The sequence below is a fragment of the Nocardia sp. JCM 38205 genome (assembly GCF_058222935.1).
This window is the reverse complement of record NZ_JBYHFL010000003.1, coordinates 515,709-631,051: the sequence shown is the minus strand read 5'-3', so window position 1 is coordinate 631,051 and position 115,343 is coordinate 515,709. Positions and strand designations below refer to the sequence as shown.

At 69.1% G+C, this 115,343-nt stretch carries 76 protein-coding genes and 1 tRNA gene (2 of these 77 cut by a window edge); 39 read left to right on the top strand and 38 right to left on the bottom strand.

All coding sequences use genetic code 11. From position 1 onward, the window contains the following. Positions 1–184: the 3' portion of a hotdog fold domain-containing protein gene (locus AC4HOU_RS14550; protein WP_163814422.1), read on the top strand. Its footprint begins 293 nt before the window's first position; 184 of the gene's 477 nt are visible here — the last part of the coding sequence; its start codon lies beyond the left edge, outside the window; it ends in the stop codon at positions 182–184. A 30-nt stretch (positions 185–214) separates the two neighbouring features. On the opposite strand, the gene AC4HOU_RS14545 is transcribed toward AC4HOU_RS14550, so the two are convergent. Together AC4HOU_RS14545 and AC4HOU_RS14540 are read right to left on the bottom strand one after the other, a co-directional pair. Then, positions 215–1,105 carry a lipase family alpha/beta hydrolase gene (locus AC4HOU_RS14545; protein ID WP_194989423.1) on the bottom strand — a complete coding sequence of 297 codons (891 nt, stop codon included), beginning with the start codon at positions 1,103–1,105 and terminating at the stop codon, positions 215–217. A 64-nt stretch (positions 1,106–1,169) separates the two neighbouring features. Then, on the bottom strand, positions 1,170–2,180 hold the full coding sequence (locus AC4HOU_RS14540; RefSeq protein WP_195020618.1) for an alpha/beta hydrolase: 1,011 nt from the start codon (positions 2,178–2,180) through the stop codon (positions 1,170–1,172). A gap of 240 nt (positions 2,181–2,420) precedes the next feature. Between AC4HOU_RS14540 and AC4HOU_RS14535 the strand changes: the two genes are divergently transcribed. Further along, on the top strand, positions 2,421–3,617 hold the full coding sequence (locus AC4HOU_RS14535; RefSeq protein WP_195020617.1) for a lycopene cyclase family protein: 1,197 nt from the start codon (positions 2,421–2,423) through the stop codon (positions 3,615–3,617). Between the two features lie 16 nt (positions 3,618–3,633). Here AC4HOU_RS14535 and AC4HOU_RS14530 read toward each other — a convergent pair whose 3' ends face one another. From AC4HOU_RS14530 to AC4HOU_RS14520, 3 genes are read right to left on the bottom strand one after another with little or no spacing between them, the layout of a single operon-like run. Continuing rightward, complete coding sequence (locus AC4HOU_RS14530; RefSeq protein ID WP_163814426.1) at positions 3,634–4,506, bottom strand: ABC transporter permease; 873 nt, start codon at positions 4,504–4,506, stop codon at positions 3,634–3,636. After that, the gene (locus AC4HOU_RS14525; protein WP_194989426.1) at positions 4,503–5,318 is read right to left on the bottom strand and encodes an ABC transporter permease; all 816 of its coding nucleotides are present in this window, start codon (positions 5,316–5,318) and stop codon (positions 4,503–4,505) included. The genes AC4HOU_RS14530 and AC4HOU_RS14525 overlap by 4 nt, the downstream gene beginning before the upstream one ends. Continuing rightward, a complete protein-coding gene (locus AC4HOU_RS14520) occupies positions 5,315–6,298 on the bottom strand; it encodes an ATP-binding cassette domain-containing protein (protein ID WP_194989427.1) in 984 nt (327 codons plus the stop codon). The genes AC4HOU_RS14525 and AC4HOU_RS14520 overlap by 4 nt, the downstream gene beginning before the upstream one ends. A 271-nt stretch (positions 6,299–6,569) precedes the next feature. On the opposite strand from AC4HOU_RS14520, the gene AC4HOU_RS14515 reads away from it, so the two are divergent. Continuing rightward, the gene (locus tag AC4HOU_RS14515; protein WP_175585929.1) at positions 6,570–8,090 is read left to right on the top strand and encodes an aldehyde dehydrogenase family protein; all 1,521 of its coding nucleotides are present in this window, start codon (positions 6,570–6,572) and stop codon (positions 8,088–8,090) included. A gap of 60 nt (positions 8,091–8,150) precedes the next feature. On the opposite strand, the gene AC4HOU_RS14510 is transcribed toward AC4HOU_RS14515, so the two are convergent. After that, a complete protein-coding gene (locus tag AC4HOU_RS14510) occupies positions 8,151–9,374 on the bottom strand; it encodes a TetR/AcrR family transcriptional regulator (protein ID WP_195006957.1) in 1,224 nt (407 codons plus the stop codon). A gap of 130 nt (positions 9,375–9,504) precedes the next feature. Between AC4HOU_RS14510 and AC4HOU_RS14505 the strand changes: the two genes are divergently transcribed. After that, a complete protein-coding gene (locus AC4HOU_RS14505) occupies positions 9,505–10,296 on the top strand; it encodes an enoyl-CoA hydratase (RefSeq protein WP_163814430.1) in 792 nt (263 codons plus the stop codon). Positions 10,297–10,345: 49 nt separating this feature from the next. Further along, the gene (locus AC4HOU_RS14500; RefSeq protein ID WP_195020616.1) at positions 10,346–11,404 is read left to right on the top strand and encodes an SDR family oxidoreductase; all 1,059 of its coding nucleotides are present in this window, start codon (positions 10,346–10,348) and stop codon (positions 11,402–11,404) included. Positions 11,405–11,491: 87 nt separating this feature from the next. Here the strand turns inward: AC4HOU_RS14500 and AC4HOU_RS14495 are convergent, their stop codons facing one another. From AC4HOU_RS14495 to AC4HOU_RS14470, 6 genes are all read right to left on the bottom strand, one after another. Continuing rightward, positions 11,492–12,517, bottom strand: a complete 1,026-nt coding sequence (locus AC4HOU_RS14495; protein ID WP_163814445.1) for an alpha/beta hydrolase — start codon at positions 12,515–12,517, stop codon at positions 11,492–11,494. A 236-nt stretch (positions 12,518–12,753) separates the two neighbouring features. Next, positions 12,754–29,547 (bottom strand): non-ribosomal peptide synthase/polyketide synthase, encoded by a 16,794-nt coding sequence (locus tag AC4HOU_RS14490; protein WP_490724623.1) that lies wholly within the window; start codon positions 29,545–29,547, stop codon positions 12,754–12,756. 215 nt (positions 29,548–29,762) lie between these two features. Beyond that, positions 29,763–42,053 (bottom strand): amino acid adenylation domain-containing protein, encoded by a 12,291-nt coding sequence (locus tag AC4HOU_RS14485; protein WP_490724622.1) that lies wholly within the window; start codon positions 42,051–42,053, stop codon positions 29,763–29,765. Between the two features lie 431 nt (positions 42,054–42,484). Beyond that, the gene (locus AC4HOU_RS14480; RefSeq protein ID WP_195020613.1) at positions 42,485–49,864 is read right to left on the bottom strand and encodes a non-ribosomal peptide synthetase; all 7,380 of its coding nucleotides are present in this window, start codon (positions 49,862–49,864) and stop codon (positions 42,485–42,487) included. Between the two features lie 196 nt (positions 49,865–50,060). After that, a complete protein-coding gene (locus AC4HOU_RS14475) occupies positions 50,061–51,044 on the bottom strand; it encodes a helix-turn-helix domain-containing protein (RefSeq protein WP_195020612.1) in 984 nt (327 codons plus the stop codon). An 87-nt stretch (positions 51,045–51,131) separates the two neighbouring features. After that, entirely contained in the window at positions 51,132–51,896 is a 765-nt protein-coding gene (locus AC4HOU_RS14470) for a M23 family metallopeptidase (protein ID WP_425343122.1), read from the bottom strand. A 341-nt stretch (positions 51,897–52,237) separates the two neighbouring features. Between AC4HOU_RS14470 and AC4HOU_RS14465 the strand changes: the two genes are divergently transcribed. Next, positions 52,238–53,284 (top strand): NAD(P)H-dependent flavin oxidoreductase, encoded by a 1,047-nt coding sequence (locus tag AC4HOU_RS14465; protein WP_195020611.1) that lies wholly within the window; start codon positions 52,238–52,240, stop codon positions 53,282–53,284. A gap of 56 nt (positions 53,285–53,340) precedes the next feature. Continuing rightward, a complete protein-coding gene (locus tag AC4HOU_RS14460; protein WP_163814437.1) occupies positions 53,341–53,733 on the top strand; it encodes an SCO5389 family protein in 393 nt (130 codons plus the stop codon). Positions 53,734–53,819: 86 nt separating this feature from the next. On the opposite strand, the gene AC4HOU_RS14455 is transcribed toward AC4HOU_RS14460, so the two are convergent. Beyond that, the gene (locus AC4HOU_RS14455) at positions 53,820–55,466 is read right to left on the bottom strand and encodes a long-chain fatty acid--CoA ligase (protein WP_195020610.1); all 1,647 of its coding nucleotides are present in this window, start codon (positions 55,464–55,466) and stop codon (positions 53,820–53,822) included. 423 nt (positions 55,467–55,889) lie between these two features. On the opposite strand from AC4HOU_RS14455, the gene AC4HOU_RS14450 reads away from it, so the two are divergent. From AC4HOU_RS14450 to AC4HOU_RS14435, 4 genes are all read left to right on the top strand, one after another. Further along, complete coding sequence (locus tag AC4HOU_RS14450) at positions 55,890–57,032, top strand: acyl-CoA dehydrogenase family protein (RefSeq protein WP_195020609.1); 1,143 nt, start codon at positions 55,890–55,892, stop codon at positions 57,030–57,032. A 76-nt stretch (positions 57,033–57,108) separates the two neighbouring features. Beyond that, a complete protein-coding gene (locus tag AC4HOU_RS14445) occupies positions 57,109–58,581 on the top strand; it encodes a flavin-containing monooxygenase (protein ID WP_195020608.1) in 1,473 nt (490 codons plus the stop codon). A 346-nt stretch (positions 58,582–58,927) separates the two neighbouring features. Continuing rightward, a tRNA-Arg gene (locus AC4HOU_RS14440) sits at positions 58,928–59,000 on the top strand. A 522-nt stretch (positions 59,001–59,522) separates the two neighbouring features. After that, positions 59,523–60,317: a hypothetical protein gene (locus AC4HOU_RS14435; RefSeq protein ID WP_195020607.1), complete on the top strand. Its 795-nt coding sequence runs from the start codon at positions 59,523–59,525 to the stop codon at positions 60,315–60,317. A gap of 557 nt (positions 60,318–60,874) precedes the next feature. Here the strand turns inward: AC4HOU_RS14435 and AC4HOU_RS14430 are convergent. Beyond that, positions 60,875–61,174, bottom strand: a complete 300-nt coding sequence (locus tag AC4HOU_RS14430; protein WP_195020606.1) for a hypothetical protein — start codon at positions 61,172–61,174, stop codon at positions 60,875–60,877. Between the two features lie 171 nt (positions 61,175–61,345). On the opposite strand from AC4HOU_RS14430, the gene AC4HOU_RS14425 reads away from it, so the two are divergent. After that, positions 61,346–62,566, top strand: a complete 1,221-nt coding sequence (locus AC4HOU_RS14425) for a helix-turn-helix domain-containing protein (RefSeq protein WP_490724621.1) — start codon at positions 61,346–61,348, stop codon at positions 62,564–62,566. 134 nt (positions 62,567–62,700) lie between these two features. Continuing rightward, on the top strand, positions 62,701–63,501 hold the full coding sequence (locus AC4HOU_RS14420; RefSeq protein WP_228815263.1) for an alpha/beta fold hydrolase: 801 nt from the start codon (positions 62,701–62,703) through the stop codon (positions 63,499–63,501). 76 nt (positions 63,502–63,577) lie between these two features. On the opposite strand, the gene AC4HOU_RS14415 is transcribed toward AC4HOU_RS14420, so the two are convergent. The 3 genes from AC4HOU_RS14415 to AC4HOU_RS14405 form a co-directional block, all read right to left on the bottom strand. Beyond that, on the bottom strand, positions 63,578–64,294 hold the full coding sequence (locus AC4HOU_RS14415) for a histidine phosphatase family protein (protein WP_163817543.1): 717 nt from the start codon (positions 64,292–64,294) through the stop codon (positions 63,578–63,580). Between the two features lie 183 nt (positions 64,295–64,477). Next, complete coding sequence (locus tag AC4HOU_RS14410) at positions 64,478–65,140, bottom strand: SGNH/GDSL hydrolase family protein (RefSeq protein ID WP_195020604.1); 663 nt, start codon at positions 65,138–65,140, stop codon at positions 64,478–64,480. 19 nt (positions 65,141–65,159) lie between these two features. After that, a complete protein-coding gene (locus AC4HOU_RS14405) occupies positions 65,160–65,450 on the bottom strand; it encodes a hypothetical protein (RefSeq protein ID WP_490724620.1) in 291 nt (96 codons plus the stop codon). Between the two features lie 12 nt (positions 65,451–65,462). Here AC4HOU_RS14405 and AC4HOU_RS14400 point away from each other — a divergent pair, with 12 nt between their 5' ends. After that, positions 65,463–66,092, top strand: coding sequence for a TetR/AcrR family transcriptional regulator (locus AC4HOU_RS14400; RefSeq protein ID WP_163817537.1), 630 nt, complete (start codon positions 65,463–65,465; stop codon positions 66,090–66,092). A gap of 18 nt (positions 66,093–66,110) precedes the next feature. On the opposite strand, the gene AC4HOU_RS14395 is transcribed toward AC4HOU_RS14400, so the two are convergent. Beyond that, a complete protein-coding gene (locus AC4HOU_RS14395) occupies positions 66,111–66,551 on the bottom strand; it encodes a winged helix-turn-helix transcriptional regulator (protein WP_195020601.1) in 441 nt (146 codons plus the stop codon). Between the two features lie 82 nt (positions 66,552–66,633). Between AC4HOU_RS14395 and AC4HOU_RS14390 the strand changes: the two genes are divergently transcribed. Then, positions 66,634–68,037 (top strand): MFS transporter, encoded by a 1,404-nt coding sequence (locus AC4HOU_RS14390; RefSeq protein WP_490724619.1) that lies wholly within the window; start codon positions 66,634–66,636, stop codon positions 68,035–68,037. A 93-nt stretch (positions 68,038–68,130) separates the two neighbouring features. Further along, positions 68,131–68,757 (top strand): helix-turn-helix domain-containing protein, encoded by a 627-nt coding sequence (locus tag AC4HOU_RS14385; protein WP_218586428.1) that lies wholly within the window; start codon positions 68,131–68,133, stop codon positions 68,755–68,757. On the opposite strand, the gene AC4HOU_RS14380 is transcribed toward AC4HOU_RS14385, so the two are convergent. Then, positions 68,739–69,314: a dihydrofolate reductase family protein gene (locus tag AC4HOU_RS14380; protein ID WP_163814296.1), complete on the bottom strand. Its 576-nt coding sequence runs from the start codon at positions 69,312–69,314 to the stop codon at positions 68,739–68,741. The two genes, AC4HOU_RS14385 and AC4HOU_RS14380, sit on opposite strands and share 19 nt — an antisense overlap. 276 nt (positions 69,315–69,590) lie before the next feature. Here AC4HOU_RS14380 and AC4HOU_RS14375 point away from each other — a divergent pair, with 276 nt between their 5' ends. From AC4HOU_RS14375 to AC4HOU_RS14365, 3 genes are all read left to right on the top strand, one after another. Then, the gene (locus tag AC4HOU_RS14375) at positions 69,591–70,265 is read left to right on the top strand and encodes a DsbA family protein (protein WP_490724618.1); all 675 of its coding nucleotides are present in this window, start codon (positions 69,591–69,593) and stop codon (positions 70,263–70,265) included. A 113-nt stretch (positions 70,266–70,378) separates the two neighbouring features. Further along, positions 70,379–71,305 (top strand): transporter substrate-binding domain-containing protein, encoded by a 927-nt coding sequence (locus AC4HOU_RS14370; protein WP_490724617.1) that lies wholly within the window; start codon positions 70,379–70,381, stop codon positions 71,303–71,305. 61 nt (positions 71,306–71,366) lie between these two features. Then, entirely contained in the window at positions 71,367–72,971 is a 1,605-nt protein-coding gene (locus AC4HOU_RS14365) for a BCCT family transporter (RefSeq protein ID WP_163814293.1), read from the top strand. Positions 72,972–73,036: 65 nt separating this feature from the next. On the opposite strand, the gene AC4HOU_RS14360 is transcribed toward AC4HOU_RS14365, so the two are convergent. Together AC4HOU_RS14360 and AC4HOU_RS14355 are read right to left on the bottom strand one after the other, a co-directional pair. Beyond that, on the bottom strand, positions 73,037–74,626 hold the full coding sequence (locus tag AC4HOU_RS14360; protein ID WP_490724616.1) for a GMC family oxidoreductase: 1,590 nt from the start codon (positions 74,624–74,626) through the stop codon (positions 73,037–73,039). A 29-nt stretch (positions 74,627–74,655) separates the two neighbouring features. Then, on the bottom strand, positions 74,656–76,431 hold the full coding sequence (locus AC4HOU_RS14355) for an aldehyde dehydrogenase family protein (RefSeq protein WP_490724615.1): 1,776 nt from the start codon (positions 76,429–76,431) through the stop codon (positions 74,656–74,658). A gap of 203 nt (positions 76,432–76,634) precedes the next feature. On the opposite strand from AC4HOU_RS14355, the gene AC4HOU_RS14350 reads away from it, so the two are divergent. Further along, the gene (locus AC4HOU_RS14350; RefSeq protein ID WP_490724614.1) at positions 76,635–77,843 is read left to right on the top strand and encodes a PucR family transcriptional regulator; all 1,209 of its coding nucleotides are present in this window, start codon (positions 76,635–76,637) and stop codon (positions 77,841–77,843) included. A gap of 1 nt (position 77,844) precedes the next feature. Here AC4HOU_RS14350 and ppnP read toward each other — a convergent pair whose 3' ends face one another. Next, on the bottom strand, positions 77,845–78,156 hold the full coding sequence (gene ppnP / locus AC4HOU_RS14345; RefSeq protein ID WP_138446135.1) for a pyrimidine/purine nucleoside phosphorylase: 312 nt from the start codon (positions 78,154–78,156) through the stop codon (positions 77,845–77,847). 56 nt (positions 78,157–78,212) lie between these two features. Further along, positions 78,213–78,950 carry an HD domain-containing protein gene (locus tag AC4HOU_RS14340; RefSeq protein WP_195020593.1) on the bottom strand — a complete coding sequence of 246 codons (738 nt, stop codon included), beginning with the start codon at positions 78,948–78,950 and terminating at the stop codon, positions 78,213–78,215. Between the two features lie 284 nt (positions 78,951–79,234). Between AC4HOU_RS14340 and AC4HOU_RS14335 the strand changes: the two genes are divergently transcribed. After that, positions 79,235–80,116, top strand: a complete 882-nt coding sequence (locus tag AC4HOU_RS14335) for a universal stress protein (protein ID WP_163814289.1) — start codon at positions 79,235–79,237, stop codon at positions 80,114–80,116. Positions 80,117–80,208: 92 nt separating this feature from the next. Next, a complete protein-coding gene (locus tag AC4HOU_RS14330; protein ID WP_194990903.1) occupies positions 80,209–81,375 on the top strand; it encodes a thiolase family protein in 1,167 nt (388 codons plus the stop codon). Here AC4HOU_RS14330 and AC4HOU_RS14325 read toward each other — a convergent pair whose 3' ends face one another. Further along, on the bottom strand, positions 81,376–81,960 hold the full coding sequence (locus AC4HOU_RS14325; RefSeq protein ID WP_104897747.1) for a helix-turn-helix domain-containing protein: 585 nt from the start codon (positions 81,958–81,960) through the stop codon (positions 81,376–81,378). It abuts the gene before it with no gap. Positions 81,961–82,051: 91 nt separating this feature from the next. On the opposite strand from AC4HOU_RS14325, the gene AC4HOU_RS14320 reads away from it, so the two are divergent. The 5 genes from AC4HOU_RS14320 (at position 82,052) to AC4HOU_RS14300 (ending at position 87,861) form a co-directional block, all read left to right on the top strand. Then, complete coding sequence (locus tag AC4HOU_RS14320) at positions 82,052–82,648, top strand: class I SAM-dependent methyltransferase (protein ID WP_490724613.1); 597 nt, start codon at positions 82,052–82,054, stop codon at positions 82,646–82,648. Between the two features lie 186 nt (positions 82,649–82,834). Further along, positions 82,835–84,904 carry a CocE/NonD family hydrolase gene (locus AC4HOU_RS14315; protein WP_490724612.1) on the top strand — a complete coding sequence of 690 codons (2,070 nt, stop codon included), beginning with the start codon at positions 82,835–82,837 and terminating at the stop codon, positions 84,902–84,904. A gap of 70 nt (positions 84,905–84,974) precedes the next feature. Beyond that, positions 84,975–85,982, top strand: coding sequence for an adenylate/guanylate cyclase domain-containing protein (locus AC4HOU_RS14310; RefSeq protein WP_163814285.1), 1,008 nt, complete (start codon positions 84,975–84,977; stop codon positions 85,980–85,982). A gap of 71 nt (positions 85,983–86,053) precedes the next feature. Continuing rightward, positions 86,054–86,824 carry an RluA family pseudouridine synthase gene (locus AC4HOU_RS14305; RefSeq protein ID WP_194992248.1) on the top strand — a complete coding sequence of 257 codons (771 nt, stop codon included), beginning with the start codon at positions 86,054–86,056 and terminating at the stop codon, positions 86,822–86,824. Positions 86,825–87,081: 257 nt separating this feature from the next. Continuing rightward, a complete protein-coding gene (locus AC4HOU_RS14300; protein WP_163814283.1) occupies positions 87,082–87,861 on the top strand; it encodes a metallophosphoesterase in 780 nt (259 codons plus the stop codon). Positions 87,862–88,251: 390 nt separating this feature from the next. On the opposite strand, the gene AC4HOU_RS14295 is transcribed toward AC4HOU_RS14300, so the two are convergent. The 3 genes from AC4HOU_RS14295 to AC4HOU_RS14285 form a co-directional block, all read right to left on the bottom strand. Further along, positions 88,252–89,238, bottom strand: coding sequence for an Rpn family recombination-promoting nuclease/putative transposase (locus AC4HOU_RS14295; protein ID WP_490724611.1), 987 nt, complete (start codon positions 89,236–89,238; stop codon positions 88,252–88,254). Positions 89,239–89,323: 85 nt separating this feature from the next. Beyond that, positions 89,324–90,373 (bottom strand): AraC family transcriptional regulator, encoded by a 1,050-nt coding sequence (locus tag AC4HOU_RS14290; RefSeq protein ID WP_195020588.1) that lies wholly within the window; start codon positions 90,371–90,373, stop codon positions 89,324–89,326. Between the two features lie 27 nt (positions 90,374–90,400). Next, entirely contained in the window at positions 90,401–91,315 is a 915-nt protein-coding gene (locus AC4HOU_RS14285; protein WP_280211116.1) for a cation diffusion facilitator family transporter, read from the bottom strand. 76 nt (positions 91,316–91,391) lie between these two features. Between AC4HOU_RS14285 and AC4HOU_RS14280 the strand changes: the two genes are divergently transcribed. The 5 genes from AC4HOU_RS14280 to AC4HOU_RS14260 all read left to right on the top strand — a co-directional run bounded on the left by AC4HOU_RS14280 (position 91,392) and on the right by AC4HOU_RS14260 (position 96,068). Continuing rightward, positions 91,392–93,494: an ABC transporter ATP-binding protein gene (locus tag AC4HOU_RS14280; protein WP_490724672.1), complete on the top strand. Its 2,103-nt coding sequence runs from the start codon at positions 91,392–91,394 to the stop codon at positions 93,492–93,494. Then, on the top strand, positions 93,491–94,231 hold the full coding sequence (locus tag AC4HOU_RS14275; protein WP_195020587.1) for an energy-coupling factor transporter transmembrane component T family protein: 741 nt from the start codon (positions 93,491–93,493) through the stop codon (positions 94,229–94,231). The genes AC4HOU_RS14280 and AC4HOU_RS14275 overlap by 4 nt, the downstream gene beginning before the upstream one ends. Positions 94,232–94,347: 116 nt before the next feature. Then, entirely contained in the window at positions 94,348–94,872 is a 525-nt protein-coding gene (locus AC4HOU_RS14270; protein WP_194991735.1) for a YbaB/EbfC family nucleoid-associated protein, read from the top strand. Then, positions 94,872–95,183: a WXG100 family type VII secretion target gene (locus tag AC4HOU_RS14265; RefSeq protein WP_163814277.1), complete on the top strand. Its 312-nt coding sequence runs from the start codon at positions 94,872–94,874 to the stop codon at positions 95,181–95,183. Before AC4HOU_RS14270 ends, AC4HOU_RS14265 begins: the two co-directional genes overlap by 1 nt. 234 nt (positions 95,184–95,417) lie before the next feature. Continuing rightward, positions 95,418–96,068: a DUF8020 domain-containing protein gene (locus AC4HOU_RS14260; RefSeq protein WP_195020586.1), complete on the top strand. Its 651-nt coding sequence runs from the start codon at positions 95,418–95,420 to the stop codon at positions 96,066–96,068. A gap of 87 nt (positions 96,069–96,155) precedes the next feature. Here AC4HOU_RS14260 and AC4HOU_RS14255 read toward each other — a convergent pair whose 3' ends face one another. The 5 genes from AC4HOU_RS14255 to AC4HOU_RS14235 form a co-directional block, all read right to left on the bottom strand. Continuing rightward, complete coding sequence (locus AC4HOU_RS14255; RefSeq protein WP_014348983.1) at positions 96,156–96,338, bottom strand: antitoxin; 183 nt, start codon at positions 96,336–96,338, stop codon at positions 96,156–96,158. 63 nt (positions 96,339–96,401) lie between these two features. Continuing rightward, entirely contained in the window at positions 96,402–98,747 is a 2,346-nt protein-coding gene (locus AC4HOU_RS14250) for an ATP-dependent DNA ligase (RefSeq protein WP_490724671.1), read from the bottom strand. A 108-nt stretch (positions 98,748–98,855) separates the two neighbouring features. After that, positions 98,856–99,101 (bottom strand): antitoxin, encoded by a 246-nt coding sequence (locus AC4HOU_RS14245; protein WP_163814275.1) that lies wholly within the window; start codon positions 99,099–99,101, stop codon positions 98,856–98,858. Positions 99,102–99,138: 37 nt separating this feature from the next. Then, positions 99,139–100,281 carry an MBL fold metallo-hydrolase gene (locus tag AC4HOU_RS14240; RefSeq protein WP_490724610.1) on the bottom strand — a complete coding sequence of 381 codons (1,143 nt, stop codon included), beginning with the start codon at positions 100,279–100,281 and terminating at the stop codon, positions 99,139–99,141. Beyond that, positions 100,281–101,006, bottom strand: coding sequence for an enoyl-CoA hydratase (locus AC4HOU_RS14235; protein WP_490724609.1), 726 nt, complete (start codon positions 101,004–101,006; stop codon positions 100,281–100,283). The genes AC4HOU_RS14240 and AC4HOU_RS14235 overlap by 1 nt, the downstream gene beginning before the upstream one ends. A gap of 232 nt (positions 101,007–101,238) precedes the next feature. Here AC4HOU_RS14235 and AC4HOU_RS14230 point away from each other — a divergent pair, with 232 nt between their 5' ends. Further along, entirely contained in the window at positions 101,239–102,423 is a 1,185-nt protein-coding gene (locus AC4HOU_RS14230; protein ID WP_490724608.1) for an NAD(P)-binding domain-containing protein, read from the top strand. A gap of 24 nt (positions 102,424–102,447) precedes the next feature. On the opposite strand, the gene AC4HOU_RS14225 is transcribed toward AC4HOU_RS14230, so the two are convergent. Beyond that, complete coding sequence (locus tag AC4HOU_RS14225; RefSeq protein WP_163814307.1) at positions 102,448–103,332, bottom strand: aldo/keto reductase; 885 nt, start codon at positions 103,330–103,332, stop codon at positions 102,448–102,450. 70 nt (positions 103,333–103,402) lie between these two features. Here AC4HOU_RS14225 and AC4HOU_RS14220 point away from each other — a divergent pair, with 70 nt between their 5' ends. After that, positions 103,403–103,678: a helix-turn-helix transcriptional regulator gene (locus AC4HOU_RS14220; protein ID WP_194992145.1), complete on the top strand. Its 276-nt coding sequence runs from the start codon at positions 103,403–103,405 to the stop codon at positions 103,676–103,678. Further along, positions 103,675–104,217: a hypothetical protein gene (locus tag AC4HOU_RS14215; RefSeq protein ID WP_490724607.1), complete on the top strand. Its 543-nt coding sequence runs from the start codon at positions 103,675–103,677 to the stop codon at positions 104,215–104,217. Before AC4HOU_RS14220 ends, AC4HOU_RS14215 begins: the two co-directional genes overlap by 4 nt. 91 nt (positions 104,218–104,308) lie before the next feature. On the opposite strand, the gene AC4HOU_RS14210 is transcribed toward AC4HOU_RS14215, so the two are convergent. The 5 genes from AC4HOU_RS14210 to AC4HOU_RS14190 are packed head-to-tail and all read right to left on the bottom strand — an operon-like array spanning position 104,309 to position 110,902. Next, on the bottom strand, positions 104,309–105,883 hold the full coding sequence (locus AC4HOU_RS14210) for a carboxyl transferase domain-containing protein (RefSeq protein WP_490724606.1): 1,575 nt from the start codon (positions 105,881–105,883) through the stop codon (positions 104,309–104,311). 32 nt (positions 105,884–105,915) lie between these two features. Continuing rightward, entirely contained in the window at positions 105,916–106,518 is a 603-nt protein-coding gene (locus tag AC4HOU_RS14205; RefSeq protein WP_171048002.1) for a GTP-binding protein, read from the bottom strand. Beyond that, positions 106,499–106,873, bottom strand: coding sequence for a DUF742 domain-containing protein (locus AC4HOU_RS14200; protein ID WP_014981573.1), 375 nt, complete (start codon positions 106,871–106,873; stop codon positions 106,499–106,501). Before AC4HOU_RS14200 ends, AC4HOU_RS14205 begins: the two co-directional genes overlap by 20 nt. A gap of 7 nt (positions 106,874–106,880) precedes the next feature. Then, positions 106,881–107,300 (bottom strand): roadblock/LC7 domain-containing protein, encoded by a 420-nt coding sequence (locus tag AC4HOU_RS14195; RefSeq protein ID WP_036533017.1) that lies wholly within the window; start codon positions 107,298–107,300, stop codon positions 106,881–106,883. Next, positions 107,297–110,902 (bottom strand): sensor histidine kinase, encoded by a 3,606-nt coding sequence (locus AC4HOU_RS14190; RefSeq protein WP_490724605.1) that lies wholly within the window; start codon positions 110,900–110,902, stop codon positions 107,297–107,299. Before AC4HOU_RS14190 ends, AC4HOU_RS14195 begins: the two co-directional genes overlap by 4 nt. 317 nt (positions 110,903–111,219) lie before the next feature. On the opposite strand from AC4HOU_RS14190, the gene AC4HOU_RS14185 reads away from it, so the two are divergent. The 4 genes from AC4HOU_RS14185 to AC4HOU_RS14170 form a co-directional block, all read left to right on the top strand. Next, the gene (locus AC4HOU_RS14185) at positions 111,220–113,292 is read left to right on the top strand and encodes an AMP-binding protein (protein WP_163814270.1); all 2,073 of its coding nucleotides are present in this window, start codon (positions 111,220–111,222) and stop codon (positions 113,290–113,292) included. A gap of 108 nt (positions 113,293–113,400) precedes the next feature. Then, entirely contained in the window at positions 113,401–113,787 is a 387-nt protein-coding gene (locus tag AC4HOU_RS14180; protein ID WP_163814269.1) for a hemophore-related protein, read from the top strand. Positions 113,788–113,857: 70 nt separating this feature from the next. Further along, on the top strand, positions 113,858–114,577 hold the full coding sequence (locus AC4HOU_RS14175; protein ID WP_138446159.1) for a response regulator transcription factor: 720 nt from the start codon (positions 113,858–113,860) through the stop codon (positions 114,575–114,577). A 10-nt stretch (positions 114,578–114,587) separates the two neighbouring features. After that, a protein-coding gene (locus AC4HOU_RS14170) for a sensor histidine kinase (RefSeq protein WP_490724604.1) crosses the window boundary here: on the top strand, positions 114,588–115,343 show its 5' portion. The gene runs 687 nt beyond the window's last position; only the first 756 of its 1,443 coding nucleotides appear in the window; its start codon is at positions 114,588–114,590; its stop codon lies off the right edge, out of view.

Here is a 115,343-nt window from a genome sequence, read left to right as displayed (position 1 = left end):
GATGAACGTGCAGTACCTGGCCAAGGCGGAGACCGGGTTGCGCGCGGTGGCCAAGCTGCCCGAGATCCCCGATTTCGACTCGATCGTCGAAGGAACCGAGGTGATGGTGCCGGTGTCGATCTATGACAAGCACGGCCTCGAGGTCGTGCACGCCGACATCACCACCTGGGTCACCCCGAAGTAGGACAGGCCCGGCGGCCGGGCCGGCCGCTGCTCAGCAGGGCAGCGGGCGGTCGCGGCCGTCGAGCGCATTGGCGACGGCGGTGATCGCGCGGGCGTCGGCGAGCATGGCGCTGTGATCGGCCTTGTCGGACGGGCAGCCGTCCTGCAACCAGATATTGCGGTCGTCGGCGTCGGGCTGGGCGAGCAGTGCGGTGTCGGTGGGAGTGATCACGGTGTCGGCGCGGGACGCGATCGCGGTGTAGCGGATGCCTGGCAGGGTCTCGCCGCCGGCGTTGAGCCGGTGCAGCAGGGGTGAGCCCGCCGCCTGCTGCGCACCAGGGGTGCCGAAGACCTGGGTGGCGATCTGCCCGTCGGCCAGCCCGAGCGAGGCGAGATCCGGATACATCTCGCGCAGGCCGTCCCAGGTGGTGCCCCGGTACGGAGTGCCGAGCGTGACCACGGTCGCGATATCGGCACCGCCGCGTTCGCGCAGGTACTGCCGGATCACCGTGCCACCGGTGGAATGGCCCACCAGGGCGAGGCGCGGGGCGCCGGTGCGTTCGCGCACGGTGCGCACCACATCGGCGAGCTCATCGGCCATGTTCTCGATCGAGGCCACTCCCCATACCGGGCGACCGGACAGCGCCGCACCCACTGGGCCGACGCCGACCGAGGAGCCCGCGTGCCCGCTGACCGCATCGACCAGAGCGGGGCCCTGACCCAGATTCGCCGCGAACACACAGTGCCCTTCGCCGCGCAGCGCGGGCGCGAGCACACCGAAGCTGCGGGTGATGTCGGTACCGGAGCCGTGCACCAGCAGCACCGGCTCCCGATTCGGCGCGAGCACACACCCGGAATCGTTGGCGCCGGCCAGCGGCGGAAGAAAGACCTGGGCCGTCCCGGAGGGGGCGAGAGTGATCGCCGCGAATGCGACGGTCGTCACTACGACAGCGAGGCGGGCTGCCCCTCGGGCCAGCGGACCGAGGGTCGATTTTCCGATGCGCATGTCATATCCCCAGGGCCGGAGCCAGCGTCGGCCAGGAATCCTTCAGCGCGTCCTGCCAGTAGCCCCAGGAATGGGTGCCATCGGGCCGGAAGTTGTAGGTGGCCGGAATTCCGAGATCATTCAGCCGGTCCTGCATATTGTGCGAGCAGTAATTCGTCGCGGCCTCGATGATGCCGCCGAGCACGATTTGATTCGCGAAAAGCCATGGGCCTTCCAATGAATACTTGCCGCCGTATTGGTCGTACATACCCGGCAGGCCGCTTCCGCTGGAAATGTAGAGCGCTTTTCCGCGCAGGCCCTCGGCCTGGACATAGGGGTCGTTGGCGGCCCAGGCCGGATCGCTCGGCGGGCCGTACATGTTGTCCTTGTCGGCCAGGCCCCACTCTTCGATGGTGAGCCGCACGAACTCCTGCCCGGCCGGATCGCTGATCTGCGCGCATCCGCTGTAGGCGGCCGCCGCGTCGTACAGATCGCCGGTGGTTGCCGCGAGCGCCAGACTGCTGGTACCGGACATGGAGAAGCCCGCGATGCCGTTGCGCCCGTTGCTGCCGAGGTATTCGTCGATCAGCGGCGGCAGCTCGCTGGTGAGGAAGGTCTTCCACTTCTGCTTGCCCAGCCGCGGATCATCGGTGCGCCAGTCGGCGTAGTAGCTGAACATGCCGCCGATCGGCGAGACCGCGTGCACGTTCTTGTCGGCGAGGAAGTCGAGCACATCGGTCTTGGTCCCCCAATTGGCGCCGTCCACGCCGCCGCCCGCGCCGAGCAGCAGATACAGCACCGGCCGCGGCGCGCCGGTATCGGCCGCCTTCATCACCTCGACCGGAATATCGAGATCCATCGCCGCCGAATGCACGGTGAGGGTGACATTGCGGGCGTCGCGCTCGGCTACCGAAACAATCGACGATGCCGCGCGGGATTCCGTCGGCTCGGCGGACGCCGAGACGGGAAGGATCGCGGTCGCGGTGACGGCGGCGGCCAGCAGCCCGAGCTGGCGGAGGTATCGGCCTCTCATGATGTCCCTTCTGCATGTGGAACACCTCGGTGCTCCGAAAGCAACGCTATGTTGCGGCACAACAACTTTCACGACTGGAATTGCGGGGACACCAGAAATGGGGGCAGCCGCCGGGGCCGTGGCAGCGGAATTCGGACCGATTCGAATTTCTCTGTAACACCGGCACTTTGCCCGCCGATATATCGCGGCACACGCGCGCGATGGTTGCGTCGGCGCCTCGGGTGCGGTTTGAATGCCTCTATGGCAGTCAGCGCGGTTCACAATGTCGACGTGTGCGTCGTCGGCCTCGGCCCGACCGGCCGGGCGCTGGCACACCGCGCCGAAGCCGCCGGCTTGTCCGTCGCCGCGATCGACCCTCGCCCCGACCGGCTGTGGCCGCCCACCTACTCCTGCTGGGTGGACGAGCTGCCCGAATGGCTACCGCAGAGCGCCATCGCGACCCGGATCGAGGCACCCACCGTCTGGGCCAGGACCGAACACCGCATCCCACGGCCGTACTGCGTGCTGTCCAAGCCGGGCCTGCGCGAGGCGCTGCCGCTGGATCCGGCGCGCGTGCGCGCCGGGCGTGCCGTACGGGTGGAACCGCATGTGGTGGAACTGGCCGACGGATCGCTCATCTCCGCCGACGTCGTCGTCGATACCAGGGGCCTGCCCACCCTCGGCTCGCGTCGCGCCGCCAGCGCGCACGGCATCTTCGTCGACGCCGAGACCGCGGCGCCGATGGTGACCGACGGCGAGGGACTGCTGCTGGACTGGCGGCCGGAGAACGGCGCGAGCAACGACGAGCCGCCCTCGTTCCTGTACTCGGTCCCGCTCGGTGACGGCACGGTGATCTTCGAGGAGACCAGCCTCGGGCTGCGCGGTGGCATGCCGCAGCACGAACTACGCAAACGCACCCTCAACCGGCTCGCCGCGCACGGTATCCGGCTCACCGGCAGCGAGCCGACCGAGGCGGCGCACTATCCGCTGGATCAGCCGCCGCCGAAGAAGGGCACCGGCCGGGTGATTCCGTTCGGTTCGCGCGGCGGGATGATGCACCCGTGCACCGGCTACAGCGTCGCCGATTCGCTGGCGCTGGTGGATACCGCGGTCGCGGCGATCCAGCAGGGCCGCGATCCGGTTGCCGCGCTGTGGTCGCCGCGGGCGCGGCTGGTCTATTGGATGCGGATGCGCGGGCTGTGGGGCTTGGGCCGGCTGACGACCGAGCAGTCCATCGCCATGTTCGAGGCGTTCTTCACCGCCTCACCGCGTGGGCAGCGGGCGCTGCTGTCAGCGCACGACGATTACACCGCGCTCGGCGCCGTGCTGGTCAATACCGTCGCCCACACCTGGCCCTTCCGCTGGCGCTACGACCTGGTCGGCTGGACCAACCGCAATCGCTGGGTGGGCTACGAGTACGAGCCCGCGCCCAGCCCCGAAACCCCGCGCATCGGCTGAGAAGCCGACCGCAGGATCAGGCCCCCGTCTCGGCGGCACGCCGGTAGCCGCGCACCGCCGGGTACGCGAACACGATGACGATGCCGACGGTCCACAGCAGCGTCTTGATCATCGGTTCGGCCACCGGACCGCCGTAGGACAGCCCACGCATGGCGTCGATGGCGCAGCTCATCGGCTGGTTGGCCACCACGTCCTGCAACCACACCGGGTAGGCGTAGACCGGGACGAAGCCGGAGTTGAAGAACATCAGCAGCGTATTGATGATGCCGATGACGTTGACCAGCATGACGCCCTCGGTGAGCGTGGCCAGCGCCGTGACGAACACGGCGAATCCGACGCCGAACAACACCGGAATGCCGATCAACGCCAGCGCCGCTACCGGCCCCTGATCGAACCGGAACCCGATGCAGAAGCCCACCGCGATCACGAACAGCGTGGTGATCAGGACCCGGATGGCCTCGGCGAACAGCCGGCCGGTCAGACCAGCGGCCCGGTGCACCGGCATGGTCCAGAACCGGCCGAGCAGTCCGGTGGCCTTCTCGGTCTTGAAGCCGAGCGCGCTCACCACCGCGCCTGCCATGGCGGCCACCAGGGTGATCATCGGGACGGTGCCGTAGACGCTGGGTTTGCCGGTGGCGTTGGTGATCGAATCGCCGAGCACGATCCAGAACATCAGCAGTGTCAGCGCCGGGTACAGGATGGTCTGGATGGTGGTCGCTGGATCGCGCGCCCACACCAGCAGCAGCCGCTTGGTCTGGATCAGGCTGTGCGTCCACCAGTTACCGAGCGAGCGTTCCGAGCGCGCGCGCACGGTCGGCAGCGGGGTGTTCCACCCGGTGTCCGGCGCCTCGGTCACCTCGGTGTCCGCGGTTGTCTCGACTGAACTCATGACCGCCTCACGCTCGCCCACACCGCCAGCGGCGCGAAGACCACCGCCGCGCCGATCAACCACACCAGCGGCACCCACAGCACCTGCCAGGTCACGCCGTCGGCGGCCATATCGCGCAATGCGAACGACAGCTGCGAGATCGGCTGGTTGCGCACGAACGGCCGGATCCACTCCGGGAACCCGGACTCCGGCACGAACCCGCAGGAGAGCATGCCGAAGATCAGCGTGGGCAGGGTCAGCGCCTGGCTCAGCGATTCCGGGCTCTTGGTCAGGCTGCCGAGGGCGTCGGCGCCCAGCGACAGCACGATGCTGATGGCCAGCGAGAACACACAGAACAAGATCGCCTGGCCCCAGCCGGCCTCGAACCGGAACCCGATGATGTGGCCGTAGATCAGGGCCGCGGTCAACGAGCACACCGACCGCACCACACCGGCACTGATCCGTGCCGACAGCGGCACCAGCGTGCCGATGGGCATGGTCTGCAACCGGGTGCTGAGCCCGGTCAACGCCTCGAACGCCGACAGCTGAGCGTTCGACATCATGGTGAACGCCATCGTCTGCAACACGATGATCGGCATGACGAACTGGGCGTAATCGATGCCCTGGAACTTCATCACGTACCGCAGCGGCAGATAGAAGCCGAGGGTGAACACCAGCGGGGTGATGATCGCGACGATCAACTCACCCTTGGTGGCCATGGTCCAGATGATGCGGCCGGTCAGCGCGCGCCACTGGGCGAACGAGGACAGCTTGGCGACGGGCAGTTCGGCGAACAGCTGGGCGCCGCCTGCCTCGGTGGTGGCAACACTCACGAGTGACCACCCGAATGGCCGGTGATGGAGAGGAACACGTCGTCGAGTGAGGGCCGGCGCAGCGCGATATCGGCCAGGTCGACGCCGGCGGAATCCAGCCTGCGCAGGGCCTCGGCCAGGGTCGCGGCGCCTTCCGGCGCGGGGATCGACAGCCGGTCGGCGCCGTTCAGTTCGGCCGAGACCGCCGTCGGCACCAGATCACCGAGCGCGGCCGCCGCCTTGGACAGATCCGACGGGTCCAGCGGGACGACCTCGCAGTAGCTGCCGCCGGTCTTCTCCTTGAGTTCGTCGGCGGTGCCCTCGGCGATGACGGTGCCCTTGTCGATGACGATGATGTTGTCGCTGAGCACGTCGGCCTCTTCGAGGTACTGCGTGGTCAGCAGGACCGTGATGCCCTGCGCCTTGAGGGCGTTGACCAGATCCCACACGCCCTGGCGGCTGCGCGGATCCAGGCCGGTGGTCGGCTCGTCGAGGAACACCACCTCCGGGCGCACCACCAGGCCGCAGGCGATGTCCACGCGCCTGCGCATACCGCCGGAATAGTTGCGCACCGCGCGACGGCCCGCACTGACCAGGTCGAATTCCTCGAGCAGGGTGTCGGCGCGCTTACGGGCGGCCGATTTGCTCAGGCCCATGAGCCTGCCGAACAGCTCCAGGTTCTCCCGGCCGGACAGGTTCTCGTCCAGCGCGGCGTACTGGCCGGTCATCATGATCGAGCGGCGCACGCCCGCCGGATCCTTCTGCACATCGTGCCCGGCGACGATCGCGGTGCCCGAATCGGGGCGGAGCAGGGTGGACAGGATCTTGACGGTGGTGGTCTTGCCCGCGCCGTTGGGGCCGAGCACACCGAGCACACTCGCCTTCTCGGCGGTGAAACTGATGCCTTGCAGCGCGTGCACCTCACCGAACGACTTCCGCACGTCCACGACCTGGACGGCGGGCTCGCTCGCGGGCGACTCGACATGATTCGAACTCGGCATCAACTCTCCACTATCGGCCGGGCAGGGGTGGGTCGCCGGAGCGCACGCAGCGACGTCCCGCATGGTGATCCGTACCGCCGGGCGCGATGTTACCGGCCCGGGTTTCGCATTCGGGCCGGTCCGGGCGCACCGGCGACCGAACCGTTCGATTGTGCGCTTACTCACACTATCCGCCGGGCTCCGAATAGGCGCAGGTACGGCGGGTATTCGGCAGCGGTATGGCAGCGGCGCTACCTTGTCGCCCGGTCACCGCGCCCATAGTCTTGGACGCATGGCCGAGTCCGCGCAGCCACATCTGGCGGCGCGTTCGGGAGGATCGGGCCGACCGAGCGTGCTTACGTCCTACGACCCACGCACCGGGGAAACGGTCGGCACCTACGCCGTCCAGGGTTCCAGCGAGCTGAAACGTGCCGTTCGCGCGGCACGTGCGGCCGAAAAGTGGTGGGCGCACCTGAGTTTCGGTGCCCGCAAGCGATGGCTGCTGGACTGGAAACGCAGCATCGCCAGGCGATCAGGGGAACTGATCGACCTCGTCCGCGAGGAAACCGGCAAGCCCGAGGCCGACGCCGCCATCGAAGTGATGCTGGCGATCGAGAACCTCGACTGGGCGGCCCGCAATGCCGGGCGCACCCTCGGCCGCCGCGTCATCGATTCCACCTGGCTCACTCGCAATCAGCGCGCTTCGGTGGGTTTCCTGCCGCTCGGGGTGATCGGCGTGATCGGCGCCTGGCACAACCCCGTTTTCACGCCGATGGGTTCGATCGCCTACGCGATGGCCGCGGGGAACGCGGTGGTGTTCAAACCGCACGAACTCACCACCGGCGTCGGGGTGTGGCTGGCCCAGACCTGGGCCGAGCTGGCCCCCGATCAGCCGGTGCTGCAAGCGATCACCGGCGATGCGACCACCACGGCAGCGCTGTGCCGCGCCGGGGTGGACAAGATCGCCTACGCGGGCCCGGAAGCCGAGGGCCGCAAGGTGATCGAGCTGTGCGCCCAGACGCTGACGCCGGTAGTGGTCGAATACAGCGGCAAAGGCGCCATGGTGGTGCAGGTCGATGCGAAACTCGACGAGGCCGCCGAGGCGGCGGTGTTCGGCGCCATGGCCAATGCCGGCCAGAACGCCGCCGGTATCCAGCGCGCGTATGTCGCCGAATCGGTGTACGAACCCTTCCTCGATCTGGTGATCGAGCACGCCAGGCGGCTGCGGCCAGGTGCGGCCAGGCACGCCTGCTACGGGCCGATGATCCTCGAAGAGCAGACCGACGTGGTCCGCAGGCAGGTGCGCGACGCGCTGGCCAGGGGCGGACGCGCGGTGGTCGGCGGGCTCGATTCGATCCGTGAGCCGTACGTCGAGCCGATCGTGCTGGCCGAGGTGCCGGAGGAGAGCCTGGTCATCAGCGGCGAGGCGATCGGTCCGGTACTGGTGGTGAACAAGGTCGCCGATATGGACGAGGCGGTGCGGCGGGTGAACGCCGTGGGCAGCGGGCTGTCGGTCTCGGTGTTCACCAGAGACGTCGCCAGCGTCGAGGCCTTCGCCGAGCGGCTGCGGGTCGGCGTGGTGACGGTGAACTCCGCGACGGCGTGCACCGGCATTCCGGCGCTGCCGTTCGGCGGGGTCGGCGAATACGGGCAAGGCCACAGCCACGGCGAACTCGGCCTGCTGGAGTTCACCAGGACGCTCGCGATCGCGCGCACCAAATACCGGGCGCCACTGAAACTCACCACCTTCGAACGCAATTCGCGGCAGCTGCGGATCGCGCGCACGATATTCCGGCTCCGGCACGGGCGCTAGGTATCCGGGATCGACGAGCGGGCCGACGTCGGAGCCGGATTCCGTCGCGAGCCGTCCGCGTCAGCTCGCGGTGCCCAGCAGTGCCGCCATCATCAGCGCGTGCACCCTGGCGATGTGTTCCGGCCGCGCGTCGAACCGCACCAGCCTGCCCACATCGATCACCTGACCGATCGCCGCGTGCACCCGGAAGCGGGCCTCGATGGGATCGCCATCGAGCAGATTGGCCCATTCGAGGACGTTCTGGCGCTGGATCGCGCGCAGCTTGTGCTGCTCGGCCTGCGGCAGATTGCTGAACTCGGCGTAATAGACCGGCATGATCTCCGGCATCGCGAAGCTGAGCCTGGCGTAGCGGTCGGCGATGCGGTCGACGGCGTCGGCGCGGCTGGTGGCCTCGGCCAGCGCCTCGCTGATGGCGATGGCGAGCCGGTCACCGGTGCGGTGGAAGGCCGCGGCCAGCAGATCGGACTTGCTGCTGAAGTAGCGGTAGACGCTGGAGGCGTTGATGCCGACGGCCGAACCGATCTCCTCGATGCTCGCCTCGTGATAGCCCTGCCTGCCGAAGATGCGGATGGCCTCGGTGAGTAGTTGTTCGCGTTTCGAGGTGACCGGAAGCCCGCGCGGCTGCGGCGCCGGATCGGCAGAACTCGGCGCGGGCGGCAACTCGGCGCGCACGATCGCGGTGGACATCTCGCGCAGCAGCGGCAGCAGCCGGGCGGTGGACAGCGCGGTGCGGTGCGCGGAGATGCTGCCGATGGTGCTGAGTACACCGGCGGCCAGCAGCGCGACGTCCTCGGGCGGGGATTGCGGGCGCAGCTGCGCGATGGGCGCGGCGAAGGTGGCGTTGAGGCCGTCGTAGAGCGCCTTGATGCGGGTGCGGTCCTCCTTCTCCAGGTAGCGCCGCTCCCAGCGGTAGAGCCCGGCCTCGCGCCGGATATCGATGGTGTGGTCGGCGACGGCGCGGATCAGCGCGTCCAGACGTCCGGCGGGGTCGAGCGCTGGATCGTCGGCGGCGACGGCGACATCGAGCAGCTGCCGCGCGCCTTCTTCCGCGGCGGCGACCAGCAAGGCGTACTTGTTGGCGAAATGGCGATAGAGCGCGGGACCGGAGATGCCGACCTCGGCGGCGATCTCGTCGACACCGACCGGGTAGTACCCGCGTTCGCTGAAGGCGCGAGCCGCCGCCCGGATGATCTGGACCTTGCGATCCTTGGGCCTGCGACGCACGGTTCGACCGCCCGCCGGCCGCGTGCGCACGAGGTCGACCTCGCTGCGATCGGCGACCATGTTGCTCTCCATTCTGCGGCGGCGCCACCGGTTGACAGCGCCGGACGAATCATCCTAAGTTAACCACAATTCGCAAAGTTAACCACGATTCACGGCCGGTGTCCGCCGAATCGCAGCACAGGGAGCGGAAATGGTCAGCGACGGTTCATCATCCCCGACCGCCGGGTTCACCGCGGTGCGGGACGGCAGGGTTCTCCGGGTCACCCTCAGCAATCCGGGCCGCAAGAACGCCCTCTCGTATCAGACGATGGTCGCCCTCGGCGACACGTTCCTGGCACTCGCCGACGACCCGGGAGTACGGGTCGTCCTGCTGACCGGCGACGGCGCGGACTTCTGCACCGGCGCGGATCTGGCCGCCGACACCAATGGCATCACCCCCGAGATGACGATGGATGCGGCCAACCGGCTGGTCCGCGCGATCGTGCACGCGCCGGTGCCCGTCATCGCGCGGATCCGCGGCGCGGCCGCAGGCGTCGGCGTCGGCATCGCGCTGGCCGCCGACCTGGTCTACGCGGCCGATGATTCCTATCTGCTGCTCGCCTTCATCAATATCGGCCTGATGCCCGACGGCGGCGCGGCGGCGCTGGTGGCCGCGGCGGCCGGACGCCCACTCGCCACCGAGATGGCGCTGCTCGGCAAGCGCCTGCCCGCCCCGGCGGCGCGCCAGGCCGGATTGCTCACCGCGGCGCTCCCGGTCGACGAGCTCGACGGCGCCGTGGCGGCGGCGGTGGACAAGATCGCGCACGGCCCGCGCCGCGCGCTCGAACTCACCAAGAAGGCGCTCAATATCGCCACCCTGCGTGCGCTGGACGAGGTGCTGGACGCGGAGAAGACCGGCCAGGTCGAGCTGCTGCGATCGGCCGACTTCCGGGAGGGCGCGGCGGCGATGCTCGGCAAGCGCAAGGCCGTGTTCGCCGACTGACGCATACCGGTCGCCCCGGCTCCGAGACCGGGGACTATGTTGACCGGCTATGACTTACCTGGTTACCGGGGCAACTGGGTTCAGCGGTCGGTTCCTCATCCCCGAACTACTCAAACGTGCGGATGACATTCATGTAGTGGTGCGGCCGGGGCCGAATTCGGCCGCACGCTTCGACTATTGCGCCAGGGAATGGTCGGCGGGCGATCGGGTGCGGCCGGTGCCGGGCGATCTCGGTGCGCCGGGCCTAGGCATCGACCCGTTGTGGCTGGCCGAGCATCGCGGGCGCATCGACCACGTCTTCCATCTGGCCGCCGGATACGACGAGCAACGTTATCGGGAGGCGCCGCAGCGGCCTCCTGAGGGCCGCGCGCACGGTACCCGCAATGTGGTCGAGCTTGCGGCCGACCTACGCGCGCAGCACCTGCATCATCTGTCCACCGTCGAAGTCGCCGGACGCTTCGAGGGCCTGTTCACCGAGGACATGTTCGAGGTCGGGCAGGAGCTGACCACACCGGCCCAGCGGGCCGCCTTCGATGCCGAGCGGATCGTGCGCGAGTCCGGGCTGAACTGGCGGATCTACCGGCCCTCGATCGTCGTCGGGCATTCGGTGACCGGCGTGAACGACCGCGTCGACGGTCCCTACTACTTTTTCCGGCTGCTGCGGATGGCCGCCCAACTGCCGCGGCTGCTGCCGGTGCTGGTGCCGAAGCTGGGTGAGACCAATATGGTTCCGGTCGATTTCGTGGCGCAAGCGCTGGCCCACCTCGCCCATCTCCCCGGGCCGGGTGCGCAGACCTATCACCTGGTCGATCCGCGTCGCCGCGGCGCGGTGCCGGCCCTGAATCTGTTCGCCGACGAGGCCGGCGCGCCGCACCTGGTCGAGATCATGCCCAAACGCACGCTGGACATGATGCTGCGGGTGCCCGGCGCTCAACGGGTACTCCCCCGGGTCGGGGTGCCGCTCGACATCCTCGAACACAGCGAGTTCAGCTGCTGGTTCGATTGCCGGCACACCACCGCCGCGCTGGCGGGCAGCGGGATCGCGGTGCCGCCGCTGGAGGCGTACGCACCGGTGCTGTGGCGGTACTGGATCGAGAACTGGGTCTAGCTGGCCCGATAAACGCGGACAGGCCCGCGGAAACGACGACAGCCGCCCCGGTATGACCGGAGCGGCTGTCGTGCGTCGGAAGCGGGATCAGATGCCGAGGCCCTTGGCCAGGACCGGCCACGAGCGCTGGAACTCGTCACGCCAGTAACCCCACGAGTGGGTGCCGGAGTCCCGGAAGTTGTAGGTGGCCGGGATGCCGAGCGAGTCGAGCTTGTTCTTCAGGTTGTGGGTGCAGAAGTTGGTGCCCGCCTCGATGACGCCACCGATGACGATCTGGTTGGCCAGGCCGTAGGCGCCGGGCAGCGCGTAGGGGCCGTTGAGGGTGTCGTACATGCCGGGCAGGCCGTTGCCGGTGGAGATGTAGAGATCCAGGCCGCGCAGACCCTCGGCATTCACGTACGGATCGTTCTTGACCCATTCCTCCGAGCCCTGCGGACCCCACATGTTCATGGTGTCGCCGCCGCCCCAGGTCTCCACGGTCAGCTTCACGAACTCCGAGCCCACCGGGTCGCTGGTCTGGGCGCAACCGCTGTAGGCGGCCGCGGCCTTGTACAGGCCGGGCTTGGCGATCGGCAGCGCGAGCACGGTGGTGCCCGAGGTGGACAGGCCCGCGATGGCGTTGGTGCCGTTGGTGCCGAGCGCGCCGTCGATCAGCGGGGGCAGCTCTTCGGTGAAGAAGGTCTTCCACTTGTTGCGGCCGAGCACCGGATCATCGGCGATCCAGTCGGTGTAGTAGCTCCACTTGCCGCCGATCGGCTGCACGACATTGACGTTCTTGTCCGACAGGAAGTCGAGGGCGTCGGTCTTCACCTGCCAGGAGGCGTCGTCCTCGCCGCCGCCCGCGCCGTTGAGCAGATACAGGGTGGGGCGCGGAACCGAGGCGTCGGCCGGGCGCTGCACGTCGATGATGACGTTCTCGTCCATCGCGGTGGAGTGCACGTGCAACCGGATGTTGCGGTCGTCCTTGTACTCGGCCTTGACGATGCGGGAACCGTCGGGCGCGGTGGGGTCGGCCAGCAGGCTCCGGTTGTCGATGATCGGGTCAGCCGCTGCCGCCGGGGATGCGCCGAGTCCGGACATGACGCCCGCGAGAACTGCCGTTGCCGCGATCATCGCCGCGGCACGAGTACCGCGGCGCCGGGTGGGTCGACGTGTCAATTTCGCACCTTCGCTTCTTATCGAGATTTATCGGGCATTCCCATGACGACCAGCTGTCGGTGGGCACCCCGGTCCGGACCGGGACAGACACCGCCGCGTCACGCCCGACCATACGGTCTATGTAGTCGTGACAACAGTGGACATCGTTACCTCACCGTTGCCACCATCATGCCGGAGCCGCCAATATCTGATCATGATCGACCCGCCGTTCGGGCGGGATCGAGCCGGTCGGCCAGCAACGGGCCGATCTCGGCCAGCGCCTCGGGCGAGGTCATCTGATCGTGATCCGCGGCGACCGGATGGTCGGCGACGGTGCCGTCGACGTAGGCGTCCCAGTTCCGGGCCGCCGTATCGTGGCCGGCCGCGCTGAAATAGTCCAGCCTGCCGCGGAACACCCCTGGCCGGTGCTCGGCGATGAGTTCGGCCGAACGGACCGCGCTGCGGTAGATCCGGCGCACCCGCTCGGGTGTGAGCACCGCCATATCCGGCGGGATGGTGGCGTGCAGGGCGGCCAGCGCCTCGTCGGTGAGGTCGTGGATATCGCCGTCGGGCAACTGGGCGTCGCCGATGCCGAGTTCGGCCAGCGCGTCGCGGATGGCGGCGCGGAAATCGGTGACGTCGATGGCGGGATGGCTGTCCAGCATCGCCAGCAGCGACACCTCCTGGCCCGCGGCCTGTAGTTCGGTAGCGATCGCGTGCGCGATCACCCCGCCCAGCGACCAGCCGAGCAGCCGGTACGGGCCCTCGGGCTGCACCGCGCGGATCTCGGCGGCGTAGCGGCGGGCCATCTCGCCCAGCGAGCGCGGCAGGTAGCCATCCTCCGACAGCGCGGGCGACTGCAGACCGTAGATCGGGTACCGGGCGGGCAGATAGCGGGCGAATCCGGCGTAGCACCAGGACAGTCCGTACATCGGGTGGATGCAGAACACCGGGTCGTCGGGCGCGGTGTCGTGCGGTACCCGGGTGCGGATGGGCAGCACCACGCCGAGCGCGGCGTTGGAATCCAGGTCGTAATCGTGCTCGCCGGACAGCACGGCCAGGATCCTTGCGGCCAGATCGGCCGGGGTGGAGTCGGTGAAGAACCACTGCACCCGGATCTCGGCGCCGGTGCGGGTGCGCAGCCTGCTCACCGCACGGGTGGCGATCAGCGAATTGCCGCCCAGGTCGAAGAAGTCGTCGTCCATGCCGACGCGCTCGACCCCGAGGACCTCGGCGAACACCTCGGTGATGGTGCGCTCCAGCGGTGTGGACGGCGCGCGGAACGGACGGCCCGACAGTTGCGGCACCGGCAGCGCCATCCGGTCGAGTTTGCCGCTGGCGTTCAACGGCATCCGCTCGAGCACCACCACGGCCGAGGGGACCATGTAGGACGGCAGCGCGGCGCGCGCGTGGGCGAGCAGTTCGCGGTCGTCGACGGTGTGGCCCGGCGCGGCGACCACATAGGCCACCAGGCGATCGCCGGTGGCGGCGCGCACCAGGGAGACGGCCGCGTGACGCACCGACTCGTGGCCGAGCAGGATCGTCTCGATCTCGCCGAGCTCGACGCGCTGACCGCGCAGCTTCACCTGGAAGTCGCTGCGGCCCAGATATTCCAGTGCAGCGCCGGTGCCCGTGCCGGTCCAGCGGACCACGTCACCGGTGCGATAGAGGCGGGTGCCGTTCGCGCCCGCGACGAAGCGTTCGGCGGTGAGCGCGGGCCGGTCGTGGTAGCCGCGGGCCAGCTGCACACCGGCGACGTACAGCTCACCGGCCGCGCCGGGCGGCACCGGACGCAGCTGCCGATCCAGCACCAGCACCCGGGTATTGGCGACCGGGGTGCCGATCGGGATGGCGGTGACGTCGGTGTCGGTGACCGGGTGCGCCGTCACGACGGTCGCCTCGGCGGGCCCGTACCAGTTGATCAGCGCGGTGCCGGGCAGCGCGGCGGTGAACGTCGCGGCGGTCTCCCCCGACAAGGCCTCACCGGCGGCGAAAACCCGGCGCAGCGACGGGTATTCGGCCACAGCGGCACCACTGGCCACCGGGTCGAGGAACGCGTCGAGCATCGAGGGCACGAAATGCACCGTGGTGACGGCGTTCTCGGCGATGGTGTGGGACAGGTAGGCCGGATCGCGGTGCCCGTCGGGTTCGGCGATCACGATCGACGCGCCGGTGTGCAGCGGCCAGAACAGCTCCCAGGTGGAGATGTCGAAGGTGATCGGCGTCTTGTGCAGCACCACATCGCTCGGGTCGTGCGGGTAGGTGCGCTGGGCCCAGCGGAACTGGTTGGCCATCTGCCGGTGCGTGATCATCACACCCTTGGGCCGGCCGGTGGAGCCGGAGGTGTAGATGACGTAGGCGATGTCGTCCGGGCGCACCCGGGCGCCGGCGAATCCGTCGGCCGGTGCGAGGTACAGCGTGTCCACCGCGACCACCGGAACGCCGGTGCCGGTGGTGAATCCGTCGGCGGTGGTGGTGAGTACGCAGATCGGCGCGGCACCGGCGAGCACGTATTCGCTGCGCTCGGCGGGATGGTCCGGGTCGATCGGTACATAGCCCGCCCCGGCGCGCAGCGCGGCGTAGATCGAGACCACCAGGTCGAGGCCGCGTCGCATGGCGACACCGACCAGCGTGCCGGGGCCGGCGCCGAAGTTGCTCAGCTCGGCGGCCAGCGCCCGCGACCGGGCGTCGAGTTCGCGGTAGCTGAGCACCGCGTCGCGGTAGCGGACGGCGGGCGCGTCCGGAGTGCGGGCGACCTGGGCATCGAACAGCGTCAGGAGGGTGGCGTCGTCGAGCAGTTCCGGCACGTCGGTGGCATTGTGGGCGGCCAGTTCGGCCGCCTCGGCCGGGAGCAGCACGTCGATATCGGCGACCTTGGCCTGCGGTTCGGTGACGAACCGGCCGATCAGCGCCTGCAGCCTGCGCGCGAGCGCGTCGGCCGCGTCGGTGTCGAACAGGTCGCGCAGGTACTTCACCGATACCCGCAGCTGATGGTCGAGCACCACCATGACCGTCACCGGATAGTGGGTGCCGTTGACGGCGCCGACGCCGGTGATGTTCATGCCGTCGATGGCACTGGCCTCGGCCAGCCCCTCCCGGTCCACCGGGAAGGACTCGAACACGACCAGGGAATCGAACAGGCCCTCCACCCCGACGGCGTCCTGGATATCGCTGAGCCCCAGGTAGTGGTAGCCGAGCAGATCGGCCTGTTCGGCCTGCAACTGCCGCAGCAGTCCGCCGAGGGTGTCGGTGGCGCCGAGACGCACCCGCACCGGGATGGCGTTGAGGAACAGCCCGACCATGGCTTCCACACCGTCGAGCTGCGGCGGGCGACCGGAGACGGTGGCGCCGAACACGACGTCGTCGCGGTCGACGCTGCGCCCGATCAGCAGCCCCCACGCGGCCTGGACCACGGTGTTCACCGTGACGCCGAGGTGGGCGGCCAGCCGGGTCAGCGCGGTCGTATCGGCCTGGGACAGTTCGAATCCCACCTCACCGACACCGGCCGAGATCTCCCGGCCCGGATCCACCGGCGCCAGCGGCGTCGGCTCGGTGATGCCGTCCAGCGCGGTGCGCCACGCCTGCCGCGCGGCCTCCGGATCCTGCGTGATCAGCCAGGCCAGGTAGTCGCGGTAGGGCGGGACCTGCGGCAGATGCCGCGAGTTGCCGCCGAGGGCGTAGAGGGTGAGCAGATCCTTCATCAGCAGCGGCATGGACCAGCCGTCGATGAGGATGTGATGGCTGGTGACCAGCAGCTGGTAGGCGCTTTCGGCGCCGATTCCGGCCGCGCTGGTGCGGATCAGGGTGAAGCGCAGCAGCGGCGCGGTGCGCATGTCGAAATGGTCTGCGAGATCGGCGGATTTGATCCGTTCGGCCTCGGCCGCGGCGGCGGCCGGGTCCAGATGCGAGAGGTCGATCATCCGCCACGGGACCTCGATGCCGTCCTGCACGATCTGCACCGGCGCGCCCTCGGCGTCGTCGGCGAAGGCCACCCGCAGGTTGGCGTGCCGGTCCAGCACCGCCTGCGCGGCGGCCTGCATCCGGGCCGGGTCGACGGTGCCGCCGAGGTCGAGCACGAACTGGGTGGTGTAGACGTCGACGGAGGTATCGGCCAGCAGCGCGTGGAACAGCATGCCCGACTGCAATGGCGTCACCGGCCAGGCATCGATCAGTTGCGGGTAGTCGCGGGCGAAACGGTCGATATCGTCCTGGCGCAACGAGATCAGCGGGAAGTCCGACGGGCTGAAACCGCCGGCGTCCGGCCGCAGCCCGTGCTCGGCCAGTCCGCCCAGTGCCCGGATCCAGTGCTCGGCGAAGGTCTTCACCTCGTCGGCGGAGAATACCGCTGCCGCGTAATCGAATCGGGCGAGCAGACCGTCATCGGTGGCGTCGACGGTCAACGCGAGCAGCAGATCGTCGGCCGGGGCGTCGGTGTGCACCCGGGCCGGGCGCAGATCGCGGTAGCGCAGCGCGAAACGTCCACGACCGAAATCGCGCAGGCCCGCGGCGGCCTCCGGATTCAGGTAGCAGAGCAAGCCGTAGCCGACGCCGCGTCCCGGCACCGCGCGATGCAGTTCCTTGATCTGGGTGAGCGCCGCACCCGCGGACCGGCCGCCCACCAGCGCGTCCGAGACGTCGATGCCGTCGAGGCGCAGCGGCAGCGGGTAGGCGGTGCGGAAACCGCCGACGATATTGCTCGCGTCGATCTCGGCCACGCCACGGCCGTCGGCGTCCAGGCGGATCACCGAACCCACCGCGCGGGTGACGGATTCGCGCTGCGCGGTACGCAGGGCCAGCGCGACGGCGGTGAGCAGCACCTCGTCGACGGTGGCGTGGTAGGCCTCGGCCACCGCGGCCACCGCCTCGGTGCCCTCGGCGGTGATGGTGAGCGAGACCCGGCGCCGGGAGCGCAGATCGGCGGCGCCGGTGGGCAGGTCGTCGCGGGTGGCGGCGGCCAGCGTCTGCTGCCACCATTGCGCCTCGGCGGTCATGGCGGGCGAGTGAGCGCGCTCGGCGAGCGAGCGGATCAGCGCGCCGAGACCGGATTCCGGTGCGGCGGGGGCGGCGTGCCTGCCGCGGTTCCATGCGGTGGTGAGCTGATCGATGATGGTCCGCCAGGACACATCGTCGACGACCAGCGCATTGGCCACCACCACCAGCCGGAAGGCCTCGGGGGTTCCGGTGGCCACGAAGTGGATGTTGCGGCCCTGTTCCGGATCGAGGGCGTCGACGGCCGCGCCGACGACGTCATCGATGGGCAAGGTGGTCTCGCCGAGTTCGGGATCGAGCCAGCTGAAGTGGGGCTCGTCGCGATCGGCGGCGGCGGGGATGCGCAGCACCGGGGCGGCGCCCGTCAGGTCCAGGCGTGCCCACAGCATCGGATGCTGATCGAGTACCGCGCCGACCGCGGTCTCCACCGCTTCGGCCGGGCAGCTGGCGGGCACCTCGAGCACGATGGCTCGCGGCTCCACCCCGGTACCGCCGTGCTCCAGCAGCCGCATCGCGGTGGGGGTGGCGGGCAGCTCACCGGCCTCGTCGCCGGGCGCGCCGGCGACGGTGGCCGCGGCGGCCAGCGCCTCGACCGTCCTGGCCTGGAAGACGTCGCGCGGGGTGAAGTCGACGCCCTTGGCCCTGGCCCGCGACACCACCTGGATGGAGACGATGCTGTCGCCGCCGAGGGCGAAGAAATCGTCGTCGAGGCCGACCTGCTCGACGCCGAGCACGTCGCCGATGACCTCGGCGATCACCTGTTCAGCGGTGCTGCGCGGGGCCCGGTAGGCGCGGGTCTCCAGCATCGGCTCCGGCAAGGCCCGCCGATCGAGCTTGCCGACCGGGGTCAGCGGGATCTCGTCGAGCACCACGATGGCGGTGGGCACCATGTAGTCGGGCAGCACCCGGCCCAGCTGGGTGGTCAGCTCGGCGACATCGGGGGTGGCGCCGCGCTCGGGCAGCACGTAGGACACCAGAATGGTGGCGCCCGCGGCGGTCTCGCGTCCGATGGTGACCGCGAAGTCGATACCGGGCTGGGCGGCCAGCGCGCTGTCGATCTCGCCGAGTTCGATGCGGAATCCGCGCACCTTCACCTGGAAGTCGTTGCGGCCCACATACTCCACCTCGCGGCCGCGCCAGCGCACCACGTCGCCGGTGCGGTAGAGCCGCTCCCCCGGCGCACCGTAGGGGTCGGCGACGAAGCGCGCGGCCGTGAGCCCGGGCCGCGCGTGGTAGCCGCGGGCCAGCTGGATACCGCCGAGGTACAGCTCACCGGCGACGCCCTCGGGCACCGGCCGCAGCCTGGCATCGAGCACCAGTGCCCGCATGCCGCGGATCGGCGCACCGATGGTCACCGGATCGCCGGGACGCAGCGGATCGCTGATATTGGTCATGATGGTGGTCTCGGTGGGCCCGTACCCGTTGTGGAAGGCGCGCCCGTCCACCCCACCCCACTTGGCGACCAGCTCGGCCGGGACGGCTTCGCCGCCGGCGACGATGCCGCGCATACCCGACAGCGCCGACGAATCCAGCGACGCCAGCACCGACGGGGTGATGAAGGCATGCGTCACGCCCTCGGCCCTGATCAGCTCGGCCAGCTCGTCGCCGCCGAACATCAGCGGCGGCGCCACCACCAGGGTGCCCGCCGACCCGAGCGCGAGCAGCAGCTCCAGCATCGAGGCGTCGAACGACGGTGAGGCGAAAGCCAGTGCGCGGGTGGAGGTGTCGAGCTGGTAGCGCTGCACCTGCTCCGCGCTGAAGTTCGCCAGGCCCGCGTGGGTGACGACGACGCCCTTGGGCAGGCCGGTGGAGCCGGAGGTGTAGATGACGTAGGCGGCGTTGGTGGCGCGGATCGGTCCACGCCGGTCGGCGGCGGTGATCGGGCGATCCGACCGTCCGGCGACGTCCATGGTGAAGCCGCGATCGTCCATCCGGATCCAGCCGCCGCCGGTCATCGGCGGCAGCTCGTCGAGTTCGGCGTTCATCGTGATGCCGAGCGCCGCACCGGAATCGCGCACCATGTGCGCGATCCGGTCGGCCGGGTAGGTCGGGTCGATCGGGACCAGCGCGGCGCCGGTCTTGGCGACGGCCCACAGCGCGAGCACCGATTCCACCGAGCGGCGCAGGGCCACCGCCACCAGCACATCCGGTCCGGCGCCGCGCTCGATCAGCGCCCGCGCCAGCTGCGCGGAGGCGGCATCGAGCTCGGCGTAGCGGAAGGAGCGCTCGCCCACCACGAGGGCGACGCCATCGGGATTGGCGGCGACGGCGTCGGCCATCAGCTCGGGCAGGGTGCGCACCGGTTCGGCCGGTGCGCCCGCGCGGCTGATCAGGTCGAGGCGTTCGGAACCGTCGAGGATGTCCAGATCGCCGACGGCGCGGCTGCTGTCGCGGGCGACGGAGGCCAGGATGCGGCGGAATCGGCGCCCGAAGTCCACCACTGTCGACTCGTCGAACAAGTCACGCGCATAGGTGAATTCGGCCGCGATTCCGGCTTCGGCGCCGTGCTCGTCGCGCTGCTCGCGCACTGTGAGCAGCAGATCGAATTTGGCGGCGTCGGCGGCCGGATCGAGGGCGGCGAAGCTCAGCCCGGGCAGCTCGAAGCCGGTGGCGGCCAGGTTCTCGAACGACAATGCCACTTGGAACAGCGGATGACGGCCGGCCGAGCGTTCCGGGTCCAGCGCTTCCACCAGCCGCTCGAACGGAATGTCGGCGTTGGCGAAGGCGCGCAGATCGGTGTCGCGGTTGGCGGCGAGCAACTGGTCGAAGCTCAGCTCCGGCGCGACCCGGGTGCGCAGTACCAGGGTGTTGACGAACATGCCGATCAGGTCGTCGAGTTCGGCCTCGCCGCGCCCCGCGATGGGGGTGCCGACGGCGATGTCGTCGGTGCCGGACATGCGCGACAGGAATACCGTCAGCGCGGTGTGCACCACCATGAACAGGGTGGCGTTGTGCGTGCGGGCGAGCTCGGTGAGCGCGGCGTGCACGCCTGCGTCGACGACGAACTCGGTCTTGCCGCCTGCGAAGCTCTGCGCCGGTGGACGCGGCCGGTCCGACGGCAGATTCAGCTCGTCGGGCAGGTCGGCGAGCTCCTTGGTCCAGTAGTCGAGCTGGGCGCCCGCCACCGAGTCCGGATCGGTCTCCTCGCCGAGCACCTCGCGCTGCCACAGCGCGTAATCGGCGTACTGCACCGGCAGCGGCGTCCAGGCGGGTTCGTTGCCGTTGCTGCGGGCGGCGTAGGCCAGCATGAGGTCGCGGGTCAGCGGGCCCATCGACCAGCCGTCGGCGCTGATGTGGTGGGCCACGAACACCAGCACGTATTCACTGCCCGCGAGCTGGAAGAGCTTGGTGCGGAACGGGACTTCGGCGGTGACGTCGAAGCCGGCGCCCACCACCCCGGCCACCTCGTGGCCCACCCGTTCCTCGCCGATCTGAGCGGGGGTGAGGTCGACGGGCACCTCACGCGGCGCCAGCACCTGCTGAACCGGGCCGTCGGGGGTGTTCGGGTAGATGGTGCGCAAAATTTCGTGGCGGGCGACGATATCGCCGACCGCCTGCTCGAGCGCCTGCACATTCAGCTCGCCGGAGAGCCGGATGGCGGCCGGGATGTTGTAGACGGCGGCCGCGGTGTCGAACTGGTTGAGGAACCACATGCGCTGCTGGGCGAACGACAGCGGAATCCGGTCCGGTCGAGGCTTCGCCACCAGCGGGACGCGTGCGGTCTCGGTCGCGGTGTGTTCGACCTTCACCGCGAGCGCCGCCACGGTCGAGGCCTCGAACAGCGCCCGCACCGGCACCCGGGTCTCCAGCGCCGCGCCGATCCGGGCGGCGACCTGGGTGGCCAGCAGCGAGTTGCCGCCGAGGGCGAAGAAATCGTCATCGGCGCCGACCTGGTCGATGCCGAGCACCTCGCCGAAGACGCCGGCCACGATCTCCTCGACCGGTGTTGCGGGAGCGCGGTATTCGCGCGCCTCGAACTCCGGTTCCGGCAGCGCGTTGCGGTCCAGCTTGCCGTTGACGTTCAGCGGCAGCGCATCCAGCACCACGAACGCCGAGGGCACCATGTACGAGGGCAGAGCCGAGCCGAGGGCGGCGAGCACCTGGGGCAGGTCGAAGCCGGCACCGTGCGACCCGGCGGGCACCACGTAGGCGACCAGCCGGTCACCGGTGTGCGGATCCGACTTCGCCAGCACCGCGGTCTGCGCGACCTCCGGCAGCGCCAGCAGCGCCGCCTCGATCTCACCGAGCTCGATGCGGAAGCCACGGATCTTCACCTGGAAGTCGGTGCGGCCCCGGTACTCCAGCTCACCATCGCGGTTCCACACCACCAGGTCGCCGGTGCGGTACATGCGCTCGCCGTCGCTGAACGGGTCGGCGACGAAGCGGTCGGCGGTCAGATCCGGGCGGCCGAAGTAGCCGCGGGCCAGCTGCGCGCCGGCCAGGTACAGCTCACCGGGCACGCCCACCGGAACCGGCCGCAACCGGGCATCGAGGACGTAGACCCGGCTGTTCCATTCCGGCGCGCCGATGGGCACGGTCGCGCTGTCGGCGGCGGTGACCCGGTGGGTGGTGATCGAGACGGCGGCCTCGGTCGGGCCGTACAGGTTGTACAGCGCCACACCGGGATTCGCGGCCAGGAAACGCTGGGCCAGTACCGCGGGCAACGCCTCGCCGATGGCCAGCACCCGGCGCAGCGCCGGCGGCGCGGTGTCGGAGGCGATGAGCAGCGCGTCCAGCATGGACGGCACCACATGCAACGTGGTGACCTGCTCGCGCACCATGAGGTCGTGCAGGTAGGCGGGGTCGCGATGACCGTCGGGTGCGGCGATGACGAGCCTGCCGCCGCTCACCGCGGCCGACCAGAACTCCCACACCGACAGGTCGAAGGTGGCCGCCGTCTTCAGCAGCACGGCATCATCGGCGCCGAGCGCGAATTCGGACGTCTTCCATCGCAATTGGTTGACGATCGCGGCGTGCGGCACCGCGACGCCCTTGGGCCTGCCGGTCGAGCCGGAGGTGAAGATGACGTAGGCGGTGTGGCCGGGGCGGATCGGCGCCACGCGTTCGGCGTCGGAGATGGGCGCGGCGGAGGTCAGCGGGTCGACGTCGTCGAGACGGACCAGCAGCGCCTGATCGGTGCGGAAATCGGTGGCGGCATCGGTCAGCACGCAGACCGGTCGCGCGGTATCGAGGATGTGGCCGGTGCGTTCGGCCGGTTGGTCCGGATCCAGCGGGACGTAGGCGCCACCGGCCCGCGACACCGCGTACATGGCGATGACCAGCTCGGGCGAGCGGCGCAAAGCCAGCGCGACCCGGGATTCCGGACCGACGCCGAGGGCGAGCAGCTGCCGGGCCAGCCGGTTGACGCGGGCATCGAGTTCGGCATAGGTGAGCCGGCTCGACGCACCCTCCCGATCGGCGACGATCGCCACGGCCCCGGGCGCTGCCGCGACCGTGCGATCCAGCAGGGTGACCAGCGTGGTCCGCTCCGCCTCGGGCAATTCCCGGCGGGTGTCGTTCCAGGTGGTGAGCACATCGGCGCGTTCGACCGGATCGAGCAGGTCGATATCGCCGACCGCCGCGCCCGCATCCGCGACCACGGCCTTCAGCAGCCGGACCAGCCGATCGCCGAAGGCGCGGACGGTGGCGGCGTCGAACAGGTCGGTGGCATAGGTGAAGAAGCCGCCGAGGCCCGCGGGCGCGCCGGATTCGTCATAGACGTCGGAGACGATCAGATGCAGATCGAACTGCGACACGTCCAGATCGGCGTCCACGGCACCGACACTCAGCCCCGGCAATTCCAGTTCCGCCCGCGCGACGTTCTGGAACGACAACCCGACCTGGAACAGCGGATGCCTGGCGGTCGAGCGCGGCGGGTTCAGCACCTCGACCAGCCGCTCGAACGGCACGTCGGCGTGCGCGAAGGCCTGGAGGTCGACCTCGCGCTGGCGGGCGAGCAGGTCCTCGAACGAGGCGCCGCCGTCGACCCGGGTCCGGAAGACCACCGTGTTGACGAACATGCCGATCACGTCATCGAGCTCACGCTCACCACGCCCGGCGACCGGGGTGCCGACGGCGATATCGTGCTGCCCCGACAGCCGCGCCAACAGTACGGCGAACGCGGTGTGCACGACCATGAACAGGGTGGCGTTGTGGCTGCGCGCGAGATCCACCAGACCGGCGTGGGTGCCCGCATCGATCGACACCTCGACCCGGCCACCGGCCATCGACGCCACCGCCGGACGCGGCCGGTCCGCGGGCAGTTCCAGCACATCGGGCAGTCCGGCCAGCTGCGCACGCCAGAACGCGAGCTGGCGCGCGGCAACGGATTCCGGATCGGATTCGTCGCCGAGCACCGCACGCTGCCACAGCGCGTAATCGGCGTACTGCACCTTCAGCGGCGCCCACGACGGCGCCTCGCCCGCCACTCGCGCGGCGTAGGCCACCATCACGTCGCGCACCAGCGGACCCATCGACGAGGCGTCGCCCGCGATGTGATGCACCACGACCGCGAGCACATACTCGGGCGCCGAACCCTCCGGCAGATCGGAGATCTCGATCAACCGGACCCGGACCGGCACTTCCTCGGTCACATCGAACGGCTGCGCGGCCAGCGCGTGGACCGCGCCCGCGACGTCGACCTGTGCCAGCCGGCGCACCGCCACATCGAGGCCGACCTGCCCGGCGGGCAGCACCACCTGCACCGGGCCCTGCGGCGTCTCCGGGTACACGGTGCGCAGCACCTCGTGCCTGGCGACCACGTCGTCGAGGGCGGCGCCGAGCGCGGCGGTATCCAGCGCGCCGGTGAGCCGCAGCGCGAACGGCAGGTTGTAGGCGGCCGATCCCGCCGCGGCGGCAGCGCCTTCGCCCTGGTCGAAGCGGTTGAGGAACCACATGCGCCGCTGTGCCAGCGACAACGGCAGCTGCGGCGGGCGCGGGATGCTGCCGAGCGCGATGCGGTGACCGTCGGTGTGGGTCTGCGAATCGAGCGCGGCGGCCAGCGCCGATACCGTCGAGGTCTCGAACAGCGCGCGGACCGGAACCCGCGTATCCATCGCCGCACCGAGCCGCGCGACGACCTGGGTGGCGACCAGCGAATTGCCGCCGAGGGCGAAGAAATCGTCATCGGCGCCGACCCGGCTCAGCCCGAGCACTTCACCGAACACACCGGCGACGATCTCCTCCACCGGCGTGGCCGGCGCGCGGAAGGCGCGCGTCTCGAACACCGGCTCGGGCAGCGCCTTGCGGTCCAGCTTGCCGCTCGGGTTCAGCGGGAAGGCGTCGAGCGCGACGATGGTCGCGGGCACCATGTAGGCGGGCAAGGTCTCGCCGACGGCCGCGAGCAACGCGGTCTGGTCGATGCTGTGGCCGGGTGCGGGGACGGCGTAGGCCACGAGCTGGTCGCCCAGCGACGTCGGCACCACCAGCGCCACCGCCTGGCTCACCGACGGCTGCGCCAGCAGCGCGGTCTCGATCTCGCCCAGTTCGATGCGCTGACCACGGAACTTCACCTGGAAATCGGTGCGGCCCAAGTAGTCCAGGCGATGCGGGGTGGTGCTGGTGGCTTCGCGCCACACGCACAGATCGCCGGTGCGGTACATGCGCTGACCGTTGCCGAACGGGTTGGCGACGAAGCGGTCGGCGGTCAGGTCCGGGCGGCGCACATAGCCGCGGGCCAGCTGATCGCCGGCCAGGTACAGCTCGCCCGCGACGCCGGGCGGCACCGGGCGCAACCGCGAATCCAGCACGTACACCCGGGTATTCCACTGCGGCAACCCGATCGGCACACTGCGTTCGATGGAGCCGGCGGCGGGCCAGAAGGTCACCGAGACCGCGGCCTCGGTGGGGCCGTACAGGTTGTGCACATTCGCCGTGCACACCGCGCGCAGCGCCGCCACGGTCTCCGGCGGCAGCGCCTCACCGATGACGAACACCTCACGCAGCGTCGGCACCGCGCCGGGGCGGGTGTGCGCGGCGAAGACGGTGAGCATCGACGGCACGAAGTCGGTGACCGTCACCTGTTGTGCGGCAATGGTTTCCGCGACGTATGCGGGATCGCGATGCCCGTCCGGGGTCGCCACGATCAACCGCGCGCCGGCGCGCAGCGGCATGAAGTAGCCCCACAGCGACACATCGAACGTCGTGGCGGTTTTTTGCAGGTACACGTCGTGGAAGCCGAGCGGGTACTCCGCGAGCATCCAGGTGATCTGGTTGTGGATGGCCGCGTGCGAGACGGAAACGCCCTTGGGGCGGCCGGTGGAGCCGGAGGTGAAGATGACGTAGGCCGGATGGTCGGGCCGGACCGGGCGCAGCAGCTCCTGCGGACGCACCGGTGCGGCGTCGAAGCCGGACAGGTCGGCGGTATCGATGTGCAGCGCGGGGGTGCCTGCGGGCAGCGACCTGGCGTCGGTGCTGGTGGTGACCACGCAGACCGGTTGCGCGGTGTCGAGGATGTGCGCGATGCGTTCAGCCGGATGATCGGGGTCCAGCGGCACATACGCGCCGCCGGCGGTGACGATGGCGTACATGCCGACCACCAGGTCCAGCGAACGCCGCACCGCGAGACCGACCAGCGATTCCGCGCCGACACCCTGGGTGATCAGCAGCCGCGCGAGCTGGTTGACCCGGTCGTCGAACTCGCGGTAGGTGAGCTCCTCGCCCTCGTACACCACGGCCACCGCGTCCGGGCGCTGCTCGACCGTGCGCCGGTAGCCGTCGAGCAGCAGTTCCGGCGCGACCGGGAAGCGGGTGTCGTTCCACTCGCGCAGCACACGATCGCGGTCGGCCGGGGCCAGCAGGTCGATCTCGCCGACCGGAACCTGCGGGTCCGCGGCGACACCGGTCAGCACCCGGGCGAAACGCTGGGCGAATTCGGCCACCGTCGGCTCGTCGAACAGATCGGTGGCATAGGTGAACTGGGCCGACAGGCCCGCGGCGGCGCCGTCGACGGTGCGCGGCACGATCGTCAGCTGGAGGTCGAATTTGGCCACCGCACCGGCGAATTCGACGCCCTCGGCGGCCAGACCCGGCAGTTCCAGCCGCGGCGCGCTCATGTTCTGGAAGAACAGCGCCACCTGGAACAGCGGATGATGCGCCTGCGAACGCACCGGATCGAGCACCTCGACCAGCCGCTCGAACGGCAGCTCGGCATGCGCGAACGCGGCCAGGTCGGCGTCCTTGACCTCATCGAGCAGGTCGGTGAACGAGGACCCGATATCGACGGTGGTGCGCAGCACCAGCGTATTGACGAACATGCCGATGAGCGCGTCGAGTTCGCGTTCGCCGCGGCCCGCCACCGGCGTGCCGATGGTGACGTCGTCGGTGGCGGCCAGCCGCGCCAGCAGCACCGCGAAGGCCGCGTGCACCACCATGAACTCCGAGGCCCCGGTGTGCTGGGCGATCTCGGCCAGCCGGGCATGGGTTGCGGCGTCGATCTCGAAGTCGTAGACCGCGCCACGACCGGAGGCGATCGACGGCCGCGGCCGGTCGGCGGGCAGTTCGATGCGATCCGGCACACCGGCCAGCGCGTCGCGCCAGAACCGGATCTGGGTGGCCGCCAGCGATTCCGGGTCGTCCTCGGAACCCAGCACCTCGCGCTGCCACAGCGTGTAATCGGCGTACTGCACCGCCAGCGGCGCCCACGAGGGGCGCGCACCGTTGCGGCGAGACAGGAACGCCGCCAGCAGGTCCCGCATGAACGGCGCGACCGAGGCGCCGTCGGCGGCGATATGGTGCACCACCACGGCGATGACGTGCTGTTCCGGCCCCACCTCGGCCAGCGCCATCCGCAGCGGCACCTCCGCCGCCACATCGAAACCGGTCAGTGCGAGCCGGCCGAGCCATTCCGGTAGTTCGGCCTCCGACACCGGTTTCGGTGCCAGATCCGGCACCACCTCGGCGGCGGACACCACCACTTGATAGCCGGTGCCGTCGATGGCCGGGTACATCGTGCGCAGCGTTTCGTGCCGGTCGATCACGTCGGCGACCGCGGCTTGCAGCGCGGCCACATCGAGCAGGCCGTCCAGGCGCACCGCGAACGGGATGTTGTTGGCCGCCGAGGCGGTGTCGAACTGGTTGAGGAACCACATGCGCTGCTGGGCCAGCGACAGCGGGATGTGCTCGGGGCGCGGCATGGGCGTCAGCGGGCGCCGTCCGCCCGCACCCTTCAACGGTTCCAGCTTGCGCGCGAGCCCGGCCACCGTGGGCGCTTCGAAGATCAGCCGGGCGGGCACCCGCGCGCCAACGGCCTCACCCAATCGGGCGGCCACCCGGGTGGCGATGAGTGAGTTGCCGCCGAGTTCGAAGAAATCGTCGTCGGCGCCGACGGGTTCGCCGCTGCCGAGCAGTTCGCCGAACACCTCGGCGACGGCCTGCTCCAGCGGACCACTCGGCGCGCGGAACACCCTGGTCTGCAACTGCGGTTCCGGAAGCGCGCGTCGATCCAGCTTGCCGACCGGCGTCAGCGGGATCTCGTCGAGCACGGTGATGGCGGTGGGCACCATATGCGCGGGCAGGCTGCGTTCGGCGAACGCGTCCAGTTCCGCGACATCGATGACGGCACCCGGCGCGGCGTGCACATAGGCGGCCAGGATGATCGCACCGGATTCGAGCCGATGCCCGACGGTCACCGCGAAATCGACGCTGTCGTGCGCGGCCAGCACGGCGTCGATCTCGCCGAGCTCGATCCGGAAGCCACGGATCTTGACCTGGAAGTCGTTGCGGCCCAGGTATTCCAGCTCGCCATCGGGGGTGATGCGGACCAGGTCGCCGGTGCGGTAGAGGCGAGCGCCGCTGGGGTCGAACGGGTTGGCGACGAAGCGCGCCGCCGTCAACGCGGGCCGCGCGTGGTAGCCGCGCGCCACCTGGGCGCCGGCGATGTAGAGCTCGCCGACGGCACCGTCGGCCACCGGCATCAGCCGCTCGTCCAGGACGTGTTCGGTGATGGCGCGGATCGGCCCGCCGATGGTCACCGGTTCGCCCGGCACCAGCGGCGCGCTGATATTGGTCATGATGGTGGTCTCGGTAGGACCGTAACCATTGAAGAATTCGCGGGTGCGGCCCTCGGAAATGGGCAGCACCCAGCGGCGCACCAGCTCCGGCGGACACGCCTCACCACCGGCGACGATCACCCGCAATTCGTCAAGGCCCGCCGGATCCACCGAGGCCAGCGCGGCCGGGGTGATGAACGCGTGCGTCACGCCTTCGCGGCGCAGCAGCGCGGCCAGCTCGTCGCCGCCGTACACGGTGGGCGCGACCACCACCATGGTGGCCGGGCCGCCCAGCGCCAGCAGCAGTTCCAGCACCGAGGCGTCGAACGACGGTGAGGCGAAATGCAGGGTGCGCGATTCCGGGCCGACCCGGTAGCGCTCGCGCTGCTCATCGCAGAAACTCGACAGGCCGGCCTGGGTGACCACCACACCCTTGGGCAGACCGGTGGAACCCGAGGTGTAGATGACATAAGCCGGATGTTCGGCACGCAGCGGCCGCACCCGGTCGGTATAGGTCACCGGGTCGACCGGGTAGCTCTCCAGCGCCCGCGCCGTCTCCGGGGTGTCGATGAGCAGCCATTGCACCCGATCGGGCAGGTCGTCCCGGACCGCGGCCACGGCCAGGCCGAACACCGCACCGGAATCGGCGACCATGTGCTCGACCCGGTCGGCGGGATAGTTCGGGTCCACCGGCACGAAACCGGCGCCGGTCTTGGCGACCGCCCACACCGCGATGACCGATTCCAGCGACCGCGGAATCCCGACCGCGACCAGATCCTCCGGCCCGATCCCGCGCGCGATGAGCAGATGCGCCAGCCGGGTGGAACGTTCGTCCAGCTCGGCGTAGGTGAGGCTGCCGAGCGAGGTGGTGGCATCGGCGTAGGTGACCGCGACACCACCCGGATTCGCCTCGACGGCGGTGGCCAGCAATTGCGGCAGGGTGGTGACCCGCGGGCGCCGGATGCGGGTGGGGCGAACTCGTGCCGGACGCGTCATGCCGGCATCGTCCCCCGGACCTCGCCGCGCCACTGCCCGCCCACCGGTTTCATGTAGCTGCCTCACCCTGCCTGTAGTCGTGTCATCGGCCATGCGGGACCGATCGACGGAGCACGCCGTCATCACTCAATCGAGTGGGCATGTGCCGATCGTTACCGTTCGCGGCGGTTCATCGCTGCCACCGACGAACTACCGGGGCCGATTATCCCCCGCCCGCGCAAGCAGCGGGCGGCCACGGCCACGACCGGTCAGTCTGCCTGGTCGAGCAGGGCGGCCAGGCGCGGTCCGATCACATCCAGCGCGGCGGGTGAGGTCATCTGATCGTGGTTCACCGGAATCGGATGATCCACCACCGAACCGGAGACGTACCGCTGCCAATCGGCGGCCCGCGGACCGCCGGTGAGCTGGCGCGGATGCGGTACCGAGGCGCTGAAGTACTCGACCGTGCCGTCGAAGACGCCAGGCCGGTACCCGGAGATCAGCTCCGCCGAGCGCACCGCGCCGCGATAGACCCGCCGCAGCCGCTCGGGGGTGAGGGCGAGCAGTTCGGCCGGGATCATCGCGTGCAGTGTGGCCAAGGCCTCGTCGGACAGGTCGTAGATATCGTCGCCGTCGCCGAGCACATCGGTGCCGAGGCCGAGTTCGGACAGGGCCTCACGCACCGCGGCCCGGAATCCGGCCACATCGGGGTCGGGATGGCTGTCCAGCATGGCCAGCAGGCTCACCTGCTCGCCCGCGGCCTGGAGTTCGGTGGCGATGGCATGGGCCAGCACACCACCGAGCGACCAGCCGAGCAGCCGGTACGGGCCGTGCGGCTGGACGGTGCGGATCTCGGACAGATAACGACGCGCGAGCTCGGCCAGCGTCTCGGGCAGCTCGCCCTCGCCCGAGAGCGCGGGCGACTGCAAGCCGTACAGCGGAACCTCGTCCGGCATATGCCCGGCGAGCCCGGCATAGGACCAGGCCAGCCCGTACATCGGGTGCACACAGAACAGCGGCTCGGCCTCGCCTCCGGCGCGCAGCGGCAGCAGCACATCGAGGGCGGCGCCCGCGTCGAGTTCCGGTGCGGGCGCGTGCAGCCGGGCGGCCAGGCCCGCGACGGTGGCGTCGGTGAACAACCACTGCACCGCCACCGGCACGCCGGTCGCCGCACGCAGCCGCGCCACCGCGCGGGTGGCCAGCAGCGAATTGCCGCCGAGGGAGAAGAAATCGTCGTCGAGCCCGACGCGGGTGGCGCCGAGCAGATCGGCGAAGACTTCGGCGACCGTCTGCTCCAGGTCGGTCTCGGGTGCCCGGAAGTCGGTGGCGCCGGTGAACTCCGGTGCCGGCAGGGCGCGACGATCGAGCTTGCCGTTCGGGGTCAGCGGCAGCGCGTCCAGCACCACGAACGCGTCCGGAACCATGTAGCCGGTGAGGAACTCGCCGACCTGCCCGCGCAGCTGTGCGGGGGCGAGGGTGGCGCCGGCAGCCGGGACGACGTAGCCGATGAGGCGCTCGCCCGCGACCGCGTCGGCGCGGACCGTGGCGACGGCGTGGCCGACGCCGGGGCAGCGCAGCAGGGCGGCCTCGATCTCGCCGAGTTCGATCCGGAACCCGCGCAGCTGGACCTGCTGGTCGCTGCGGCCCGCGTACTCGAGCGAGGCCGGTGCGTCACGCCAGCGGCCGACGTCACCGGTGCGGTACATCCGCGACCCCGGCGCACCGAACGGATCCGCCACGAACCTGGTGGCGGTCAGGCCGGGGCGGCCGAGGTAGCCGCGGGTGAGCTGGGCGCCGGAGACGTGGATCTCGCCCGGCACGCCGACGGGCGCGGGATGCAGCCGGTCGTCGAGCACCCTGGACGCCAGCCCGGGCAGGGCGCGCCCGATCAGGCCGGGGCGGTCGGCGGTGTGCTCGTCCAGCGACAGGAACGATACGTGCACCGTCGTCTCGGTGATGCCGTACATGTTCACCAGGCGCGGGGCATCCATCGGATGACGTTCGTACCAGCGAGCCAACCGGCGCGAATCCAGTGCCTCACCGCCGAAGATCACATAGCGCAGCGCCAGTTCGCCGTCGGCCTCGCGATCGGCCTCGGCCAGTTGGTAGAACGCCGACGGCGTCTGGTTCAGCACCGTCACCCGTTCACGAATCAGCAACTCGCGCAATTGTTCCGGCGAGCGCGAGGTGAGGTAATCGACCACCACCACGCTGCCGCCGTGGGCGAGCGCGCACCACAGCTCCCACACCGAGAAGTCGAAGGCGTAGGAGTGGAACAGCGTCCACGCATCGGCGGCGCCGAAACCGAACTGCGGCTGGGTATTGGCGAACAGCTCGACCACGTTGCGGTGGGTGACGCCGACACCCTTGGGCACGCCGGTGGAGCCGGAGGTGTAGATGACGTAGGCCAGATTGTCCGGCCGCAGCGGGGCGAGCCGGTCGGTGTCGTCGATGCGGGCATCGGAGTAGGACGCGGCGTCCTCGAGCAGCACCACCGCGCGCTCCCCCACCGGGACGCGTTCGCGTTCGGCGGCGGTGGTGAGCACGCAGACCGGGGCGGCGTCGTCGAGCATGAACTCGAGCCGCTGCGCCGGATAGGTGGCATCGATCGGCAGGTAGGCCGCACCGGCGGTGAGCACGCCGAGCAAGGCCACCGGCAACTCTTCGGTCCGCTCGACGGCCACCGCCACCAGCGTTTCCGGGCCCGCGCCGCGCGCGATCAGCGCACGGGCGACGCGGTTGGCGCGCCGCTGGAGTTCGCCGAAGGTGAGCGCGACGGCGCCGGCGCGGAGGGCGACGGCGTCCGGGCGGCGCCAGGCCTGTTCGGCGATGAGGGCGGGCAGCGTGGTGCCGGGCACCCAGGCGCCGGGGGCGTTCCATGCGTGCAGCACCCGTTCACGTTCGCCGGGGGCGAGCAGGTCGATCTCGCCGACGACGGTGCTCGCGTCGGCGGCGACGGCGGCCAGGACCCGCTGGAAACGATCCGCGAACGTGCGCACGGTCGCGGCGTCGAACAGATCGGTGGCGTAGGTGAATACCGCGCTCATGCCGGACGCGCCGGGTTGCTCGGCAATGGTGACCTGGAGATCGAACTTGGCGACGGCGTCGTCGAGATCGACGGCCGACACGGTGAGACCGGGCAGGGCGAACTCGGTGCGACCCAGGTTCTGGAAGGTCAGCATCACCTGGAACAGCGGATGCCTTGCCGTCGACCTGGCCGGGTCCAGCAGTTCCACCAGCCGCTCGAACGGGACGTCGGCGTGGCCGAAGGCCGCCACATCGGTGCCGCGGACCTCGCGCAGCAGCGCGTCGAATCCGGCCGCCGAATCGACCTCGGTGCGCAGCACGAGAGTGTTGACGAACATGCCGATCAGCTCGTCGAGTTCGGCCTCGCCGCGTCCGGCGACCGGGGTGCCGACCGCGATATCGCTGCTGCCGGACAACCGCGCCAGCAGCACCGCGAGCGCGGCGTGCACGACCATGAACAGCGTCGCATCGTGTTCGGCGGCCACGCGTTCCAAGCCGGCGTGCAGTTCGGCGTCGAGATCGACGGCGAAGGTCTCGCCGCGGTAGGACGCCACTGCCGGGCGGGGCCGGTCCGCGGGCAGCGGCAGTTCCTCCGGCAGACCGGCCAGTGCGGTGCGCCAGTACTCGGTCTGGGTGGCGATGAGGCTTTCCGGATCGGCTTCGTCACCGAGGATCTCGCGCTGCCACAGGCTGTAGTCGGCGTACTGCACGGGCAGCGGCGTCCAGTGCGGTTCGCTGCCACCGCTGCGGGCGGTGTAGGCCAGCATCAGGTCCCGGGTGAGCGGGCCCATGGACCAGCCATCGGCACTGATGTGGTGGGCCACGAACACCAGCACATGGTCGGTGGGCGTGATGCGCAGCAGCGCGGTGCGGAACGGGAGTTCGCGCGTCACATCGAATCCGGCGGCGACCACCTCGCGCACCGCATCGGCGATCTCGGATTCGGCGACGGCCCGGAGCGTGGGTGCCACCGGGGCGGCGTCGGCCACGCGCTGGATCGGGCCGTCGTCGGTCTGCGGATAGGTGGTGCGCAGGATTTCGTGTCTGGCCACCAGATCGGTGATCGCGGCGGCCAGCGCATCGGTATCCAGCTCGCCGGTCAACCGGATCGCGGCCGGGATGTTGTAGACCGGCGAGGACGTGTCGAACTGATTGAGGAACCACATCCGCTGCTGGGCCGGCGACAACGGAATGTCGTCCGGGCGCGGCATGGGGGTGAGTGCCCGACGGCCGGAGCCGGCGTGCCGCGCGGCCTCGGCCGCGAGCCCGGCCACGGTGGACGCCTCGAACAACGCCCGCACCGGCACCCGCGCGTCCAGCGCCGCACCCAACCGCGCCGCGACCTGCGTGGCCAGCAGCGAGTTGCCACCGAGAGCGAAGAAATCGTCGTCGGCACCGACCCGTTCCGCGCCGAGCACCTCGGCGAACACACCGGCCACGATCTCCTCGGTCGGCGTCGACGGCGCCCGGAACTCCCGTGGCCGGAACTCCGGCTCCGGCAGGGCTTTACGGTCGAGCTTGCCGTTGACCGTGCGCGGCAGGGCCTCCAGCACGACGAACGCGGACGGCACCATATAGGAGGGCAGAGCCGCCGAGAGCGCCGATTTCACCGCCGCCACGTCGACCTCGGTGGGCGAGGACACCTCCGCGTGGTGACGGGAGCGGGTCCCGGTCATGGTGTCCGCCGGCTGCGCCGAGTCCGGCACCAGGTAGGCGACCAGTCGCTCACCGGTGTGCGTATCGGACCTCGCGACGACCGCGGCCTGCGCCACACCCGGCACGGCCAGCAGCGCCGCTTCGACCTCGCCCAGTTCGATGCGGAAGCCGCGGATCTTCACCTGGAAGTCGGTGCGGCCCCGGTATTCCAGCTCACCGGTGCGGGTCCACGCGGCCAGATCGCCGGTGCGGTACATGCGGGCGGCCGGCTCGAAGGGATTGGCGACGAAACGCTCGGCGGTCAGGTCCGGCCGCGCGATGTAGGCGCGGGCGAGTTGGGCGCCCGCGAGGTACAGCTCACCCGTGACGCCGGGGGCCACCGGCCGCAGCCGGGCGTCCAGGACGTAGACCCGGCTGTTCCATTCGGGCCCGCCGATCGGCACCGAGGCCTGGTCGGCGCGGGTGACGCGGTGGGCGGTGATGGACACCGCCGCCTCGGTCGGACCGTAGAGGTTGAACAGTTCGACGCCCGGATGCTCGCGCAGCACGCGCTGGGCCGGTGCGGCGGGCAGCGCCTCGCCGATGGCGAGCACCCGGCGCAGCGCACCGGGCAGACCGGCGGTCACCAGGGCATCCAGCATGGACGGGACCACGTGCAGGGTGCTCACCCGCTGATCGGCCATGAGCTCGGCGAGGTAGGCCGGGTCGCGGTGGCCGTCGGGTGCGGCGATGACGAGGCGTCCCGCGCAGGCGGCGGCGGACCAGAACTCCCAGACCGAGAGGTCGAAGGTCGCCGCTGTCTTCAGCAGTACCGCGTCGGCGCCGGTGAGACCGAATTGGGTGGTCTTCCACTGCAATTGGTTGACGATCGCGCGATGCGGGACCGCAACGCCCTTCGGGCGTCCGGTCGAACCGGACGTGAAGATCACATACGCGGTGTGCTCCGGACGCAGTGGTGCGAGGCGGTCGGCATCGGTGATCGGTGCGGGGTCGAACGCGTCGAGCGCCAGTTCGTCGAGCGTCCGCACCGGCGCCGCCACGGCATCGAATCCGGCCTCGGCGTTGGTCAGGACACACAACGGCTCGGCCGTCGCCAGGATGTAGCCGGTGCGCTCGGCCGGCTGATCCGGATCGACCGGCACGTAGGCGCCGCCCGCGCGGGTCACGGCGTACATGGCCACGACGAGATCGATCGAGCGCCGCAATGCCAGCGCCACCCGCGTCTCCGGCCCGACGCCCTTGGCGATGAGGTAGCGGGCGAGCCGGTTCACGCGCTCGTCCAGGGCGCGGTAGGTCAGCGTCGCGACATCGGCCGGGGCCGGATCGGCGGAGCGCGCCGAACCGCTCGATGCGGGCACGGACGGCCGGTCGGCGACGAGCGCGACCCGGTCCGGTGCGGCCGCGACGGCCGAATCCAGGATCGCCGCCAGAGTCGCCGCGCCGTCGAGCGCGTGCTCGGTGGCGTTCCATTCGCGCACGACCCGCTCGCGCTCAGCGGCGTCCAGCAGGTCGATATCCCCCACCACCGTGTCCGGGTGCTGGACCACCGCGGCCAGCACGCGCGCCAGCCGGTCGGCGAAGCCGCGCACGGTGGATTCGTCGAACAGGTCGGTGGCGTAGGTGAAGAAGCCGCCGAGGCCGGTGGGCGTGCCGGATTCGTCGTAGCTGTCGCCGATGATCAGGTGCAGATCGAACTGCGACACATCGAGATCGGCGTCCACCGCGCTGACGGCGAGGCCGGGCAGTTCGAGCTCGGCGCGAGCCACGTTCTGGAACGACAGGCCCACTTGGAACAGCGGGTGGTGTGCGGTCGAGCGCGGCGGGTTGAGCACCTCGACCAGGCGCTCGAACGGAATGTCGGCGTTGGCGAAGGCTCGCAGATCGGTGTCGCGCTGGCCGGCCAGCAGGTCGGTGAAGGTCTCGCCGCCGCCGACGCGGGTGCGGAACACCACGGTGTTGACGAACATGCCGATCAGATCGTCGAGTTCGCGTTCACCGCGCCCGGCCACCGGCGTGCCGATGGCGATATCGCTCGACGCCGACAGCCGCGCCAGCAACACCGCGAATGCCGTATGTACCACCATGAACAACGTCGCGTTGTGCTCACGCGCCAAGGCCACGAGCCCGGCGTGCGTCTCGGCGTCGATGGCGACGGGCACCTTGCCGCCCGCCATCGAGGCGACCGCCGGACGCGGCCGGTCGGTGGGCAGGTCGAGCACGTCGGGCAATCCGGCCAGCTGTTCACGCCAGAACGCGATCTGCTGGGCGGCAACGGAATTCGTATCGTCTTCGGCGCCGAGCACCGCGCGCTGCCACAGCGCGTAATCGGCGTACTGCACCGGCAGCGGCTGCCATTCGGGCGCCATACCCGCCGTCCGGGCGGCGTAGGCGATCATCACGTCGCGCACCAGCGGCGCCATCGAGGACGCGTCACCGGCGATGTGGTGGACGACGACGGCGAGCACGTAGGTGCGAGCATTCGAAGCTACTGCCGCACCATGGCCCGCCGTCCCCTCGGCGGCCGTCCGGTCCTGGCTGCTGGGGTCCTGCACACACAGCAGCACCGCCCGCAACGGCACCTCATCCGTCACATCGAACGGCGCCGAGGCCAGGGCGTACACCGCGCCAGGGACATCAGCTTCATCCACCGAGCGGACATTCAGCACAGGCGCACCCTCGCCCGGCGGCAAGATCACCTGCACCGGCCCGTCCGGCGTCTCGGGGTACACCGTCCGCAGCACCTCGTGCCGCGCCACCACATCCGCAAGTGCCGCGCCGAGCGCATCGACGTCGAGGGTGCCGGTCAGCCGGAGGGCGAAGGGCAGGTTGTAGGCCGAGGAGCCGACGGCGGCGTCCTGGTCGAAGCGGTTGAGGAACCACATGCGCCGCTGCGCCAGCGACAACGGCAACCGTTGCGGCCGTTCGATGCTGCCCAGTTCGATCGTGCGGCGGCCGTGCGTCTGCGATTCCACGGTGGCCACGAGCGCGCCGACGGTCGGCGTCTCGAACAGCGCACGCACCGGCACCCGCACACCGAGAGCGGCACCGAGCCGGGACACGGCCTGGGTGGCGATCAGCGAATTGCCGCCGAGCGCGAAGAAGTCGTCATCGACGCCGACCCGGCCCACGCCGAGCACCTCGGCGAATACGCCGGCCACGATCTCCTCGACCGGGGTGGACGGCGCCCGGAACGCACGGGTTTCGAACTCCGGTTCCGGCAGGGCCTTACGGTCCAGCTTGCCACTGGGATTGAGCGGGAACTCCGCCAGTTCGACGATGGTCGCGGGCACCATGTAGGCGGGCAGGGTATCGGCGACCGCCGCCCGCAGTCGCTGCTGGTCGATCCGCTCCCCCGGCGCCGCCACCGCATAGGCCACCAGCTGGTCGCCCAGCGCGGTCGGCACCACCAGCGCCACCGCCTGACTCACCGATGGCTGCGCCAGCAGCGCGGTCTCGATCTCGCCGAGCTCGATGCGCTGGCCACGGAACTTCACCTGGAAATCGGTGCGGCCGAGATAGTCGAGCACCGCATCGTCGCCACGGCCGCGCCACACGACGAGATCACCGGTGCGGTACATGCGTTCGCCCGCGCCGAACGGATTCGCCACGAAGCGATCGGCGGTCAGATCCGGGCGACGCACGTAGCCGCGCGCCAACTGATCACCCGCGAGGTACAGCTCACCCGCCACACCCGGCGGCACCGGACGCAACCGCGCGTCCAGCACATACACCCGGGTATTCCACTGCGGCAACCCGATCGGCACCGACCGCTGCTCGGCACCGTCGGCCTGCCAGTAGGTCACCGAGACCGCGGCCTCGGTGGGGCCGTACAGGTTGTGCACAGCGGCGTCGGAGATCGCGCGCACGGCGGCAACGGTTTCCGGCGGTAGCGCCTCACCGATGACGAACACCTCACGCAGCGTCGGCACCGAGCCCGGCGGCGTGTGCGCGGCGAACACCGTCAGCATCGAGGGCACGAAGTCGGTGACCGTCACCCGTTGCGTCGCAATGGTTTCGGCCACGTAGGCCGGATCGCGGTGCCCGTCCGGGGTCGCGATGACGAGCTTGGCACCTGCCCGCAGCGGCAGGAAGAAGCCCCACAGCGACACGTCGAACGTGGTCGCGGTCTTCTGCAGGTACACGTCGTCGGGGCCGAGTGGATAGGCGGTGAGCATCCACTCGATCTGGTTGTTGATGGCGGCATGGGTGACCGCCACACCCTTCGGGCGGCCGGTGGAGCCGGAGGTGAAGATGACGTAGGCCGGATGGTCGGGCCGCACCGGGCGCAGCAGCTCGCTCGACCGGATCGGCGTCGCGGCATAGCGCTCCAGATCGACGCCGTCGATGCGCAGCACGGGAATTCCGGCGGGTAGGTCGACCGCGTCGCGGGTGGTCGTGACCACGGCGACGGGTTGGGCCGTGTCGAGGATGTGCGCGATGCGTTCGGCCGGATGATCGGGGTCCAGCGGCACATACGCACCACCCGCGGCCACGATGGCGTACATGCCGACCACCAGGTCCAGCGAACGCCGCACCGCGAGACCGACCAGCGATTCCGCGCCGACACCCTGCGCGATCAGCAGCCGCGCCAGCCGGTTCACCCGCTCGTCGAACTCGCGGTAGGTCAGCTCTTCACCCTCGTACACCAGCGCCACCGCGTCGGCGTGTGCCGCGACGGCGTGCCGGTAGCCGTCCAGCAGCAGTTCCGGGGTCAGCAGATTACGGGTGTCGTTCCATTCGTGCAGGATTCGATCCCGCTCGACCATCGACAGCAGGTCGATATCGCCGATCGGCCGGTGCGGCGCATCCGCCACCGCGCGCAGGGTGCGGCGCAGCCTGGCCGCGAACTCGGCCACCGACTCCTCGTCGAACAGATCTGTGGCGTAGGTGAACTGGGCCGACATCCCGCCGTCGGCCAGCGGAGCGATGGTGAGCTGCAGATCGAATTTCGCTGCCGCACCGTCGAAGTCGATCGCCTCGACCGACAGGCCGGGCAGGTCGAGCGCCGGCGCGGTCATGTTCTGGAAGAACAGCGCCACCTGGAACAGCGGATGATGCGCCTGCGAACGCACCGGATCCAGCGCCTCCACCAGCCGCTCGAACGGCAGCTCGGTATGCGCGAAGGCGGCGAGATCGGTCTCCTTCACCGCCGCGAGCAGTTCGGTGAAGCTCGCCCGCGGATCGATCTCGGTCCGCAACACCAGTGTGTTGACGAACATGCCGATCAACCCGTCGAGTTCGCGTTCACCGCGCCCGGCCACCGGGGTGCCGATGGTGATGTCGGCCGAGCCGGACAGGCGCGTGAGCAGCGCGGCGAACGCGGCGTGCACCACCATGAACAGCGAGGCGCCCGCGTCGTTGGCGAGGCCGCCGAGCCGCGTGGTGGTGTCGGCGTCGATGGCGAAATTCAGGGTGGCGCCACGCCCGGAGGATCGAGTGGGGCGCGGACGGTCGGCGGGCAGATCGATCCGGTCCGGGATGCCTGCCAGTGCCTGCCGCCAGAACGCCAGCTGGCGAGCGGCCAGGGATTCCTGGTCGTCCTCGTCGCCGAGCACGTCACGCTGCCACAGCGTGTAGTCGGCGTACTGCACCGGCAGCGGCGCCCACTGCGGTGCCGCACCCGCGATCCGTGCCAGGTACGCCGTCACCAGGTCGGTGGCCAGCGGCGCCAGCGAGGTGCCGTCGGCGGCGATGTGGTGCACAACGACGGCCAGCACGTGCTCGTCGGCGCCGAGCTCGGCCACCGCGATCCGCAGCGGCACCTCGGCGGCGACATCGAATCCGGTCAGCGCGCGGCCGGCCAGCCAGTGCGGCAGCTCGTCCCGCGCGACCGGCTCGGCGATCAGCTCGGGCAGCACCTGCTCGACGGGCAGGATCACCTGATGACCTGCGCCGTCGCTGGCCGGATACACCGTGCGCAGGCTCTCGTGCCGATCCAGCACATCGGCGATGGCCGCCTGCAGTGCGGCGAGGTCGAGTGCACCGGTCAGGCGCAGGGCGAACGGAATATTGTTCGCCGCGGACTCGGTGTCGAACTGGTTCAGGAACCACATCCGCTGCTGGGCGGGCGAGAGCGGAATGCGCTCCGGACGCGGCATCGGCGCGAGCGCGCGACGTCCACCGCTGCCGCGCTCGGCGCCGAGGCGCTCGGCCAGGGCCGCCACCGTCGGGGCCTCGAAGATCACCCGCGCCGCGATCCTGGCGTCGACGGCGGCGCCGAGGCGCGCCGCGGCCTGGGTGGCGATCAGCGAGTTGCCGCCGAGTTCGAAGAAGTCGTCATCGGCGCCGATCGGCGCCTCGGTGCCGAGCAACTCGGCGAACACCTCGGCCACCAGCTGCTCGGCCCACCCGGACGGCTCACGGAAGGTGGTGGTCTGCAACCTCGGGGTCGGCAGCGCGCGCCGGTCGAGCTTGCCGACCGGCGTCAACGGGATCTCGTCGAGCACCGTGATCGAGGTCGGCACCATATGCGCGGGCAGGCTGTTGCTCGCGAACGCCAGCAGCGCGGCCGGGTCGACCTCGGCGCCCTCGGCGGGGTGCACATAGGCGGCGAGAATGGTTGCGCCGGTGTCGAGCCGGTGCCCGACCGTCACCGCGAAATCGACGGATTCGTGCCTGCCGAGCACCGCGTCGATCTCACCCAGTTCGATCCGGAAGCCACGGATCTTGACCTGGAAATCGTTGCGGCCCAGATACTCCAGATCGCCGTCCGCGGTCCAGCGCACCAGGTCGCCGGTGCGGTAGAGCCGGGAGCCGTTGTCGGCGAACGGGTTCGCGACGAAACGCTGCGAAGTCAGGCCCGGTCGCTCGTGGTAGCCGCGCGCCAGCTGCGCGCCGGTGATGTAGAGCTCGCCCGCGACACCGGTCGGCACGGGCGTCAGGCGCTCGTCGAGCACGTATTCGGTGACCGCCCGGATGGGCCCACCGATGGTGACGGCGTCCTGCGGGCTCAGCGCCGCACTGATATTGGTCATGATGGTGGTCTCGGTGGGACCGTAACCATTGAAGAATTCCCTGGTACCGTCCGCGACCGGCCGCACCCAGCGGCGCACCAGATCCGGCGGGCAGGCCTCACCACCGGCCACCACCACCCGCAGCTCATCAAGGCCGGCGGGATCGACCGAGGCCAGCGCGGCCGGCGTGATGAACGCATGCGTCACGCCCTCGCGGCGCAGCAGATTCGCCAGTTCGTCGCCGCCGTAGACGGTCGGCGCGGCCACCACCATGGTTCCGGCCCCACCGAGCGCGAGCAGCAGCTCGAGCACCGAGGCGTCGAACGACGGCGAGGCGAAATGCAGGGTGCGCGAATCCGGCGTCAGCCGATACCGTTCGCGCTGCTCATCGCAGAAACTCGACAGTCCGGCCTGGGTGACCACCACGCCCTTGGGCAGACCGGTGGAACCGGAGGTGTAGATGACGTAGGCAGGGTGTTCGGCGCGCAGTTGACGCACCCGGTCGGCGAAGGTGATCGGTTCGGCGGAGTACTGCTCGCGTCGGCGCGCACCGGCCTCGTCGTCGATGATCAGCCAATCGACCTGCCCCGGCAGGGTTTCCGCGGCGGCGGCCACGGTGAGGCCGATCACCACGCCGGAATCCTTGACCATGTGCTGCACGCGGTCGGCGGGATAGTTCGGGTCGATCGGCACAAAGCCGGCGCCCGACTTGGCCACCGCCCAGACCGCCACCACCGACTCGATGGAGCGCGGGATGCCGACGGCGACCAGATCCTCCGGCCCGACCCCGCGCTCGATCAGCATCCGGGCCAGCCTGGTCGACCTGGCGTCCAGTTCGGCGTAGTCGAGCTGCCCACGGGTTGCCGAAGCGTCGGCGAAGACGACCGCGCGACCGCCGGGGTTGGCCTCGACAGCGGCCGCCATCAGTTGCGGAAGCGTGGTTACCCTCGGCCGCCGGGTACGGGTCGGCCGTACACGAGCGGGACGAGTCATCCGCGGTGACTCCTATGGCATCCGCTGATACCGATCACCGCGGACCGCCGCTCATGAGTCAGTCGCCCCCCGACTGCGCCAATCATGAAAGTCTGCCCACCTAGCTGTCGAAACACGTCTTCGCCAGGCTTCCAGCGCTTCTGCCCATTCGCCAAACCGATATGCTGTGGCACTTATCACAAGCCTTGCCCACCTGCACCGACCCGAGTTATCGGGGCAAGAATTCATGGGGCATTCACCAATGCTGGCAAGTACTGGTCACATGACCAGCTAATTCCTCGCGTATGGCGTCGAGCCGCACGCGCACCGACCGGTACGACCGGTGGGCGCGCGAACGCACCCACCGGTCGCCAGGAATGTGCTCAGTCGCGGTACAGATCCGCCAGGGTCAGCACGGTCGCCACCGCAGACCATGTCGCGGGCACCGCGGCGCCGCCGTCGACGACGACGGCACGCAGATCCTCCAGCGGACGCGGGTCGATGACGTCGAGCCCGGCGCGGTCGGTCAGCACATGGGTGACCCACTCGTCGGCCAGCTCATCGGTCAGCGCGCCCGTCCCCGGCACCAGCACCACCGAGGCGCCCTGCGACCCCGCGGCGACGGCTTCCAGCACCGCCGCGAACGAATCCGAGCCGCCGTGCTGGAACAACCGCGATTCGAAGGTCAGCTCGGTGGCGGCGACGAATCGGGCGGACGCGGCCGCGAGGTCGTCGTAGCTCACCGAGACCGCGCCCGCATAGGCGAGATCGGCGCCGCGCAGCGCCCGGGTGCGGTGCGCGTAGGTGACCGGCCGCGGCGATTCCGCGGCGATCTCCGCGCTCACCGAGGGGTCGTCGAGCACGAGCCAGTCGATCCCGGCCACCGCCTGCGCGCCACCGGCCGTGAGGCCGACCTTGACCTCGAGACCGGCCGCGGTCGCCGCGCCGATCCCGTCGAAGGGCACCACCGCCGCACCGGCCTTGAGCACCGCCCAGGTGGCGACCACCGCGTCCACGCCCCGATCCAGCCGGATCGCGACACCCGCGCCCGGTCCGCTGCCACGGGCGATGAGCACCCGGGCCAACCGGGAGGACTTCGCGTCGAGCTCCTGGTAGGTGAACACGTCCGAGCCGGAGACGACCGCCGGGCCGTCCGGATCGTCCTCGACGGTGGCGGCCAGGGTCTGGCTCAGCGCGGTGCCCGCCGTCGGGGCGACCTCGGCCTGCACCGGTTTGGGCGCCGGAGCCGCCGTCATCCGCTCGCGTTCGGCGGCATCGAGAATGTCGATGTCGGCGATGCGCACCTGCGGATCGGCCGCCACCGCGGTCAGGATGCGCTCGAACCGACGGCCGAACGACTGCGCCGTCGACTCGTCGAACAGATCGGTGGCGTAGGTCAGCACGGTGATCAACTCACCCGGTGTGCCGTCGGCCTCATGCCGCGGATCGACATTCACCTGGAGGTCGAACTTCGCGGCGATGGCGCCGGCGTCCAGCGCCGTCACCGTCAGGCCCGGCAGTTCCAGGCTGGGCTGCTCGTTGTTCTGGAACGACAGCACCGTGCCGAACAGCGGATTGTGCGCGGTCGCCCGGCCGGGTGCCACCACCTCGGCGACCCGTTCGAACGGGATGTCGGAGTTCGCGAACGCCGCCAGATCGGTTTCCCTGGCCTGATCGACCAGCGCCGCGAAGCTCGCACCGGCTTCGACCTCGGTGCGCAGCGCCAGCGTGTTGACGAACATGCCGACCAGATCGTCGAGCGCGCGTTCCCCACGCCCGGCGATCGGCGTACCGACGGCCACGTCCGATTCCCCCGACAGCCGCGACAGCAGCACCGCCAGCGCCGCGTGCACCACCATGAACAGCGTCGAATTGTGCTCGCGCGCAATCCTGGTCAGCGCCTGGTGCACCTCGGGAGAGAGCGCGAATCCGGTCGAGGCGCCACGCATGGACGGGATCGCCGGGCGCGGGCGGTCCAGCGGCAATTCCAATTCGCCGCTGAGGCCATCGAGCTGGTTGCGCCAGTACGCCAGTTGGCGTGCGGCGATGGAATTCTCGTCGGCATCGGTGCCGATCACGGCGCGCTGCCAGATCGCGAAGTCGGCGTACTGCACTTCCAGCGGCGACCAGCGCGGCGAGTTACCACCCCGGCGCGCCAGGTAGGCGGTCATCAGATCGCGCGCCAGCGGTGCCATCGAGGCGCCGTCGGCGGCGATATGGTGCACGACCATCGCCAGCAGGTATTCGTCGGCGCCGTTGCCGAGCAGCAGCGCACGCACCGGAACCTGCTCGGTGACATCGAATCCGGTGGACATCAACTCGGTGATCCGGCTGATCGGATCCGCCGTCGTCACCACCTCCAGTCCGCCCGGCAGCGCCGCGCTGACCGGCAGGATCTCCTGGTAGGCCACCTCGTCGGTGCCCGCGGCCGCCGGGTAGCGGGTACGCAGCGTCTCGTGCCGCTCCAGCACGTCGGCCACCGCGTGCCGCAGCGCGGACACATCGAGCGAACCGGACAACCGGATGGCCAGCGGAATGTTGTAGGCGGGTGAGGCCGGATCGAACTGGTTGAGCACCCACATCCGCTGCTGGGCCAGCGACAGCGGCGCCCGGTCGGTGCGCTCGGCCCGCACCAGCGGCGGCCGTGCCGCGCCCCCACCGGCGCCCGGTTCGATCCGCGCCGCGATTTCGGCGACGGTGGGCGCCTCGAACAGCTCACGCACCGCGAGATCGGCGTCGAGCGCCTCGTTGATCCGCGCCACCGCACGGGTGGCCAGCAGCGAATTGCCGCCGAGACCGAAGAAATCGTCGTCGAGCCCGACCTCGGCGGCGCCGAGCAACCCGGCGAACACCTCGGCCACGGCCTGCTCCACCGGCGAACCCGGCGCCCGGAAGGTCGCACCGGACAGGAACTCCGGTGCGGGCAGCGCCCTGCGGTCCAGTTTGCCGTTGGGGGTCAGCGGCAGCGCGTCGAGCACCACGATGGCGTCCGGAACCATATAGCCGGTGAGGAATTCGGCGACCTCGGTGCGCAGCGCGACCGGATCGAGTTCGGTCCCCGGTGCGCGATCGGCGGCCGGGACGACATAACCGATCAGCCGGTCGCCGGTGTGTTCGTCGGAACGCACCAGCGCGACGGTCTGGCCGACGCCCGCACAACGTTGCAGCGCAGCTTCGATCTCGCCGAGTTCGATGCGGAAGCCGCGCAGCTGCACCTGCTGGTCGCTGCGGCCGGCGTATTCGAGATTGGCGCGGCCGCCGAAGCCGACCCAGCGGCCGATATCGCCGGTGCGGTACATCCGCGAACCCGGTGCGCCGAACGGGTTGGCCACGAACCTGGTCGCCGCCAATCCCGGCCTGCCGAGGTAACCGCGCGAGAGCTGCGCGCCGGCGACGTAGATCTCGCCCGCGACGCCGACCGGCGCCGGATGCAGGCGGTCGTCGAGCACAACGGCGTCCAGACCGGGCAGCGCCCGCCCGATGACGCTGGCCGGGTTGTCCACCAGCTGTTCGTCCACCGACAGGAACGACACGTGCACCGTGGTCTCGGTGATGCCGTACATGTTCACCAGCCACGGCGAGCTGTTCTCGGCCGAATCAGGGCCGCCGTGGCGCTCGTACCAGCGGCGCAGCTGCCGCAGATCCAGCGCCTCACCGCCGAAGACCACGTAGCGCAGCGCGAACTTGCCCTCGTCGTCGGGATGGACCGCGCGATCGGCCTCGGCCAGCTGATAGAACGCCGACGGCGTCTGGTTCAGAACCGTCACCTGCTCGCGGATCAGCAACTCGCGGAACTGTTCCGGCGAGCGCGAGGTCAGGTAGTCGACCACGACGACAGCGCCGCCGTTGGCCAGCGCGCACCACAGCTCCCATACCGAGAAGTCGAAGGCGTAGGAGTGGAACAGCGTCCACACATCGGATTCGTCGAACTCGAACAGCAGCTGAGTGTTCGCGAACAGCTCCACCACATTGCGGTGCGCGACGCCGACGCCCTTGGGCACACCGGTGGAACCGGAGGTGTAGATGACGTAGGCGAGGTTGTCCGGGCGCAGCGGGGCGATCCGATCCGCATCGGTGACCGGAGCGTCGGCGAAGCGATCGGTGTCCTCGACCAGCACGATCGGGATATCGCCCGCGGGAATCGCCTCGAGCTCGGCGGCGGTGGTGAGGATGCAGGTCGGGCGCGCGTCGCCGAGCATGAACTCGAGCCGCTGCGCCGGATAGGTGGTGTCGATCGGCAGGTAGCCCGCGCCCGCGGTGAGCACGCCGAGCAGCGCGACCGGCAACTGCTCGGTGCGCGGCATCGCCACGGCCACCAGGGTTTCCGGACCGGCGCCCTGCGCGATCAGCGCACGCGCCACCCGGTTGGCCCGGCGCTGCAATTCACCGAAACCGAGGGTGGTGCCGTTGTAGCGGATGGCGTCGGCGTCCGGGCGCCTGCGCGCCTGCGACTGGATGAGATCGACCAGCGTGACCTCGGGGACCGAGACGCCGGGGGTGTTCCACTCGCGCAGCACCAGGTCGCGTTCGCCGGGCGCCAGCACATCCACATCGCCGACGACGGTGCTCGAATCAGCGGCCGCCGCGGCCAGGATCCGGCCGAATCGGTCGGCGAAATCCTGCACGGTCGCCGCGTCGAACAGGTCGGTGGCGTAGGTGAACGCGGCCGAGAGGCCCTGCGGCGCGCCGTGCCGGTCGATGTTCTCCACCAGCGCCAATTGCAGGTCGAACTTGGCCAGCGGCACGGCCAGATCCACCCCGGCCACCTTCAGGCCCGGCAGCTCGAGTTCGGTCTGCGCGAGGTTCTGGAAGGTCAGCATCACCTGGAACAGCGGATGCCTGGATGCCGAGCGCACCGGGTCGAGCAGCTCCACCAGACGCTCGAACGGCACGTCGGCGTGGCCGAAGGCCTGCACATCGGTGTGCCGCACCGCGGCGAGCAACTCGTCGAAGCTCGCACCCGGATCGACCTCGGTGCGCAGCACGAGGGTGTTGACGAACATGCCGATCAGATCGTCGAGCGCGGCCTCACCACGGCCGGCGACGGGCGTGCCGATGGCGATGTCCCTGGTGCCGGACAGCCGAGCCAGCAGCGCGGCCAGCGCGGCGTGCACCACCATGAACAGTGTCGAATTGTGCTGATGCGCAAGGCGGGTCAGCGCGGCGTGCACGTCGGCGTCGATCTCGAAGGCCAGGGTGGCGCCGCGGTTGGACGCCACGGCCGGGCGCGGCCGATCGGCCGGCAGATCCAGCTGCTCGGGCAGCGCCGCCAATTCCCTGCGCCAGTAGTCGATCTGCTGGGCCAGCACCGATTCCGGATCGTCCTCGGCGCCGAGCACCTCACGCTGCCACAGCGCGAAATCGGCGTACTGCACCTGCAACGGCGGCCATTCCGGCGCACCGCCCCGAGTGCGGTCGACGTAGGCCGCCATCAGGTCGCGGGTCAGCGGGCCCATCGAGAAACCGTCACCGGCGATGTGGTGGATGACGCAGATCAGCACATGTTCGGTCTCGCTGAGCACCAGCAGCCGCAGCCGCACCGGCGGCGCTGCGGTGACGTCGAAGCCCGCGGTCACCGCGGCGGCCACCAGTTCGGGCACCTGAGCCTCGGTGGCGGGTTCGACGGTCAGGGCGGGCACCGCGCGCGGATCGCCGATCGGCAGCACCAGCTGGTAACCCTCGCCGTCGACCTCCGGGTAGCGGGTGCGCAGCACCTCGTGCCGTTCGGCGAGATCGCGTACCGCGGCGCGCAGAGCGTCGACGTCCAGGCGGCCCGACAAGCGCACCGCGACGGGAATGTTGTTGACCGCGCTGTCGGGATCGAAGCGGTTGAGGAACCACATCCGCTGCTGGGCATACGACAGCGGAATCCGTTCCGGGCGCTGCACGGCGGTCAGCGCACGGCCCATCGCCGAACCCGAATGCTGTTCCACCCGTGCGGCCAGCGCGGCGACGGTGGTCGCCTCGAACAGCAGCTGCACCGGAACCCGCACATCCAGCGCCGCGCCGATGCGGGCGGCGGCCTGGGCGGCCAGCAGCGAATTGCCGCCGAGCTCGAAGAAATCGTCGTCGGCGCCGACCCTGGTGTCCGCACCGGAGACCAGCAGCGCCGCGAAGACGTCGGCGACGATCTCCTCCACCGGCGTCGACGGCGCGCGGAAGGCCCGCGCGGCGAACACCGGTTCGGGCAGCGCGGCCCGGTCCAGCTTGCCGACCGGGGTCAGCGGGATCTCGTCCAGCACCATGATCGAGGCCGGAATCATGTAGCCGGGCAACGATTCACCGATGAATTCGACCAGTTCGCCGGTGTCGACGCTGGTTCCGGCACGCGGCAGCACATACGACACCAGCGCCGTCGCGCCCGAGGGCAGCGTCTTGCCGAGGGTGGCGGCGTAGTCGATGTCCGGGTGCGCGGTGAGGGCGTTGTCGATCTCGCCCAGTTCGATCCGGAAACCGCGGATCTTGACCTGGAAGTCGGAGCGGCCGAGGTATTCGATGACGCCGCCATCGGGCCCACCGGTCTCGGTGCGCCGCACCAGGTCGCCGGTGCGGTACAGACGCGCACCCGGATTGCCGGTGTCGGCACCGAAGGGGCTGGCCACGAAGCGTTCGGCGGTCAGGCCTGGGCGACCCAGATATCCCTGGGCCAGCGCCGGACCCGACAGGTACAGCTCGCCCACCACGCCCGCCGGTACCGGCCGCAGCCGCGAATCCAGGACGAACGCACCCACTCCGGGGATGGCGGTGCCGATGGTGATCGGCCCGTCGGGACTCATCTGCGCGGTGCTGGTGGCGAGGATGGTGGCCTCGGTGGGACCGTATCCGTTGAAGAAGGCGTGCTCGCCGGCCCAGCGGCCCACCAGCTCCGGGCCGAACTTATCGCCTGCCACCACGACGACCTCGAGATCGTCGAGCCCGGCCGGATCCACCGATTCCAGCGCACCCGGAGTGATCAGCATGTGGGTGACCTGCTCGCGGCGCAGCAGATCGGCGAGTTCGAAACCGCCGAACACCGACGGCGGCGCGATCACCAAGGTGGCGCCCGAGGTGAACGCGAGCAGCAACTCCAGCACCGAGACATCGAAGTTCGGTGAGCAGACGTGCAGCACCCGCGAGTCCTCGGTGACCCCGTAGTGCTCGCGTTCGGCGGCGACCAGACCGGCCAGACCGGTATGGGTGACCACGACGCCCTTGGGGCGGCCGGTGGAACCCGAGGTGTAGATGACGTAGGCCGGATGCCGCTCGTCCAGCGGACGCACCCGGTCGGCGTAGGAAATGGGATGGCTGGGCCGCTTGGCGATCCGCTCGGACACCACCGGATCGTCGAGTTCCACCCAGTACACGCCGGTGCCGAGCACCGGACGATGCGCCGAGGTGGTCAGCCCGATGACGGCGCCGGAATCGGAGACGATGTGGTTGATCCGGTCGGCCGGGTACCCGGGATCGACGGGCACATAGGCGGCGCCGGTCTTGGCCACCGCCCACACCGCGAGCACCGATTCCAGGCTGCGCGCGATACCGATCGCCACCACATCACCCGGTCCGACGCCACGGTCGATCAGTTCCCGCGCGACCTGCGAGGACGCCTGGTCGAGCTCCTGATAGGTGAGGGTGCGCTCGTCGGCGGGCTCACCCGTCGGGTTGAACCGGATCGCGACCGAGGTGGCCGACGATTCCACCGCCGCGGTGAGCAGCTGTCCGAACAGCGGACTGCCCGAGCGGCGGCGACGGCTACCACGAGCGGAACGACGGGCAGTTTCCATTCGAGTGCATTCACCTCTCGCGTAAAGCCAGAACCCGGCCCTGCCCCGAGAACCAGGGCGTCGTCAGCCCGGGCCGGCGCGGTCCGGGCCATCATATAAGGGCGTGTGACAGTGCCACGCCCGCTGCATCGGTTGCCCCCGGTATATCGGGACGGCCCATCCGATGTTGCAGTACTACCCGTTCTGATGAACCACGTCACAGCCAACCGCGGCGGATGGCCTGCACCCCCGCCTGGAATCGGGTGCTGGCGCCGAGACGCTCCAGCAGCCGCGCTGTCCGGCGCACCACCGTGCGCCGGGACATGCCGAGCCTGCGGGCGATGGTGTCGTCGGTGGCGCCGAGGCCCATCAGGGTCAGAATGGCGCGATCGCGTTCGTCGAGGTCGGTGGCGGCCGGATGCACCGAGATCGGCGCGGCCAGCGACCACAGCACGTCGAAGGTCTTGACCAGCAGTTCGAGGCCGGGTGAGCGGGTGATACGCAGGCCCATCGGATCCGAGCGACGTTCGTCGGCGTGCAGCACCAGACTGGCGCGCTCGTCGTCGACGACGATCAGCTTGAACGGCGGCTCGGGCAGCGTGCGGGCACTCGCGCCGCGGGCATTGGTGGCCAGAGCGTGCCGCAGCCGCTCACCATCCTGATAGATGGTGTCCTGGTAGAGAGTGCGGTAGCGGATGCCGTCGCCGATACGCGACTGTTTGAGCTCGAACAGGCGACGTTCGCGTTCCACATCGCTGAGGAACGGTCCGCGTTCGATCACCTTGACCGTGCGCCGCGCGTTGACCTGGAGTTCTTCGAAATCCGCCAGCATTTCCAGGCGCTCGTACACCGGCACCACCGCGCCCGCCCCGCGTGGTGAGCGGCGCACCGAGCGGAAGGTCTGGCTCAGCCGCGCGGCGGCGGCGTGCATGGTGGCGATTTCCTGCTGACGGCGTCTGGCCTCGGCTTCGGAGAGCGCTTCGGGTGCGTGCGCGTCCCAGACCGGAGTGCCGTCGTTCTCGGTGAGGCGCACCGCGGCCTGCACCTCGCAGAGCCGATCGAGCGCACACCGGGCCTGCGCCTCGGAGACGTCGAGATGGTCGGCGATATCGGCGAGCCGGGACCGGGGATGGTGGACCAGCAGCGCGTACAACCTGCCGTGCAGCGATCCGGGTTCGAATATGTCGGCCAATTCGGTCATCGGGCGCACCTCGCGGTGGGCCGATGGTCCGGAGATCCGGGCGAGCGCCAATGTCTCAATTGTCCAGGAGAAGGGGTCGCGGCCGGATCAGTGCGACGACGGGCCCCACTCCATGGGCACGCCCTTGGACGCCAGGTACGGAATCGGGTCGATCTTGGCGCCGCCCTGATCCCAGATCTCCAGGTGCAGGTGCGGGCCGGTGGACTGGCCGCGGTTGCCGACGGTGGCGATGACGTCACCGGCGTTCACTCGCTGCCCGGCCTGCACGAACATGTCGTTGACGTGGCCGTACACGGCGGTGGTGCCGTCGTCCTGGAGGATGCGGACCCAGAGCCCGAAGCCCGAGGCCGGGCCGGCCTCGACGACGGTGCCGCTGCTGACGGAGTGGATCGGGGCGCCGAGCGCGTCGGCGAAGTCGATGCCGTAGTGCATCGCGCCCCAGCGGCTGCCGTAGGAGGAGCTGATCGCGCCGGCGACGGGGCGAACGGCGGGCGCCGGGGCCACCTGCTGCTGGAGATCCTTGAGCACCTGCTCGGCATGGGCCAGCGGGCCCGCGATCTCCGGCGGCAGACCGCCGAGTCCGAACGGGGCGGCGACCGGAGCGGGCGCGGCGATCGGAGCGGCCACGGGGGTGGCGGCATCGGCGACCGGTGCGGGCGCGGCGGGCGCTTCGGCGGCGGGGGCCTCGGCGGCAGGCTCGGCGAACGAGACGGGCGCGACCTCGTGGTCGGCGTCGTTGTCATTGTGCGAACCGGGAAGCAACGGCGACGCGTAGGCGATGGCCGGAGCGATCTGGGAGGCGGTGCCGATCAGCGCGCCGGCGGCGACGGCGGCGGTGGCCGCGGCCTTCACCCGTTCGACCCGACCGGCTTCGGCGCGGTGCCGCGTCGGCCGACCCTCGACACCATCGCCGAGAAGGCTGGAGACGGTAACGGAACTGGGGCCTACTCGGTGCTGCGGCAAAGCTTCGTCCTAGCGTCCGATGAACAATGGTCACGGATGCCGATCCCGGTGCCGACCGTTCGAGTAACGATCTGCCGGAACCGAGCGAAATAACGTTTCGGCATCCGTCGTGACGGGAACTCTACCCCGTCGTGACCATTTCGCAACCTTCGGTGCCGTTTCAGTCACGTATGTGCGGAAAATTGCAGGTCAGGCGCGTCCGCGAACGGTAACGGCGGCAGACTCGAACCGTGATCATCGACGATATCGACGTGCCGATCGTGCTCGCCCCGATGGCGGGCGGGCCCTCAACTCCCGAACTCACCGCCGCCGTCGCCGAGGCCGGCGGATTCGGCGTACTGGCCGCCGGGTACCTCACCGCGGCCACCCTCGCCGAACGCATCTCCGCCACCCGCGCGGCCACCGCGAAGCCGTTCGGGGTGAATCTGTTCGTCCCGAGCCCGCCGACCCCGCCGGCCGCGTTCGCCGGATATCTGGATCGGCTGCGCGCACGATTCCCGCTGGGCGAGCCGGCCCACGACACCGACGACTGGGAAGCCAAGCTCGATCTGCTCAGCGCCGACCCGGTCGCGGTGGTCGGCTTCGCCTTCGGCTGCCCTTCGGCGGCGGAGGTGGCGCGCCTGCACGAGGCGGGCTCGGAGGTGTGGGTGACGGTCACCTCGCCCGCCGAGGCCGCGATCGCGGTCGAGGCCGGCGCCGACGTCCTCATCGCCCAGGGCGCGGAGGCGGGCGGGCATCGCGCCACCTTCGTCGACCGGATCGCCGACGATGCCGTCGACCCGCTGGGCCTGCTGGCCCTGCTGCAACTGCTCACCGCCGCGACGGATCGTCCGATCGTCGCCGCGGGCGGCATCGCCACCGGCGCGGGCATCGCCGCCGCACTCGCCGCGGGAGCGAGGGCCGCTCAGCTGGGGACCGCGTTCCTGCGCTGCCCGGAGGCGGGCACCAATCAACTCCTGCGCGCCGCCATCGGCACCGATACCCCGACCATGCTCACCCGCGCGTTCACCGGTCGACGCGCACGCGGCCTGCGCAACCGCTTCCTCACCGACTTCACCGCCGACGCACCCGTCGCCTACCCGGAGATCCACTACGCCACAGGGCCGTTGCGCGCCGCCGCGCGAGCGGAGGGCGATGCCGACGCGGTGAACCTCTGGGCCGGGCAAGCGCATTCGCTGACCAGGCAGCTTCCGGCCGGCGAGCTGGTCGCGGCACTGGCCGCCGAAACGAAAACCGCGCTGGAATCGGCACTTTCACGGCGAATCCAGTCTTGTTGACAACGACTTTCGTTTAGAATCGAGTCGCCGATCGCAGCAACCGACAGGAGAGCGCTATGTCCCTCGATGTCCCCACCGCACTGCTCGAACGCGCCGAACGAGGCGAGGTAGACGACGCCGAATTCGTCGAATGTGTCAAGAACTCCCTGCCCTACGCCTGGGAAGTGGTCAGCCGGGTGGCCGGTGAATTACACGAGGGCACCGCCGAATTCGCCGACAACGAGGTCCCCCCGCCGGACGAGGTGGCCCGCGGTCAACTGCTGCGCGCACTCGCCTCGGACGCGATCCGCGGCGGCTTGGAACGGCATTTCGGGGTGAAGCTGGCCTTCCAGAACTGCCACCGGGTAGCGGCCTTCCCGCTGGCGGCCGTCGGCGGCGAGACCTACACGCGGTTCATCAGCACCCGCGCGCAGCTGCTCAACCAGAGCCCGGAACTGCGTAACTGCTAGCCGCTTTCCTTCGTATACGGTGTGCCAGCGCCGTACACAGCGAACGGCCCGCTCGATTCGAGCGGGCCGTTCGTCGTGAAGCAGCGTCAGCCGAGGGTGATCACCGCGAGGTCGCCGTCGGCGTACTGGGCGCGCAGTCGCTTCTTGTCGAACTTGCCGACGCTGGTCTTCGGCACCTCGTCGATGAAGGTCCAGCGTTCCGGCAGCTGCCATTTCGCGAACTTGGCCGCGAGGAATTCGCGCAGTTCCTCGGCCTGCTTCTCGCCGGGCTCGGCGCCTTCGGCCAGCACGATGGCCACCAGCGGGCGCTCGTCCCACTTCTCGTCCGGCACCCCGATGACGGCGGCCTCGGCGACCGAGGCGTGCCCCATCACGGCGTTCTCCAGATCGACCGAGGAGATCCACTCGCCGCCGGATTTGATGACGTCCTTGGAGCGGTCCACCAGGGTGAGATAGCCGTTCGGGCTGATCTTGCCGACGTCGCCGGTGCGCAGCCAGCCGTCGTCGAACTTGTCCGGGTCGACCGGAGAACCGTCGGGCGAATAGTACGACCCGGTGATCCAGGGGCCGCGCACCTCGAGCTCGCCGAGGGATTCGCCGTCGTTGGGCACCACGCTGCCGTCATCGGCGACCAGCCGCGCCTGCACGCCGGCCGGGAAACGCCCCTGGGTGATCCGGTAGGCCCATTCCTCTTCGCCCTCCACACCGGCGGGCGGATGCGCGACGCTGCCCAGCGGGGAGGTCTCGGTCATGCCCCAGGCGTGCACCACTCGCACGCCGTGCTTTTCCTGGAAGTCGCGCATCATCGACGGCGGCACCGCCGAACCGCCGACGACCACCGAGCGCAGATGCGTGATGTCCTGCGGTGCGGCGGCCAGGCCGGCCAGCACGCCACCCCAGATGGTCGGCACCGCGGCGGCGAAGGTCGGCTTGACGGCGGCCATCATCTCCAGCAGCGGGCCCGGCTGCAGGAAACGGTCCGGCATCAGCAGATTCGCGCCCGCCATCAGCGCCGCGTAGGGCAGGCCCCAGGCATTGGCGTGGAACAGCGGCACGATCGCGAGGATGGTGTCGGTGTTGTAGAGACCCATGCCGTTGGGCGAGGCGACCTGCATGGCGTGCAGCCAGTTCGAGCGATGCGAGTAGACGACGCCCTTCGGGTCGCCGGTGGTGCCGGAGGTGTAGCACATGGCGGCGGCCGAGCGTTCGTCGATGACCGGGAAGTCGAAGCTGTCGGACTGCGCGTCCAGCAGTTCGCGGTAGGAGTGCACCTGCACGCCCTCCGGCGCGGTGAGGCTCGCGGCATCGCCATTGGCGACGATGACGTGACGCACCGTCTTCAGTCGCGGCAGGTACTGGGCGAACATCGGCACCAGCGTGCCGTCCACGATGACGACCTGATCCTCGGCGTGATCGGCCACGAACACCAGCTGATCCGGGAACAGCCGGATGTTGAGCGCGTGCAGCACCGCACCCATCGCGGGTACCGCGACGTAGGCGACCAGGTGCTCGTTGTTGTTCCACATGAACGTGCCGACGCGATCGCCCTCGCCGATCCCGAGCCCGCGCAGCGCGTTCGCCAGCCGCGCCGCATCCGCGCCGACCTCGCGGTAGGTCATGGTGCGCACGCCCTCGCCGGTCCAGGTGGACACGGTGGCATCGCCGACGAAGGTCGACGCGTACCGCAACAACGTCGCCAGCGACAGCTGGTCGTCCTGCATGGTGCTCAACATCGGGAAAGACCCCTCACTCTCGGGCGAACGGCCCTGCCTCGGCGCTTCGACCAGGGCATGAGCCACATCACACCGGGAGCCTACCCAAGGGTAGGCAGGAGTGGGGTGCGGTCGGTGGCAGGACCGGCATGCCGGCGGCACCCCCAGCTTGCCGCCGGCACCGGATCCCGGTGAACGGGTCCGTCATGTGTCTAGCGTCCGTGGCCGTGCGGCGCCACCCCGGGTGACGAAACCGAGACCTGTGCAGGGTTGCAGGACGAACGACTCGACCGCGCCGATATCGCCGGCAGCGCAGTGACCTGCACTTTCTCCAGGTAAGCCGCTGCGGAGCGACGGCCCCGGATTCACGCACAGATGCACACGCATAACGTGAGCGTCATCGGTACGAACCGACGGACGAGGCGACCAGCGGAGGTTGACACCATGCCAGTGGATCGAATGCTGCCCACCGAGGAAGCTCGGGATCTGATCGAGCTGACCCGCGATATCGCGGACAAGGTGCTGGCGCCGCGGGTCGTCGATTGCGAGAAGACCGAAACCTTCCCCGACGGCGTCTTCCCGGCGCTCGGCGCGGCCGGTCTGTTGAGCCTGCCGTATCCGGAGGAGTTCGGTGGCGGCGGACAGCCCTACGAGGTGTATCTGCAGGTGCTCGAGGAGCTGGGCGCGCGGTGGGCCGCGGTCGCGGTGGCGGTGAGCGTGCACAGCCTGTCGTGTTTCCCGCTGTTCACCTTCGGCACCGATGAGCAGAAGCAGCGCTGGCTGCCGACCATGCTCTCGGGTGAAACCATCGGCGCCTACAGTCTTTCCGAGCCGCACGCCGGCTCCGACGCCGCCGCGCTGCGCTGCCGCGCCACCGCGACCGACGACGGCTATCGCATCAACGGTTCGAAGGCCTGGATCACCAATGGTGGCCGCGCCGACTTCTACACTCTGTTCGCCCGCACCGGCGAGGGCTCGCGCGGAGTGTCGTGCTTCCTGGTGCCGAAGGACACCGAGGGCCTGAGCTTCGGCAAGCCCGAGGAGAAGATGGGCCTGCGTGCCGTCCCGACCACCACCGCGAGCTACGACGACGCCTTCGTCCCCGCCGAACGCCTGATCGGCACCGAGGGGCAGGGCCTGACCATCGCGTTCAGTGCCCTGGATTCCGGCAGACTCGGCATCGCGGCGGTCGCCACCGGTCTGGCCCAGCGCGCGCTCGACGACGCCGTCGCCTACGCCAAGGAGCGAGAAGCGTTCGGCAAGCACATCATCGACCATCAGGGGCTCGGTTTCGTGCTCGCCGATATGGCCGCCGCCGTCGATTCCGCCCGGGCCACCTACCTCGATGCCGCCCGTCGCCGCGACGCCGGGCTCCCCTATTCCCGCCAGGCCAGCGTGGCCAAGCTGGTGGCCACCGATGCCGCCATGAAGGTCACCACCGACGCGGTGCAGGTACTCGGCGGTTACGGCTACACCCAGGATTTCCCCGTCGAGCGGTACATGCGCGAAGCCAAGGTCATGCAGATCTTCGAGGGCACCAATCAGATCCAGCGGCTGGTGATCGCCAGGCAGCTCGCCGGGAAGTGAGCCCGATGGCCGGAAATATGGATTTGTTGTCCGTCGATCTCTTCGGACCTGCCCGTTTCCGGCCTACTCTCGAACCATGACTTCGCCGTCGATCATCATCATCGGAGCCGGCTTCGGCGGGCTCGGCATGGCCCTGGAGCTGCGTCGCGCCGGGATCGGTGAGTTCACCATCCTGGAGAAGGCCGCGGATCTCGGCGGCGTCTGGCGGGAGAACACCTATCCAGGTGCCGCCTGCGATGTGCCGTCGCCGCTGTACTCGTGGTCGTTCGAGCCGAAATCCGATTGGCCCCGGCGGTTTTCCGAGCAGGCCGATATCCACGCCTACATGCGCGGGGTGGCCGACAAATACGGGCTCACCCGGCACATCCAGTTCGGCGTGGAGGTCACCGACGCCGAATTCGACGAGGGCACCGCGCAGTGGCAGGTCCGGCTCTCCGACGGTTCGACCCGAACCGCCGACGTGCTCATCTCCGCCGTCGGCCAGCTCTCCCGCCCGGCCATGCCGAACATCGCGGGCATGGACACCTTCACCGGGCCGGCGTTCCACTCCGCCGAATGGGATCACAGCGTCGATCTGACCGGCAAGCGGGTGGCGTGCATCGGCACCGGTGCCAGCGCCATCCAGTACATCCCGCAGATCCAGCCGAAGGTCGAGCAGCTGACGCTGTTCCAGCGTTCGGCCGCGTGGATCATCCCGAAACCCGATGTGGCATACCGGCCGATCCACCACACGCTGTTCAAATACCTGCCGCCACTGCGAATGGCCGAGCGGTTCGTGGCCTGGTCGTTCTTCGAGCTGATCGCCCTGGCCATCACCGATGTTCCCGGACTCAAGGGCCCGGTGGTCGCCATCGCCGATCGCCATCGCGACAAGCAGGTCCCCGATCCGGAACTGCGCGCCAAGCTGACCCCCGATTACGAGGCAGGCTGCAAGCGCGGCCTGCTGTCCAACGATTACTTCCCGGCGCTGACCCAGCCGAACGTGCACGTGGAGACCACCGCGATCACCGAGATCACGCCGAAGGGCGTGCGCACCGCCGACGGGGTTGAACACGAGGTCGACGTCATCATCTACGGCACCGGCTTCAAGGGCACCGAATTCCTTGCCCCGATGAACGTCTACGGCACCGGCGGCCGCAAGCTCGCCGACGCCTGGGCCGCCGAAGGAGCCCGCGCCTACCTCGGCGTCTCGGTGCCCGACTTCCCCAACCTGTTCCTGATGTACGGCCCGAACACCAATGTCGGCTCCGGCTCCATCATCTACATGCTGGAAGCCCAGGCCCGCTACATCCGCCAGATCATCGAATACCTCGGCGAGCACCCCGGCCGCGGCCTGGCCGCCCGCCCCGACACCGAACAGCAGTGGGACGACTGGCTCCAGAACCGGCTGAAGGACACCCCCTGGAACTTCTGCTCCAGCTGGTACCGCAACGCCTCCGGCCGCATCACCAACAACTGGCCCGGCGCCACCCTGCTCTACCGCTGGAAGACCCGCCACTTCGACCCGGCCGACTACCAGGAAACCCGCATCCCCGCAGGGGCCCGCTGACCGTCAGATCCCCACCGACCCGGCCCCCGGCAGCAACGGGTTGAGAATCTTCGCCAACGCGCACAACACCGGCGAACCGAAGGGGGGGGGTGGGATTTTCGGGAGGGGGTTGTACGCTGCCCCCCCCCCCGGGGGAGCAGCCGCGCCGGTCTCGGCCGCAGCCACCCCGCTCCCCACCCCCGCAACCACCATCGCCCCCGCAATAATCACCGACATCCGCCGCATATCCATCTCCTTCCACAACCTGTCCTAACCCCCTCATACCCCGTCTCCGGGATCGCACGCACCACAGATGCTGTCCCCACGCCCCACACCCGGTAGACTCCCACCGTCCCCCACCGGACTGGCCCTCGTAGCTCAGGGGATAGAGCACCGCTCTCCTAAAGCGGGTGTCGCAGGTTCGAATCCTGCCGAGGGCACAGACATCTGTGCAGGTTAGGCAACTTCCTTGCCCTACCTGTTCGCCCTTCCACACGTTCCGTACGGTAGCCGCGAAACCTTGGGGCCGAGTCAAGGCGCCTCCGGCGGCGCGTGCGCGGTACCACCAGGCGCCCTGACTCCTTGCAGCTCTGACAACATTGACCCGAGCGGTAGACCGGTACGCTACGAGGCCTGACCCGATTGCTGAACGGATTCCCGAGCCCGAATCGCCCGGCATCTCCTCGATCGACGGCCATCAGCGCGCCGACTCCCATACGGTGCTGCCGTACGAGCTTCGCTCGCTTGCCTCGTAGAACATCTGCCGCGCACCGAGCCGTGACCGTTCGCAGCCGTCCCAGCCGAAAGTTCTGCGCAAGTACGGTTCGGCGATGAGTCCTTCGATCGAGCGGTCCGCTTCATGGATAGGTCCACGATGGTGTACTTGACCGTGATGGACGCAAATGAACAGTTCACGGCCAAGATCGCCAAATGGCTCCGTGAGCAGGGGGTATCCCCTTGAGATGCGCACAGCCAAAGCGCTGGCGGCGAACGACATCGACACGACCTTGGGCTGGTACTACGCCGATGTCGAGACCGGCCAACAACGCGAGACAGACATCTACGCGTACGCTCGGCGGTTCTACCCCCATGACGAATACGCGATAGTCCAGGTCAGTCTTGCTATCGAGTGCAAGTCGTCGAAGGACAAGCCGTGGATCCTCTTCACTGACGGCCCTACCCGGATGACCTCGACGGCACGGAGGGGCCAGCGGTTCGTGGCCCCCGATCGGAATTGGATCCGGCCACTGCGGGTTGAGTCTGCTGAGCTTCCGCTTCTTGATGGATACAGTCCCCACGGGTATGCACTCGTGCGAGCCTTCGCGGGCGACAACCAGGATGCTGCCTTCGGGGCAATGCTGTCGACTGCAAAAGCCGCCGCGGGGATTCAACGGTGGCACCAGCGAGCGCGTCGCAAGGAAGACACGTTCAACTCCATTGTCCTTCCTGTCTTGCTCGTAGACGCTCCCCTTCTACAGTGCGAATTGGATAGCGACAGCAATGAGCGTTTGACTCCGATCGATCGAGGAACGATCGAGTGGCGCTATCAACTCACTCCGACGGACCCGCCGCACACGATAATCACGATAGTCACGCCAGATGCCCTGCCAAGCCTGGCAGAGGACTTGAACGCCACCGCTGACGAAGTGCTCGGACTAACTACCCAGTGGCACTTGGACAAACAGGCGAAAGCTGCCGAACTCCGCTCCAAGGCACAGCTTCCCACACGTCCCCAACCGGCTGAACTGAGTGAATGAGTTGCTGAAAATCCGGTAGCCGTGGGAACGATGGAGCAGTCTTCGGTCGCTTCGACCTGCCCCTGGATTGGCCTGCATTGTGAATTGGCCTGCATTGTGCTCGTGCACCCCGCGAGCCTCTCCGTACGAAGGGAGGCGCCTACGGGGTGGGCGGGTAGCCAGCCCCTTCATGCACAGGCCAACCCAGACCAGGCACGTGGACCGGGCACGACAAAGCGGCCGGGGTATCAGTCCCGCCGCTTCGGTGCGCAGTTCGTACGCAGCAGCACCAGCCGGTGCTATCACGTATCAACGATGCCAACCAACGCCGTCCAGGTTAGACACGCGTCATCCGCTCTTCAAAGCGGGTGTCGCAGGTTCGACCCCGCCGAGGGCACAGAGTTTGACCAGATCAAAGCGCCGAAACTGTTGGCAGTTCGTCACTCGGAGCCCGGCCACCTTGTCCACACTCGGTGGAGTAACGAACCCCGCAGGTCGTCGTCACCGGCGTGGCCAGAGCACCGCCCACACAAATACGCCCACCGGTACCGCGATCACGACGACCCATCCGAGCGCGATCACCGGTCGATCCGCACCAGCCCCCAGCGGGCGAACGACAGTCGGGGCAAGATCACCTCCACGTCGGCCACGCTCATGACCCGGTTCAGCTCCAGCGGGCCGAGGTGGCTCGGCGCGGGCACGATCACGACATCCGCCCCGGCATTGCGTGCTTGGTCGGCGATCGGCAACACCGACCGGTCGTCCGGCCACACGATCCGGTAGCCGAGGTGCCGCGCGAATCTCGTTACCTGCGCCCGTTCCCATCCTGGCGCGGCGCTCACTTCGTAGTCGATCCATCCGAGTGCGGTCGGTCTCATCGTGCCCCCTGCTGTCGGTGTCCGTGGCTTGCACCCGCCGCCGGGGAATCGGGTTCGACCCGGCGGCGGGGCGTGCATCGGAGCTTCGCAATGGGACGAACGAATCCTGTTCCGAGATGGAACAATGCACGTAAAGCGTGGGACTCGACAGGGAGAGCGCAGGTGCGCGGCATGACCGACGAACCGGATACCTACATCGGGAAACGAGTACGCCAGATTCGCTGTCGGCGTGGAATCACCCAACAGGTACTCGCCGACCGGATAGGGGTCAGCCGCTCGGTGATCGCCAAGTATGAGACGGGCCTCCGGCCGGTCGATTCGCGCCGCGTGCTGCTGGCATTGGCCGGTGCGCTCGGTTGCACACTCGGCGACCTGACCGGCTACGAGCAAGACCGCCAGGACCCGTCCGCCGCCGGATTCCACCTGTCGGTACCCGATATCGAGATTGCCTTGTGGACGGCGGGCAACGTCACCCACACCGCGCCGCCGCGCCCTCTGAACGAACTGACCACCGCCGCCAACCATGCCGCAGAGCTGCGCATTGCCTGCGATTACGCGGCGCTGGGTCCGATGCTCGCGCCGATGCTGACCGACTGCTACCGGCACATCCGGGACGGCAGCGCCACCGACCGTGAACGGGCGTGGGACGTGCTGAGCATGGTTGCGCACACCACGGCCGCCGCGCTCAAGGCACGCGGGTACGGTGCACTGTCCTGGACGGCAGCGCAGGAAGCCGAGAACGCTGCCCGCAACATCGGCGGTACTGCCGCGCTCGCCGCCACGGCCTTCGCTCGGTCGCAAGTGCTGCTGTCGCGTCCCGGCTCCCTGCCTGCCGCGTTGGAGCACGCCGAAGGCACAGCCGAGCAGATCGCCGCCGACGTGCACACGGTCGGCGAAATCGAAACGTACGGAATGCTGCACCTCCAAGCGTCGCTGGTGACGGCTGCAATGGGCGGCGACCCGGACCCGCATCTGGACGAGGCAGCCGAGCAGGCGCGCAGACTGGCCGATGCCCCCGCCGGCACGTCGATCCTGCGCAATCCCACATTCGGCCCGGCGAACGTCCAGCTGTGGCGCATGTCGGCCGCGATGGAACGCCGCGAGCCCGGTCAGGTACTCGCGCTCGCACCGTCGCTGTCACCAAACGATCTCCCCGCCGAAGGACGGCGCGCTCAGTACTTCGTGGAGATCGGCCGGGCGCACGCGATGAAACGCGACTACCGCGATTCGCTGTACGCGCTGCTGCGAGCCGAACACACAGCGCCCCAGCACGTTCGAAATATGACCCACGTCCGCGAACTCGTCGGCCACATGATGCGCACCGCCCGGCGCGACCTCACCACCGGCGAACTCGGCAAGCTCGCGCGACGGGTCGGCGTGGTACCCGCCTGAGCTTCCCGATTCGCTCGCGTGACCGCTGCCGAGATCGACCTACGACGCCGCTGCCCGATCTCGACGCGAGGGTGTCAGCGGCGGTGTCAGTCCGGTATCAGGGCAGTGTCAGCCCGGGCGGCGACTCTATTCACATGACGAACGCACTGAACACCCAGACCAACGAATCGACCGCAACGGCGTGGACCGGCATGGTGCCCGTCGAGGACACCGCACTGTACGTGACCGACACCGGCGGCACCGGTACTCCGGTGGTTTACCTCAACGGCGCCTACGCCGACCACAAGCACTGGCGGAAGGTGATCGCCGAGCTCGGGCCCGGCCTGCGGCACATCACCTTCGACGAGCGGGCCCGCGGCAAGTCGCAGCAATCGTCCGACTATTCCTTCGAGGCGTGCCTGCGCGATATCGACGCCGTCCTCGCCGCACGCGGGGTGGACCGCGCGATTCTCGTCGGCTGGTCCTACGGCGGGGTGCTGGCCTGGCACTGGACCGACCGCAACCCCGACCGCGTTGCCGGCGTGGTCACCGTCGACTCCGCACCCCACGGACTCACCGGCGCCGAAGGCGCCGAACGTATCCGGAAACTGTTCCACCGCATGCGGTTCCTGCTCCCGCTGACCCGTCCGTTCGGAATGGCCGCGCGGATGAGCGCCGCCCAGCACGCCGAGGTCAATATCGAACTCAACGAGCTCGCCGACGCCAGCGGCCCGGTCCTCGAGCGCCTGCGACGGCCGGTGCGGTTCGTGGTGGCCACCGGTAACAGCCTCGGCAGCGAGGACGGCGAGATGGAAAAGGCGCGGACCTCGCTCGAACCGGTATTCGCCAACAACCCGAATGTCGTGCTCAGCGCGAAGGTTTCCAGCAATCACTCCAAGATCCTGAGCAAAGACTTTCGCGCCATCGCCGACGCGGTCCGCGAGATCGGAGCGTGAGCCGACGACGTCACCGCCCCGGCTCGGACCGAGACCGGACCGCACTCGGTGTGGTCCGGTCTCGCCGGTTCGCGGATCAGGCCGCGGGATGGCCGTCCCACGACACGAGCTTCCAGCCCTTGGCCGGGGTGCCCTTCACGACCACCCGTCCGGTGTTGTGCAGCGGATCGGACTGGAGCTTGCTCATATCAGGGTTCGAGACCGACATGAGTGCCCAGAACATGATGGCGCCGCCGTGCGAGAAGATCACCGCGCGCTTGTTGCCGCGGTCCTGGATGTCCTGGATGGAGTCGTCCATGCGCTTCTTGAATTCGTGGCCGTTGAGCGATCCGGGGATCCTGGCATCCAGGTTGCCCTGCAACCACTGGATCGGTGCGGCCAAGTAGCCCTCGCGCGCGTCCTTCTCCGGGGTGCCCTCGTAGATGCCCGCCTCGATCTCGTGGAATCCCTCTTCGACGACCGTCGGATGGCCGCACAGCTGGGCGGTCGGCTCCGCCGTCTGCTGGGTCCGCACCATCGTCGACGCGTAGACACCGTCGAACTTGCAATCGCCCAGCAGCTGGGCCACCGCGGCGGCCTGCACCCGCCCCTTCTCGGTGAGGCCGGGTCCCGGCACGGAAGTGTCGATCAGACCGGAGGTGTTGCCTGCCGATTCACCGTGGCGGACAAAGGTGAGGAACATTTCCCCGGTGTGCGGCGCCGCGGCCGCGCTACCGGCTCCGGCTGCCATCAGCGCCACCGCCGCGATGATCGTCGCGATCACCGCGAACAGGCGAGACTTCATCAGATTCATTGGGACTCCTCGTGGATATGCTGCGCACCACACTGGGACGTGTCAGTGGCCGGAGTCACACTAAGAGCGGCTCGACGGGCGTCGAGCTCGATCTCCCGGTGGATGGGAAGCTTCGGCTACGTTCCGGTACCGATTTCGCCCACGAGTCGAGCAGGGCCCGCGTTACCTGGTAAGCACGCACTCTCACCGGATCGCCGGCACACCAGCCAGTCCCCGGATGACTTCAGCGGCCATCACCGCCTGGCCGGAGGTGGAGAAGTGGATGCGGTCGGCGCTGAGCAGGTTGTCGCGATCGTTGACCGGGTGGTTCCACATATCGATGACGAGGGCACCGTAGTCGCCGGCGACGCGGCGGGTGATGTCGTTCATCGCCCGGCTCCGCTGGTTCCAGTCGGCAAATGACGGCATGACGAATGCTCTGCCGAGCGTGAAGGTGATCAGTTGGGCGCCGGTGCGGGAGGCGGCGTCATACATGCGGCGCAGCGTCTGTTCGATCTCGTCGAAATCGGGGTCACGGCGCATGATGTCGTTGGGGCCGCAGGGAAGGTGCAGCAGGTCGGGGGCGAATTCGGCCATTCGGTCGAGCTGGCCGGTGATGGTCTCGGAAGTGGTGGCGCCGATCTCCGCGAGGTTGCGGTACTGCGCATCGGGGGCGACGAGCCGAAGGGCAGCCGCGACTCGGTCCGCCCACCCCTTGTTCGCATAGCCGGGCGTGGGGTCGCCGATACCGGCGGACAGGCTGTCGCCGATGACGCCGAATCGGCGCCAGGGGGCGTCGACCAGTAAGGCGGCGGCGGTTGCCTCGGAAAGGCAGAGGGGGTCGGTGTGTTCGGTCATGTCCGGCATGTGCGGCTCCTTGTTTCGGTTACGACGTGCGGGTACGGGCAGTGAGGCCGAGGGCGGTGGCGGCGACCAAGACGGCGAGCATCGCCATGAAGGCAGCCGCGCACAGAATCCACACGATTGCCGTCGAATGGTCACGACCCCTCGTGTTCGAAGTGAGCGATTGCTCGGCGGTTACGCCATCCATCGGGCATTCCTCCTCGCCCGCACCAGGCTCGGCGACGTACCCGAGCACGTTCCGATGCGACACCGGTAACAATACGGTCGACCGTATGTATTTCACAACCCGTCGACCGGATTCCCCGAGCGGCATACGATCGACCGTATGGTCACCACTGGGCACCCAACGGCGAGGGAAAGCGCCGACCTGCGGCTACAGCGGGGAGCCCGCTCCCGGCGCGCAGTCACCCGCCGCGCCGTCGATATCGCCTCGCAGGACGGTCTCGACGTCCTCAGCTTCGGGCGCCTCGCCGGAGATCTCGGCATGAGCAAGGCCGGCATCCAGACTTTGTTCCGAACCAAAGAGGCACTACAGCTCGCGACCGTGGAAGCAGCGCAGGAAGCCTTCGCCGAAGCCGTCGTCCGGCCCGCCGAGGATGCCCCCGCCGGCGCCGCGCGAATCCGTGCGCTGGTCGACCGGTGGATCGACTACGCCGCACAACCCCTGTTCGCCGGCGGCTGCTTCTGGGGCGCGAACCTGCCGATATTCGACAGCCGGCCCGGCCCGGTCCGAGATGCGCTATCGGCGCAACAGCGCGCGTGGCACACGACTCTCGCGACGCAATTCGAGCTGGCCGTCACCGCGGGAGAGGTCGCCGACCTCGATCCCGCGGTGGCCGCCTTCCAGGTCAGCGCGGTATTGAATGCGGTCAATCTGGCCCTGCGCCTGGGCGAGGAGGACAGCGTGAGCATGGCGCGGCAGGTGATCGACGGCCTGCTCGCGGGCGGCACGTGAAGGAGACCGCCGGCCGCGCTAGTCGACTTTCAGTACTCGCGTGTTGTCCGGCCCGAGCGGCGCCCCGTCCGCGTCGATCGGCGCCAGCGACGGGAGCGGCGCGCCGTGTTCATCTACGAGGGCGGAGTGGGTTTCGCCTGGGCCGAATGCGTGCCGTTCACCCCATTGCCGCAGCGTCACGATGACCGGGAACAGGTCGCGGCCGGCTTCGGTGAGTACGTATTCCCTGCGGCGGCCAGAGGGGGCGGTGCGCTGGGTGATCAGGCCGTGGTCGGTGAGTTTGCGGAGGCGGTCGGTGAGGATATTGCGGGCCATGCCGGTGCGGCGCTGGAATTCGGTGAACGATCGAGCGCCGTCCATGGCGTCGCGGATGACGAGCAGACTCCACCGGTCGCCGACGAGGTCGAGGGTGCGGGCGACCGGGCAGTGCGGGTCGGTCCAGCTCACAGTGGGCGGCATGTCACCTTTCCGATCAGTTGCAGTTTGAAACCATCATGCCTTACCGTCAGATCAGTTGCATTTTGCTACCGATTGGAGGGTGATGGGTGTTCGGCAGCGGGCTCTGCTCGCACTGGTGTGTGCTGTCGCGGTCGCGAGCATCTATGCCGCGCAGGCGATTCTGGAGCCCATGGCGCGCGATCTCGGCGTGCCGGCCGAACGCGCGGGGTGGTTCGTCGCTGCTGCTCAGCTCGGCTACTTGGCCGGCTTGATCCTGCTGGTTCCGCTCGGCGATGTGGTCGCCGACCGGCGGGGCCTCATTGCCGCGCACCTCGCGCTGATCGCCGCTGGGCTCCTCGTGACCGCGACGGCGTCGGCCGCGTGGGTGGCGTTCATCGGCCTGGCCTCGACCGGGGTGGTCGCGGTCGTCGTGCAGACCACGGTGGCCTACGCGGCGTCGGTCTCGGCGCCTGGTGAACGCGGCCGAAATATCGGCGTGGTGACCGCGGGGGTGGTGGTCGGCATCCTGGGCGCGCGAGTCGTCACCGGAGGGCTCGCCGACCTGTGCGGCTGGCGCAGCGTCTACGGTGCGCTCGCGGTGCTGTCGGTCGTCCTGGCCGCTCTCGTCCTCGTCGCACTGCCGCACCACGCAGATACTCCGCAGCACGCAGCCCCCTCGCACCACGCAGGCAGTCCGCACCATCCAGCCCCCTCGCACCACCCAGCCACTCGGCACCACGCACCCCTGTCACGCCAAGCCCCACCGTCGCCCGAGCGGCCGACGCCCACGGCCTACCGCCGAGCCGTCGCCGCACTCAGCAGGCTGTTCACCCGGCGAAACTTCCTGGCACACGGGCTGATCGGATTCTTCTTGTTCGCCTCGTTCGGCACCCTGTGGAGCGGATATGCCGTGTCGCTGGCGGACGCACCGTGGCAGTTGAGCGAAAGCCGGATCGGACTGTTCGGCGTGGCCGGGCTGGTGGGTGCGCTCGGAGCGGCAGGCGCGGGCCGGTGGGCGGATGCGGGCCGGGCGAAGTCGGTGACCGGCGCCGCGCTCGCCCTGCTGATTCTCTCGTGGGCGGCCATCGCGCAACTCCCGCACTCGCTGTGGCTGCTCGCGGTCGGCGTGGTGATACTCGATTTCGCGGTGCAGGCGGTCCACGTGAGCAATCAGCATGTGCTCACCGCCGCGTACCCGGACCGCGTCAGCAGCGTCATCGGCGGCTACATGGTGTTCTACTCCCTCGGCTCCGCCCTCGGCGCTGCCGCGACCACGGCAGTGTTCACCGCGTATGGCTGGGCGGGCTGCTGCCTGCTCGGCGCAGGATTCGCGGCGTGCGCACTCACCGTCCGGACCATCGCGGGACGGCAGGGGAAGGCGATCCGAACCCGGCGATACGAGACACCGACTCCGGGTTCGGCGAGCCCAGCGGACACCGGTGTCCCGCCACAGTCAGCCCGGAGCCTCGGCGCGGAGCAGGCCTGCGGCACGTGCCGGCCGACCTAGTATTCCCTTGTGGGACTGCTCTTCGAAACGCGCGCCTCCGATTCGCCGTGGGTCGAATCCATCTGGACGTGCCGTGCCGAGCAGGTGTCGACGATGACGTCCGTCGCGAGCGAGACCTGGGGCCTGGTGTTCTGGGAGCAGGCTGGGCAGCGATTCGCGGCGGTGACGGGGCCGGAAACGCGCACCGGGACGGCGCCGGTCCCTGAGGGGGCGGTCTTCACCGGTATTCAGTTCGCGGTCGGGACGTCGCTGCGCACCGTGGCGACATCGACGCTGCTCGACGGCGGGATCGCGCTGCCCGATGTGAGCGGCCGGACGTTCTGGCTCGACGGTGCGCACCGGGAGATACCGGGCCCCGATGACGCCGAAGCGCTCGTCGAACGGCTCGTGCAGGAGGGCGCCGTGGTACGCGATCCGCTCGTCGCGGCCACCTTGCGGGGTGCACCGCCCGAGGTCAGCGAGCGGACGCTGGAGCGCCGGTTCCGGGCCGCGACCGGACTCACCCACGGCGCGGTCCGGCAGATCGAGCGGGCCCGCACGGCCGCGTTCCTACTGATGACGGGTGAAGCGCCGGGCGATGTCGTCGCCAAGCTCGACTATTACGACGAACCGCATCTGGCGCGTGCGCTGCGCCGCTATGTCGGGCGCACCGCCGGGCAGCTGCGCGCCAAGGCCGGTGGCGCGATCGCCCTCGATCCCACTCAGCGCACCACGTCGTAGATCAGCTTGGTCACCCCGTTGGCGTAGCCGGCCGAATCCCGCAGCCGCAGCTGCTGCTTGTCCCGATCCGAGCGCGGGAACAGGTGTTTGCCCGCGCCGAGCAGCACCGGGAACACCAGCAGGTTGTACCGATCGATGAGTTCGGCTTCGGCGAGACGGAGAGCCAGCTCGGCGCTGCCGTGGATGAAGATGCCGCCGCCGTCGGTCTGCTTCAGCTTCGCGACCTCGTCCTCGGACCGCAGGATCGTGATCGGCCCCCAGCCGTCGATCAGGGCGTCCTCGGTCAGGCTGGCGGACACGACATACTTCGGCAGGTCCCGATAGGCGGCATGGTCTTCGGAGTCGCGCCAGATCGGGGCGAAGGCCTCGTAGCTGCGGCGGCCGAACATCAGGGCCGCGGTATCGGCGAGTTCTTCGGCCTTGAGCGAGTAGGCCTCCGGGACGAATTCGGTCTGCATGACCCAGCCGCCGCTGCGGTGCCCCTCCGCCGTGCCGCCCGGCGAATCCACGACGCCGTCCAGCGACATGAAGCCCGTGTAGACGAGTTCGCGTGCCATCAATTCCTCCTGAATGTGTGCCTCGGCTTGTGCTCGACGCCAAGCCTAGGAACGGGCCGGCAGCGTTGTCTTGGACGAAACCGACACCGCGCGAGTTCCGCGGTCGACCGGGAAGTGACCGGTGGACTCGCGGCTTTCGCGCCGGGCACCGGGCCGACCGTTAGGCTGACCCGGGAATGTCCGGGCGAGCGGGGAGCATGGCAAGTGAACACCTATCCGGGCGGGTGGCAGCAGCCGCAACAGCCGCAGCAGAATCGTCGGCTTCTGGTCGTGCTCATGCCTTTTCTGGTGCTGGTGCTGGTCGCCGCCGCGGTCGGCATCGGGTTGCTGGCGCGGGGTGCGGTGACGACCGAGGTCACCGGCACAGCGACCGCGATGGCCGACGGCTCCACACCGAAGAACGTGCTGGCCGACGGTGCCGTGCGGGTCGGCAACGAGGACGCGAAGGTGACCGTCCGGGTCGTCATGGACCTGCAATGCCCCGCCTGCAAGGCCTTCGAGGAGGCCAACGGCTCGGTGCTGGAGGAGGCCGTGCGCGAGGGCACCGCCGCTGTCGAGTACAGCGTCACCACCTTCCTGGACACGATGAGTGAGACCGAATACTCCTCTCGCGCCGGAAACGCCTCGTTCTGTGTCGCCACCAGCGGCCTGGACAATTACCAGAGCTGGCTCTCGGACATGTATGCCAAGCAGCCCACCGAGGGCGGTGCGGGACTGCCCGACAGCGACCTGATCGATATCGCCGAATCGGCCGGATACACCGATTCCGCTGTAGCCGAATGCATTACCAACCGGCAGTACGACAGTTATCTGCGGACGAAAACTACCCGGGTGCTCGCCTCCGGCGTCAGCGGCACGCCCACCGTTTACGTCAACGGCGCGGAGGTCACCGACCGCAGCGCCCTCATGATCCAGGGTGGGCTCGCGGCGGTGATCGAGGCCGCGCGGTGAGTTAGCCGCGAACTCCCGCACGAGCCGCCGCCACGGGTGGATCATGAGGCGGACAACGTTGTCGGCGGAGGGATGGCGCAGCTATGACGCGAACCTGGTCTAGGCGACGATTCTTGCAGGTCACTGCGGCGGGAGGCGGTCTGCTCACGGTGCAGGGACTGATCGCCGGATGTGATGCGGTCGGGCTCGGGGACACGCTGGAGAAGATCAGAGACGCGGGGGTGGTCACGGTCGGGTATTCCGGCGAGCGGCCGTACGCCTACGACGACAACGGCCTCGTCGGTGCGATTCCGGCGGTCGATCGCGCGGTGTTCGAGCGGCTCGGCGTCGACCGGCTCGACGGCGTGCTGGTGCCGTTCCGCAGTTTGATCGGCGGGGTGAATTCGGGCGCCTTCGACGTGATATCGGCGGGCATGTTCGTCAACAAGGCCCGCTGCGAACAGATCGCCTTCAGTGAGCCGATCTACTGCGCGCAGTCGGCGTTGCTGGTGCGGCGAGGTAATCCGATGCGGCTCACCGATTTCGCTTCGATCGCACGCACCGGCGCGACCGTCGCGGTACTGGCCGGCGCGGCCGAAGAGGGGTATGCGCGAGCGGCAGGCGTGCGAGACGAGAAGATCACCGTGTTCGGCGGCCAGGACGAGGGGCTCGCACGGGTCGCGCAAGCGCAGGTCGACGCCTTTGCGCTGACCGGCATTTCCTTACGCGCCATGCTCGAACGCGCCGAACAGTCCGAGCCCTCCCCCGACGGCGGCCCGGCGGAATGGGCGCGCGAGGTCGAGTTGTCACCGCCGTTCACCGCCGTGGTGGACGGGAAGCCGCGCCTCGGTTGCGGCGCCGCGGGATTCCGGAAAACCGACGGCTCACTGCGTGCGGCCTACAACGACGAATTGGCCGCGCTCCGCCGGGAAGGCCGGATACTCGAGCTCACCGCACCCTACGGATTCACCGCGGCCGAAATGCCGGATCCTTCGGTCCGGACCGACGATCTGTGCACAATCGACAGCGGCGGCAGTATCCGCGGCCCGCTGCCACGGTAATCCTCGAGCGACACCGACCCGAACGCCCAACGCAACTCACCTCGGCTGATGTGGGGAATCAATGAAAGATTCACGAGGGCAAGGACACAAACACCGGCGCGCAGGGATCGACGCACCGGTCACGATCACCGCCGCAGCACTCACCATCCTGTTCCTGATCGTCGGCGTGACGTTCTCGGACGAGATGCGGGTGGCAGGCGAACACATCTACGCGTTCATCGCCCGGCAATTCGGCTGGGTGTTCGTGCTGTCGACGGCCGGGTTCGTCTTCTTCATTCTCTATCTCGCATTCAGCAAGTACGGGCGGGTGAAACTCGGCGTGCCCGGCGACGAGCCCGCGTATTCGACGTTCTCGTGGATCGCGATGATGTTCGCCCTCGGCGTCGGTATCGGCTTGATCTTCTACGGCGCGTACGAGCCGGTGACATTGTGGGCGGAGCCGCCGCCCGGCGGGCCGCAGCCGCGGACCGATTCGGCCGCCGTGGTCGCCATGCAGTATTCGATCTTCCATTGGGCGCTGCATCCGTGGGCGTTCTTCGGTGTCGCGGGCCTCGCATTCGCCTACGCGACGATCGTCAGGGGGCGTCCGTCGCTGGTCAGCGCCACATTGAAGCCATTGATGGGCAAGGCTTCCGACGGGTTGGCCGGCCGCGGCATCGACACCTGGGTCATCGTCACCACGATGGTCGGCAATGCGGTGACCCTCGGGCTCGGCACGCTGCAGATCATCGCCGGACTCGGATTCATCTCCGATATCGAAAGTTCAACGCTGGTGCTGATCATCGTGGTCGGATTGCTCACCGCGGCGTTCATCTTTTCGGCGGTGGCGGGTGTGGACAAGGGCATCAAACGGCTCGCCGACTTCAACACGCTGCTCGCCATCGCGCTCGGGCTGTTCATCCTTGTGCTCGGACCGTTTTCGTTCATCTTCAATCTGCTGTCGCAGGCGATGGGCGGCTACATCTTCAACTTCCTGCCGATGTCATTCGAGACCGGCGCCTTCGCCGACGGACAGTGGATGCAGGACTGGACCGTCTTCTTCTGGGCTTGGGGAATCTCCTGGGCGCCCTACGTCGGTAGTTTCCTGGCGAAGATCTCCCGAGGTCGCACGATCCGCGAGTACGTCTTCGGCGTGCTGATCGCGCCGAGCCTCGCGACCATCGTCTGGTTCTCGATCCTCGGCGGCGCGGCCCTGGATCTGCAATTGAGCGGAGAACGCGATATCGCCGCCGTCGCCTCGGAGAGCGCTCAGGCGGCATTCTTCGAAGTGCTCGCGGCATTTCCGCTGTCCACCGTCACCAGTATCGCGGTGATCATTCTGGCCGGAGTGTTCTTCGTCAGCGGCGCGGACGCGGGTGCGATCGTGCTCGGCACATTCTCTTCGAAGGGCGCCGACGAGCCGAAGAAATGGCTGGTGATCGCCTGGGGGCTGCTGGTCGGCGCGGTCGCGTTGACGCTGCTGGTGGTGGGTGGGCTCGACGCCCTGCAATGGGGCGCCATCGTTGTCGCATCACCGTTCGTCTTGATCCTGGTCGCGATGTGCGTCGGGCTGGGAAAAGAGCTGCGCGCGGATGTGAAAGCCGGGCGGGTGACCATGGTGGGTAAACGCTCCGAACGGCCGCGGACCCACACCACCTCGGTACCCGGCGATGAGCGCGCGGACTGACCGGGCTACCGGCCATGGCGGGCGAACGCCGCACCCGGTCGGGGTACAGCGTTCGCCCGCACAGCTCAGTGGCCGGCGGCCTTGATGAGGTCGGCCGCCTTTTCACCGATGACCACGGCCGGCGCGTGGGTGTGGCCGCGGATGATGGTCGGCATCACCGAGGCGTCGGCCACCCGTAGCCCCTCGACGCCGCGAACCTTCAGCTCGGGCGTGACGACACTGGCCGCGTCGGTGCCCATGCGGCAGGTGCTCGTCGGGTGGTAGAGGGTGTGTGAGTGCCAGGTGAGGGCGTCTTCGAGGGTCTGCTCGATGCTCGCCTGCTCGCGTTTGGGCTGCAGGAAGCGGCCGATCTTGGAGCCGAGCGGCGCGGAGGTGATGATGCGGTGCGCGGTGCGCAGTCCGGCCATGAGTGCGGCGCGGTCGGCGCCGTCGCTGTCGGACAGGTACTTCGGGTCCACGACCGCTTTGGCCATCGGATCACCGGAAGCCAGCGTCACGGTGCCCCGGCTGCGCGGCCGGAGCAGGATCGGACCGATCGCGATGCCGTGCCCTGGCGCCACCCCGATGCCTTCGTCGTAGAACGGGGCCGGGCCGAAGATGATCTCCAGATCGGGCAGCTCCACTTCGGGCGTGCTGCGCACGAACCCGTACGCCTCGCCCACATTGGAGGTGAGCATGCCGCGCCGCCGGACCAGGTAGTTGATCAGCTCGAGCGGCTTCTCCGCGGCGAACAGGGTGCCGGACTCGACGGCGACACCGATCAGCGAGATCAGGTGGTCGGTGAGATTGCGACCCACCTCGGGAAGGTCGTGCACTATCGGGATACCCTGCGCGCGAAGCTGTTCGGCATCGCCGATGCCGGACAGTAGCAGCAGCTGCGGGCTGTTGATCGCACCGCCGCACAGCACCACTTCCTTACGGGCTCGCACGGTACGGGTGCCGCCACCCTGGCGGTATTCGATGCCGACGGCGCGGTTGCCCTCGAACAGCACCCGCGTCGCCTGCGCGCCGGTGATCACGGTCAGGTTCGGCCGTTTACGCGCCGGTTTCAGGTAGGCGTCGGCGGTGCTCCAGCGGGCACCGCGCTGCTGGCACACCATGGTCCTGGTGAAGCCTTCCGGTTGCGGCAGGTTGGCCCGCTCGGTTTTGAAACCGGCGTGCTCGGCCGCGGCGAGGAAGTCGGCGGTCCAGCGGCTCGGGCTGCGCTGGTGCGAGATGTGCAGCGGCCCATCGCGGCCCTCGTGGGGTTCCGCCGCACCTTCGACCGATTCGATGCGCTCGAAATACTCGACGACGTTGGCGAACGACCAGCCCTCCCCCGCTGCTCGAGCCCATTCGTCGTAGTCGGCGGCGAACCCGCGCACCCACATCATCGCGTTCATCGACGACGACCCGCCGAGCATCTTGCCGCGCGGCCAGAAGATCTGCCGGCCGCCGAGTTCGGGCTGCGGGGTGGTGAGATAGTTCCAGTCCAGATCGGTCTGGAACAGCTTGGAGAACGCGGCCGGAATGTGGACGGCCTGATTCTTGTCCTCGGGGCCCGCCTCCAGGGCGATCACCGAGTCGGACGAGCGTTCGCTGAGCCGCGCGGCGACCACCGCTCCCGAGGACCCGGTACCGACGACGACGTAATCGGCAATGCTGTTGGTGCTCATATGTTTCTCCCGGTGTGGTGTGAGTCGGCTCAGCCGCGCAGCGCGGAGACGAAGATCGCGGGCAGACGGGTCCAGCCGGGGTCGGCGCCGAATCCGGCGAGCAGCTTGCCGGTGCCCGCGGCGGTCTTGTTACCGACGAACCACGGCGGCTTCGGCGAGATCGCGAACTCCCCGTGCAGCAGCGACCGCGGAGCCGGCCGGAACGGACCGCGCACCACGGTGCGCTGCACCCGGTCGATCAGCCAGGCGTTGTGCACCACACCGATACCGCTCTGGACGTCGTCGAGGGTGTGGCCGGGGAAGGCGCCCCATGCGGCGGACGGGGTCAAGAAGCCGACGCCGGTCCAGGCGTTGATCGCGATGGTGCCGTAACGCAGATCCGCGACCAATTCGTCGAAGGCCGCGCCCAGTTCGGAGATCGTCTCCGGTGCGGCGATGATGTTGACGCCGAGGGTGCCGGTGAAATCGTCGTTGGCCGTCCTGGCCGCGGCGCGGGCGAAACTCGCTCCGGTCCCCGGTAGCTCGACCACACCGAGCACCGGCGCGAAATACTCCTCGGCCAGCAGCGGTTCCTGCTCGGACGGGTCGATCCCGGTGACGAGCACCCGGGTGCCGTCGGGGCCGAGACGTTCGGCCCGCGGATAGGACGCGAGCGCCAGGGCGACCCGGTCGTCGCTACCGGGGTAGTAGGCGCGGCGAGCCGGCGCGTTCGCCAGGGCACTGCGCAGCGCGTCGAGGAACTGCTTTTTCTGCGGCCAATCGGCGGAGATGATCACCGCCTGCGACGCCACGCAGTTGTAGCCGCCGTTGTGCAGGCGCTGGGTCGCGACATGCTCGGCCTGGAACGCGATATCGGCCGAACTCCACGTGCCGGGCAGCACGATCGTCGGCGAGACACCGCCGAGTTCACTGGTGACCGGCTTGGTCAGCTTCGGCGTTCCGGCCAGTTTCCGTTCCGCGGCCTCGGCGCCGGTCCCCCACACGATCGCGTCGTGGGTCCGTGCGCTTCCGGTCATGTGCACATGCACGACGAGGTCGTGGCCGACCAGATAGCCGCCCACCTCGGCCCCGCCGGTCAGCAGCCGCACCGCGCCGAGCTCGATCAGCGGCGCGAGGATCTTGCCGAACACCGGCAGCAGCGGATCGGTGATGGGGTTGAGTTTGAGTGCCACGACCCGGTTGTGCGCGATCAACTCGTAGAGGGTGTCCAGTGGCGCGATCGAGGTGATGTTGCCCGCGCCCAGGACCGCGCCGATGCCATTGGTGCGGCGCGGATCGAGTTGGGCCAGGCCGGCATTGGCTTTCGCGGCGGCGCTGCTCACGCCGCGCTGCAACCACACCTGCGCGCTGAAGCCGTTGAGCAGCAGCGCGTCGAACGGGCTCGCGGGCAGCACGTCGACGGTGACGTGGTCGCCCGCTGCCCCGAAGGTCGCCTGCTCGAGCGGACTCTTGCCGTCGGCCAGCGCATCGAGGGTTTTCGACAACGCGCCGAGCGCAGCGGCGAACACATAGGGGCCCGACATCCATTCCTCGCCGATCAGCGGCGACGACGGCGCGAGCCCCTTGATGCCGGCGGCGGCGTCCACCCACTCCTGCGCGTGCCGTCCGGTGAGCGCGCGCACCCGGTCGAGCAGTGCGCGCCGTTCCGGCAGCGGCAGCGCGGCCCATCTCTTCTCGCCCTCGACGAGCTCGGACAGGGCCGCGTCGACGGCGGCATGAGTCGATGGCGCCAGGTTCGTAACCACGTTCGGTCCTCCAGGGGATGAGCGGTCTGCGCGGGACTCCCGCAGACGAGACCGTCCCATTGTGTGACGCCGGACACTTCCGAGGCCAGGTGCGAAGGTTGCGGACCGGGCTGCTCCCGTTTGTGCTCGCGCACAAAGATCATGCCCTCGTGCGCGCGGTCATGCGAGCACAGTGCGCATCTACTCGCACCGCTGGCGGTGCATTTGTGTCCGCGCACAAGTCGACGTGGCGCAGGACACGTGCGGACGCGTAGGCTGCTGGCGTGAGCGCACCACCACCGATCGCCCCGACGCGCGCGCCCCGGCTCGCCCGGGAACTGCTCGCCGAGGTCGAGTCCATGGCCGACGAGCTGGTCCTCAGGATCACCGTCGCCGACCGTTCCTACGCCGACCCCGGCCTGCTCACCGCCGAGGAACTGCGCCAGGCGTGCCTGGACAACCTCACCGAGATCATCAGCGCCCTGGCAGGCCGCCCCGCCCGGCTACAACCGGCGCGCGCGGTCGGACGACTCAAGGCCGAGCGCGGCGTCCCCATCGCCGCCCTGCTGCACGCGTTCCGGCTCGGCGGCCGGATGATCTGGGAGGAACTCACCGCCCGCTCCGCCACACCCGGCGATCCCGAACTGCGTGATCTCGCCACCGAACTGTGGGAACTCATCGACACCTACTCCGATACCGCGGTCGAGGCCTACCGCGAGACGGAGATCCTGCTCGCCCACGCCGATGCCCAGACCCAGAGCCGATTGATCCGCACCCTTTTCGACGACAACTCCGGCAATCCGGCCCGCGCGCTGACGGCGTTGCGGACCTTGGGGCTGCCGGAGAGCGGAACATACGCGGTCGTGTCGATCGAGCCCGACGATCCCGGTGCCGCGCTGCCGGGCCATCTGGTCGCCACGATGAAAGATGCCGGGGTGCGATCGGTGTGGGATTCCCAGATCGATGCCCACGTCGGGTTACTGTGCCCGGCTTCGCCAGCGGCGATCGACAAGGCGGTGGCGAAGCTGGCCGATCTCGTCGACGGACGGATCGGCGTGAGCACGAATTTCACCAGCCCGCAAGGCATTCCGGGCGCCCTGGCCGAGGCCAGGCTGGCCGTCCGCAGCGCCCGCCCCGGCGCACGCACGGCCGTGCGCTACGGCGAGCAGCCCGTGGCGCACCTGCTGGTCATGCTGCCGGAGGCGAGCAGGCAGGCCGCCGCCCAGATCCTCGGACCGGTGCTCGGCCTGCCCGAGCCCGAGCGCGACGATCTGATCGCCGCGCTGCGCGCCTGGTACGACTGCGCCGGTTCGACCGCCGCGGCCGCCGAACAACTGCACTGCCACCGCAATACGGTGCGCTATCGCCTGCGCAAGCTGCGCGATCTCACCGGACGCGACACCACCGATCCGGTGCAGTCCGCCGAACTGCATCTGGCGCTACAGGCCGTCACCCTCCTCGGGCTCGGTCCCGCGCCGCGGACTCCGGCCTAGATCAGCCGTAGTGGCAGACGTAGTGCATGGTCTGGCGGACCTCGATGTCGAAGGAGCTGTCGCCCGGCACCGAGAACGATTCACCCGCCTTGTAGACCACGGCCTCGTCGGCGCCGGCGAAGGTGACCGCGCATTCGCCCTCGATCAGCTCCATCACCTCGGGCGCAGCGGTTCCGAAGGTCAGGGTGGCCGGCTGGATGACGCCCACCGACTTCTTGGTGCCGTCGGGCAGCTCGAGGCTGTAGCTGACGCACTTTCCGTCGAAGTAGACGTTGGCCTTCTTCGCGACGCTGACATTCTCGAACTGCGACATGATCTCTTTCCCGTGGTGAGCTGGAGGGCGTCAGCCTACTTCAGTAGATCCGCCGATCAGTCACCCCACCCGCCGGCATCGATGATCTCGTCCCAGGTCAGGTAGGGAAGCTCGGGGTTGCGCTGATGCACGACCTCGCCGGGCAGGGTGCCGGGCAGGGCCTTGCGCGGGTCGGCCAGGGCCTGGGCTTCGATGATGTCGGTGAGGGCGCGGGAACCGCCGAGCCGGGGGTAGACCGCGTGCACCTGATCGGCGTAGCCGGGTGGCAGGTCGGCGGGGCCGCCGCCGATATCGATCCCGATGCCGTCCACCGCGATCCAGATGGCGGCGGGCCTGCGGCGCCGGTAGACGGGTGAATCGCTGAATCCTGACGTGTGCGCGGCGATGGCGTCCCACACCATGTCGACGCGGCCGTCGGTGAGGCCGTTGCGTTCGAGGAATTCGGCCGCGTAATCGGCGCCGTCGACTTCGAAGCGCTGGTGGCCGTTGGCGATATCGCCGAGGCCGATGTCGTGCAGGGCACAGATCAGATACATCAGCTCCTCGTCGTAGTCGGCGCCCGGCCGCAGTCCCTGCGTCTCGGCAAGGGCGCGGCCGAAGAGGAATCCCCGGATGCTGTGGTTACGCACCGGCGCGGTGAGCGCGGTGTCGATGAGTCGCTGCGCGGCCGCGGCTATCGGCGTCGATGGCAGTGCGAGCGCGGGCGGTTGCGCGGCGGCGGCCGCCCTCGACAGCGCGATCGCGGCTCCTGCCGTTGCGGCGGCGCCGAGCGCGGTACGACGTGACATTTCCATGAAAACTCCGATCCGGGTTGTCGGGTCGCTCCAGGCGAGCCCGGCCTGCAGGCTCCGCTCGGTGACCTTCAGGCATACTGAAGGCTAGCCGATGAGCTTCAGCCACACTGAAAGATGTGACCGAACCGGCACGTCGGATGCGCAGTGTCGCGACGTGAAGCTGAACCCGCTGACCGCCTTGCCACCCCACGGCTAGGCTGAGCGCAAGCGTCACCGATGAGATCAACCGCGCCCGCCCTGGTCGGATGCTCGCCCGGTCCGGCCTCGACACCCGGAGGCCCGCCATGTCGAATCCCCGAATCATGCCCGCCGACGCTCCGATCGTGGTGGCCGTCGACGGATCGCCACAGTCCATGCACGCGGTGGCGTGGGCGGCGGCCGGCGCCGCGTCCAGGGCCAGGCCACTCGCCATCGTCGGCTCGCCGGAACTGCCTTCGGATATGCGCCCGAGTGTGCTGTTCTCCGCCGACGACATCGCCGGGTCGCGCCGCCGCGCCGAGGAGAGCCTGAGGCGCGCCGCGGAAGTGGCCGAGAAGAGTTCCGTGCCCGCGGTCTCGACCGAGTTGGTCGAGGGCCGCATCGTTCCCTACCTGCTCGCCCGCTCGGCCGATACCGTGATGATCGTCGTCGGCAGTCGCGGACTCGGCGCGTACCGGCGCAGCCTGCTCGGCTCGGTCAGCACGGCGGTGACCAGGCACGCGAAGTGCCCGGTAGCGGTGATCCGTGATGTCTCGGCGCTGGACGTGGTGTCGGCCGCCAAGCCGGTGCTGGTCGGCGTCGACGGCACCCGCAACAGCGAGCCCGCCATCGAATTGGCCTTCGACGAGGCCTCCCGGCGCGGCGTCGGGCTGATCGCGCTGCACGCGTGGACCGATGTGACCGGCATGGACGTGCCCATGCTCGACTGGGTCGACAGCGAAGACATCGAGGCCGCGACCCTGGCCGAGGCACTGGCCGGCTATTCCGAGCGCTACCCCGACGTCGAGGTGCGGCGGGTGCTCGAACGCGATCGCCCCGCCCGGTCGCTGTCGCGCGAGGCCGAGAACGCACAGCTGGTGGTGCTCGGCAGCCACGGGCGCGGCGGGTTCACCGGCATGCTGCTCGGCTCTACCTCCGAATCGGTGCTGCACTCGGTGGAATGCCCGGTGATCATCGTGCGCGCGTGAGCCTCCAGGCTGGCCGACACACGCGAATCCGTGTTAACTTACTGCGGAATGGTCATTAACTTGACCGGTCGGCCGGAAGTCAGGAGTTGGTCATGGAGACCGCGGTCATCGTCGACGTCGTACGCACCCCCTCGGGCAAGGGAAAGGCCGGTGGCGGACTGTCCGACGTGCACCCCGCCAACCTGCTGGCCGGGGCGCTCTCGGATCTACTCGGCCGCAACGACCTCGACCCAGCTCTCGTCGACGACGTGATCGGCGGCTGCGTCACCCAGAGCGGTGAGCAGGCGTTCAACATCAGCCGCACCGCGGTGCTCGCCGCCGGATTCCCGGAGTCGGTGCCCGCGACCACCGTCGACCGGCAGTGCGGATCCAGCCAGCAGGCCGCGCATTTCGCCGCGCAGGGCGTGATCTCCGGCGCCTACGACATCGCCATCGCCTGCGGTGTCGAGTCGATGAGCCGGGTGCCGATGTTCTCCAACGCCGCGGGCCAGGACGCCAACCGCGGACCCATCGCGCACCGCTATCCGGAGGGCCTTGTTCAGCAGGGCATTTCCGCGGAACTGCTGGCCGCGCGCTGGAAGCTCGATCGCGGACGCCTCGACGAGTTCGCCGCCCGCTCGCACCGGCTGGCCGCCGAGACCGCGGCGTCCGGCGGGTTCGACAATGAGCTCGTCACCGCCGGACGGCTGGACGCCGACGAAACCATCCGCGCCACCACCACTGTCGACAAGCTCGCCGGACTGACGCCGGCCTTCGTCGACGAGGCGTACCGGAAGCGGTTCCCGGAAATCGAATGGTCGATCACACCGGGCAATTCGTCCCCGCTGACCGACGGCGCCTCGGCCGCGCTGATCATGAGCGAGCGGATGGCGAGCAAGCTCGGATTGCGGGCGCGGGCGCGGTTCCATTCGTTCGCCGTCGTCGGCGATGATCCGCTGCTCATGCTCACCGCCGTGGTGCCCGCCACCCGCAAAGCGCTGGACAAGGCGGGGCTGAGCATCGACGACGTCGACGCCTACGAGGTGAACGAGGCCTTCGCGCCGGTGCCGCTGGTGTGGCAGCACGAACTCGGCGCCGATCCGGCCAAGCTGAATCCGCGCGGTGGCGCCATCGCCCTCGGCCACCCGCTCGGCGCGTCCGGCACCCGCATCCTGGCCACCATGGTCAATCACCTGGAGCAGACCGGCGGCCGGTGGGGCCTGCAGACCATGTGCGAGGCAGGTGGTCTGGCCAACGCCACCGTCATCGAACGGCTGTAGTCATTCGGGCCGGTAGCGGGCCCTGATGTGGAAGCGTTCGCCCTGCGGACCGTAGATGCTCAAGTACTCGACGGGGTGTTCGTCGGCATTGCCGAACCAATGCGGCAGGTGCGTGTCGAATTCGGCGACCTCGCCCGCGGTGAGGATCATGTCGCGATCGCCGAGGATCAGGCGCAGTTTGCCGTTGAGCACGTAGAGCCAGTGGTAACCCTCGTGCGTGCGCGGATCCGGTTCGCGGTCGGCGGGGCGCCCGGCCAGGATCTGTTTCCAGGCCTGTAGCCCGCCGGGTTTGCGGGTCAGCGGGATGACGGTCTGGCCGTTGCGGGTGAACGGGCGCGCGTAGACGCGCGGATCGCCGGTCTCGGGGGCGTTCACCAGTTCGTCCAGCGGGACCTGATGGGCCTTCGCCAGCGGCAGCAACAGCTCGAGGCTCGGTTTGCGCTGCCCGGACTCCAGCCGCGAGAGCGTGCTGACCGGGATGCCGGTCAGTTCCGACAGCGCGGCCAGCGTGGTGCCGTTACGTCTGCGCAGCTCGCGCAGCCGCGGCCCCACCGCGTCGATCACCTCGTCGAAATCCCGATCCATACCGATATTGCAGTTCTGGCAAATTTGTTTGTCAAGTTCGCATGACTGCTCGCATGCTGGGCCGTACTACACCGAGGGACGGAGAAACGCGATGGACCAGCAGTTCTGGGACGAGATGTACGGCAGCAGGGACCAGCTGTTCAGCGGGCTACCCAATGATGTGCTGGTCGCCGAGGTGAGCGGTCTCGCGCCGGGGCAGGCCCTCGATGTCGGATGCGGTGAGGGCGCCGACGCCCGGTGGCTGGCCGAACAGGGGTGGCAGGTCACCGCGGTGGATGTGTCGCGGGTGGCGCTGGAGCGCGCCGCCGCGACCAGCGACGAGGTGGCATGGTCGCACGCCGATCTCACCGCGGTCCCGCCGCCTGCGGCCTCGTTCGACCTGGTCTCCGCGCACTACTTCCCCATCGAGCTGGAACCCGATCACGCCACCATTCGCGGGCTGATCGACGCGGTGGCCCCGGGCGGCACGCTGCTCGTCGTCGGCCACGATCCCGCCGACTTCCCGCCCGATCACGAGCACGGGTTCGACCCGCGCGATTACTACCAGCCCGAACAGGTCGCCGAGTTGCTCGGCGACGAATGGACGGTGCTGGTGAACTCGGCTCGCCCGCGCACCCGCCCGGGCCCGCCGGGAACGCACCACACCAGCGATGTGGTGCTGCGCGCTCAGCGCAAGCCGGCAAGCTGATCGGCGCCGATCCCCCGGAACCACCCGCCCGGTCGAGCCACACCGTGCACCTACCGCCGGCGTCGCGAGGCCAGTTCCTGCCATCGCAGACGGCCGGGCGAGTCATCCCCGCGTTTCCAGAGCAGATTGCTATGGTCTGGATCACATGTGCGCCGGATGCGTAAACCATGAGGCGGAGGGGTGTCGATGCGGTTGACCCGGCGGGTCCAGGGTGTGGCGGCAGCGTTCGTGATCCTGTTGACCGGCGGGGCGGCCGGGGTGGCGACGCTGACCGAGAACGCGGTCGCCTACGAGACGCCCGCACCCGCCGTCGCGCCGGACGAACTGGCACGCCAGTGGACACAAACCCACGACGGGCCGCAGCCGTACCCCGATGTACACATCGACTGGGATGTACCGATCACGATGAGCGACGGTGTGGTGCTCAAGGCGAACGTGTACCGGCCGATCCGCGCCGACGGCCAGGTCGAGACGACGCCGCTGCCGACCATCGTCAACCTCACCCCGTACACGAAACTCATGACCAACCTGATCGATTCGGCTGTGTCCATGCCGGGTCTGCAGCAGTTGACGATGGACCTGGTGGGCCGGATCAACCTGTCCGGCACTCCGGTCAGCGGTTTCGAGGATCTGCTGCACGCCCTGGACGGCGGCACCATCCAGACCGTACTCGGCCTGGACCGCAAGCTGATTCGCAGCGGCTACACCCAGGTCGTCGCCGATGTGCGCGGCACCGGCTTCTCCCAAGGCACCTGGAATACCCTCGGCGCCCGCGAACAACTCGACACCCGCGAGGTGATCGATTGGGCGGCCACCCAGCCCTGGTCCAACGGCCGGATCGCGATGAGCGGCGGCTCCTATTCCGGCATCAACCAGCTGCGGGCGGCGGAGAATCCGCCGACATCGTTGCGCGCGATCTTCCCGGTGGAACCAGGCAGCGACCTCATGCGCGATGTGGTGGCGCCGGGCGGCGGCATCGGCACCACCTTCCTGCCGATGTGGCTGAACTCGGTGAACAATGCCAAACTGCTGCCCGATATCAGCTCGATGCTGAACGGCACTTTCGACTGGCGCTGGTTCAACGACCGCCGCCGCGACCCGCTCACCAACTTCGATCTGCTGGCCCAGGCCCTGCTGACACCTTCGCTGCACAACGTGCCACCCGCACTCTCGGCCGCGCTCGACGAGGACAGCGCCTTCCGGGAAGGGATCATGGGGCGTCCCGAGAAGGTCGGCGTGCCCACCTTCGTCTACGGCGGCTGGCACGACATCTTCGCCAACAGCGCCACCACCCTCTACAACGCCATCCCGCTGCCTGCCGACCAGAAGAAGCTGGTGGTCGGCGACACCTACCATGCGAATCCAGGTGCGGGAACCGGTGTTCCGGGCGCACCCGCACGACTGGACGTCCTGCAGCAGGCGTGGTTCGACCACTGGCTCAAGGACATCGACAACGGCGTCACCGGATTCGGCCCGGTCACCGTGTGGGAGCAGGGCGGCGGCTGGGTCACCCTCGCCGAGTTCCCGAAGCCGGGGATGACGCATCGGCGGGTCTATCTGTCCGGCGCACCCAGCGGCACCACCCACGACAGCCTGCACGACGGCGCACTGGCGGCCGCACCCGCTCCCGAACCCACCCGCCTCACCGTCGCCCCCGGCCTCACCACCGCGTGCTCGCGCGATGCCGCGCAGGGTTCGGCGGGTATGACGGCGGTGATCGACGCCTGCGCCAAGGATTCCCGGATCGCCGAACGCAACGGGCTCACCTTCACCAGCGCCGAGATCACCGAGCCGACAGTGATTTCCGGGCCGATCAACGTCCATCTCAATACCGTGCACGACGCCGCCGACGGGTATTGGAACGTCACCGTCAACGACGTGGCGCCGGACGGGACGTCCACGGTGCTGTCCACCGGGCAGCTCACCTCCTCGCTGCGCGCCATCGACGAGGCCAAGAGCAGCCGCTCGGCCAACGGCGATCTGACCGCACCGCACAACCCGATCACCCTCGACAGCGTGCTGCCGGTGCCGCCGGGCGAGGCGATCACCCTCGATATCGCCGTCATCCCGACGCAGGCCATCCTGCAACCTGGGCATCGGCTGCGGGTGGACGTCTTCGCGGGCAATTCGCCCAAGGCGCTGGCCTTCCGGCCGATGCTCAATGCCAGCGAACTCAAACCGCAGCATCTGGTGCTGGATCCGAACGCACCGAGTTTCGTCAACCTGCCCTCCGACCGGCCGATCGCCGTCCAATGATTTCGTGTGACACCACAATGTCGTCGGAAGACCCTGCTTCGGCGGCGCCGGGACCCGTAGGGTTTCGGGCATGGTGTCGCCGGAGATGACGCAGCTGGTGCAGTCGGTGGTCGAGACATACCTGCTGGACGGCACGCGCCGCTACAACCGCGATGACGTGGCACGTCAGACCGGTGTGCCGGTCGAGGTGTCGCGCCGGTTGTGGGTCGCGCTCGGTTTCCCCGCGGGCGGTGACGAGGCGACGCTGGACTACACCGACGCCGATGTGCGCGCCATGCGCGAATTCCGGGAACTGGGCGTGCTCGCGTCGACGGATCTGCGTCAGCAGGCCGCGACCGCCCGCACCATCGGCCAGTCGATGGCCCGGCTGGCGGAATGGCAGGTGGATCTGGTGCTGGACGAGATCACCCGACGGGTCGCCGCGGCCGACCCGGACGCCGATCCGGCCGCCATCGCCCGCCGAGCCACCGAGGCGACCGTGCAGATCCTCGAGGAACTGCACGCCTACGCCTGGCGCAGGCACCTGGCCGCCGCCCTGGCCCGCTCGCTCGACGGAGCGGGCACGGCCGCCGATTCGACCAGAGAGCTCGCCGTCGGATTCGCCGATATGGTCGGCTACACCCGGCTGACCAGGCATCTGCACCCGGATGAGCTGTCCACCCTGCTGGAGGCGTTCGAATCCACCACCACCGCCGCCATCACCGAGAACGGCGGCTGGGTGATCAAGAATGTGGGCGACGAAGTCATGTTCGCCACCGAAACCGCGGTGCAGGCGGCCAGGATCGCCCTGGCCATTCAAGAAACCACCATGACCGTCGGCACCACTCCGGAACTGCGTGTCGCCCTCGCCTACGGTCCGGTGTTACAGCGGTTCGGCGACCTGTACGGATCGGTGGTGAACATCGCGGCCCGCCTGACCGGTGTGGCCCGGCCCGGCACCGTCCTCGTCGACGACGCCGCAGCCGCCGAACTCGCCGGCGAACCCGAATTCGCCATCCGGCATCTGCGCAGTGTGCGAGTGCGCGGGTTCAACCGGCTGCGGCCGCATGTGCTGCGCCGCAACGGCAAGAACCGCTGACCCGGTGAGCGTGGTGCGGATCCCGCCCAGTGGCGGGGAGGCGGCGCTGACGCTCATCTAGGCTCGGTCCGGTGGATATCGACTGGCCCGACCTGCGTGAACGCTGCCGCATCGAGGAGGACGACGCGATCGTCGCGGTGAACAAACCCGCGGGAATTTCGGTGACCGGGGAACGTCACGACACCGATATCGTGCAGGCCGCGGCGGCCGTCGGCGAGACGCTGTATCCGGTGCACCGCATCGACAAGGTGACCTCCGGTGTGGTGCTGCTGGCGAAGGATCTCGCCGCGCACGGGCAGTTGACCAGGCAGTTCAACAAGCAGACCGCGCGTAAGACCTACCTCGCGATCGTCTCGACGCCCGAAGGCGACCTGCCGGACACCGGCACCATCGACCTGCCGCTGAGCGTCGGGCGGAAGAACCGGGTGCGCATCGCGGCGCCGAGGGAGAGCATTCAGGACTCCGAGGGCCGCTGGTTCGTGCACCCAGCCGACCTGCTCGATACCAAGAACTACCCCTCCACCACTCGGTTCGCGACGGTGCTGCGCGACCGCGACCACACCGTTCTCGCATTGCGCCCCGTCACCGGACGGCGGCATCAGATCCGGGTCCACCTGGCGTGGATCGGCCACGCCATCGCCGGCGATCCCCTCTTCGACACATCAGGTGCCCACGAACGCACCTACCTGCACTCCTGGCAGCTGGCGCTGGCGGCGGATTGGCGGACGCCGCCGGAGTTGAACCTCGAGGCAGAGCCAGGCGCCGGTTTCTGGGCGCCGCTGACGGCCGAGCCGAAGGCCACGGCCGCGCTGTTGCACAGTGCCCTCGAACGGCTGGGATGACCGAGCACCTCGCCTGATCGAGGTGCGGTCAGCAGGCGTTCCTGACACAGCCGGCCGCGGTCACCAGCAGACAGCGCCGCTGCTCGCTGGAAAATCGACTGTGAGGCGCAACGCGGTCGCACGGTAACGGAAATCGTGGTGGTGAGCCTCATGACGACAACAATTCCGCTGGTCAACTAGCCTGAAACACGGCACTGCGGGAGGTGCGGTGCACTCTGTTTCGCAATGGAGCGATCCCCCAGAGAAAGCAGATGGGCATGATCCTGGTGGCTCAGGTCAGCGACACACACTTCGATCTCGGACCCCGCAACGTCGAACGCGCGGAGCGGGTCATGGCCTACCTGGCCGATCTACGCCGGCGACCCGACGCGATCCTGGTAACCGGCGACGTCACCGATTCCGGCAAAGCCGACCAGTACGCGGAAGCGCGGATCGCCCTTCAGGCCGACATCCCCGTCTACGCCCTCCCCGGCAACCACGACGATCGCGGCGCGTTCCGCGAGGTCCTGCTCGGGGTGCCGTCCTCGACCGAACCGATCAACCACGCTCACCGCGTCGGCCCGCTGACGGTCGTCCTGCTCGATTCCAGCATCCCCGGCGAACCCAGCGGACAACTCACCGACGAGACCTACGACTGGCTGCGCGGCGTCCTCGCCGACGCCCCCGCGGGCGACCCGATCCTGCTGGCCCTGCACCATCCCCCCGCCCACCTCTACAGCCCGGTGGTCGACGAGATCGCCCTCGCCGATCCCGATCGCCTGGCCGAGCTGGTAGCCGCCGACGACCGCATCCTCGGCGTCCTCACCGGCCACGCCCACTCCGCCGCCACCACCACCTTCGCCGGCAAACCCCTGCTCGTCGCCCCGAGCACGGCGTCGGTGCTCGGCGGCGAATGGGAACTCGCCCTCCCCGACCACGTCATGGACTACGCGCCGGACCCGGCCGTCGCCCTACACGTCATCGACGAGAACCACACCCTGACAACACATTTCCGCAGCGTGCCGATGGGCGGCTGGATCGGCGTCGCGCCGTACTGAGGCAGTGGATGCCCTGCGGCCGTGATCAGCGGTGATCCAGGATCACAATCGGAATAGTCCGGTGGGCGGCCTGCCGCTGGTAGAACCCGAAGTCAGGGAAGACCGCCACCAATCGCGGCCACAGCGGAGATTGGCGACCTTTCTGTCCGCAGTTGCCAATCAGACGTCAGAGCGCCGCGCCGGACTGCCTCACATCGAACAAGCCCCGACTACCGTCCTCGTACGCTCCGGCGACACCACCTGGAACTTCACCCCGACCGAGTGGGCAGCCTTCACGGCCGGCATCGCTATCGGCGAATTCGCCGCCGCCTGAACGGCTTTCATACGATCACCCGGATTGCCCTTCGCGGACATCCGGCATCGCTGGGTTGTATGGACCCATGGTCCCGTTCACGCGAGCGTTTCGTCCGGGGTGCTCGCGGTCAGTACCCGCATCGTCCAGGCTCGCACCTGCGCCGGGCTGGCTGATCGGACTTTGTGGATCACCCCGGCGGGCAGCGGGCCGAATTTGGCGGTCATCTGCTCGAGTAGAGTTTCCGCGCGGCCTCGTGCTTCTCCCCGCGCTTCCCCGCGTGCCTCGATCATCTCCGCCGTCGTCACGATCGCCTCCTTCGCTCGTGGGCCGAGCCGTTCGAATACCGCCGCGATATCGGCCTCGGCGGTTTCGCTGACCGTCATGATGTAGGTCAGTACGGTCAGGTAGTCGCCAAGGGGGTCGGGCCCGGCCTCCAGGGCGTGCAGGTCTTCGAACCAGTCCAGCATATCGTTTCCCAGCGCGGTGTTCTTGGGTGCGATGCGTTGCAACACCAGCAACACCCTGGTCGCGGGGGTGAGGTCGCGGTCACGCAGCGCGGCCGGGTCGATAGCGGCGATATCGTCGAGCAGGAACCGCAACCGCGGCAGATGGGGGCCAAGGGCGTCGCGGGCGGCGGGGTCGAGATCGATCAGGTCGGCGACCTCGGTGGGGTGGGACCAGCGGGTGCCATCTGCGGCGTTGTGTACAACCAGCGGGATGATCGCCGGCAATGTGTTCGGCTTGGAGGTGCTGGGGTTCTGGACCAGGTGTTGCCGCCAGATCGCGACCATGTATTCCAGCATCCGGAAGGCCATGAACCGGTCGCTGCTCGACTGATGTTCGACGAGCAGGTAGATGTAGGCGGGGTGCCCGTCGAGGCGAGTGCGGAACAGCAGGTCGCTGAATCGGTTGCGGAGGTCTGGCGAGACGAAGCTACCCGGCTGGAGCTGTAGAGCGGGCCAATCGATGCGAGTACTGATCTTCTCGGGGAGCACGGCACGTAGTTCGCTTGCCGCGTTCTCGGGGCGTGCCATGACCTTTCGGAAGTACGCATCGTGCGGGTTCGACCGCTGCTCCGGCATGGCCGGTGACGCTACAGCGCGGCACCGACAAATCGATGGGCTCCAGTGGGTTTCGCGTATCCGGCCAGTGCGGGTACCGATCGCATCAGACGCGGACACGTTGCCTCCGATACGCCGCGGGTGTGGTCCCCGTCCACCGTTTGAACGCGTAGATGAATGTCGATGCTTCCGCGTATCCCAGGCGAATCGCCACGTCGCTCACCGACAGTGGTGTGGTGCTGAGCATTTCCTCGGCCAGGGCGCGGCGCATTTCGTCCAGCAGCGCGCGGTAGCTGGTGCCCGCGGCGTCCAGGTGGCGACGCAGGGTGCGGGTGCTCATGTTGAGATCGCGGGCCACCGCATCGATTCCGGGCGGGGCGGCCAGGCCGTCGGTGCCGCCGTGCGGGATGAGGCGGGAGCGGACTTCGGCGGCGATGCCGGTGCGGGCGCGGCGGCGATGGACGAGATCGCGGCATTGGGCGAGGCAGATGGCGAGGGTGTGTTCGTTGGCTTGCGGGAGGGGCTGATCGAGGATGGCCGGGTCGATCGCGAACAGATTGTGCGGGCGGTCGAAGCGTGGCCGGACCACGGTGATATCGGCGATTCGATCGGCGTAATCCGGTTCTGGGAACGAGAATTCGGCCCTGATGAGCGGCAGATGGCGGCCGACGAGATCGCTCATCACCTGATGCATGGCGGTCACGTCCCGCTCGATGAGGAACTGACGCACGTCGGCGGGGACCGATTCGGCGTGCACCCACGCGATGAACTCGCCGTCGCGCAACTCGGTCGCGGGCAGGCAGAAGGTGAAGCTCAGGTCCAGGTAGCGCAGCGCGAAGGCGATGGCCTCGCCCAGCGTCGGACTGCTGATGCAGGCGAAGCCGAAGATGCCGAAGGTGGTGATCCGGTAGCGGCGGCCGACCTCGACGCCGAGCGCCGGATGGTCGGGCAGCGCCCCGACCAGGTTGCGGACCACGGTGAGCTCGGTCCGCGCGTCGATCTGGGCGTCCGGGTCGTGCAGGATCGGTTCGGTCAGCCCGGTGCCGTCGAGCATCCGTGCCACGGAAATGCCGTGCTCACCGGCGTAACCGGTGAGCAAGGCCACGCTGGCCACACCGCGCGGGAAATCCCAGTCGCGTACCGGACTGTCCACCATGGACAACAGTATGGCCGAAAGTGTCGATTACCAGGACAGCTCCGCGCACCGACGTGCGCTGTCGGGGGTTTCGACCTGGAGCGTGGCATGGCTGATGTGGAACCGCTCGGCCAGCACGTGCTGGGCGGCGCGCAGCACGTGATCGCCGCTGGCGCCGTCGGCGGTGGTGATGTGCGCGGAGGCGACCTCCATGCCGGAGGTGAGGGTCCACACGTGCAGGTCGTGCACGTCGGCCACGCCCTCGACGGCGCCGAGTTCGGCGGCGACCTGTTCGACGTCGAGTTCCTCGGGGCTGTGCTGGAACAGGATCCGCAGCGACCGCTTCGCCAGCACATAGGTGCGTGGCAGCACCCACAGGCCGATCGCGACACCGATGATCATGTCCGCGTACCGCCAGCCGGTGGTGATGGTGATGGCCGCCGACAGCAGCACGCCGAACGAGCCGATCATGTCGGCGAACACCTCGAGGTAGGCGCCGCGCACGTTCAGGCTCTCCTTGGCGCCGCTGCGCAGCAGCAGGAACGAGGCCACATTGGCCAGCAATCCGACCACGCCGACGATCAGCACCGGCCATCCCGGCACCTCCGGCGGTTCACCGACGCGGGCCAGCGCCTCGTAGAGCACATAGCCCGCCACCAGGAACAACAGCACCGCATTGGCCAACGCCGCGATCACCTCGGCCCGGTAGTAGCCGAAGGTGCGGGTGTAGGTGGGGCGGCTGCGCCGGGCCAGCAGAATGGCCGACAGCGCCATGCCGATGCCCACCACATCGGTGAGCATGTGCGCGGCATCCGACAGCAGCGCCAGCGAGCCGGTGGTGAACGCCACCGCGAACTCGACCAGCATGAATCCGATGCCGATGGCCAGCGCCAGGCCCAGCCGGCTCAGGTACTTCCCGGACGCGCTCTCCGGCGCTATCCCATGCGAATGATCATGTCCCACACCTGACAACATATGCGTACATGCGCATGGATGCAACACCCTCGATACGGGCTGGCAGACTTGTGCCGTGAGTGATGTGTCCACCGACTCGGCCCCGCGCGGCGAACACGGCCCGTTACGGCCGATCGAGCTGGCCACCGGCGCCGTCCTCGGTGGTGTCACCGTCGGTTTGGTGACGATCGGTTCGGTGGTCCCGCTGGCCACCGCCCTGCAACTGGTCGCCGCGGTACCGCTCGGACTGCTGGCCCATCGTTACCGCTTCCGCGCCGTGGCCACCACGACCATCGCGGCCGCCCTCGTCACCTTCGTCGCCGCCGGATTGCTCCCGGCCACCGGCATGGCGGCCTCGGCCACCATCGGCGGCATCATCGGCGGGGTCAAACGCCGAGGCGGCGGCATCGTCGCCGTCCTCGGGCTGGCCGTGCTCGCCGGCCTGGCCTGGGCGGCGTTCTCGATCGGGTTCCTGCTGGTGTTCTCCCAAGCGCGCAACCTGCTGTTCGACACTATCCGCAATACCTCCGAAGGTGTGAAGGATCTGGCCGGGCGGGCGCCGCAACTGGAACCCCTCGGCAATGGCGTCGCCGATGTGACCGAAGTGGTGCTGCGCTTCTGGTGGATCTACGTCGGTGGCGGCGTGCTGTTCGGCACCGTGCTCACCGCCCTCATCTCCTGGTTCGTTCTCGGATCGGTCCTGGATCGGCTGGCCTGGCTGCCCGGCACCGATCGGCTCGACGCCCCGGCCGACGACCGGCCGGTGGCGCCCCTGCCGGTGACCATGCGCGCGGCCGGCTACCGCTATCCAGGGGCCCACACCGACGCGTTGAGTGGCATCGACCTCACCGTCGACGTCGGCGAATTCGTGGCGGTGGTCGGCCACAACGGCTCCGGCAAATCGACGCTGACCCGGCTGCTGGCCGGGCTGCCGCCGTCGTCCGGCACCGTCGAGCGGCCGGGCTCGGCCGGCCTCGGCCATCTCGGCGGCACCGCACTGGTGCTGCAACGACCGGAAAGCCAGACCCTCGGCGTCCTGGTCGCCGACGACGTGGTGTGGGGGCTGCCCGCCGCACTCGCCGAACAGGTCGACGTGGAGGGACTGCTGCGCGAGGTCGGGCTCGATGGCATGGGCGAGCGGGAAACCGCGGCGCTGTCCGGCGGCCAGCAGCAGCGGCTCGCGGTCGCGGCGGCGCTGGCGCGGCGGCCCGCGCTGCTCATCGCCGACGAAGCGACCTCGATGATCGACCCGGACGGGCGCCGCGAGCTGGTCGCCCTGCTGGCCGCACTGCCGAAACGGCACCGGATGGCCGTCGTCCTGGTGACCCACCACGAGGCCGATGCGGCCGCCGCCGATCGCGTCGTGCATCTGTCCGGTGGCCGGGCGGTGCGGCATCTGCCGGGCTGGCCCAAACCGCGCCACGATCTGCGCCGACGGCCGATGGGTGAGCCGATCATGCAGCTGCGCGATATCCGCCACACCTACAACCGGGGCACACCGTGGCAGGCGCCCGCGCTGCACGGTGTCGATTTGACGGTGCACCGCGGCGAGGCGCTGCTGGTGGTCGGCGGCAACGGCTCGGGCAAATCCACGCTGGCCTGGATCATGGCCGGGTTGATCAAGCCGAGCGGGGGCCGCTGCGAGCTGTCCGGCAAGCCCGTCAGCTCGCAGATCGGCCGGGTCGAGCTGGCGTTCCAGCATTCCCGGCTGCAACTACAGCGACAGACCGTCGGCGCCGAGATCGCCGATTGGGGCGGCCGGGCCACCGGATCCGGTGCGGTCGGGCGGGCCCTGGACGCGGTGGGCTTGGATCGTTCGCTGGCTGCCCGGTCGATCGAGGAACTCAGCGGTGGGCAGGCCAAACGCGTGGTGCTCGCCGCGATCGTGGCCAGCCGGCCGCAGGTGGTGGTGCTGGACGAGCCGCTGGCCGGGCTGGATCCGGAGGGCCGCGCCGATATCGTCGATCTGCTGGCCCGGCTGCGGGATTCGGGGCTGACGCTCATCGTCATCTCACACGACGTCGAGGATGTGGCCGCCATCTGCGACCGCACGGTCCACCTGCGCGACGGCCGGATCGCCGAATCGGTGCACGCGGCCGCGGAAACGCTGCGCCGGCCCGCCGAGACCGCGCATCCCCAGCCCCTGCCTGGCACCGCGTGGCGGATGGAGCAGGGAGGGCAGTCATGAGCCTCGTGCTGCTGCGGCAGGTCCCGGTGGACAGCCCCATACATCGACTCTGGGCCGGAACCAAGATGATCGGGGTCTTCCTGATCAGCGTGGTGCTGATGCTGTGGCCGACCTGGCCGGTGCTCGGCATCATGACCGGATTCCTGGTGCTGGTCGGCGTGCTCGCCCGGCTGCCGCTCGGCACGCTGCCACGGCTGCCGTGGTGGTTCTGGGCGCTCGCCGCGATCGGCGGGCTGGTCAATGTGCCCGTCGGCGGCGCGGCCGTGCTGCGCTTCGCCCAGGTCCTGGTATTCAGCCTGATCTTGGTGGCCGCCTCCTTCCTCATCGCCTGGACCACCCCGATGAGCGAGATCGCGCCCGCGCTGGCCAAGCTGGGCGCGCCGCTGCGCAGGCTGCGCGTTCCGGTGGACGAGTGGGCGGTGGTCGTCGCGCTGACGTTGCGTGGTCTGCCATTGCTGATCGACGAGATCCGGGTGCTGCACGCCGCCCGCCGCCTGCGCCCCAAAGATGATCTGCTGCACCGCGCCGCCGACAACGGGCTGATCGACATCCTGACCGCCGCCATGGCGGTATCCACCCGCCGCGCGGGCGAATTGGGTGAGGCGATCACCGCGCGCGGCGGCACCGGGCAGCTCACCGCCAACCCGGGTTCGCCCCGCCGCGCGGATGCGTTCGCCCTGCTCATCGTGGTGGCGGTAGGCCTCGGTTCCGTCATGATCGACGTGCTGTTGCTGTGACAAACTGGTGGCCGATCGGCCCGGATCACAGCAGGCGGCGAATTCGATGGAACCGAACGCAGGCCGGCCGCGTCGAAATGGATATACGGACCGAGTCTGGGGAACAGGGGTAGGCGATGAATGACGACCGCGAGGCCATGCGCTCGCGCAACGACGCGTTGCGCGCGCAGGTCGGCGACATGCTCGAGACCTTCGAACGGCAGCGCCAGGATCTGGCCGCCGCCCAGCAGCGCATCGCCACCGCTCAGGTCTCCGCGTGGTCGTCGGACAACCTGGTTCGGGTGACGAGCAATGCCGCAGGCATCCCGCTCGACGTGCACATCGAACCGGAAGCGTTCAAGCGGTCCACTCCCGAACGGCTGAGCCGCTCGATCACCGAGGCCGTGCAGGCCGCCGCCCGCGAAGGCGTGCAGGTGTCGCAGCAGGCCTTCGCCTCCGTCGAAGCCGCCGCCGACGATCTGCCCGACCTGCCCGATCTGGTCCCCGGCGCGCCGAGCATCCGCGACCTGGTCGACAAGCTCATCCCGGAGCCGCCGCTCGTGCAGGACGCCCCGCCGCCGTCGTCCGCGCAGGCGCCGCTGGATGACGAAGACGAAGACGAGTACTACCGCAACCGCAGCTACCTCGAGGGTGGCCGTTGATGAGTATGTTGAAAGCCGATCCGGAAGCGATCAAGGCCACCGAACCGGGGTTCCAGAGCCTGGCCACCCAGGTGGCCGATGCCCTGAGCACCCTCAAGTCCGCGCTGGATGCCGAAGGCGAATGCTGGGGCGGCGACGAAATCGGCCAGAGCTTCGCGGGTAACTACACCCCCGGCGCGGAAAAGGCCCTCACAGCGGTCGAGATTCTCAGCACCACGCTGTCCGCGATGGGCACCGGTGCCACGAATACGGCCACCTCCCTGGAGAGCCAGGACCAGGCCATCGCCGACGCGCTGGGCAAGAGCGAATAGCCGATCCATCCATCACGGTTCCCGATAGCTGTGCGCTATAACGGGCGGCAGGTTTGGTACTGACCCAAACCTGAACTGATACCCGTAAATCCATCGTGTCAAACCAGTAACCGGTTGTAACGTGACGACCGGGAGAGCTGTCCACTTGATCACAAGGCGCCGAGCGCAGGGCGGGGAAGATTCACAGCGCGCGGTGCGTTCGGTAGGGAACCTGATGAAGATGGGAACAACAGAATGATTTTCCGCAGAATCGCCGCGTTGGTGGTGCCGGTGGCGGCCGCCATCGTGGTCGGCACAGGCACCACCCATGCGCAGCCGGCCGCGGCACCCGTACCCGACATCGGCTACGAGGCGAAGCTGGTCGGCGACCGCATCATCACCACACTGACCGGGGGTACATTCGAAGTCGCCGGTAACACGGTGAGTATCAAAGACTCCGCGGGGAACACGGCGATCAGTATGCCGTTGGCCTTCCGGCACGACGGGCTGGAATTCCCGATGCCGCACATGGTGCGCGACGAGGGTCGAGTGCTCGAATTGACGGCGGTCAAGGACTACACACGAGCCCGCCCCGTTCCGGTGACGCCCGTCGCGTCGCTCGAGGAGAACCAGCGAGCACAGGATGCGTTCCTGGCCCAGTTCGGAATCGCGACGGCAGTCGGTGGGTTCATCGGCCTGGCAATCGGTGCCGCGGTCGGACTCATCGGCTTCCTAGGTGGCGCATTCGGCCTCGCGACCGTGCCGCTGGCCGCGGGCATCGGCAGCATCATCGGGACGCTGATCGTCGGTGGCCCTGCGTTGATCATCGCGGGTATCGACCTCATCAACACACTCAATGCCCCGCCGGGCACCACCAAGTGGATGGATCAGACCGGCACCAACTGATCAGGAACCCACCCGGAAACGACACTGGGCCGATCGCGCACCCACGCGATCGGCCCAGTTCCGTTTGCTGATCAGGTAATTGCGCGCTCAGCCCTGCTGCTTGCGCACCGCGTTCTTCGCGGCTTCCTGCGCGGTGTCGACCTTGTCGGCGTACTTGCCACCGGTCTTCTGGTCGACGATGTCTCCGGCCTTGTCGATCACGGCATCGACCTTGTCGGCGTTCTTCGCCGCCAGGTCCATCGCCTTATCGGCCAGGTTCTTGAAATCCACGTGCACTCCTCGGGTCGAGCCGCGTTCGAATCGCGATTACCATACCCGCGCGTACGGTGCCGCTCAGTCGGAGCGGCCCAACCAGGCCGGGTGCCAGAGTCGTCCGCCGTCGGTCCAGTTCATGAAGCGGACCGTGCCGGAGATCTCCGGGGTGACCCAGGTGGCGTCCTTGGTTTCCTCGCGTGACATCTCGTTGACGAACGGGCTGGTCTTGCGGCGACGGCGCTGGAGTTTCGTGGCCAACGCGCGTATTTCGTCCTCACTGAACCCGGTACCGACCCGGCCCACGTAGATGAGTTTGCCGTCATCGGGGATGCCGACCAGCAGTGACGCGAACGGTCGCGCCGCGCTGCCGCGAAACCCGCCGACCACGACCTGCTGGGTCTGCCAATTGCGCTGTTTGACCCAGGAGTGCCCGCGCTTACCCGGCAGGTAGACCGAATCCCTGCGCTTGGCCACCACACCCTCGGCCCCGACGTCGCGACTGGCGTTCAGCGCGTCTTCGCCGGTGCCTGCCAACTGCGGCGGCACCGACAGCGCGGGCGTGGTGGCGGCGAGGGCTTCGAGCACCCGCCGCCGGTCGCTGTAGCGTTTGCGGATCAGCGAGGTGCCGTCGAGGTAGAGCAGGTCGAAGGCGACGAGTTCGGCGCGACGGGTGTCGGCTTGCAGCAGAGCGAGATTGGCGACGCCATTGGCGTCGAACACGACCGCTTCACCGTCGAGCACCACGCGATGGCCTGCCAACTCCTCGGCGAGGGCGGCGATCTGCGGATAGCGGTCGGTGACGATATTGCCCGCGCGGCTGCGCAAGGTCGGTGTGCCGTACTCGAATTCGAGGATCAGGCGGTAGCCGTCCCACTTCGTTTCGAAGGCCCAGTCCTTCGGATCGAGGCCGGCGACCTCGCCGGTGGTGGCGAGCATCGGGGACAGGCCGCGCGGTAGTTCGGCGCCACCGGATCGTTCGCCGGGCCGATCACTACTCGCTGCGCCGCTGGACTCCGACGTGCCTGCGTCGGCCGCCGCTCGCCGGCCCTTACCCGAGCTCTCGGCCCCGTGACCGTCACCGGGCTGCTCCCGCATGAGATGCATCAACCAGTTCTTGCCACCGGTGCGGATCAGCGCGTAGCGACCGTGCAACCGCTCCCCCCGCATCACCACGATCACCTCGTCGTCGCGCCACTTCTCGGCCTCATAGGTACCCGAATCCCAGATCGTCATGGTTCCGGCGCCGTACTCGCCCTTCGGGATGGAACCGTGGAAATCGAGGTACTCGAGGGGGTGATCCTCGGTGTGGACGGCGAGGCGGTTCTCTTTGGTGTCGGTGGGCGGGCCTTTCGGTACCGCCCAGGACACCAGTACACCGTCGCGTTCCAGACGCACATCCCAGTGCAATCGCCGCGCGTGGTGTTCCTGGATGACGTACCGGTTGCCGGGGCCGGGCGTGGGCGGATGCGCGGGAACGGGTTCCGGTGTGCGCGCGGGATCACGCATGGATCGGTAGACGGCCAACGGGTCCTGGCGGGCGGTGCCGGCCTGCGAGATCGGCGGGTCGAGCCCGGCCAGCAGGTCGCCGTCGTCCTGAAAACGCGCGAGCACCTCGTCGAATCGCAGATGCCTCAGCGATTCCCGGTCCTCGATCTCCGCCCAGCTACGCGGTGCGGCGACATTCGGCTGTGTGCGCCCACGCATCGAGTACGGCGCGATCGTGGTCTTTGCCGGATTGTTCTGGCTCCAGTCCAGGAAGACCTTGCCGGTGCGCACCTTCTTCGCCATCGTCGCCGTCACCAGGTCGGGATGAATCTTCTCCAGGTTGGTGGCGACCTGTTTGGCGACAGTGGACGCGCCGCCGGGGCTGAGCACCCGATCCAACGGCACATACAGATGAATTCCCTTGCTGCCGCTGGTCACCGGGAACGCGCGCAACCCGATCTCGGCGACCATATCGCGCACCTCGAGCGCCACGATCGCGCATTCGGCCAGGCCCACGTCCGGGCCCGGGTCCAGATCGAAGACCAGCCGGGTGGCCGGGCCCATCTGATCGCCGTCGAAACGCCATTGCGGCACATGCACTTCCAGCGACGCCTGCTGCCCGATCCAGGCCAGACCGGCTTCGGAATCTATCAGCGGATAGGTGACGGTGCGATCGGAATGGCGCATCGCGCGGCGCGGCAGCCAATCGGGCGCGTGCTCGGCGAGGTTCTTCTCGAAGAACGACGCCTCGCCGACGCCGTTGGGCCAGCGTTTCCTGGTGACCGGCCGCCTGGCCACATGCGGCAACATGGCGGGGGCGATCGCGGTGTAGTAGGCGATGACCTCGCCTTTGGTGGTCCCCGTTTCCGGATAGAGCACCTTGTCGAGGTTGCTCAATTCGATCGTGATGGCGGGCTCGCCCGCCGCATCCCGGAACATGCGGCGCGACCCGTTGTCCGCGACCCGGCGGCGGGAACCGGCGTTCATCCGGTTCCCGCCGCGCTCGGCCTGCGGACAGTCATTGCCCTGCGGGCGGTCTCGGCTCGATCAGACCTGCGGCGGCACCGGGCCGCCACCCGGCTGCTGGCCCGGCTGTTGCCCCGGCTGCTCCGGCGGCACTACCTTCTTGGCGGCTTCCTTGCCCTTTTCGATCTTGTCGGAGTACTTGCCCTTCGTCTTCTGATCGATGAACTCGCCACCCTTGTCGATGGCTTGGTTGATCTTGTCCGCATTCTTGGCCGCTGCGTCCTGCCCCTTGCCGACCAGGCCCTTCAAGGTGTCCATCAAGCTCATATGCTCTACGTCCTTCCCAGTGCCGTCGTTGAGGTGTTCACCCGATATCTTTCCACCACAACTGTCCGGACGGCAGGTCATCGGGGTCCAGCCGCTCCCCCGGCTTCGGAACGGCCGCCGTGGTGCCCGCCGCCCGCGCGGCCGTCACCATCCGCTGCACCGGCTCCGACCACCCGTGGAAGGCGAGGTTGAACGTCGCCCAGTGGATCGGAACCAGCAGGCCGTGGCCGGGATCACCGGCACACAGATCGGCGTGCGCGCGGACCGCCTCTTCCGGATTCATGTGCACATCGGTCCAGCGTTCGTCGTAGGCGCCGATCGGCAGCAGCGTCAGATCGAAGGGACCGAGCGTGGTGCCGGCCTCGGCGAAGGCCTTGGTGTAGCCGGTGTCGCCGCCGAAATAGACCCGTCGGGTAGGACCGGCCAGCGACCACGACGCCCACAGCGTGGTGTTGCGGATCAGACCGCGGCCGGAGAAGTGGCGCGCCTCCACACAGGTGATCGTCAGGTCTTCGCCGGCCCGGGCGCGCCCCAGTTCGGACAGCGAAATCGAACCGCCCCAATCCAATTCGACGATCCGCTGATCGGGCACACCCCAGTGCCGCAGATGCGCGCCGATGCCGACGGGCACCACGAACGGTGCGCTCTGCCCGGCCACCAGCGCCCGCACGGTGGCGGCGTCGAGGTGGTCGTAATGGTCGTGGGAGATGATCACCGCGTCCACCGGCGGCAGCTCCGACAGCGGAGCGGGCACCGGATGCAGCCGGGCCGGGCCGACCAGCGGCGAGGGCGACACCCGTTCGCTCCACACCGGATCGGTGAGGATGCGGTAACCGTCCACCTCGATCAACGCCGTCGCGTGCCCGTACCAGGTGACGGCCAGATCAGCGGCCTGCGCGGGCAGCTGCGGCATCACCAGCGGGACCGGCCGCGCCGGGCGACCGGCATGGCGCTGGGTGAGGAACGAACGCAGCAGCGACGGCGCCGCACCGGGCGCGATCTGGCTGCTCGGTTCGGTGTTGTGGAACTGGCGGTTGCGGTAGCTGGTGGCGCCGGTCGCGTACGGCTGGATCGCCGAGATCGACGCGCCCATCGCGGTGGGCAGACCCCACAGCGCCCGCGCCACCCAGGTGAGCCCGAGGGCACCCGCGGCGCCGGTGGCGATTCGTCGGATGCGCATCATCGCCCCTGGAATTTCGCGGCGCGCTTCTCTTGCCTGGCCAGCCGGCCCTCTTGCGCGTCGGCGCTGGTCCAGGCCGCTTCCAGGGCCTCACGCTGTTGCGCGTTCTCCGCATCACGGGTGCCGTCGTCGTTGAGCACCAGCTTGAGATGGCGTAGCGAGAGCGGCGCCAGTTCGGCGATGGACTTGGCCCAGGCCTGCGCGTCGGCCAGGGTGCCGATGCGGTTGGCGAATCCGAAGCCGTAGGCGTCCTCGGCCGACACCGGTTCCGCGCCGAGCAGGATGGTGCGCGCCGGACCACCGCCGATCAGCGAGACCAGCCTGCGCACCGTCCACCGATCCACGGTGATGCCGAGCTTGGCGGCCGGAATCGCGATGTAGGAATCCGGCTCGAGGACCCGCAGATCCGAGGCGAGAGCCAGCTGCACACCCGCACCGAGGGCGGCACCATTGATCGCCGAGATCACCGGCACCGGCGCCGATTCGATGGTGTGCAGCATCTCGAGCAGCCTGTCCAGGAACTCCTCGGAGTACACCCCGCCGAGATCGGCGCCCGCGCTGAAGATCGGCCCACGGCCGGTGAGCACGATGACCCGCGCCTGCTCGGCGGCATCGATCACCGCATCACGCAGTTGCGTGACCAGCTCGATGTTCAGGGCGTTGCGGCGCTCCTCGCGCTGTAATTCGATGGTGACGACGTCACCATCGCGGCTGACACCGAGCATGCTTCCTCCCCAGCTGAACGAAATCCGACTGTTGCGTTCATGCTGCCACAGGAGCTGACACAGTCCGGTGCAGGCGCGAATGTGTGCGGTCACAGTCGGGGGCGATCGACGTCTGCGGGCGCACGACTCGATCGTGGGCACCGGCGGCCGGCGCCGGCGGACCACCGGGTGCGACTCGATCCGCGGATCGCGCGTGGCAGGACCGAGGGCGAGCATGCATACGATCGGAGCTGTGCTGTCCGATCAGACGACGTCCTCCGGCGAACGCGATGCCGACCCGCTCGCGGTCGATTACCCGATCCTGGTGATCGGCGCCGGGCAGGCCGGGTTATCCGCGGGATATCACCTGCGCAGGCGCGGGCTGGTCCCCGAACGCGATTTCCTGATCGTCGATCACGCACCGGGCCCCGGTGGCGCCTGGCAGTTCCGCTGGCCCTCGCTCACGCTGACCACGGTGAACCGGGTGCACGATCTGCCGGGGATGTCGTTCGCGGAAACCCTGCCCGACGGCTCGGAATCCGCGCCTGCCGCGACCGCCGTCCCGCACTACTACGAGCTCTACGAGAAGCGGTTCGATCTGCGGGTGCGACGGCAGGTGACGGTCAAGGTCGTCTGCGATCGCCGGCCGAGCGAAGTCGATCCACCGCACCCGGGTGCGGGCGATGGCGCCGATCGCGATGGTGTGCTCCATGTGGAAACCGATGCGGCGGGCACCATCCGGGTCCGAGGCCTGATCAATGGCACCGGCACCTGGGAGCATCCATTCATCCCGCGTTACCCGGGGGCGGAAACCTTCGCCGGACGCCAACTACACACGCGCGACTATCAGTCGGCCGCGGAGTTCGCGGGCGAACACGTGGTCGTGGTGGGCGGCGGCATTTCCGCGGTGCAGTTGCTCGACGAGATCTCCCAGGTCACCACGACCACCTGGGTGACCCGCACGGAACCGAGGTTCCGGGAGACCCCGTTCTCCGAGGAGGACGGCAGGCGCGCGGTCGCCATCGTGGAAGACCGGGTGCGGCGCGGGTTACCACCCGGCTCGGTGGTGTCGGTAACCGGTCTGCCGCTCGACGACCGGCTGCGCGCCGCCAGGGCTCGCGGCGTGCTGCACCGGCAGCCGATGTTCGATCACATCGAGCCCTACGGTGTGCGCTGGGACGACGGAACCTTCCAGCCCGCGCAGGTGATCCTGTGGGCGACCGGCTTCCGCAGCGCGCTCGACCATCTCGCGCCGCTGCGATTGCGCGGCCCCGGCGGCGGCATCACCATGACCGGACGGCTGGCCACGCAGGTCGCCGTCGATCCGCGTGTCCATCTCATCGGGTACGGGCCGTCGGCCAGCACCATCGGCGCCAATCGGGCCGGACGGGCGGCGGCGGTCGAGTTGACCACCTACCTGGGTATCGGCACCCGCTGAGGGGTCGCGACCGGGCGAGCGCGCCTAGTCCAGGCCGGCGGTAAACGTGGACGGGTCCGGGCCGACCCGGCCGCCGTCGTCGAGGGCGCTGATCGCCGCCATCTGCTCGCCGGACAGTTCGAAACCGAATACATCGAAGTTCGACACGATGCGCGAGGGCGTCACCGACTTCGGGATGACGATATTGCCCAGCTGCAGATGCCAGCGAATGATCACCTGCGCCGGCGTGCGATCGACCGCTGCGGCGATCTCGGTGATCACCTCGTTGTCGAGCAGCGTGCCCTGGCCGAGCGGGCTCCACGCCTCGGTCGCGATCGCCTGGTCGGCATGATATTTGCGCAGCTCACGCTGGGTGAGCCGGGGATGAAGCTCGATCTGGTTCACGGCGGGGATCTCGCCGGTCTCCCCGATCACCCGCTCCAGATCCGGGATCCGGAAGTTCGATACCCCGATCGAACGCACCCGGCCGTCGGCCTTGAGGGCCTTGAACGCCTTGAAGGTGTCGACGAAGCGATCCGCTGACGGCGCGGGCCAGTGGATGAGATACAGATCGAGATAGTCCAGGCCGAGCCGCTGCATGCTGGCGTCGAAGGCGCGCAGCGTGGAGTCGTAGCCCTGTTCGGAGTTCCACAGCTTGGTGGTCACATAGATCTCGTCACGGGGGATCCCGGACTGGCGGATGGCCCGGCCGGTGCCCTCCTCGTTGCCGTAGATCGCGGCGGTGTCGATGCTGCGGTACCCGGCCTCCAAGGCGGCCGTGACCACGGGAAACACATCGTCGGCCGGAACTTGGAACACCCCGAACCCGAGCTGCGGGATCACGTTCCCGTCGTTCAGCACGATCGAGGGAATGGCGCAGGTCTCGCTTCTGAAGGTCACGGATTCGACGTTAGAAGCGCCGGGGCCCATGGTCAACGAGCAGCCGGTACGTGTTGACATCGACTTGACGAACTGTTGGGTTTTTACAACACTATGTTGTGTGAGCCCAGTAAGAAGGGGGGAAACCCTCCCGATCTACAACCGGATCGCGGTGCTGCGCGCCGAGCATCGGATGAGCCGGGCCGCGCTGGCCGAGGCGGTGAACGTCAACGTGCAGACCATCGGTGCGCTCGAACGTGGCGACCACTATCCGAGCCTCGACCTGGCCCTGCGCATCTGCGATGTGTTCGAGCTGCCCGTCGAAGCCGTGTTCTCGCGCACCGAGTTCGGCCCGCTGTCGGCCGAGCTCTACCCCCGGACGAAAGGACAGTCATGACCAACGCCACCGCCGGTCTGCTCGACCGCTACCAGGAATATCGGGTCCGACGCTGGCTGGTCCAGGAGGAACGGACCGCCGGGATGCTGCCGGGTTGGCGCACGCAACGACGGCGGCGCGTGCTCGTCGTCGTCGTGATGGTGACATTGCTCGTGCTCGCGGTGGCAGGCCTGCTGTGCGCGTTCGGCGTCGACTCGGCCGCGCTGGCCACCCTGCCCGCCGCCGTGGTGTTCATGGTCGCCTGGGTGATGCTGCGTATCGCCTCCAATCGGCAAGACCACGCGCCCGAAGAGGTGCTCGACGAACTGGAGGTCGCCGAGCGGAACAAGGCGCACTCGGCGGGCCTGTCGCTCACCCAGATGCTCACCCTGCCGCCGCTGATGTTCCTCACCTTCTCCGGCGCGCTCCTCCCCGAGGCCGACGCCTTCCGCACCGCCTACGCCGGCGGGGTCATGATGCTCGCGGCACTGCTCGCGGGTGGTTGCGCACCGGCGATGATCCTCGGCTGGAACCGGCCCGACCCCGAACCCGAGGGCTGAGCCGGATGCCGAGCCTCGGCCGGACACCGCGACAGCGAGTGCGCCGGCCGGAGCTGCGGCGGTCGTGCGGCCGGGGAGCTACCGCCGGGGCTCAATCCGCTTGCGGGAGACCGAGGCGGCGATAGCGCAGGTGCCGGGCGGCCCGCAGGTCGTGCAGCGGCATCGCGCGTAGACCGGCCAACTCCGCGCCGATGGCGGCGACCATGCGACGGGCGAACTCGATGGGTTCGTCTGCCGCATCGGGCTTTTCGGCGACGATGCGGTCGACGATCCCGGCAGCTCGCAGATCGGCGGCCCGGATGCCCTGCGAACGGGCGAGTTCCGGAGCGTGCTCGGTATCGCGGTACACGATCGCGCTCGCACCTTCCGGCGGCAGCGGGGCGAGCCAGCCGTGCGTCGCGGCGAGCACCCGGTCGGCGGGCAGCAGGGCCAGCGCGCCGCCGCCGGTGCCCTGGCCGAGCAGCACCGAGATGGTCGGAGTATCCAGCGTGACGAGATCGGCGATGCAGCGCGCGATTTCCGGCGCGAGCCCGCGCTCTTCCGCCTCCTTCGACAGGGCCGCGCCGACCGTGTCGATCACCAGCACCAGCGGCACCCGCAATTCCTGAGCCAGCTGCATGCTGCGCCGCGCCTCCCGCAATGCGGCCGGCCCCATGGTGTTCTCCCCCACCTGCCCCGCCCGGTCGTGACCGAACACCACACAGGGGTGCCCACGGAAGCGCGCCAATGCCAGCACGACGGTCCGGTCGGTTTCGCCCTGGCCGGTGCCGCTGAGCGGAACCCGTTGCGTCACATGGCGTAGCAACTCACGCAACCCCGGACGATCCGGGCGCCGGGAGCTCAGCACCGACCGCCAGGCCGGATTCGTCTCCGTGGTCTCCGTACTCGACCCCTGGCCGGCCGCCGTCGGTTCGGTTGCCCTACCGATCAGTGAACCGGTGGCCGGAAACGGCGGTGCCGCATCGGGATCCGCTACTCCACTCAGCACACTCAACGCGCGATGGGCGATGCGCCGGAAGACCGAAAGCCCCACCACCCCGTCGATCACGCCGTGCCGGTACAGATTCTCCGCCGTCTGCACACCGCTCGGGAACGGCCGGTCGTAGAGCGCCTGATACACCCTCGGCCCGAGGAAACCGATCATCGCGCCGGGCTGGGCGAAGGTCATGTGACCGAGCGATCCCCACGAGGCGAACACACCGCCCATGGTGGGATCACGTAGATACACCAGATAGGGATATCCGGCCGATTTATGCGCGGCGACGGCACCGGCGATCTTGACCATCTGCACGAAAGCGACGGTGCCCTCTTGCATCCGGGTGCCGCCGGAGGTCGGCGAGGCGATCAGCGGCAGGCCGAGTTCGGTCGCCCGTTCGACCGCGGTGACGATGCGTTCGGCCGCCGCCACACCGATCGAACCCGCGAGAAAGCCGAACTCGCAGGCGATCACGGCCACGCGGCGGCCGCGCAACAAGCCCTCACCGGTGCGCACCGATTCATCGGTACCGGCCCGTTCCGCCGCGGCGCGCAACTCGTCGCGGTAGCGCTCGGACGTGCCCACCGATAGCGGCGGCTGGTCCCAGCTGCGGAACGTGCCCGCATCGAGCAGCGCCTCGAGTAGTTCGGCGGCGCAGATCCTCCCCGATCCCGCGCCGTCGCCTACCATCGCACCGCTGCGTCGCTGCCCGCCGGCGCCGATCAATAGCCCTGCATCACCTTGCGCAGCGCGTACTCGGTGAGCGCCACCAGCGCCTGTTTGGCCGGTTCGCGGCGGCGGGCGTCGATGGACATGATCGGCACATCACCGGAGACGGCCAGCGCCTGCCTGATGTCCTCGATCGGATATCGCGGCGCGTCGTCGAATTCGTTGAGCGCCACCAGGAACGGCAGGTTGCGCGCTTCGAAATAGTCGACGGCGGCGAAGCTGTCCTCCAGCCTGCGGGTGTCGACCAGCACCACGGCGCCGATGGCGCCGCGGATCAGGTCGTCCCACATGAACCAGAACCGGTACTGGCCCGGCGTACCGAACAGATACAGCACCAGGTCGTCCGCGAGGCTGATCCGGCCGAAGTCCATCGCCACCGTGGTGGTCGATTTCATCGGAATGCCGGTCAGGTTATCGATTCCGGCACTCGCGTTGGTGACCAACGCTTCGGTGCGCAGCGGAACGATCTCCGAGACGGCGCCGACCAATGTCGTTTTACCCACACCGAAACCACCCGCGACCACGATCTTGGCCGAAGTCGGCTTGGCGGTACGGGTATCGACCTGCGCCGTCGAATCAAATACGCCGGAGTCCACTGAGAACCCTTTCGATCAGCTCGCGACGTTCATCGTCGCTGGAGTCGTCTTTCAATGTGGCCGAAACGCGAACATGCCCCGCTTCGATGAGATCTGCCACGAGCACACGCGCCACCCCGATGGGTATACCCAATCGAGCCGCAACTTCAGCCACAGACGGCGATTCTCTGCACAACTCCACGATGGACGTTTCGATGTTGGTCAGTTCGAACTGCCGCTCGAGGGCGACCGGATGCGATGCGACGAGGGCCTCCAGCGCGAGCTCGACCGCGGGCCGGGTTCGACCCGCGGTCAGCGAATACGGGCGGACGAGGCTGGGCTCGGCGCTCCCCACACGATGATCTTCTATGTCCATCCCACCATCAGGAACCCATCGTGACGCGTGGAGTGGCCTGAACTGTCTGGCCAACACGCTCGACCAACAACGCCATCTCGTAGCCGACCTGACCGATATCACACGAGGTGTTGGTCAGGACCGCGAGATACGAACCGTCGCCGACAGCCATCAGCAGTAGGTAGCCGTGTTCCATCTCGACCACCGACTGCAGCACTGTGCCGCCTTCGAACAGGTTCGACACACCCACCGACAGGCTGGCGAGCCCGGCGGTGACGGCCGATAGCTGTTCGGCACGATCGACCGGCAGCTGCGCGCTCGCGGCCATCAGCAGACCGTCGGCCGAGACCAGCACGGCATGGGCTACGCCAGGAACCTCGTTGGCGAAGTTCGAAACCAGCCAATCCAGCTGACGGTTCGTACCACTACCACCTAGATCGGGGTTCATCGGTCTCCTTTGTCTCCGGTTAGGTTCATTGCCTTCATTGCGCGGCCATCCCGGACGCCCTGCTGGTGACGACTCAAGCTGGACCGAATCGATTCGGGATCGCGTCTCGGTGCCCGATCCACGGCGCCGCTGACGGCGCCGGGCACGAGACGTCCGCCCGGATTACGTTGCGGCAGACCGGCTGCCGTGGTGGCTGTGGGCTTGGCTTCGCTCGCCCGCTGGGCTGCCTGCCAGCCTTCGTCACCGGGTGATTCGAAGGAGGCGGCGGTCTGGGATCGGTCCGAGTTCGGGTCCGCGAGCCAGGCCGACATCATCTCGGCGAAGATCGGCGTTCCGCCCATGACCGAGCCGCTCTCCTCGGCCGGCTGCAACCGGGTCTGAAAGAACGATGCCGTCCGCTCGGGGTTGGCGCGGTAGCTGTGCCTGCCCCGATCGCGACCGTTGTCGCCGGAACCGTTGGCATCCGCGTTCGCGGGACGACCGGCGCTGTCGCGCTGCGGCAGGCCGACGCCCGGCGCGTTCTCCACCCGCTGCGGCAGGCCGGTGCTACCCGGCTGACGCTGCGGCAGGCCGCCGGGGCCGGCCGAACGCGACGGCAGGTCGGTCTGACGCTGCGGAAGTTCGGTGGACGGGCGCTGCGGTAGATCCATCTGACGCTGGGGTAGCTCCGTGTGACGCTGGGTGACCTCCGGGCGACGCGGCGGCAGGCCCGGCTGCGCGCTGCCGTTGGCCGGAGCACCCGCAGCCGGGATCTCCCCGGACTGCGCCGCCGCGGGCTGACGCTGCGGCAAGCCGCCCGGCCCGGACTGACCGGGCGCACGCTGCGGCAGACCACCCGGGCCCGCCTCACGCTGCGCGGGACCGTTCTGGCCGGGCGCACGCTGGGGCAGACCGGGCGAACCAGCATCGCGCTGCGGGAGTCCACCGGCGGCGGGCTCACGCTGCGGCACACCGCTCGGGCCCGCCTCACGCTGCGGCAGCCCACCAGCCGACGGCTCACGCTGCGGCACACCACCCGGGCCCGCCTCACGCTGCGGCAGCCCACCGAGACCCGCCTCACGCGAGGCCAATCCACTCTGCCCCGGCTCACGCTGCGGCAAGCCACCCGGCCCGGCCTGACCGGGCTGACGCTGCGGCAGACCACCGGGACCACGCTGCGGCAGAGCACCGCCCGCACCCGGCTGAGCTGCCGGACCGGCCTCACGTTGCGGGAGACCGCCGGTGGGTTGCGGCACACCATTGGATCCGGGCTGACGCTGCGGCAGACCGGTGTTCGGATCGCGCGGCGGCGGGGTGGCGGCGGGCCGCTCGGCCTGCGGGCCGCCCGGCCGCGGAGGCACCGGACCGCCGGGCACGACATTGCGCTTGGGCAGGGCCGCCGCGGCGAGCTTGCCGCGCTGCGGGCCGGTGCCCTGCTGACCCGGCGCCGGGCGCAGGGTGGCACCGGACTGCTCGGCCTCACCACGCAGGCCCGAGGCCATCGCCGAGCCGGGCTGACGCTGCGGCAGTCCGCCGCCCGGGGTGGCGGGCGCACCGGCCGCGGCCGCACGCTCCTCGGCACCGGCCGGGATAGGACCGCTCACGCCGGGATCGACGGTGACCATCACGTTGCCGCCGGGAGTGCGGCTGACCGAGCGCATCTGCATCGACGACGGAGCCGACGGCCGCTGCGGACCCGCGGCCGGAGCCGGCGACGGCTGCGGAACCAGCGGACCCGAGCCGCTCTTGTCGAGGACGATCAGGCCGACCGGAACGTGCACGGTCACCGTGACGCCGGGATCGCGCGCGGTGTCGAAGGTCGGGCGCAGCCGCACGGTGAGCCCGTGCCGCTCGGCCAGGCGGCCGACGACGAACAGACCCATGTGCCGGGCGGTGTCGGGCCCGGGCTCGGCGGTGGTCTCCAGCCTGCGGTTGATCTCGGCCATCTCCGTAGGCGGCATACCGATACCGCGGTCGGCGACTTCGATGAGCAGGCCCTGATCGTGCGCCTGCGCGAAGGTGAACTTCACATCGGTTTCCGGCGGCGAGGCCCGCAGCGCGTTGTCGAGCAGCTCGGCGAACAGATGCGCGAGGTCGGAGGCGGCCGGTTCCTTCAGTGAACCGCGCGGGGTGGCGCCCAGCTTGACCCGCTCGTAGTCCTCGACCTCGGAGATCGCGGCGCGCAGCACGTCGGCGATCTCGACCGGCGCGGACTTGGCCCTGCGCTGTTTGGTGCCGGCCAGAATCAGCAGGTTGTCGCCGTTTCGGCGCATGCGCGCAGCGAGGTGGTCCAGCCGGAAGAGATTCTCCAGCAGGCGCGGGTCCTTCTCGTCGTACTCCATCGCCTCGATCAGCGTGAGCTGGTGATCGACCAGCGACTTGGAGCGGCGAGCCAGGGTCTCGAACATGTCGTTGACCTGGGTACGCATCTGCGCCTGATCACTGGCCAGGCGCAGCGCCTGGCCGTGGATGTCGTCGACGGCGCGGGCCAGCTGACCGATCTCCTCCTCGGAGCGGATCGGCATCGGCTCCAGCGGCACTTCCTCCGGCGAGGCGCCGTTACGCAGCTGGGCGACCTCGTGCGGCAGGTCGCTCTCGGCGACGCGCAGCGCGGCCAGGCGCAGCCGGTGCAGCGGCACGATCATCGATCGCGCGACGAACACCGCGAGCAGCAGGGCCGCGAGGATCGTCAGCAACACCACGATGCTGTACATGATGGCGTCGGACCGGGCCGTATCGGCGAGGTCGCGCACACCGCCGACGATGTCGTCGGTCGAGAACGCAACCAGCGCTTCGGTGGTATCGAGGCTGGACAGGATCGACTGGCGGGCCTCGCCCAGCGGCAGCTGCCCGGACTGGGCCGCAGGCCCGGTGAGCATGCCTTCGCGGGCTTCGATGCCCTTGCGCAGGTCGTCGATGTTGCGGTCGTCGGCGGGGAAACGCTCGGCGAGCAGGCCGAGCAGTGCCCGTTCGGTATTGGTGGCGACCAGGTAGGTCTGGGTGCCGACCTCGCGGTCCTGCAGGTACACCGCGAGACCGACGACCTCACCGAGCATGGTGGCGCGCATGTTCAGCGCGTCGACCAGGCGCAGTTTCGCCGCGTCGATCTGCGGATCGCTGACCTGCGCCACGATCTGTTCGACGGCCTCGACACCGTTGCTGCGGTAGCGGTCGATCTGATCACGAGCCTCGAGCGGCGGCAGCGACGTCGGGGACAACCCCAGAGCGCGCACTTCCTTGGCCTGATCGAGCATCTCCTGCAGCGGCTGCTGCGCACTCGGCAGATCGGCGAGTGCGCCGATCGCGTCCTCGGTCTCGGCAATGGCCTTGTCGAGGTCGACCAGGTTTTCCTCGGTCACCAGCGATCGGCCACCGATATTGATGACCTGGGAACCCGCGACCGTCGAGGTCGCGGCACTCAGACCGGTGACGACCGGAATGACCTCGACGTTGTCGGCGGCAGAAGCCAGCCTGTTGGCCTCGCTCCACTCGGACGAAATCTTGGACACGCCGAGTCCGACCGCGACCGCCAGCGGTACGGCGAGGACCGCCGTAACCTTCCAGCGCAGGTCCCAGTTGCTGAGCGCCCAGCGCTTTCTGCCGGACCTAGCGGCGTCACGCATCTCCCACTCACTTTCCAAACTGGCCCCAGCCACGCGCCATCAGCGGAACCTCCACAATCGCATGCTGGCTCGACAGACAGTGCTGGCCGAGATCTGCGGCTGGCCGAGAAATTGCGTCTACGACGGACCGAATAAGTGACATCAGATTCTAACGGATCAATAACTTCTTGGTTGACCCCGCATCGGCACTCGCCCAGTGACCAGCCCGTTCCAGGCAAAACCAAAGGTCGCGGCACCCACCCGGGCGTCGCGTGAAGTCTGCCACAATCGTGCTGATCTATCGAGGCGGGCATCGAAGCGAGGCTAGGGAGCACGGGTTGAACGCGAGGAACGAGTACCGACCGGTCTATCAGACCAGCCTCGTCGATCCCGCCGAGTTCTGGGCCCATGCTGCCACCGCCGTCGACTGGGAGGTACCCCCTGAGCAGGTGATCGACACCACGGCCAAGCCCGCGGCCCGGTGGTTCCCCGACGCCACCCTCAACACCTCGTTCAACGCGCTCGACCGGCACGTGCGTGAACTGCCGGAAGGTTCCGAGGGCACCGGCGGCCGCGCCGACCAACCCGCCCTTATATACGACTCGGCTATGACTGGCAACAGGGGGGTATACACCTACGCCGAGCTGTTGACCGAAGTGTCACGGTTCGCCGGCGCGATGTCACGACTCGGTGTCACCAGGGGCGACCGCGTCGTGATCTATCTGCCGATGATTCCCGAGGCCGTGATCGCCATGCTGGCCTGCGCGCGGATCGGGGCGGTGCATTCGGTGGTCTTCGGTGGGTTCGCCGCGCCCGAACTGGCCGCCCGGATCGACGACGCCGAGCCGGTGCTCATCGTCACCGCCTCCGGTGGACTGGAGCCGGGCCGGCGCATCGAGTACCCGCCGATCGTCATGCAGGCGCTCGACCTGGCCCGGACCACGGCGCCGCGCAACGTCATCGTCAAACAGCGCGCCGCCTTCCCGACGATCCCGTTCCCGGCACCGCAGCCCGCCACCGAATCGCTGCCGAGTTCGGCCGAGACCGTGGCCGCGCGCTGGATGGACTGGGACGAGGCGGTGCGCGATGCGCCGCTCGCCGAACCGGTGACCGTCGCGGCGACCGATCCGCTCTACATTCTCTACACCTCCGGCACCACCGGCCGCCCCAAGGGCGTGGTCCGCGACAACGGCGGGCACGCGGTGGCGCTGTGCTGGTCGATGCGCAATATCTACGACGTCGGCCCCGGCCAGGTGATGTGGGCGGCCTCCGATGTGGGCTGGGTGGTCGGCCACTCCTATATCGTCTACGCCCCGCTGCTGGTCGGCGCCACCACGCTGCTGTACGAGGGCAAGCCGATCGGCACCCCGGACGCCGGCGCCTACTGGCGGGTGGTCGCCGAATACGGGGTGCACGTGCTGTTCACCGCGCCGACCGCGTTGCGCGCCATCCGCCGCGCCGATCCCGACGCCACGCTGGCCCACAGCTACGACCTGTCCTCGCTGCGGGCGCTGTTCTGCGCAGGCGAGCGGCTCGACCCGACGACCTACGAGTGGGCCGTCGACACCCTGCTCGCCGAGCGGCCGGACTGCCCGGTGGTCGACCACTGGTGGCAGACCGAAACCGGCTGGCCCATCTGCGCCAACCCACTGGGGCTGCAACAGTTGCCGATCAAGCCGGGCTCGGCGTCGGTGCCGGTGCCGGGTTACCGGCTGCGTGTCCTGGACTCCAACGGCAATCCGGTGGCGGCCAACGTCGAGGGCAATATCGTCATCGGCCTGCCGTTGCCGCCGGGTGCGCTCAGCGGACTGTGGCGCGACGACGAGCGGTACAAGCGCTCCTACCTCTCGGCCTATCCCGGCCACTACCTCACCGGCGACTCCGGCTATTTCGACGACGACGGCTATCTGTTCGTGCTCGGCCGCAGCGACGATGTGATCAATATGGCCGGGCATCGGCTGTCGGCGGGCAGCATCGAAGCCGCGATCGCCGGACACGAAGCGGTGGCCGAATGCGCGGTGATCGGCCTGCCCGATGAACTCAAGGGGCAGCGGCCGATCGCGTATGTGGTGCTCAAGACCGGCGTCGAGGTGGACAAGGAGCAGCTGCGCGAGGAATTGATCCAGCGGGTGCGCGAACAGATCGGCGCTATCGCCACCCTGCACGACGCGGTGGTGGTGGCCGGGCTGCCCAAGACCCGCTCGGGCAAGATCCTGCGCAAGACCATCCGCCAGATCACTGCGGGTGAGGAATACGAGGTGCCGTCCACCATCGAGGATCCGGCCGTGCTGGTGGCGCTGGAGGATCAGATTCTGGCCGCCCAGCCCGAACTGTTCACCAGCCGCCAGGGCAATAAGGACGGCAACGGCAACGGCGAAGTCGTGCCGGATTCGAATCCCGTCGCCCCGTAACGGATCTGCCTCGGCTCCTCAGAGTTTTCACAGGAACGGTTCACACGGATGCCAGCCCGGGGCAATACGGTCGAGGCGTCCGTCACCGATCTTGTAGGAGGCAGCAATATGAAACGTTTTCGTGGCAGGGCCACCGTCGCGGCACTCACCGTGGCCGGGGCCGCCACCGTGACCGCCTTCCTCAGCCCCGCGGTCGCCTCCGCGGGCCCGATGGAGCTGGCGGCGCCGCTGCTGGAATCGGAGTGTTCGTTCGCCCAGGTCGACGCCGCCCTGCACGATCAGGCGCCGCAGCTGGCCGCGATGCTGGACGCCAACCCCGAGGTCAAGGCGGAACTGCAGGCCAAGTTCGAACAGCCGGTCGAGCAGCGCCGCGCCGAACTCCAGCGCTACCTCGACGAGAACCCCGAGGCCGCCCAGCAGGCCGAGAACGATCCGCGCGCCGCGGGCCTGAGCCAGACCATTCAGAAGGTCGCCGACACCTGCAAGAACTACTGAGCGCAGCGGTACTCACGCCGACCGGCCCGGTGAGCGTCGTGACCGGGCCGCACCGGGAAACGACGGCAGAATGAACGACGTGAGCGCCGATCGCACGACAAACCCGACCGTCCTCGTCGTCGATGACGACGAGGACGTGCTCGCCTCGGTGGAGCGCGGGCTGCGCCTGTCCGGCTTCCAGGTCCTGGTGGCCCGCGACGGTGGCGCGGCCCTGCGCGCCGTCAACGAGCACTCCCCCGACGCCATCGTGCTCGATATGAACATGCCGGTGCTCGACGGCGCCGGTGTGGTGACCGCGCTGCGCGCCATGGGCAACGAGGTGCCGATCTGTGTGCTCAGCGCCCGCAGTTCGGTGGACGACCGGATCGCCGGACTCGAATCGGGCGCCGACGACTACCTGGTGAAGCCGTTCGTGCTGGCCGAATTGGTGGCGCGGATCAAGGCGCTGCTGCGCCGCCGCACCGACACCCCCGCCGCGTCCACCCCTGGCGCGGTCACCGTCGGGCCGCTGGAAGTGGATGTCGCCGGGTACCGGGCTCTGCTGCACGGCCGCGAAATAGACCTCACCAAGCGGGAATTCGAGCTGCTGTCCACGCTGGCCCGCAATGCCGGTGTGGTGCTGAGCCGCGAGCGGCTACTCGAACTGGTGTGGGGGTACGACTTCGCCGCCGACACCAATGTGGTGGACGTGTTCGTCGGATATCTGCGCCGCAAGCTCGAAGTGGAAGGGACACCGCGGTTGTTGCACACCATTCGCGGTGTCGGTTTCGTGCTGCGGGCGCCGAAGTGAGCGGGCGGTTGTGAGCGCCGCGGACACGCCCGGCTCCTCGGATGCGGCCGCGCGGCCGGTCGGCGCAGGCCCGCCCGATCGACGGGCCGCCGCTGCCGGATCGCGCCGGCGGCGGTCCTACTCATTGCGCACCAGGGTCGCGGGCGCGGCGGCAGCCGGTGCGATCCTCATCATCACGATCCTCAGCGTCATCACCTTGCAGGCGATCGAGCGCGTCAATGTCGAGCAGACCGATCAACAGCTCACGCTCGCATCCCGTTTGGTGCTGATCGACCCGGTGATCGCGGTCGGACTGGTCAATCTCATCGGCCCGAACGAGAACCTGGCGCTCACCGTCCGCGACAACGGCGAGCTCACCGCCACCACCGCGATCGAACTGCCCGACCTGCCGACGGGATCGCACACCGTCACCGTGGACGGCGCCTCGTATCGGGTGCTCACCACCACCGAGAACCAGCAGGCCGGACGGACCGTCTCACTGGGCATCCCGAACGCCGACGCCGCCCGCGCCACCGCGCAGCAGCAGCGGTGGGTGCTGGCCGGCGGGCTGGTGGCCATCGCGGCCGCGGCCGGGCTCGGCTGGCTGTTCGGCGGGCGCGCGGTGCGGCCCATCGTCGATCTCACCCGTCAGGTGGGGGCGCGCAGCGGCTACCGCGATCCCGAGCATCCGCCGCAACCGGTGGACGGTTCCGGTGTGCTCGAAGCCGAGCAACTCGCCGATGCCGTCAACACGATGCTCTCGCGGGTCGATCAGGCGCAGGGCGAA

Excerpts from the sequence above, each read along its gene's own strand:
- AC4HOU_RS14540 (WP_195020618.1), bottom strand. The coding sequence starts at position 2,180 with ATGAGAGGCCGATACCTCCGCCAGCTCGGGCTGCTGGCCGCCGCCGTC.
- AC4HOU_RS14535 (WP_195020617.1), top strand. The coding sequence starts at position 2,421 with ATGGCAGTCAGCGCGGTTCACAATGTCGACGTGTGCGTCGTCGGCCTC.
- AC4HOU_RS14530 (WP_163814426.1), bottom strand. The coding sequence starts at position 4,506 with ATGAGTTCAGTCGAGACAACCGCGGACACCGAGGTGACCGAGGCGCCG.
- AC4HOU_RS14520 (WP_194989427.1), bottom strand. The coding sequence starts at position 6,298 with ATGCCGAGTTCGAATCATGTCGAGTCGCCCGCGAGCGAGCCCGCCGTC.
- AC4HOU_RS14515 (WP_175585929.1), top strand. The coding sequence starts at position 6,570 with ATGGCCGAGTCCGCGCAGCCACATCTGGCGGCGCGTTCGGGAGGATCG.
- AC4HOU_RS14510 (WP_195006957.1), bottom strand. The coding sequence starts at position 9,374 with ATGGTCGCCGATCGCAGCGAGGTCGACCTCGTGCGCACGCGGCCGGCG.
- AC4HOU_RS14505 (WP_163814430.1), top strand. The coding sequence starts at position 9,505 with ATGGTCAGCGACGGTTCATCATCCCCGACCGCCGGGTTCACCGCGGTG.
- AC4HOU_RS14500 (WP_195020616.1), top strand. The coding sequence starts at position 10,346 with ATGACTTACCTGGTTACCGGGGCAACTGGGTTCAGCGGTCGGTTCCTC.
- AC4HOU_RS14495 (WP_163814445.1), bottom strand. The coding sequence starts at position 12,517 with ATGATCGCGGCAACGGCAGTTCTCGCGGGCGTCATGTCCGGACTCGGC.
- AC4HOU_RS14485 (WP_490724622.1), bottom strand. The coding sequence starts at position 42,053 with ATGGCGGCCGCTGTCGAGGCCAACCCCGGCGGTCGCGCGGTCGTCTTC.
- AC4HOU_RS14480 (WP_195020613.1), bottom strand. The coding sequence starts at position 49,864 with ATGGAAACTGCCCGTCGTTCCGCTCGTGGTAGCCGTCGCCGCCGCTCG.
- AC4HOU_RS14475 (WP_195020612.1), bottom strand. The coding sequence starts at position 51,044 with ATGACCGAATTGGCCGACATATTCGAACCCGGATCGCTGCACGGCAGG.
- AC4HOU_RS14460 (WP_163814437.1), top strand. The coding sequence starts at position 53,341 with ATGTCCCTCGATGTCCCCACCGCACTGCTCGAACGCGCCGAACGAGGC.
- AC4HOU_RS14455 (WP_195020610.1), bottom strand. The coding sequence starts at position 55,466 with ATGTTGAGCACCATGCAGGACGACCAGCTGTCGCTGGCGACGTTGTTG.
- AC4HOU_RS14450 (WP_195020609.1), top strand. The coding sequence starts at position 55,890 with ATGCCAGTGGATCGAATGCTGCCCACCGAGGAAGCTCGGGATCTGATC.
- AC4HOU_RS14445 (WP_195020608.1), top strand. The coding sequence starts at position 57,109 with ATGACTTCGCCGTCGATCATCATCATCGGAGCCGGCTTCGGCGGGCTC.
- AC4HOU_RS14435 (WP_195020607.1), top strand. The coding sequence starts at position 59,523 with ATGCGCACAGCCAAAGCGCTGGCGGCGAACGACATCGACACGACCTTG.
- AC4HOU_RS14430 (WP_195020606.1), bottom strand. The coding sequence starts at position 61,174 with ATGAGACCGACCGCACTCGGATGGATCGACTACGAAGTGAGCGCCGCG.
- AC4HOU_RS14425 (WP_490724621.1), top strand. The coding sequence starts at position 61,346 with ATGACCGACGAACCGGATACCTACATCGGGAAACGAGTACGCCAGATT.
- AC4HOU_RS14420 (WP_228815263.1), top strand. The coding sequence starts at position 62,701 with ATGACGAACGCACTGAACACCCAGACCAACGAATCGACCGCAACGGCG.
- AC4HOU_RS14415 (WP_163817543.1), bottom strand. The coding sequence starts at position 64,294 with ATGAATCTGATGAAGTCTCGCCTGTTCGCGGTGATCGCGACGATCATC.
- AC4HOU_RS14410 (WP_195020604.1), bottom strand. The coding sequence starts at position 65,140 with ATGCCGGACATGACCGAACACACCGACCCCCTCTGCCTTTCCGAGGCA.
- AC4HOU_RS14405 (WP_490724620.1), bottom strand. The coding sequence starts at position 65,450 with ATGCCGCTCGGGGAATCCGGTCGACGGGTTGTGAAATACATACGGTCG.
- AC4HOU_RS14400 (WP_163817537.1), top strand. The coding sequence starts at position 65,463 with ATGGTCACCACTGGGCACCCAACGGCGAGGGAAAGCGCCGACCTGCGG.
- AC4HOU_RS14395 (WP_195020601.1), bottom strand. The coding sequence starts at position 66,551 with ATGCCGCCCACTGTGAGCTGGACCGACCCGCACTGCCCGGTCGCCCGC.
- AC4HOU_RS14390 (WP_490724619.1), top strand. The coding sequence starts at position 66,634 with ATGGGTGTTCGGCAGCGGGCTCTGCTCGCACTGGTGTGTGCTGTCGCG.
- AC4HOU_RS14385 (WP_218586428.1), top strand. The coding sequence starts at position 68,131 with ATGACGTCCGTCGCGAGCGAGACCTGGGGCCTGGTGTTCTGGGAGCAG.
- AC4HOU_RS14380 (WP_163814296.1), bottom strand. The coding sequence starts at position 69,314 with ATGGCACGCGAACTCGTCTACACGGGCTTCATGTCGCTGGACGGCGTC.
- AC4HOU_RS14375 (WP_490724618.1), top strand. The coding sequence starts at position 69,591 with ATGCCTTTTCTGGTGCTGGTGCTGGTCGCCGCCGCGGTCGGCATCGGG.
- AC4HOU_RS14365 (WP_163814293.1), top strand. The coding sequence starts at position 71,367 with ATGAAAGATTCACGAGGGCAAGGACACAAACACCGGCGCGCAGGGATC.
- AC4HOU_RS14360 (WP_490724616.1), bottom strand. The coding sequence starts at position 74,626 with ATGAGCACCAACAGCATTGCCGATTACGTCGTCGTCGGTACCGGGTCC.
- AC4HOU_RS14355 (WP_490724615.1), bottom strand. The coding sequence starts at position 76,431 with ATGGGACGGTCTCGTCTGCGGGAGTCCCGCGCAGACCGCTCATCCCCT.
- ppnP (WP_138446135.1), bottom strand. The coding sequence starts at position 78,156 with ATGTCGCAGTTCGAGAATGTCAGCGTCGCGAAGAAGGCCAACGTCTAC.
- AC4HOU_RS14340 (WP_195020593.1), bottom strand. The coding sequence starts at position 78,950 with ATGGAAATGTCACGTCGTACCGCGCTCGGCGCCGCCGCAACGGCAGGA.
- AC4HOU_RS14335 (WP_163814289.1), top strand. The coding sequence starts at position 79,235 with ATGTCGAATCCCCGAATCATGCCCGCCGACGCTCCGATCGTGGTGGCC.
- AC4HOU_RS14330 (WP_194990903.1), top strand. The coding sequence starts at position 80,209 with ATGGAGACCGCGGTCATCGTCGACGTCGTACGCACCCCCTCGGGCAAG.
- AC4HOU_RS14325 (WP_104897747.1), bottom strand. The coding sequence starts at position 81,960 with ATGGATCGGGATTTCGACGAGGTGATCGACGCGGTGGGGCCGCGGCTG.
- AC4HOU_RS14320 (WP_490724613.1), top strand. The coding sequence starts at position 82,052 with ATGGACCAGCAGTTCTGGGACGAGATGTACGGCAGCAGGGACCAGCTG.
- AC4HOU_RS14315 (WP_490724612.1), top strand. The coding sequence starts at position 82,835 with ATGCGGTTGACCCGGCGGGTCCAGGGTGTGGCGGCAGCGTTCGTGATC.
- AC4HOU_RS14310 (WP_163814285.1), top strand. The coding sequence starts at position 84,975 with ATGGTGTCGCCGGAGATGACGCAGCTGGTGCAGTCGGTGGTCGAGACA.
- AC4HOU_RS14300 (WP_163814283.1), top strand. The coding sequence starts at position 87,082 with ATGATCCTGGTGGCTCAGGTCAGCGACACACACTTCGATCTCGGACCC.
- AC4HOU_RS14295 (WP_490724611.1), bottom strand. The coding sequence starts at position 89,238 with ATGCCGGAGCAGCGGTCGAACCCGCACGATGCGTACTTCCGAAAGGTC.
- AC4HOU_RS14290 (WP_195020588.1), bottom strand. The coding sequence starts at position 90,373 with ATGGTGGACAGTCCGGTACGCGACTGGGATTTCCCGCGCGGTGTGGCC.
- AC4HOU_RS14275 (WP_195020587.1), top strand. The coding sequence starts at position 93,491 with ATGAGCCTCGTGCTGCTGCGGCAGGTCCCGGTGGACAGCCCCATACAT.
- AC4HOU_RS14270 (WP_194991735.1), top strand. The coding sequence starts at position 94,348 with ATGAATGACGACCGCGAGGCCATGCGCTCGCGCAACGACGCGTTGCGC.
- AC4HOU_RS14265 (WP_163814277.1), top strand. The coding sequence starts at position 94,872 with ATGAGTATGTTGAAAGCCGATCCGGAAGCGATCAAGGCCACCGAACCG.
- AC4HOU_RS14260 (WP_195020586.1), top strand. The coding sequence starts at position 95,418 with ATGATTTTCCGCAGAATCGCCGCGTTGGTGGTGCCGGTGGCGGCCGCC.
- AC4HOU_RS14250 (WP_490724671.1), bottom strand. The coding sequence starts at position 98,747 with ATGTTCCGGGATGCGGCGGGCGAGCCCGCCATCACGATCGAATTGAGC.
- AC4HOU_RS14245 (WP_163814275.1), bottom strand. The coding sequence starts at position 99,101 with ATGAGCTTGATGGACACCTTGAAGGGCCTGGTCGGCAAGGGGCAGGAC.
- AC4HOU_RS14240 (WP_490724610.1), bottom strand. The coding sequence starts at position 100,281 with ATGCGCATCCGACGAATCGCCACCGGCGCCGCGGGTGCCCTCGGGCTC.
- AC4HOU_RS14235 (WP_490724609.1), bottom strand. The coding sequence starts at position 101,006 with ATGCTCGGTGTCAGCCGCGATGGTGACGTCGTCACCATCGAATTACAG.
- AC4HOU_RS14225 (WP_163814307.1), bottom strand. The coding sequence starts at position 103,332 with ATGGGCCCCGGCGCTTCTAACGTCGAATCCGTGACCTTCAGAAGCGAG.
- AC4HOU_RS14215 (WP_490724607.1), top strand. The coding sequence starts at position 103,675 with ATGACCAACGCCACCGCCGGTCTGCTCGACCGCTACCAGGAATATCGG.
- AC4HOU_RS14210 (WP_490724606.1), bottom strand. The coding sequence starts at position 105,883 with ATGGTAGGCGACGGCGCGGGATCGGGGAGGATCTGCGCCGCCGAACTA.
- AC4HOU_RS14200 (WP_014981573.1), bottom strand. The coding sequence starts at position 106,873 with ATGGACATAGAAGATCATCGTGTGGGGAGCGCCGAGCCCAGCCTCGTC.
- AC4HOU_RS14195 (WP_036533017.1), bottom strand. The coding sequence starts at position 107,300 with ATGAACCCCGATCTAGGTGGTAGTGGTACGAACCGTCAGCTGGATTGG.
- AC4HOU_RS14190 (WP_490724605.1), bottom strand. The coding sequence starts at position 110,902 with ATGCGTGACGCCGCTAGGTCCGGCAGAAAGCGCTGGGCGCTCAGCAAC.
- AC4HOU_RS14180 (WP_163814269.1), top strand. The coding sequence starts at position 113,401 with ATGAAACGTTTTCGTGGCAGGGCCACCGTCGCGGCACTCACCGTGGCC.
- AC4HOU_RS14175 (WP_138446159.1), top strand. The coding sequence starts at position 113,858 with ATGAACGACGTGAGCGCCGATCGCACGACAAACCCGACCGTCCTCGTC.